Annotated in this window: 88 protein-coding genes, 1 tRNA gene and 7 pseudogenes (1 of these 96 cut by a window edge); 45 read left to right on the top strand and 51 right to left on the bottom strand. The window is 67.5% G+C overall.

What is annotated here, in order from left to right; translation table 11 throughout:
* Positions 1 to 278, top strand: the end of a protein-coding gene (locus DI276_RS26415; RefSeq protein ID WP_232836927.1) for an RNA polymerase sigma factor. It extends 907 nt beyond the left edge of the window; the window shows 278 of its 1,185 coding nt (coding positions 908–1,185); the start codon falls outside the window, past its left edge; the stop codon is at positions 276 to 278.
* Here DI276_RS26415 and DI276_RS26410 read toward each other — a convergent pair.
* The 3 genes from DI276_RS26410 to DI276_RS26400 are packed head-to-tail and all read right to left on the bottom strand — an operon-like array spanning position 250 to position 2,825.
* Positions 250 to 942 carry a histidine phosphatase family protein gene (locus tag DI276_RS26410; RefSeq protein WP_198680918.1) on the bottom strand — a complete coding sequence of 231 codons (693 nt, stop codon included), beginning with the start codon at positions 940 to 942 and terminating at the stop codon, positions 250 to 252. The genes DI276_RS26415 and DI276_RS26410 overlap by 29 nt on opposite strands.
* Before the next feature lie 9 nt (positions 943 to 951).
* Positions 952 to 1,779 carry an undecaprenyl-diphosphate phosphatase gene (locus DI276_RS26405; RefSeq protein ID WP_112268033.1) on the bottom strand — a complete coding sequence of 276 codons (828 nt, stop codon included), beginning with the start codon at positions 1,777 to 1,779 and terminating at the stop codon, positions 952 to 954.
* Positions 1,776 to 2,825: an LLM class F420-dependent oxidoreductase gene (locus DI276_RS26400; RefSeq protein ID WP_112268031.1), complete on the bottom strand. Its 1,050-nt coding sequence runs from the start codon at positions 2,823 to 2,825 to the stop codon at positions 1,776 to 1,778. Before DI276_RS26400 ends, DI276_RS26405 begins: the two co-directional genes overlap by 4 nt.
* A 71-nt stretch (positions 2,826 to 2,896) precedes the next feature.
* Here DI276_RS26400 and DI276_RS26395 point away from each other — a divergent pair, with 71 nt between their 5' ends.
* The 4 genes from DI276_RS26395 (at position 2,897) to DI276_RS26380 (ending at position 5,593) form a co-directional block, all read left to right on the top strand.
* Complete coding sequence (locus DI276_RS26395) at positions 2,897 to 3,862, top strand: aldo/keto reductase (RefSeq protein ID WP_112268029.1); 966 nt, start codon at positions 2,897 to 2,899, stop codon at positions 3,860 to 3,862.
* 50 nt (positions 3,863 to 3,912) lie between these two features.
* A complete protein-coding gene (locus tag DI276_RS26390; protein WP_232836944.1) occupies positions 3,913 to 4,593 on the top strand; it encodes a carbonic anhydrase in 681 nt (226 codons plus the stop codon).
* A 71-nt stretch (positions 4,594 to 4,664) separates the two neighbouring features.
* The gene (locus DI276_RS53460) at positions 4,665 to 5,384 is read left to right on the top strand and encodes a YncE family protein (protein ID WP_408610580.1); all 720 of its coding nucleotides are present in this window, start codon (positions 4,665 to 4,667) and stop codon (positions 5,382 to 5,384) included.
* Positions 5,381 to 5,593, top strand: a complete 213-nt coding sequence (locus DI276_RS26380; protein WP_030465938.1) for a DUF5703 family protein — start codon at positions 5,381 to 5,383, stop codon at positions 5,591 to 5,593. Before DI276_RS53460 ends, DI276_RS26380 begins: the two co-directional genes overlap by 4 nt.
* Here DI276_RS26380 and DI276_RS26375 read toward each other — a convergent pair.
* The gene (locus DI276_RS26375) at positions 5,586 to 6,524 is read right to left on the bottom strand and encodes an aldo/keto reductase (protein WP_232836926.1); all 939 of its coding nucleotides are present in this window, start codon (positions 6,522 to 6,524) and stop codon (positions 5,586 to 5,588) included. The genes DI276_RS26380 and DI276_RS26375 overlap by 8 nt on opposite strands.
* 70 nt (positions 6,525 to 6,594) lie before the next feature.
* Here DI276_RS26375 and DI276_RS26370 point away from each other — a divergent pair, with 70 nt between their 5' ends.
* The 3 genes from DI276_RS26370 (at position 6,595) to DI276_RS26360 (ending at position 11,636) form a co-directional block, all read left to right on the top strand.
* On the top strand, positions 6,595 to 7,323 hold the full coding sequence (locus tag DI276_RS26370) for a helix-turn-helix domain-containing protein (RefSeq protein ID WP_112268025.1): 729 nt from the start codon (positions 6,595 to 6,597) through the stop codon (positions 7,321 to 7,323).
* Between the two features lie 46 nt (positions 7,324 to 7,369).
* The gene (locus DI276_RS26365; RefSeq protein ID WP_112268023.1) at positions 7,370 to 11,011 is read left to right on the top strand and encodes an nSTAND1 domain-containing NTPase; all 3,642 of its coding nucleotides are present in this window, start codon (positions 7,370 to 7,372) and stop codon (positions 11,009 to 11,011) included.
* 169 nt (positions 11,012 to 11,180) lie between these two features.
* Positions 11,181 to 11,636 (top strand): hypothetical protein, encoded by a 456-nt coding sequence (locus DI276_RS26360; protein ID WP_157984957.1) that lies wholly within the window; start codon positions 11,181 to 11,183, stop codon positions 11,634 to 11,636.
* Here DI276_RS26360 and DI276_RS26355 read toward each other — a convergent pair.
* The 10 genes from DI276_RS26355 to DI276_RS26310 form a co-directional block, all read right to left on the bottom strand.
* The gene (locus tag DI276_RS26355) at positions 11,633 to 12,715 is read right to left on the bottom strand and encodes a hypothetical protein (protein WP_112268019.1); all 1,083 of its coding nucleotides are present in this window, start codon (positions 12,713 to 12,715) and stop codon (positions 11,633 to 11,635) included. The genes DI276_RS26360 and DI276_RS26355 overlap by 4 nt on opposite strands.
* Positions 12,716 to 12,723: 8 nt before the next feature.
* Complete coding sequence (locus DI276_RS26350) at positions 12,724 to 13,842, bottom strand: hypothetical protein (RefSeq protein ID WP_157984956.1); 1,119 nt, start codon at positions 13,840 to 13,842, stop codon at positions 12,724 to 12,726.
* The gene (locus DI276_RS26345; RefSeq protein WP_112268005.1) at positions 13,839 to 14,153 is read right to left on the bottom strand and encodes a hypothetical protein; all 315 of its coding nucleotides are present in this window, start codon (positions 14,151 to 14,153) and stop codon (positions 13,839 to 13,841) included. The genes DI276_RS26350 and DI276_RS26345 overlap by 4 nt, the downstream gene beginning before the upstream one ends.
* An 11-nt stretch (positions 14,154 to 14,164) precedes the next feature.
* Positions 14,165 to 14,998, bottom strand: a complete 834-nt coding sequence (locus tag DI276_RS26340) for an alpha/beta fold hydrolase (protein WP_112268003.1) — start codon at positions 14,996 to 14,998, stop codon at positions 14,165 to 14,167.
* Positions 14,999 to 15,063: 65 nt separating this feature from the next.
* Positions 15,064 to 15,831, bottom strand: coding sequence for an SDR family oxidoreductase (locus tag DI276_RS26335; RefSeq protein ID WP_112268001.1), 768 nt, complete (start codon positions 15,829 to 15,831; stop codon positions 15,064 to 15,066).
* A 10-nt stretch (positions 15,832 to 15,841) separates the two neighbouring features.
* Entirely contained in the window at positions 15,842 to 17,167 is a 1,326-nt protein-coding gene (locus DI276_RS26330) for a M20/M25/M40 family metallo-hydrolase (RefSeq protein ID WP_198680916.1), read from the bottom strand.
* Between the two features lie 19 nt (positions 17,168 to 17,186).
* Positions 17,187 to 18,077, bottom strand: coding sequence for a glutaminase (locus DI276_RS26325; RefSeq protein ID WP_112267999.1), 891 nt, complete (start codon positions 18,075 to 18,077; stop codon positions 17,187 to 17,189).
* 25 nt (positions 18,078 to 18,102) lie between these two features.
* Entirely contained in the window at positions 18,103 to 18,690 is a 588-nt protein-coding gene (locus tag DI276_RS26320; RefSeq protein WP_112267997.1) for a DUF6801 domain-containing protein, read from the bottom strand.
* A 143-nt stretch (positions 18,691 to 18,833) separates the two neighbouring features.
* Entirely contained in the window at positions 18,834 to 19,991 is a 1,158-nt protein-coding gene (locus DI276_RS26315; protein ID WP_112267995.1) for a helix-turn-helix domain-containing protein, read from the bottom strand.
* A 58-nt stretch (positions 19,992 to 20,049) separates the two neighbouring features.
* Positions 20,050 to 20,718: a GAP family protein gene (locus DI276_RS26310; RefSeq protein WP_112267993.1), complete on the bottom strand. Its 669-nt coding sequence runs from the start codon at positions 20,716 to 20,718 to the stop codon at positions 20,050 to 20,052.
* A gap of 77 nt (positions 20,719 to 20,795) precedes the next feature.
* Here DI276_RS26310 and DI276_RS26305 point away from each other — a divergent pair, with 77 nt between their 5' ends.
* Together DI276_RS26305 and DI276_RS26300 are read left to right on the top strand one after the other, a co-directional pair.
* Positions 20,796 to 21,194 (top strand): hypothetical protein, encoded by a 399-nt coding sequence (locus DI276_RS26305; RefSeq protein WP_157984955.1) that lies wholly within the window; start codon positions 20,796 to 20,798, stop codon positions 21,192 to 21,194.
* Positions 21,195 to 21,242: 48 nt separating this feature from the next.
* Positions 21,243 to 22,235: a serine hydrolase domain-containing protein gene (locus tag DI276_RS26300; RefSeq protein WP_112267989.1), complete on the top strand. Its 993-nt coding sequence runs from the start codon at positions 21,243 to 21,245 to the stop codon at positions 22,233 to 22,235.
* Here DI276_RS26300 and DI276_RS26295 read toward each other — a convergent pair.
* Both DI276_RS26295 and DI276_RS26290 read right to left on the bottom strand, forming a co-directional pair.
* A complete protein-coding gene (locus DI276_RS26295) occupies positions 22,216 to 23,517 on the bottom strand; it encodes a helix-turn-helix domain-containing protein (RefSeq protein WP_112267987.1) in 1,302 nt (433 codons plus the stop codon). The genes DI276_RS26300 and DI276_RS26295 overlap by 20 nt on opposite strands.
* 14 nt (positions 23,518 to 23,531) lie before the next feature.
* Positions 23,532 to 25,070 (bottom strand): AAA family ATPase, encoded by a 1,539-nt coding sequence (locus DI276_RS26290; protein WP_157984954.1) that lies wholly within the window; start codon positions 25,068 to 25,070, stop codon positions 23,532 to 23,534.
* A 79-nt stretch (positions 25,071 to 25,149) separates the two neighbouring features.
* Between DI276_RS26290 and DI276_RS26285 the strand changes: the two genes are divergently transcribed.
* The 5 genes from DI276_RS26285 (at position 25,150) to DI276_RS26265 (ending at position 28,996) form a co-directional block, all read left to right on the top strand.
* Positions 25,150 to 26,094 (top strand): ABC transporter ATP-binding protein, encoded by a 945-nt coding sequence (locus tag DI276_RS26285; protein WP_332874711.1) that lies wholly within the window; start codon positions 25,150 to 25,152, stop codon positions 26,092 to 26,094.
* Positions 26,091 to 26,798 carry an ABC transporter permease gene (locus DI276_RS26280; protein WP_112267981.1) on the top strand — a complete coding sequence of 236 codons (708 nt, stop codon included), beginning with the start codon at positions 26,091 to 26,093 and terminating at the stop codon, positions 26,796 to 26,798. The genes DI276_RS26285 and DI276_RS26280 overlap by 4 nt, the downstream gene beginning before the upstream one ends.
* Entirely contained in the window at positions 26,795 to 27,934 is a 1,140-nt protein-coding gene (locus DI276_RS26275) for a sensor histidine kinase (protein WP_112267979.1), read from the top strand. Before DI276_RS26280 ends, DI276_RS26275 begins: the two co-directional genes overlap by 4 nt.
* Positions 27,931 to 28,536, top strand: a complete 606-nt coding sequence (locus DI276_RS26270; RefSeq protein ID WP_112267976.1) for a response regulator transcription factor — start codon at positions 27,931 to 27,933, stop codon at positions 28,534 to 28,536. Before DI276_RS26275 ends, DI276_RS26270 begins: the two co-directional genes overlap by 4 nt.
* A gap of 377 nt (positions 28,537 to 28,913) precedes the next feature.
* A tRNA-Leu gene (locus tag DI276_RS26265) sits at positions 28,914 to 28,996 on the top strand.
* Positions 28,997 to 29,038: 42 nt separating this feature from the next.
* On the opposite strand, the gene DI276_RS26260 is transcribed toward DI276_RS26265, so the two are convergent.
* From DI276_RS26260 to DI276_RS26250, 3 genes are all read right to left on the bottom strand, one after another.
* On the bottom strand, positions 29,039 to 29,818 hold the full coding sequence (locus DI276_RS26260; RefSeq protein ID WP_157984953.1) for a recombinase family protein: 780 nt from the start codon (positions 29,816 to 29,818) through the stop codon (positions 29,039 to 29,041).
* A gap of 20 nt (positions 29,819 to 29,838) precedes the next feature.
* A complete protein-coding gene (locus DI276_RS26255; RefSeq protein ID WP_157984952.1) occupies positions 29,839 to 30,498 on the bottom strand; it encodes a recombinase family protein in 660 nt (219 codons plus the stop codon).
* A gap of 418 nt (positions 30,499 to 30,916) precedes the next feature.
* Positions 30,917 to 31,120 (bottom strand): hypothetical protein, encoded by a 204-nt coding sequence (locus DI276_RS26250; RefSeq protein WP_112267970.1) that lies wholly within the window; start codon positions 31,118 to 31,120, stop codon positions 30,917 to 30,919.
* A 182-nt stretch (positions 31,121 to 31,302) separates the two neighbouring features.
* On the opposite strand from DI276_RS26250, the gene DI276_RS26245 reads away from it, so the two are divergent.
* On the top strand, positions 31,303 to 31,752 hold the full coding sequence (locus DI276_RS26245) for an SHOCT domain-containing protein (protein WP_112267968.1): 450 nt from the start codon (positions 31,303 to 31,305) through the stop codon (positions 31,750 to 31,752).
* A gap of 42 nt (positions 31,753 to 31,794) precedes the next feature.
* On the opposite strand, the gene DI276_RS26240 is transcribed toward DI276_RS26245, so the two are convergent.
* A complete protein-coding gene (locus tag DI276_RS26240; protein WP_112267966.1) occupies positions 31,795 to 32,085 on the bottom strand; it encodes a hypothetical protein in 291 nt (96 codons plus the stop codon).
* A gap of 216 nt (positions 32,086 to 32,301) precedes the next feature.
* Between DI276_RS26240 and DI276_RS26235 the strand changes: the two genes are divergently transcribed.
* Positions 32,302 to 33,351 carry a hypothetical protein gene (locus DI276_RS26235; RefSeq protein WP_232836924.1) on the top strand — a complete coding sequence of 350 codons (1,050 nt, stop codon included), beginning with the start codon at positions 32,302 to 32,304 and terminating at the stop codon, positions 33,349 to 33,351.
* 7 nt (positions 33,352 to 33,358) lie between these two features.
* Here DI276_RS26235 and DI276_RS26230 read toward each other — a convergent pair whose 3' ends face one another.
* A complete protein-coding gene (locus DI276_RS26230; protein ID WP_198680915.1) occupies positions 33,359 to 35,416 on the bottom strand; it encodes a tetratricopeptide repeat protein in 2,058 nt (685 codons plus the stop codon).
* Between the two features lie 1,010 nt (positions 35,417 to 36,426).
* On the opposite strand from DI276_RS26230, the gene DI276_RS26225 reads away from it, so the two are divergent.
* From DI276_RS26225 to DI276_RS26205, 6 genes and pseudogenes are all read left to right on the top strand, one after another.
* Positions 36,427 to 37,326, top strand: a complete 900-nt coding sequence (locus tag DI276_RS26225) for a helix-turn-helix domain-containing protein (RefSeq protein WP_232836923.1) — start codon at positions 36,427 to 36,429, stop codon at positions 37,324 to 37,326.
* A gap of 667 nt (positions 37,327 to 37,993) precedes the next feature.
* Positions 37,994 to 39,505 carry a DUF3375 domain-containing protein gene (locus DI276_RS26220; RefSeq protein WP_157984951.1) on the top strand — a complete coding sequence of 504 codons (1,512 nt, stop codon included), beginning with the start codon at positions 37,994 to 37,996 and terminating at the stop codon, positions 39,503 to 39,505.
* Positions 39,498 to 40,202: a DUF4194 domain-containing protein gene (locus tag DI276_RS26215; RefSeq protein WP_112267956.1), complete on the top strand. Its 705-nt coding sequence runs from the start codon at positions 39,498 to 39,500 to the stop codon at positions 40,200 to 40,202. Before DI276_RS26220 ends, DI276_RS26215 begins: the two co-directional genes overlap by 8 nt.
* Positions 40,189 to 40,377, top strand: a pseudogene (locus tag DI276_RS53455) (ATP-binding protein); the annotation flags it as partial. The gene DI276_RS26215 and the pseudogene DI276_RS53455, both read left to right, overlap by 14 nt.
* Positions 40,378 to 40,689: 312 nt before the next feature.
* Positions 40,690 to 43,584 carry an ATP-binding protein gene (locus DI276_RS26210; protein ID WP_232836921.1) on the top strand — a complete coding sequence of 965 codons (2,895 nt, stop codon included), beginning with the start codon at positions 40,690 to 40,692 and terminating at the stop codon, positions 43,582 to 43,584.
* A complete protein-coding gene (locus DI276_RS26205) occupies positions 43,581 to 44,726 on the top strand; it encodes a Wadjet anti-phage system protein JetD domain-containing protein (protein WP_198680914.1) in 1,146 nt (381 codons plus the stop codon). The genes DI276_RS26210 and DI276_RS26205 overlap by 4 nt, the downstream gene beginning before the upstream one ends.
* 323 nt (positions 44,727 to 45,049) lie before the next feature.
* Here the strand turns inward: DI276_RS26205 and DI276_RS26200 are convergent, their stop codons facing one another.
* The 3 genes from DI276_RS26200 to DI276_RS52400 form a co-directional block, all read right to left on the bottom strand.
* The gene (locus DI276_RS26200; RefSeq protein ID WP_112267950.1) at positions 45,050 to 46,138 is read right to left on the bottom strand and encodes an integrase core domain-containing protein; all 1,089 of its coding nucleotides are present in this window, start codon (positions 46,136 to 46,138) and stop codon (positions 45,050 to 45,052) included.
* 371 nt (positions 46,139 to 46,509) lie between these two features.
* A complete protein-coding gene (gene fxsT / locus DI276_RS26195) occupies positions 46,510 to 48,930 on the bottom strand; it encodes an FxSxx-COOH system tetratricopeptide repeat protein (protein ID WP_112267948.1) in 2,421 nt (806 codons plus the stop codon).
* Between the two features lie 88 nt (positions 48,931 to 49,018).
* On the bottom strand, positions 49,019 to 49,381 hold the full coding sequence (locus DI276_RS52400) for a pentapeptide repeat-containing protein (RefSeq protein WP_408610578.1): 363 nt from the start codon (positions 49,379 to 49,381) through the stop codon (positions 49,019 to 49,021).
* Between the two features lie 489 nt (positions 49,382 to 49,870).
* On the opposite strand from DI276_RS52400, the gene DI276_RS26185 reads away from it, so the two are divergent.
* Positions 49,871 to 51,052, top strand: a complete 1,182-nt coding sequence (locus tag DI276_RS26185) for a hypothetical protein (RefSeq protein ID WP_112267944.1) — start codon at positions 49,871 to 49,873, stop codon at positions 51,050 to 51,052.
* A gap of 70 nt (positions 51,053 to 51,122) precedes the next feature.
* On the opposite strand, the gene DI276_RS26180 is transcribed toward DI276_RS26185, so the two are convergent.
* Positions 51,123 to 53,336 (bottom strand): tetratricopeptide repeat protein, encoded by a 2,214-nt coding sequence (locus tag DI276_RS26180; RefSeq protein ID WP_112267942.1) that lies wholly within the window; start codon positions 53,334 to 53,336, stop codon positions 51,123 to 51,125.
* Positions 53,337 to 53,465: 129 nt separating this feature from the next.
* Positions 53,466 to 53,933 carry a hypothetical protein gene (locus DI276_RS26175; RefSeq protein ID WP_112267941.1) on the bottom strand — a complete coding sequence of 156 codons (468 nt, stop codon included), beginning with the start codon at positions 53,931 to 53,933 and terminating at the stop codon, positions 53,466 to 53,468.
* A gap of 269 nt (positions 53,934 to 54,202) precedes the next feature.
* Between DI276_RS26175 and DI276_RS26170 the strand changes: the two genes are divergently transcribed.
* From DI276_RS26170 to DI276_RS26155, 4 genes are all read left to right on the top strand, one after another.
* Positions 54,203 to 54,643 carry a hypothetical protein gene (locus tag DI276_RS26170; RefSeq protein WP_112267939.1) on the top strand — a complete coding sequence of 147 codons (441 nt, stop codon included), beginning with the start codon at positions 54,203 to 54,205 and terminating at the stop codon, positions 54,641 to 54,643.
* Positions 54,644 to 55,616: 973 nt separating this feature from the next.
* Positions 55,617 to 58,355 (top strand): tetratricopeptide repeat protein, encoded by a 2,739-nt coding sequence (locus DI276_RS26165; protein WP_112267938.1) that lies wholly within the window; start codon positions 55,617 to 55,619, stop codon positions 58,353 to 58,355.
* A complete protein-coding gene (locus tag DI276_RS26160) occupies positions 58,352 to 61,744 on the top strand; it encodes a tetratricopeptide repeat protein (protein WP_112267936.1) in 3,393 nt (1,130 codons plus the stop codon). The genes DI276_RS26165 and DI276_RS26160 overlap by 4 nt, the downstream gene beginning before the upstream one ends.
* Positions 61,745 to 61,809: 65 nt before the next feature.
* Entirely contained in the window at positions 61,810 to 63,933 is a 2,124-nt protein-coding gene (locus DI276_RS26155) for a tetratricopeptide repeat protein (protein WP_198680913.1), read from the top strand.
* 14 nt (positions 63,934 to 63,947) lie between these two features.
* On the opposite strand, the gene DI276_RS26150 is transcribed toward DI276_RS26155, so the two are convergent.
* Together DI276_RS26150 and DI276_RS50235 are read right to left on the bottom strand one after the other, a co-directional pair.
* Positions 63,948 to 65,177 carry a hypothetical protein gene (locus DI276_RS26150; protein WP_112267932.1) on the bottom strand — a complete coding sequence of 410 codons (1,230 nt, stop codon included), beginning with the start codon at positions 65,175 to 65,177 and terminating at the stop codon, positions 63,948 to 63,950.
* Positions 65,178 to 65,358: 181 nt separating this feature from the next.
* Positions 65,359 to 65,559 carry a hypothetical protein gene (locus DI276_RS50235; protein ID WP_157984949.1) on the bottom strand — a complete coding sequence of 67 codons (201 nt, stop codon included), beginning with the start codon at positions 65,557 to 65,559 and terminating at the stop codon, positions 65,359 to 65,361.
* A 99-nt stretch (positions 65,560 to 65,658) separates the two neighbouring features.
* On the opposite strand from DI276_RS50235, the pseudogene DI276_RS52395 reads away from it, so the two are divergent.
* Positions 65,659 to 65,910 (top strand): annotated as a pseudogene (locus DI276_RS52395) (ACT domain-containing protein); the annotation flags it as partial.
* Positions 65,911 to 65,943: 33 nt separating this feature from the next.
* Here DI276_RS52395 and DI276_RS26135 read toward each other — a convergent pair.
* Positions 65,944 to 68,157 carry a tetratricopeptide repeat protein gene (locus DI276_RS26135; protein ID WP_198680912.1) on the bottom strand — a complete coding sequence of 738 codons (2,214 nt, stop codon included), beginning with the start codon at positions 68,155 to 68,157 and terminating at the stop codon, positions 65,944 to 65,946.
* 448 nt (positions 68,158 to 68,605) lie between these two features.
* On the opposite strand from DI276_RS26135, the gene DI276_RS51265 reads away from it, so the two are divergent.
* Both DI276_RS51265 and DI276_RS53630 read left to right on the top strand, forming a co-directional pair.
* Entirely contained in the window at positions 68,606 to 69,103 is a 498-nt protein-coding gene (locus DI276_RS51265) for a HEAT repeat domain-containing protein (protein WP_198680911.1), read from the top strand.
* A gap of 329 nt (positions 69,104 to 69,432) precedes the next feature.
* Positions 69,433 to 69,645: pseudogene (locus DI276_RS53630) on the top strand (DUF7711 family protein); the annotation flags it as partial.
* An 82-nt stretch (positions 69,646 to 69,727) separates the two neighbouring features.
* Here the strand turns inward: DI276_RS53630 and DI276_RS26130 are convergent.
* On the bottom strand, positions 69,728 to 73,633 hold the full coding sequence (locus tag DI276_RS26130; protein ID WP_112267926.1) for an HNH endonuclease: 3,906 nt from the start codon (positions 73,631 to 73,633) through the stop codon (positions 69,728 to 69,730).
* 96 nt (positions 73,634 to 73,729) lie between these two features.
* Between DI276_RS26130 and DI276_RS26125 the strand changes: the two genes are divergently transcribed.
* Positions 73,730 to 74,470 (top strand): pentapeptide repeat-containing protein, encoded by a 741-nt coding sequence (locus DI276_RS26125; protein WP_157984948.1) that lies wholly within the window; start codon positions 73,730 to 73,732, stop codon positions 74,468 to 74,470.
* Between the two features lie 757 nt (positions 74,471 to 75,227).
* On the opposite strand, the gene DI276_RS26115 is transcribed toward DI276_RS26125, so the two are convergent.
* From DI276_RS26115 to DI276_RS50225, 6 genes and pseudogenes are all read right to left on the bottom strand, one after another.
* Entirely contained in the window at positions 75,228 to 76,688 is a 1,461-nt protein-coding gene (locus DI276_RS26115) for a recombinase family protein (protein ID WP_232836920.1), read from the bottom strand.
* Positions 76,689 to 77,275: 587 nt separating this feature from the next.
* A complete protein-coding gene (locus DI276_RS26110) occupies positions 77,276 to 78,289 on the bottom strand; it encodes a hypothetical protein (RefSeq protein ID WP_112267920.1) in 1,014 nt (337 codons plus the stop codon).
* Between the two features lie 87 nt (positions 78,290 to 78,376).
* A pseudogene (locus tag DI276_RS26105) lies at positions 78,377 to 79,608 on the bottom strand (IS110 family RNA-guided transposase).
* A 268-nt stretch (positions 79,609 to 79,876) separates the two neighbouring features.
* Positions 79,877 to 80,563 (bottom strand): transposase, encoded by a 687-nt coding sequence (locus DI276_RS26100; RefSeq protein WP_157984947.1) that lies wholly within the window; start codon positions 80,561 to 80,563, stop codon positions 79,877 to 79,879.
* Positions 80,472 to 81,020, bottom strand: coding sequence for a hypothetical protein (locus DI276_RS50230; RefSeq protein WP_157984946.1), 549 nt, complete (start codon positions 81,018 to 81,020; stop codon positions 80,472 to 80,474). Before DI276_RS50230 ends, DI276_RS26100 begins: the two co-directional genes overlap by 92 nt.
* Positions 81,021 to 81,113: 93 nt before the next feature.
* The gene (locus DI276_RS50225; protein ID WP_332874709.1) at positions 81,114 to 81,287 is read right to left on the bottom strand and encodes a transposase domain-containing protein; all 174 of its coding nucleotides are present in this window, start codon (positions 81,285 to 81,287) and stop codon (positions 81,114 to 81,116) included.
* A 166-nt stretch (positions 81,288 to 81,453) separates the two neighbouring features.
* On the opposite strand from DI276_RS50225, the gene DI276_RS26090 reads away from it, so the two are divergent.
* The 3 genes and pseudogenes from DI276_RS26090 (at position 81,454) to DI276_RS26080 (ending at position 84,795) form a co-directional block, all read left to right on the top strand.
* Entirely contained in the window at positions 81,454 to 82,731 is a 1,278-nt protein-coding gene (locus DI276_RS26090; protein ID WP_408610583.1) for an IS256 family transposase, read from the top strand.
* 89 nt (positions 82,732 to 82,820) lie between these two features.
* A pseudogene (locus DI276_RS26085) lies at positions 82,821 to 84,352 on the top strand (ISL3 family transposase).
* A 236-nt stretch (positions 84,353 to 84,588) separates the two neighbouring features.
* Positions 84,589 to 84,795, top strand: coding sequence for a hypothetical protein (locus tag DI276_RS26080; RefSeq protein ID WP_112267914.1), 207 nt, complete (start codon positions 84,589 to 84,591; stop codon positions 84,793 to 84,795).
* On the opposite strand, the gene DI276_RS26075 is transcribed toward DI276_RS26080, so the two are convergent.
* From DI276_RS26075 to DI276_RS50220, 8 genes are all read right to left on the bottom strand, one after another.
* Complete coding sequence (locus tag DI276_RS26075) at positions 84,787 to 85,803, bottom strand: DNA double-strand break repair nuclease NurA (protein ID WP_232836919.1); 1,017 nt, start codon at positions 85,801 to 85,803, stop codon at positions 84,787 to 84,789. The two genes, DI276_RS26080 and DI276_RS26075, sit on opposite strands and share 9 nt — an antisense overlap.
* A complete protein-coding gene (locus DI276_RS26070) occupies positions 85,800 to 89,240 on the bottom strand; it encodes an AAA family ATPase (RefSeq protein WP_198680909.1) in 3,441 nt (1,146 codons plus the stop codon). Before DI276_RS26070 ends, DI276_RS26075 begins: the two co-directional genes overlap by 4 nt.
* Positions 89,241 to 89,271: 31 nt before the next feature.
* The gene (locus DI276_RS26065; protein ID WP_112267912.1) at positions 89,272 to 90,435 is read right to left on the bottom strand and encodes an exonuclease SbcCD subunit D; all 1,164 of its coding nucleotides are present in this window, start codon (positions 90,433 to 90,435) and stop codon (positions 89,272 to 89,274) included.
* Between the two features lie 34 nt (positions 90,436 to 90,469).
* Positions 90,470 to 92,230, bottom strand: a complete 1,761-nt coding sequence (locus tag DI276_RS26060) for an ATP-binding protein (protein WP_112268254.1) — start codon at positions 92,228 to 92,230, stop codon at positions 90,470 to 90,472.
* 14 nt (positions 92,231 to 92,244) lie between these two features.
* Positions 92,245 to 95,106: a DEAD/DEAH box helicase gene (locus DI276_RS26055; RefSeq protein WP_198680908.1), complete on the bottom strand. Its 2,862-nt coding sequence runs from the start codon at positions 95,104 to 95,106 to the stop codon at positions 92,245 to 92,247.
* Positions 95,107 to 95,146: 40 nt separating this feature from the next.
* On the bottom strand, positions 95,147 to 96,460 hold the full coding sequence (locus tag DI276_RS26050; protein ID WP_112267910.1) for an ATP-binding protein: 1,314 nt from the start codon (positions 96,458 to 96,460) through the stop codon (positions 95,147 to 95,149).
* The gene (locus DI276_RS26045) at positions 96,457 to 98,544 is read right to left on the bottom strand and encodes a tellurite resistance TerB family protein (protein WP_198680907.1); all 2,088 of its coding nucleotides are present in this window, start codon (positions 98,542 to 98,544) and stop codon (positions 96,457 to 96,459) included. Before DI276_RS26045 ends, DI276_RS26050 begins: the two co-directional genes overlap by 4 nt.
* 933 nt (positions 98,545 to 99,477) lie before the next feature.
* Positions 99,478 to 99,654: a hypothetical protein gene (locus DI276_RS50220; protein ID WP_157984942.1), complete on the bottom strand. Its 177-nt coding sequence runs from the start codon at positions 99,652 to 99,654 to the stop codon at positions 99,478 to 99,480.
* Positions 99,655 to 99,905: 251 nt separating this feature from the next.
* On the opposite strand from DI276_RS50220, the pseudogene DI276_RS26035 reads away from it, so the two are divergent.
* Positions 99,906 to 100,383 (top strand): annotated as a pseudogene (locus DI276_RS26035) (IS5 family transposase); the annotation flags it as partial.
* A gap of 194 nt (positions 100,384 to 100,577) precedes the next feature.
* On the opposite strand, the gene DI276_RS51260 reads toward DI276_RS26035, so the two are convergent.
* Both DI276_RS51260 and DI276_RS26020 read right to left on the bottom strand, forming a co-directional pair.
* Positions 100,578 to 101,354, bottom strand: a complete 777-nt coding sequence (locus DI276_RS51260) for a hypothetical protein (RefSeq protein ID WP_198680931.1) — start codon at positions 101,352 to 101,354, stop codon at positions 100,578 to 100,580.
* The gene (locus DI276_RS26020; protein ID WP_112267902.1) at positions 101,354 to 105,016 is read right to left on the bottom strand and encodes a CHAT domain-containing protein; all 3,663 of its coding nucleotides are present in this window, start codon (positions 105,014 to 105,016) and stop codon (positions 101,354 to 101,356) included. Before DI276_RS26020 ends, DI276_RS51260 begins: the two co-directional genes overlap by 1 nt.
* Before the next feature lie 46 nt (positions 105,017 to 105,062).
* Here DI276_RS26020 and DI276_RS26015 point away from each other — a divergent pair, with 46 nt between their 5' ends.
* Both DI276_RS26015 and DI276_RS26010 read left to right on the top strand, forming a co-directional pair.
* A complete protein-coding gene (locus DI276_RS26015; protein WP_112267900.1) occupies positions 105,063 to 105,413 on the top strand; it encodes a hypothetical protein in 351 nt (116 codons plus the stop codon).
* Positions 105,414 to 106,316, top strand: coding sequence for a hypothetical protein (locus tag DI276_RS26010; protein ID WP_112267898.1), 903 nt, complete (start codon positions 105,414 to 105,416; stop codon positions 106,314 to 106,316).
* A gap of 1 nt (position 106,317) precedes the next feature.
* Here DI276_RS26010 and DI276_RS26005 read toward each other — a convergent pair.
* A pseudogene (locus DI276_RS26005) lies at positions 106,318 to 106,434 on the bottom strand (DNA-binding response regulator); the annotation flags it as partial.
* A gap of 68 nt (positions 106,435 to 106,502) precedes the next feature.
* Between DI276_RS26005 and DI276_RS26000 the strand changes: the two are divergent.
* Complete coding sequence (locus tag DI276_RS26000; protein ID WP_112267896.1) at positions 106,503 to 106,763, top strand: hypothetical protein; 261 nt, start codon at positions 106,503 to 106,505, stop codon at positions 106,761 to 106,763.
* A gap of 384 nt (positions 106,764 to 107,147) precedes the next feature.
* Positions 107,148 to 107,327 (top strand): hypothetical protein, encoded by a 180-nt coding sequence (locus DI276_RS25995; protein ID WP_112267894.1) that lies wholly within the window; start codon positions 107,148 to 107,150, stop codon positions 107,325 to 107,327.
* A gap of 65 nt (positions 107,328 to 107,392) precedes the next feature.
* On the opposite strand, the gene DI276_RS51255 is transcribed toward DI276_RS25995, so the two are convergent.
* From DI276_RS51255 to DI276_RS25980, 3 genes are all read right to left on the bottom strand, one after another.
* The gene (locus tag DI276_RS51255; protein WP_232836943.1) at positions 107,393 to 108,142 is read right to left on the bottom strand and encodes an integrase core domain-containing protein; all 750 of its coding nucleotides are present in this window, start codon (positions 108,140 to 108,142) and stop codon (positions 107,393 to 107,395) included.
* Positions 108,143 to 108,978: 836 nt separating this feature from the next.
* Positions 108,979 to 109,593: an NAD(P)-binding protein gene (locus DI276_RS25985; protein ID WP_157984941.1), complete on the bottom strand. Its 615-nt coding sequence runs from the start codon at positions 109,591 to 109,593 to the stop codon at positions 108,979 to 108,981.
* Between the two features lie 173 nt (positions 109,594 to 109,766).
* Positions 109,767 to 110,570, bottom strand: a complete 804-nt coding sequence (locus DI276_RS25980; protein WP_198680905.1) for a DUF4142 domain-containing protein — start codon at positions 110,568 to 110,570, stop codon at positions 109,767 to 109,769.
* Positions 110,571 to 111,119: 549 nt separating this feature from the next.
* On the opposite strand from DI276_RS25980, the gene DI276_RS25975 reads away from it, so the two are divergent.
* The 4 genes from DI276_RS25975 to DI276_RS25960 all read left to right on the top strand — a co-directional run bounded on the left by DI276_RS25975 (position 111,120) and on the right by DI276_RS25960 (position 114,381).
* Positions 111,120 to 111,803 carry a response regulator transcription factor gene (locus DI276_RS25975; RefSeq protein ID WP_112267888.1) on the top strand — a complete coding sequence of 228 codons (684 nt, stop codon included), beginning with the start codon at positions 111,120 to 111,122 and terminating at the stop codon, positions 111,801 to 111,803.
* On the top strand, positions 111,803 to 113,167 hold the full coding sequence (locus DI276_RS25970) for a sensor histidine kinase (RefSeq protein ID WP_112267886.1): 1,365 nt from the start codon (positions 111,803 to 111,805) through the stop codon (positions 113,165 to 113,167). The genes DI276_RS25975 and DI276_RS25970 overlap by 1 nt, the downstream gene beginning before the upstream one ends.
* A 249-nt stretch (positions 113,168 to 113,416) precedes the next feature.
* Positions 113,417 to 113,866 carry an SRPBCC family protein gene (locus DI276_RS25965; protein ID WP_112267884.1) on the top strand — a complete coding sequence of 150 codons (450 nt, stop codon included), beginning with the start codon at positions 113,417 to 113,419 and terminating at the stop codon, positions 113,864 to 113,866.
* A 32-nt stretch (positions 113,867 to 113,898) separates the two neighbouring features.
* Complete coding sequence (locus tag DI276_RS25960) at positions 113,899 to 114,381, top strand: MarR family winged helix-turn-helix transcriptional regulator (RefSeq protein ID WP_112267882.1); 483 nt, start codon at positions 113,899 to 113,901, stop codon at positions 114,379 to 114,381.
* 5 nt (positions 114,382 to 114,386) lie between these two features.
* Here DI276_RS25960 and DI276_RS25955 read toward each other — a convergent pair whose 3' ends face one another.
* Positions 114,387 to 114,758, bottom strand: a complete 372-nt coding sequence (locus tag DI276_RS25955; protein ID WP_456298523.1) for an SPW repeat domain-containing protein — start codon at positions 114,756 to 114,758, stop codon at positions 114,387 to 114,389.
* A gap of 68 nt (positions 114,759 to 114,826) precedes the next feature.
* Here DI276_RS25955 and DI276_RS25950 point away from each other — a divergent pair, with 68 nt between their 5' ends.
* Complete coding sequence (locus DI276_RS25950; RefSeq protein WP_408610577.1) at positions 114,827 to 115,132, top strand: DUF4360 domain-containing protein; 306 nt, start codon at positions 114,827 to 114,829, stop codon at positions 115,130 to 115,132.
* Positions 115,133 to 115,343 lie beyond the last annotated feature (211 nt).

Here is a 115,343-nt window from a genome sequence, read left to right as displayed (position 1 = left end):
TCGGCCTCTACGAACTGCTGGCGGTCACCGCGCCCGGCCCGATGGTGTCACTGAACCGGATCGTCGCCGTCGCGATGGTCCACGGACCGCAGAAAGCGCTCGAGGAACTGTCCACACTGGACCTCGACCACTACCGCGTGCACGCCGTCCGAGCACATCTCCTTGACCTGCAAGGACAACACGATGAAGCGAAGGCGGAGTACGAGAAGGCCGCGAAGCTGACGTTGAGCGTGCCGGAGCGGCGATACCTCAGCTCCCGGTCGCGCCGCCCACGGTAGCGTCCGACGACGGTTCCTCCTGCGGCGGCGCCTGAGGCACCACACCCGCCAGATCGCCGCCGTTGTCGTTGACGCGCAACACGAACGGCCGTGTCTGCGTGTACTGCACGACGGAGATCGAGCAGGGGTCGACGACGATGCGCTGGAAACCGTCCAAATGCACGCCCAGCGCGTCCGCGAGCACGGCCTTGATCACGTCGCCGTGCGAGCACAGCACCCACACCGCGCCCGGCCCGTGTTCCGCGGTGATCCGCGCATCGTGCGCACGCACCGCGGCGACGGCCCGCGCCTGCACGTGCGCGAGCCCCTCACCCTCGGGGAACACGGCGGCGGACGGGTGCTGCTGCACCACCGCCCACAACGGCTCGTTGAACAGGTCCTTCAACGCCTTGCCGGTCCACGCGCCGTAGTCCACTTCGGACACGTCCGGCTCCGCCACCGCCTCCAGCGCGCGGTCGGCCAGCAGCGGCGCCAGCGTCTCCTCGCAGCGCTGCAGCGGAGACGACACGACCGCGGCGACCGGAATGTCCTTCAACCGGTCCACCAGTGCGGTGGCCTGTGCCTGCCCCCGTTCGTCCAAACCCACACCCAACGATCGCCCGGCGAGCACACCGGAACCGTTGGCGGTCGAACGAGCATGTCGGAGCAGGATCACCGTGGCCACAGCTCCACCTTAGATCGGCTGCAGCAACCCCATCGACAGCAGCCCCATCAGCACGAGACCCAGCATCAGCCGGTACCACACGAACGCCGAGTAGGAGTGCTTCGAAACGTACTTCAGCAACCACGCGATCGTCGCGTACCCGACGACGAACGAGATGATCGTCGCCACGATCATCTGCGGAATCGACGCCTGCACGCCGGTGCCCGAGCGCTCCAGCACGTCCGGAATGGAGAACAACCCCGCCCCGAACACCGCCGGAATCGCCAGCAGGAACGAGTACCGCGCCGCCGCCTCCCGCGTCAGACCCAGGAACAAACCGGCGGTCAGCGTGCCACCCGAACGGGACACGCCCGGGATGAGCGCCAGCGCCTGCGCCAGCCCCATCCCGATCGCGTCCTTCATCCGCAGCTCGTCACGCTGGTGCTTGGCCAACTGGTCCGCGAGACCCAGCAGCAGACCGAACACCACCAGCATCGTCGCGGTGATCCACAGGTTCCGCGCCGACGTCCGGATCTCGTCCTTCAGCAGGTAGCCGAGAATCGAGATCGGCACAGAACCGATGATCACGTACCAGGCGAGCTTGTAGTCCTTCTCCTTGCGCGCTTCCGCGGAGAAGAGGCCGCGGAACCAGGCGCCGATGAAGCGCCCGATGTCCTTGGCGAAGTAGATCAGCACCGCCACCTCGGTACCCAGCTGGATGACCGCGGTGAACGAAGCGCCCGCGTCGTTGTTGAAGAACAACGTCGACGTGATGCGCAGGTGCGCACTGCTGGAAATCGGCAGGAATTCCGTCAGTCCTTGGACCAGTCCGAGGACCAGAGCCTGCAACCAGCTCAACTACCCACTCCCGCCAGATCCAGAGCTTCGGCCGCGGTGCGAAGGCCCGCGATCCCCTGCTCGAGATCTTGCAGCATCGGCGAAACGGACAGCGTGGTGACCCCCGCGGCAGCGAGCGCCTTCATCCGGTCTGCTATGCGCTCCTTCGGACCCAGCAACGACGTCGCGTCCAGGAACTCCAGCGGAATCGCCGCCATCGCACCGGTGTAGTCGCGGGCCAGGTACTTCTCCTGGATCTCCTCGGCCTGAGCCGGGAAACCCATGCGCACCATCAGGTTGTTGTAGAAGTTCTGCTTGCGCGAACCCATGCCGCCCACGTACAGCGCCGTGTACGCCCGAACCGGGTCAGCGCACGTCTTCCAGTCGTCACCGACGATCAACGGCACGGTCGGAACGACGTCGAAGCCCTCCATCGTCTTGCCGGCCTTCTCCCGACCGGCCTTCACGCTCGCCAGCGACTCGCCGGAGAACTCGGGCGAGAAGAAGATCGCCAGCCAGCCGTCCGCGATCTCACCCGTCAGCTCCAGGTTCTTCGGACCGACCGAAGCCAGGTAGATCGGGATCTGCTCGCGCACCGGGTGCACCGTCAGCTGCAACGCCTTACCGGGACCGTCCGGCAATGGCAGCGTGTAGTGCTCACCCTCGTACCGCAGCTTCTCGCGAGAGAGAGCCTTCCGCACAATCTCCACGTACTCACGCGTGCGCGCCAGCGGCTTGTCGAACCGCACACCGTGCCAGCCCTCCGACACCTGCGGACCCGACACACCGAGCCCCATGCGGAACCGGCCACCCGACAACGTGTCCAGCGTGGCAGCGGTCATCGCCGCCATCGCCGGCGTGCGCGCCGGAATCTGGAAGATCGCGCTGCCGACGTCGATGCGTTCGGTCTGCGCGGCCACCCACGCGAGCACCGTCGGCGCGTCGGAACCGTAGGCCTCCGCGGCCCACACCACCGAAAAGCCGAGCCGGTCGGCCTCTTTGGCCAGCTCCAGGTTCGCGGCGTCGTTGCCGGCGCCCCAGTATCCGAGGTTCAATCCGAGCTTCACGGGCGAGACCCTACCGGTCAGTAACACCGATTGCCAGGCTCAGCCGATGATCACCCCTTAGCATCGCGCACGTGGAACAGCGATACCTCGGCCGCAGCGGCCTCCGCGTGTCCAGGACGGCACTGGGCACGATGACGTGGGGCCGCGACACCGACGCGGACGAGGCCGCCACCCAGCTCATGGCCTTCGCCGACGCCGGCGGCACCCTCGTCGACACCGCCGACGTCTACTCCGACGGCGAAGCCGAACGCATCCTCGGCGGCCTCCTGGGCGAAGTCGTCCCCCGCGACGAACTCGTCATCGCCACCAAAGCCGTCGCCCGCCGCACCGACGGCCCCTTCGGCGGAGGAGCCTCCCGCGGCGCCCTGCTGTCCGCGCTGGACGGCTCCCTGCGCCGCATCGGCGTCGACCACATCGACCTCTGGCAACTGCACGCCTGGGACGCCAACGTCCCCGTCGAAGAGACCCTGTCCGCACTGGACCAGGCGATTTCCGCAGGCAAGGTCCGCTACGCCGGCATCTCCAACTACAGCGGCTGGCAACTCGCCACCGCCGTGCTCACGCCGTCCACCTACCCGTTGATCTCCACCCAGGTCGAGTACTCGCTGCTGGAACGCGGCATCGAACGCGAGGTCGCACCCGCGGCGTTGCACCACGGGCTCGGACTGCTGCCCTGGGCGCCACTGGGACGCGGGGTGCTGACCGGGAAGTACCGCAACGGCACCCCACCGGACTCCCGCGGCGCGTCCGCGCACTTCGCCGGGTACGTCGAGCAGCACCGCAACGAACGGGCAGCGCGGATCGTCCAGGCCGTCGCCACCGCGGCGGAAGGACTCGGCACCTCGCCGTTGTGCGTCGCACTGGCCTGGGTGCGCGACCGATCCGGCGTCGTCGCCCCCGTCGTGGGCGCACGCGACACCAACCAGCTGATCGCCTCGCTGGAAGCCGAACAGCTCACGTTGCCGCCGGCGATCCGGGCCGCGTTGGACGACGTCAGCGCCATCGAGCTCGGCTACCCCGAACGCCCGATGCCGTAGCAGGGACCCCGGCGCGTTAGGCCGAACGGAGTAGGTCTACCTTGCGCGCCGTGCCCGAATTAACCCGCCGCGCATTCGTCGGCCTCACCGCGACCGCCCTGGTCACCACACCCGCCGCCGTCGCCGACCCCAAAGCCGCCGACGACGCCTGGACCCGCCTCCTCGACGGCAACACGCGCTTCGTCGAAGGCCGCCAGATCCACCCCCACGCCACCGGCCACTGGCGCGAACAGCTCGTCGACGGCCAGCACCCCTTCGCCTGCGTGCTGGGCTGCGCCGACTCCCGCGTCCCACCCGAGATCGTGTTCGACGACGGCCTCGGCGACATCTTCACCATCCGCGCCGCCGGAGAGGTCCTCGACTCCAGCGTCATCGGCAGCATCGAGTACGCCGTCGAGCACCTGCACGTACCCCTCGTCGTGGTCCTCGGCCACGCCGGCTGCGGCGCCGTCAGCGCCACCATCGACGTCGTCCGCGGCAAAGGCCACGTCACCGGCGACATCAGCACCCTCGTCCGCACCATCGAACCCGCCGTCCGCGCCACCGCCCCACGCGCCGACGAGCGCTCCTTCCTCGCCGCGTGCGTCGCCGAACAAGCCCTCCGCACCGCCGAAATCCTGCAAGAACGCTCCGTCATCATCCGCACGGCCGTGAGCCGGAACGCCCTCTCCGTCGTTGCTGCTTCGTATGACTTGAGTTCGGGCCGGGTCGTCAAACTCGAAAAACATTAGCTTTGGTCCACACTGAAGCAATAGAGACAACTGCGAAAAGACGCCAATCGGGGTTTCACACCACCCCTTGCGTGACCTCCGACCGAACGTCGTGGATCCTGGAAGACCACGACGTACCTCAGGAGGACCCGATCTTGCGCCGGCTCGCTGCTCTGCTCTTGACCACCGCCACGCTGGCAGCGTGCGGCCAGAGCGAGGGGTCACAGGATCCGCTGCAGGTCGCGGAAACACTCGAGGCCGCCAAACCGGCCCACTCCCCCGCCCAGAACGGCACCCCACCCGGCGAGATCACGCCCGGCGGCACGTTCCAAGAGGGCGGCACCACGCTGAAGTTCCACGTCAACGGCAAAGACGTCGAGCTCGACCGGCTGCGCAGCGCGGTGTTCGAGATGACCAAGGACGACAAAGGCGCAGAAACTCGCGGCCCAGGACTCAGAGCAGGCGACGGCGCCACCAACGCCGTCCCCGACCGCTACGGCAGGCTCCTCGTCGTCGACACCCGCGGCGGCGAGTTCATCGCGTTCAGCATCAACCCGCTGATCATGCGCCAGCGCTTCCCCGTCCCCGGCACCCCGTACGGCATCGCCTACGACGCCAAGCGCGACATCGCGTGGATCACGCTCACCGAGCGCAACGAGGTCGTCGGACTCAACGTCGCCGGCGGCGAACCGACCGAGAAACACCGGTTCTCCACCGTGCGTCAGCCCAACACGGTCAGCGTCGACCAGGAGACCGGACGCGTCACGGTGACGTCCGGCGACAACGGAGGGATACAGGTGATCTCGCCATGAACGAAGGGGTGATCGACGGGGACTGGGAGTACCGGCCGCTGCGTCTGCCGCCCGGCATCTCCCGCCGCACCGCGACCACGCAGCTGGCCATCCACGCCGAGTTCGCGGGCTGGGAACTGTCCCGCACGCTGCTCTACGGCGACGGCTCCCGCAAGGTCTGGCTCCGTCGCAAGCGCCAGCCCGCGCTGTTGCCAGGTCTCATCACCTGACAACGACACCGGCGCCGAACGCGAACGGGCTCGCCTCGCATTCGGCGATGAAGTCCGCCGGAAAGCCCCGAACGAACGGGGCCGCCGCCTCCAGGCGCGCGACCGCTTCCGGCGGCAGCTCCACCGAGCCCAGACAGTCCTCGACCTGCTCCGGCGTCCGCGCGCCCACCAACGGCAGCGCACCCGCAGCACGCACCCACGCCAGCGCCACCTGAGCCGGCGTCGCACCCAACTCCCCCGCGACGTCCCGCACGGCCGTTGCCGCCGCTTCCTCCCGTGAGGTGAGCTGCCCCGCCCGTTGCGTGCCACCGGACAACTTCCCCGCCGCCAACGGCGCCCACGCCGCCACGGTCATCCCCAGCGCCGAAGCCATCGGCAGCAACTCGCGTTCGACGTCGCGCTGCAGCAGGTTGTACGGCACCTGCAACCCCGCGAACGGCGTCCACCCCCGCCACTCGGCCAGCGTGTTCGCCCGCGCCACGAACCACGCCGGCGCATCGGAAACCCCGACGTAGAGCACCTTCCCCGCGCGCACCACGTCGTCCAACGCGCGCATCGTCTCCTCAGCCGGTGTGTGGCGATCCCACAGATGCACCCACAACACGTCCACGTAGTCCGTGCGCAACCGCCGCAGCGACTGCTCCAACGACAGCACCAGGTTCTTGCGGTGGTTCCCGCCCGCGTTCGGATCCCGCTCGTCCCGCGACAACGTGTACTTCGTCGCCAGCACGAACCGGTCCCGCCGCCGCAGCACCGCGCCGAGGACCTCCTCGCTCTCCCCGTACGCCGACGCCGTGTCGAGGAAGTTCCCACCCGCGTCCGCGTAGGCGTCGAGCACCGGCCGCGCCACCTCCTCCGTGCGCAACGTCATCGTGCCCAGCAACAGCTCAGAAACCCGCAGGCCGGTCTGCCCGAACAATCGGTATCGCATGATCCACAGCATCACCCGGCACCGCCGAACACAGGGAGACCGGCTCAGGGCCCCTCTAAACTCGGCGATCATGGCCGACAACGCACTGGGCCGGTTCCTGCGCGCCCGCCGCGAAGCCACACCTCCCCGAGCAAGAGACACCCACCGCCGCCGAACGCCAGGACTGCGCCGCGGCGAGCTCGCCGACCGCGCGGGCATCAGCGTCGAGTACCTGACCCGCCTCGAACGCGGCACCGACCGCTCCCCGTCCGGCCAGGTCCTCCTCTCCCTCGCCGAAGCGCTGTCCCTCACCGCCGACGAGCGCGTCCACCTGTACCGGCTGATCAAGGCGGACAGCACCTGCGCCCCACCCGGTCCCCCGCAGCTGCGACCGACCGTCCACAAGGTGCTCGCCGCCCTGGAACCGACAGCCGCCTGCGTGCTCAGCCCGTCTGGTGACGTCCTCGCGTGCACCAAAGGGTTCCGCGCCATCTCGGGCCTGGGCGACGAACCGAACCTCGTCCGCTTCGCCTTCAGCCCGCAGGCCAAAGCCCACTACCCCGACTGGGAGTCGATCGCGAACGACCGCGCCGCTGCGCTCAGAGCCGCCGCGGACCTCGGTGACCACGCCGCCACCGCGCTCGCGTTCGAGCTGTCCCTCACCGCCGGCGCCGCGTTCACCGATCGCTACGACACCGCCGCGGCCCTGCCGCCCACCAGCGGCACCGAACACTGGGGACCTCACCTCCTGGAGTTCGAGACACTGCATCTGCCAGGAGAAGCCGAACACCGGGTGATGGTTTACTTTAGTCCACACTGAAGTTATTGAGAGTGACGAGCCGAGAGCGGATGGAAGAATCCCCGTCATGCCTCGCCCGGAAAAACCGCTCGACCCGTTCGCCGGGCCTGTTGAACAGTTCGCCTTCGACCTCCGCAAGCTCCGCGAGAAAGCCGGCTCCCCCGGCTACCGCGAACTCGGCAGGCTCTCCCACTACTCCGCCAGCACTCTCGCCGACGCCGCCCGCGGGCAGCGGCTCCCCAGCCTCGCCGTGGCACTGGCGTTCGTCCGGGCCTGCGGCGGCGACGAGGAGGCCTGGGAACAGCGCTGGCGCGAGATCGGCGAGCAGGACGGCGAGGCAGCCAAGCCCGACTCCCCCTACGTCGGCCTCAAGGCCTTCACCGAGCAGGACGCCGACCGCTTCTTCGGCCGCGAACGGCTCGTGGGCAAGCTCCTGGGCAAGCTCGAGCACCACGACACCGTGCTGGTGGTCGGCGCGTCCGGGTCAGGCAAGTCCTCGCTGCTGCGAGCCGGTCTGCTGGCCCGCAAACCCGGCGAGCTGATCACCCCCGGCACCTGCGAGACCCTCCCGGAGACCGAAGGACTGCTGGTCGTCGACCAGTTCGAGGAGATCTTTGCCCTCCCCCACCGAGACGCCTTCATCGCCGCACTGACCGAGCGCGACGGCCAGACCGTCATCGGCATGCGCGCCGACTTCTACGGCCACTGCGCCGCCTACCCCGACCTCGTCAACGCCGTCGAGGACGCCCAGGTCGTGGTCGGACCGATGACCACCGACGAGCTGCGCAAGGCCATCACCCAGCCCGCCGTCGAGGTCGGCTGCGCACTCGAGACCGGTCTCGTCGCCCGGCTCATCGCCGACGCGACCGGCGAACCCGGCGTGCTCCCCCACGTCAGCCACGCACTGCTCGAGACGTGGCAACGCAAGCGCGGCAACACCCTCACGCTCACCAGCTACCACGAGAGCGGCGGCATCGCCCGCGCCGTCGCCAACACCGCCGAGAACGCCTACACCGGGCTCGACGAGCAGCAACAGGTCAAGGCCCGGCAGGTCTTCCTCCGCCTGGTCAACCCCGGCGACGGCACCCAGGACACCAAACGGCACGTCAAGCGATCCGAGCTCGCGGCGGACGAGGTCGTCGAACACCTCGCGAAGGCGCGCATCCTCACGGTCGCCGACGACAGCGTCGAGATCAGCCACGAAGCCGTCATCCGCAGCTGGCCGCGCCTGCGGGAATGGCTCGCCGAAGCACGCGAGGACATGCGCGTGCACCGCAGGCTCACCGCCGCGGCCGCCGACTGGGAGGCGCACGGCCGCGACCACGGCTCGCTCTACCGGGGCGTCCCGCTCGCGCAGGCCACCGGCTGGGCCGTCCGGGAACCCGGCGCCCTCAACCCCGCCGAGCAGTCGTTCCTCGACGCCAGCAAGGCCGCCGCCGAACAGGACCTGGCCTCCGAGAAGCGCCGCACCACGAACCTGCGCCGCGTCGTCGCGCTCCTCGCCGCCCTGCTGCTCGTGGCCACCACCGCGACCGTGTTCGCCGTGCGCGCGCAACGACAGTCCACCGAGCAGCGCATCAACGCGCTCGCCCAGAAAGCCATCGCCGACGCCGCCGGCCTGCAAGACCGCGACCCCGGCCTCGCGAGCCAGCTCCGGCTCGCCGCCTACCGGCTCACCGGCCTGCCGGTCGCCCGCGACAGCCTGCTCAGCACGTTCGCCGCACCCCAGCTCACCCTCGTCAAAGGCCACCAGGAGGCGGCGTCCTTCGCGATGTTCCGCCCGGACGGCAAGGTCCTGGCCAGCGCCGCCGACGACAAGACGCTGGTCCTCTGGGACTTCGCCGACCCCCACCACCCCACCGAACTGGGCCGCGTGCCCTCCGGTGACGACGCCACCCACAACATGGCGTTCAGCCCGGACGGCCGCACCATCGCCACCGCCGGCTGGGACGGCGCCATCCGGCTCTTCGACGTCGCCGACCCGCGCCGCCCGGTCGAGAAGGCCCGCATCACCGGCCACGAGGGCCAGGTCCAGGCCGTCCAGTTCACCCCGGACGGCCGCACGCTGATCAGCAGCGGCCAGGACAAGACCATCCGCGTCTGGAACATCTCCGGCGTCGCGAGCCTCGTGCGCACCATCAACGCCCACCAGGACAACGTGCACGGCATCTCGCTCAACCGCACCGGCACCACGATCGCGTCCGCCTCCTGGGACGGCACGGTCAAGCTCTGGGAGCTCGCGACCGGCGAGCAGATCTCCACCATCGACCCCGCCCCCGGCGACGTCACCTCCGACGCCGCGATCTTCCACCCCAACGGGCGGGTGCTCGCCACCGGCGCCGACAACGGCGACGTGCGGCTGTGGGACATCACCGACCCGCGCAACCCGGTGCAGCTCAGCGTCGGCACCGGCCACACCTTCGCCGTCCACACCCTGGCCTTCTCCCCCGACGGCAAGTTCCTCGCAAGCGGCGGCGGCGACACGGTCACCCGGATCTGGGACGTGTCCGATCCACGCGAGATCCGCCTCGCCACCGCGCTCACCGGTCACACGGACGCGCTCTGGTCGGTCGCGTTCAGCCCCGACTCCCGGCAGATGGTCACCGCCACCTCCGACACCCACCTGCGCGTGCTCGACCTCGCCAACCTCAACTACCCGCACCACAGGGAGACGGTGTGGCGGGTGGCCTACGACAAGCGCGGCCGCTACTTCGCCACCGTCTCCTCCGACGGAAGCATCAGGCTGTGGCGGCCGGACGACCGCCACGCCGAGGAGATCTCCGTCCTGCCCAAGCTGAGCCCGGACGACGAGACGCTCACCGTCGACGTCCATCCCGAACGCGACATCGTGTTCGGGGCGAGCACGGCCGCCAACGTCCTGTGGGACGTGACCGACCGCAGCAAACCGCGCGAGCTCAGCAGGGCGATCACCGGCACCGCCCCCATCGCCGGCGCCCGGTTCAGCCACGACGGCAAGACCATCGCCGTCTCCGAGGACAGCGGCATCGTCGGCCTGTGGGACATCACCGACCCCGCCAACCCCGTGAAGACGGGCAGCCTCGCCGTGCCCAAGACCTACACCGTCTGGCAGGTCGAGTTCACCGAGGACGACCGCACCCTCGTGATCGCGAACGGCAGCCGCGAAGTCCAGCTGTGGGACATCAGCGACCCCGCCGCGCCCCGCGCCCACCCCGCACTGCGCACCGACAACAACCCGGACCCCGTCAGCCGCGGCGGCCAGGCCGGCCGCGACGAGGTCATGTCCGTCGTCATCCACGGCAACCTCATGGCGTTCGCGAACATGGGCAACACGGGCGCGCTCTACGACATCAGCGACCCCGCCCAGCCGCGGAAGCTCGGCACCCTGCCCAACGACGGCGGGCCGCTGCAGCGCCTCGCCTTCTCCCCCGACGGCACACTGCTCGCCGCCGGCACCGCCGACGACCTCGTCCGCGTGTGGGACGTGCGCGATGCTCGCAACCCCCAGTTGCGAGCAGTGCTGCACGGACACACGGAACGGGTGTGGGGTGTGGCGTTCGCACCGGACAACCGCACTCTGGCGACCGCCGGCGCTGACCGCACCGTCCGCGTCTGGGACATCGACGTCGAGGCGACCGCAGCCCGCGTGTGCGCAACTACGACGGCGCACCTGTCCACTCGGCACTGGGAGCAGTACTTCCCCGGCGTCGACCCGAGGCCTCTTTGCTGAACAACACCCTCACCGTTCCTCTCGACCCCATTTGTAGTGGGAAAACGTTGTGTGGTGTCGATGCCTCCGCGCCGTACAACAACGTCTATGCAACTGGGACGCGCAACCGGGTGAAGATGACCCTTCAGTCAACACTGAAGCAATAAAATCTACCGGTTTAGTTGCAGATGTGATCAGATTCGTTGTCATGGAGCTCGTGCCGCATGAAGTCGGGGTCGCGCACAGCGCACTGCCGCACGACGAAACGTCCACCAGAGCCCTGCTCGCCGAAGCCGCGGCGCAGGGACTGCACACAGTTGTCGTCACAGCTGACGAAGGCGACGAACGCGCTATAGCCGTGCTGCGCGAGCTACGCGCCGAATGGCACACAGAGGGCGGCAAGATCACCGCGCAGCTCGACACCGACGCCCAGGGCCAGCTGGCCCACCTGTGGGGCCTGTCGGCGGACGAGCGGGCCGCGTGGCTCGCGGCGTTCCCGCGCCACGACGACCCGAACTGGTGGATGCACCGCCTGCTGGTGCTCAACCACCACCCGGAGTGGGCACCGCTGAAGGACTGGCTCGTCGACGAGCACGTCCGGCTCTTCGGCCGGCCACCGGGACGCGCCCGCCGCTCCCCCGTCTAGGGCAGCCCGAGCCGCTGCTGCGGCCGGAGCCTGCGCCACCACGACATGGGGTCGCCCTCCTGGGTGACCCCATGAGGAAGCACGACCGCGTACGTCAGCGAGTTCACGTACGGCACTCCCACCGCCAGCACGTTCTCGTGCGTGCCCGCGATCCACATGACCTTGGTGTCGGCGACGTTCGCCACCACCTCGAGAACCAGGTTGGGGAACCGCACCAGCGCGGGACCGTCCGGCAGCTCCGCGACGCCCGCGAGGTGGTGCCCAGGCCGTTCCGGGAACAACCTGATCGGCACGGGCGTCCACTGCTCGGAGCGCTCCGCCGCAAGCTGTGCGTCTCGCTGACGACGGACGTTCCGGAGGACCATCCGCAGGTCGAGCAGCGGCAGGGCCACCAGCGCGGCGGCGACCAGCCCGGTCGGCGCGAGCGGCGACACGCTCAGCGCGACCAGCACACCGGTGACCACCACGCCGAAGAGCGTGACCACCCTGACCATCGTCACGATCCAGGTGGCCGCGACCACCTCCTGGACCGCCGGATCGTCCGCGGGACGGCCGAGCGGCCGCTCCACCCGTTCCTTGGCCTGGTACTCCTCCGGGTCGACCACTTCGGCGGGACGCATCGCCGTGAACCCGGCGGCCCTGACCATCACCCGTCCGTCGGCGTCCGGGCCGCAGACGAAGACCTCCTGCCGGTCCAGCACCATGTCCGGCAGGTCGTGCAGTGATCCTTTGAGCGCCATCCCGTCGAGCAGCAGCAGGTCCCACGGCTCGTCGTCGTTGTCGGCGACCGTGGCCGGCACTCGCCGCCACGGCTCGTTCAGCAGGCCACGCCGCTTTGCCCGGCGCCCCGCCAGCCCGATCAACGGCGACAGCACGTTCATGAACAACATGAACCCGAGCACGACGATCGCCGCGATGTTGCCCGCCGTCATCGGCACGAAGAAGCACACGACGAACGTCACGACCGCGATCACCGAGACGATCTTGTGCTCGGTGCTGAAGCGGTTCTCCTCGAGAACCAGTCTCGTCGACCAGTCGTCCTTCGCGGGCACATCCGTCCGCGGTTCCAGGTACCGCACTGCTCCCCCTAGCGCGGCAGGCCGCTGAAATCGGGCTGGCGAAGGCGCTGGATCCACGGCACCGGCGCCTCACGCGGCGTGTCGCTGTCGGGCTGGATCGCCGCGATGGTCAGGACCGGGATCCCCGGCACGCCCACCGCGATCACGTCCTCGTGCACGCCGGCGATCCACATGGTGCCGGTGTCGGCGATGTTCGCGATGATGTGCAGGTTCGGGTCCACGAACTGGACGAGCGCGAGCCGCCCGCCCTCCATGGTCGCGAGACCCGCCACGAGCGCACCCGGCTTCCACGGGAACAGCGTGATCGGCACCGGAATCCAGCGGTGCGCGGCGTGCATCCCCCGCACCGCGTCCCGGTACCAGCGGCCCAGTTCGATCAGCGACGGCAGCATGAGCAACGACAGGACCACGACCAGCCCACCGACGACGAGCCCGGCCGGGGCGATCGGCCACAGGCTCATCAGCACGATCACCACGCCGATGCCGGCCGGGATCGTGGCGCCGAGCGTCGAGTGCGTGCCCATCACCAGGCCGGAGAAGGCCTTGAGCACCGCGGGGTCGTCCAGCGGGCGCCCGACCTCGAGCGGCTCCTCCGGTTCCCGGTCCACGAACTCGGCGGGCGACGCCACCTTGGCGTTCTCCGTCTCGGCGAGGCCCGCGACCCGCACGACCGCCTTGCCCTTCGCGTTCGGTCCGCACACGAAGACCTCACCTCGGCTGCGCAGCACGTCCCGCAGCTCGCCGCCAGGGAGGATCTCGAGGACGACCCCGTCGGGCAGCCGGAAGTAGGTGGAGTACTTGTCGTCGGGGTGGTCCACCACGGTCACCGGACACCGCCGCCACGGCTCGTCCAGCAGCCCCCTGCGCAACGGCAGCGTCTGGACCCGGTGCATCACCGGCCCGATCGCGCCGATCAGCAACAGCAGCGACAACACCACGATCGCCGCGATGTTGCCCATCTCCATCGGCAGGAACAGGCAGCCGACGAGCCCGGCGAGCGACACCAGCGCGACGATCGACAGGGTCAGCCGGATCAGCCCCAGCTCCTGCAGGATCAGGCCGGTGGACCAGTCGTCCTTCGCGGGCACGTCGGTCCGCGGTTCCAGGTACCGCACTTCCCCGGTCATCGTGGCAGCGCGCTGAAGTCGGGCCGGCGGTACCGGTGCCACCACGGCAACGGCGCCACCGCCTTGGCGACGGTGAGCAGCCCCTGGATCCGCCGCTCGTCCCCCGGCCGCCCGAGCGTGCGCTCGACCCGTTCCCCGGCCCGGTATTCCAGAGTGCCGAACGATCCCTTGAGCACCAGTCCGTCCAGCAGCAACCGGTCGGCCCGCTTCTCCACGACCTCCGCGCGCACGCGGATGCCGGCGAGCGCCAGACGGGTCGACCAGTCGTCCTTCGCGGGCACGTCCGTCCGCGGTTCCAGGTACTGCAGCACCAGCCCCCCAGCTATGCCTTGGCGGCCACCTCCCGGATCAGGTTCGCGATCTCGGCCGGCCGCTCCAGGGGAAGCATATGTCCCGCATCGGCCAAGATGACCGAAGTCCCGCCGAACTTCACAGCGTCGGTCTCCGGCACGAGCCGATCTTCGTCCCCCACGACGGCGACCACGGCCTTCTCCTTGGCCACGGTCAGCCCGGCCTCCCGGTCGTACCGGTCCACCGCGGGCCGGAACAGCGCGACGGTCTCCGGCCAGTGCCCCCACACCATGTCCGCCGTGAGCTCGACGTCCTCGTCCTCGGGCTGGTCGCCGAACAGCCACCACCGCAGGCCGGCGGTCTTCGTCGGCTCGATCTTCTCCCGCACCGCCCGCACGATCGGCCCGAACGCCCGCTCCAGCTCCCGGACGAGCTTGCCGACCGCCTTGGGCCACGCCAGCGAGGTCTCGGACCGCCCGCTCGCGGCCGTCGACACGAACACGTTGCCCAGCACCCGCTGCCGGAACAGCCGCGGCCTGCGTTCGGCCATCGCCAGCGCCGCCATGCCGCCCATGGAGTGCCCGGCGATCACGACCTGTCCGGCCGGCACGGCCCGTTCGATCAGCTCCCCCAGGTCGTCGCCGAGCTGCTCGATGGTCGCGGTCTCCTTGGTGGCACCCGCCGACTTGCCGTGCCCGCGGTGGTCGTAGGCGATGACCTGGAAGTCCTCGCCCAAACCGGCCACGACCTTGTGCCAGCTGCGGTGGTCGAGCGCGTAGCCGTGGGCCAGCACGACCGTCACCGGCGCCTCGGGGTTGCCCGCGCGCACCACGTTCAGCTCGGTCCCGTCCTCCAGCCGCACCATCGGATTCCTTTCGCCGTGTCGTCTGATCGTCCTAACGAGACAACACGGATCCGGTTATCCGAGCCTCAGACCCGGCCGAGCACCACGTCCTGTCCCGGCACACCGCGGAACTGGTGCGCCGACGCCTGCCCACCTGGCTGGATGACCCAGGCCTCCCCCGGCTCACCCTGTGCCAGCACCGCTTCCAGGGCGTCGGCGATGTCCGACGGCGTCAGCAACGGGAACGCGACCGCGTCGAACTCCTCCTTGGCCGCGCCCAGCAGCAACGTGTCCACGAAACCAGGACACAGCGCGGAGACGACGATTCCGTCGGCCGCCAGCGCCTTCCCCGCCGCCCGCGCGTATCCGACGACCGCGTGCTTGGTCAGCGTGTACAACGGGTCGGCGGGCATCGCCGCCAGCCCGGCCAGCGACGCCGTGATCACGATCTTCCCGCCGCCCTGCCGCCGCAACGCCGGGACGGCCGCGCACAGCCCGTAGACGACGTGGTCGACGTTGACCCCGACCAGCTTGCGGTAGCGGTCGACGTTCAGCGCGTCGTCGATCCCCGCCTGCCCGCCACCGATGCCGGCGTTCAGGTGCACGACGTCGAGGCGGCCCAGTTCCCGTTCGACCTGCTCGACCACCGCGGGCATCGTGGCGGCGTCCGTCACGTCACCCGCGATGGCGATGCCACCCACCGCCGAGGCGATCCGCTGTGCCCCTGCGGCATCGAGGTCGAGCACCGCCACGCGGGCTCCCAGCTTCGCGAGCCGGCGCACCACGGCGGCGCCGATTCCGCCCGCGCCACCGGTCACCAGCGCGACCTGACCTGTCAAGTCCACAGTGGACACAGCGATCTCCTCAGCTGTTGCGCAGGAAACGGTCCAGCACGCGCACACCGAACTTAAGGGCGTCCACCGGCACGCGCTCGTCCACGCCGTGGAAGAGACCGGAGAAGTCCAGGTCCGACGGCAGCTTCAGCGGCGCGAAGCCGAAGTTGCGGATGCCGAGCTGCTGGAACGACTTGGCGTCCGTGCCACCCGACAGCATGTACGGCAGCACGCGGGCACCGGGGTCCTCGGCGATGATCGACGCCGTCATCGCGTCCACCAGCGCACCGTCGAACGTCGTCTCCACCGGCGGCAGGCCGATCCACTCGCGCTCGACGTCCGGACCGAGCAGCTCGGCGAGCTCGCGGTCGAACGCCTCCTCGCGGCCGGGCAGGATGCGGCAGTCCACTGTGGCCTCAGCGGTGGACGGGATCACGTTCGCCTTGTAGCCGGCGGACAGCATCGTCGGGTTCGCGGTGTCGCGCAGCGTCGCGCCGATCATCCGCGACAGCGCGCCGAGCTTGCCGATCGAGCCATCGATGTCGTCGTCGGGGAACTCGAGGCCGGTGATCTCGGTGACCCCGTCGAGGAACTCCCGCACCGACGGCCGGATGATCAACGGCCACTGGTGCTGGTCGAGCTTCGTGACGGCGGCGGCGAGCTTCGCCACTGCGTTGTCCCGGTGGATCATGCTGCCGTGCCCGGCGGTGCCCTTGACCCGCAGCTTGAGCCAGCGGATGCCCTTCTCCGCGGTCTCCACCAGGTACGCCCGCACGTCGTCCTTCAGCGTGACCGAGAACCCGCCGACCTCGCTGATCGCCTCGGTGACGCCCTCGAACAGCTCCGGCCGGTGCTCCACCAGCCACTTCGCGCCGAACAGGCCGCCGGCCTCCTCGTCGGCGAGGAACGCGAACACGATGTCGCGCGGCGGCACGATCCCTTCGCGCTTGAAGTGCCGCGCCAGGGACAGCGTCATGCCGACCATGTCCTTCATGTCGACCGCGCCACGTCCCCACACGTACCCGTCCTGCACGGCACCGGAGAACGGGTGCACGGACCACTCGGAGGCGTCGGCGGGCACGACGTCGAGGTGACCGTGGACGAGCAGCGCGCCCCGGCTGGGATCGGCCCCGGCGAGACGCGCGATCACGTTGCCGCGGCCTTTCGCGCCGGACTCGACGTACGTGGTCTCGTAGCCGACCTCGGACAGCTTCTCCGCCACCCACTCGGCCGCCTTGCGCTCGCCGACCAGCGTGGCGGGATCACCCGTGTTCGTCGTGTCGATCCTGATCAGCTCGCTGACCAGCGTGATGGCCTCGTCCTCGGCCAGTGCCAGTGCGTTCCCCGTTGTGCTCACCCCGTCTTCCTACCACCAGTCAGAACACTGACCAGCCCGTGAGAGTGGTGAATCGGTCCAAGGCGTCGACACCCGCGACGGAGTTGCCGCGTGCGTCCAATGCTGGACTCCACACGCAGATCGCGCACTTCCCGGGAACCACGGCGATGATGCCGCCGCCGACCCCGCTCTTGCCGGGCAGTCCGACCCGGTAGGCGAACTGGCCGGCGGCGTCGTAGGTGCCGCAGGTGAGCATCACGGCGTTGACCCGTTTCGCGCCGCTGACACCCAACAGCCGTGTGCCGTCGTTGCGGACGCCGTGCCGGGCCAGGAACAAGGTGGCACGGGCAAGATCCGCGCAGCTCATCGCGATCGAGCACTGCCGGACGTACTCGTGCAGCACGACGTCGACGGGGTTGCGCATGTTGCCGTAGGAGGCCATGAAGTGCGCGAGCGCGCGGTTGCGGTCGGCGTGGTCGAGCTCGGACTTGGCGACCTCGGGGTCGACGTCGACCTGTGCGTTGCCACTCTCGGCACGCAGGAAGTCCAGCAGCCGATCAGCGGCACCGAGGCCGAGGTGGTCGGTGACGACGAGCGCACCGGCGTTGATGAACGGGTTGCGCGGGATGCCCTGCTCGGTCTCCAGCTGGACCAGCGAGTTGAACGGGGATCCGGACGGCTCCCGCCCGACGCGCGACCACACGTCGTCGTTCTGGGAGAGAGCCAGCGCCAGCGTGAACGCCTTGGAGATGCTTTGGATGGAGAACGGCGTGCGGTACTCCCCCGCGCCGAAGACCTCGCCGTCCAGTGTGGCGACGGCGAGGCCGAAGGCGTGCGGGTCGATCCTGGCCAGCGCCGGGATGTAGTCGGCTACTGCACCACCTGGCGTGACCTCGGCGGCAATGCGGTCCACCAACTGCTGGAGCTCCATGCCGCCAATCCCATCACGGGACCGATCAAGCCACCGGGAAGGTGTAGAACGTGGTGCTCTGGCCCGGCTTGACGGTGCAGGGCACGGTGATCGTGCCGAGCCACGTCGCGTCGCCGTTGGCCAGTCGCGGCGTCAGCTTGAGCTCGGCGCTGCCGAGCGAGATCGTCGCCGAGCCGGCGTTCGCGAGCGTCATCGCCGGGAACGTGCCCGTGGCCGTCACCTGGAACGTGCCGCTGGAGGGCACCGGCGTGTTCGGGATGGTCGACACGGAGGTCAGCGTCTGGGTGGCGCTGCCGTTGACCACGGGGACCTGGCTGGTCATCGTGCCGTCGACCGACTTCGCGCCGAGCCAGGCCAGCGTGGTGGTGGCGCTCTCCGACACGGTGCTCGTCACCGTGGTGTTGGACACCGCGGTAGGCACACCGACGGTGGCCGAGTCGGGCAGGTCCGTGGAGCTGACCGTGGTCGGCATGTCCTGCGCACCGATGAGGGTGAAGTTGCAGGAGTAGGTGATGTTCAGCGAGGCGGGCGCGGCCGAGCTGGTGCCGGCCGTGACCATGCTCAGTGCTCCGGCGGCCAGTACGCAGGCAGCGGCGCGTGCGAGGGTCTTCATCTGCAGGGACCTCCGTGAGTACGACATTGAACTGCAAGAAGGCGGTGTTGCTTTACTCGCCAGTAAGTTAGCTACCCGCATTCCGCAATGCAAGAGAAAAACTACTTTTGTCACCTGCGTACGAATTGCGTTCGCGCGATTTATCAGTGGCCATCCAATAAATAGTGAGCCCGCAGCGCCAGCTCGAGCGTGAACCGCTCCTCGGCGTCGTGCATTCGGTCGCCGAACAGTTCGTCCAATTGGTTCACGCGGTAGCGGACGGTCTGCGGATGCACCTGCAGCCGGGCGGCCACCTCGGGCGCGCCGCCCCGTGCCGACAGCCACACGAGCAGCGTTTCGGCGAGCTTCGTGCGCTGCCGTTCGGTCAACGGTGCCAACGGCGCCAGCGCCCGTTCGGCCAGCTGCCGGGCCAGGAACTCGTCCGCGAGCACCGTCAGCTCGACCAGATGATCGGCGCAGTCGAGCACGGGCCGGTCCGGCAGCACCTTCTCCCGCGCGAGCGCCAGCACCTGGCGCGCGCAGGCCAGCGACCTGCGCGCTTCCACGGGCGCCAACGGCAGCCCGACCGCGGCCCGCCAGCCCGGCAGCGCCCGGCGGATCCAGCGCGGCACCGCGACCGGGTTCGGCACCAGCAGGTACGGCGTCGCGTCCTCGAAGTTCACCAGCACGTCCGGCGGCAGGTCGTCCGCCGGTGCGGCGGACGGCTCAAGCGCGACGGCACTCAGCCGGTCCGGCATCGGCCACGCCGCCGCCTGCGCCGCGTCCAGCACCGCCTGCCAGTTGCTCGCCGGATCACCGACCAGCAGCTCCATCAGCTTGCGCCGCTTGCGTTCCAGCGTTCCCGCCGCACTCGCCTGCGCGGCCGCGTACCCCTCGACCGACAGGCTCACCAGCTCGTCGACGTGGGCGATCATCGCCTCGCCCAGCACCGACATCAGGTGCAGCGACAGCTCCCGCCGCTCGGCGAACCCGCACACGTGCCGCCACGCCACCCGCGCGCCGATCCGGTACGCCGCCTGCAGGCTGTCCAGGCTGCGGCCGGACTTGAACTCCCACGCGCCGAGCTTGCGGTGGATGTCGTCGTGCGGATCGGGTTCCGACTCCGGATCGGCGATCATGTCCACGAACTTCACCAACGCCTGTCGAATGCCATCGACGACGTTGTCCCTGAACTGGCTGTATTCCGGAATCGATTTCTCGATGGCCTCGAAAATGCTCACCGAGACCGGCGTGACTTCCATTCGGAGCAACGGTGCCAGCTCCCGCGGGACTGATCTGCGCGGATCGTCCAGCTGAGTCATCCTCGCGAGTGTAGGAGGAAAACGAAACGCGGTCGTTCAGCCAACTGGACCAAGTGGTTCACAGGAAGAACAGCCGTGCGATGGCATCGCGTGCGACCAGGAACCCGGCGATCCCGAGAATCCAGCCGGTCGTGCTCGCCCCCTTCTCCGCGAACCACGTGCTGATCCGGTTGAGGAACGGCTCGATCTTGCTGCGCAACGCGAGCCGCCCGCCGAGGAGCAGCACCGCCGGCACGATCATGACCAGGCAGTACCCGGCGAGCAGCAACGCGATCTGCGGCGCGTTGAGGTCGGCGGCGCTCATCATGCCGATCGCGCCGAGGTACGGCAGCATCGTCGCGAGCTCCACGACGCCGGCCAGCACCGCGATGCCCGCGAGCGCCGAGGCGGACCCGTTGGCGTTGATCCGCTGCTGCCACTTCCCCGTGTTCGGCTTCTTCTTGCTGTCGAACCGGAAGCTGATCACGAACAGGAACACGCCGATCGCCAGCTGGATCCACAGCGCGACCTTGCCGTCGAGGTGGTCGACCACCTGCGAGGCGCCGAGCACGATCAGCACGCCGACCGCGAAGTAGAAGACCGTGATCGTGCCGAGGTAGACGCCGAACCTGCTGAGTTTCAGACGTCCCGGCGTGAGCATCAGCCAGATCGGGATGAACAGCGTGCCGATGCTCGTCGAGTCCAGCAGCGCCAGTCCGGCCAGCGCGGCTACCAGCCCCAAGGTCATTCGTCCCCCTCGTTATTTAGTACGACCGTGATATTATCAGCACGCAAACCCGGAGCTGATCACGGCGTCAGGTCGGCATGAAGCGTCGGGTGTGGGCAGCCGCGGTGCCGGTGGCCGTGGGCGTGGTGGTGTGGCTGACGCCGAGCTCGGTGGACGTCGCGATGATCACGGCGATCCACCCCGACGGCACCGTCGAGTGGGTCGAGGGCGAGTACCGGCAGGCGGAGGAGAACAACTCCGCCGTCCATCCGCTGTCGCCGGCCCCGCACAGGTCGAAGCTCGCCCCGGACGCGGTGTTCCGCACCGCGCAGGGTTGCGGGCAGCCGACCGAGATCGACGTTGGCTGGCAAGGACTCGGCGGCGTCCCGTGCACCCGCGAGGAGTTCCTGGCGCTGTCGTCCCCGCCCTACGCGCCCCAGCTGACCTTCAACCGCGCCGGGGAGATCACCGAGGTCGCGGGGCGTTATCACCCGTAATCGGAAATTCGCGCGCTTTGTGGGCGCGTGCCGTGTCACCGTCGCCGGATGGAACAAGAGCTGGACGAGGTCGCCCGCACCGCGAACTTCTCGGGCGTGGTCCGGGTGGACGAGGACCGGCAGGTCTTCGAGAAGGCGTACGGCCTCGCGCACCGCGGCTACAAGATCCCGAACACGGTCGACACGCGGTTCGCGATCGCCAGCGGCTGCAAGGCTTTCACCGCGCTGGCCGTGGTGAGCCTGATCGAGGACGGCACGCTGAGTGCCGATACTCGAGTGCGCTCGATCCTCGGCGCGGACCTGCCGTTGATCGACGACGAGGTGACCGTCTGGCAGCTGCTGGCGCACCGGTCCGGCATCGGCGACTACTTCGACGAAGAGGTCATCACCGACATCAACGAGTACGTCCTGCCGGTGCCCGTGCAGAACCTGCGCGACATCGAGCAGTACGTGCCGATCCTCGACGGGTATCCGCAGAAGTTTCCGCCCGGCACGCAGTTCGGCTACAACAACGGCGGCTACGTCGTGCTGTCCCTGATCGCGGAACGGGCGAGCGGCGTGCCGTACCACGACCTGGTGCGGCAACGGGTCTGCGCGCCGGCTGGCCTGCCCGACACCGAGTTCCTGCGGTCCGACTCGCTCGGTGAACGCACCGCCATCGGCTACCTGCCGATCGACGGCGAGTGGCGCACCAACGTGTTCCACCTGCCGATCCGCGGCGGCGGTGACGGCGGGATCTACACGACGGCGGCCGACGTCAGCGCGTTCTGGCGGGCGTTCTTCGCCGGACGGATCGTCTCGGAGCGGTGGGTGACCGAGATGGTCAAGCCGCACAGCGAGATCCCCGAGGACAAGCTGCGCTACGGCCTCGGGTTCTGGCTGCACGGGTCGACCAGCCAGGTGCAGCTCGTCGGGTGGGACGCCGGGGTGTCGTTCAAGACCGTGCACGAGCCCGAGTCGGGGATCACGCGCACGGTGCTCGGGAACACGTCGGACGGGGTGTGGCCGGTCGCGCGGTTCCTCAGTGGTACTCGCCGGTGAGGATCGCCGTCGCGAGCTCCACCCGTGACCGGTAGCCGGTGCGCTGGAAGAGCCGGGTCAGCTTGGCCTCGACGCTCTTCTCGGTGGTCCTGAGCACGCCGGCCAGCTCGCGGTTCGTGAGCCCTTCCGCGACCAACGAGGCCAGCAACCGTTCCTGCTCGGCCGTCGTGGCCGCACGACCCGGCACCGCGACGCCGTGTTCGCGCATGAGGTGGCGCAGCAAAGCCCTGGGCAGCAACGCGTCCATGAGCCCGAACAGGTCGTAGGCCTCCCGCAGCGTCTGTGCGTCACCGAGTCCGTGCGTGGCCAATGCGGTCAACGTCAGCGCGATCTCGTACGGCTGGTCGCGTTCGGCGACCAGTCTGCGCACCTCGTTGGTCGCCTGCCGGTCGTGCCACGTCACCGCGCGGGCCAGCAGGTGGTTGCGGTGCGCGCGGCCGGTGTCCATGGTCTCGGCGATGTCAGCCAGGCGTTCGACGCGGAACTCGGCGTCCTCGCGGTCGCCGTCCTCCAGTGACAGCACGGCGAGCCGCAGCTCCAGCTCGTCGGTGCCGATCACGATGGCGTGCTGCGCGGCGAATGCGAGCCCGCGCTGCAGTGCCCGCCGGCCTTTGTCCCGTGCGCCGAGCACCAGTTCCAGGTCCGACTCGGGCACGTCCAGCAGGTGCGGCAAGACGTTCTGGCCGGCGCGCGCGTCGGCGATCACCTCGCGCGCACGGGTCAGCTTCGCCCGTGCGACCAGCATCGTGGCGAGGTCGTGCCCCAACGCCGTGTGCGCCGCGACCTGGCCGAGCGTCGACCCGGTGACCAGTGCCTTGCGGGCGTGCCCGAGCGCCTCGTCCCACCGTCCCTGCGCGAATCCCAGCAACGCGAGGTCGGCCGCTTGTAGCGTGAGGTCGTCGAGCATCCGTGCGCCGCGCTTCGACTCCCCGATCAGCAGCAGGCACCGCGCCATCGCGGCCTGCAGCGCCGGTCGGTTCCGGTCCGCCGCGTAGAGCGGGCACAGGCCGGGATCGTTGACGACCCGTTCGAACTCCGGCATCCGCCCGGACATCAGCGCCGAGCTCATGCCGAAGATCTCGCCGAACGTCACCGTGGCCGCGTTGCCGAGCCGCCACATGTTGCGCGTGCTGGCGAGCAACGTCGCCGCTTCATCCCAACGGTCCGTGTAGCACATGGCCACCGCACGACCGATGAACCGAGCTGCGGTGCCACCGGGGAGCGAACGCCAACTGCCGTCGGCGACCTTGCGCAGTGCGGCCCGGTCCCCCGCCGCGCACATGCCCACGAGCCGGATCAGCGTTGGTAGAGCTTCAACGGGCCGTGGTCCGGCGTGCGATAGCGGTGGCCCAGCACGAGTTCCAGGACCGTCGCGACGTCGCCGGCCGTGCCTGCTTCGGTGATCTCGTCGAAGCTATCCCTCGCGTGGTCGTCGCGGACGAACCTCAGCGCCGTGCGGCAGGCCTGGGCGTCGAAGCGCAACGCGTGGTAGATCGCGTTCAGCTCGGCGTTGGTGATGACCGCTTCGTCGTCGTGCGTGTTCATCGGCAGTGGCGTCCAGTCGGGACGTTCGCCGAGCCACCACCGCGCCAGTGCGACGGCCGGACCGCCATTGATCGATGTGTGGTCGCCGTTGAGCAGCAACAGCATCGCGGCGGCGTCGGTGCTGGCATCTTCGCGTTCTTTGAGGACTGTGCGGATCAGCTCGTGTTGGCCCGTTGCGATCAGAACGGCGAGGGCTCGGTAACAGAGCCGTCCGCACGGGCGATCTTGGGTCATCAGCACGGCGGCGGCGAGCCAGCGACCGGCCCGTTCCTGGTCGGTGGCCTCGATCTCGGCGGCGCGGTCGGCGAGCCAGCGGGCCCGGTGCGGTGCGTCGGGCAGGTCCCGGCCGGCCAGTGCGACGAGGTCCGGGTCGAAGCTGTCGACGGCGAGCGCGACGTGCATCCGGCGGACCTCGTCCTCGCCGCTCCGGTCGATGATCGCGTTGGCCAGCGCCGGGCACGCGACCTTGAGGTCCTTCGTGAGCACTCCGCGTTCGACGAGGTCGTCCAGTGCGCGGCCGCATTCGGCGAGGTCCTCTTTGAGCAGCTTCAGGTCGGTGACCTCGATGCCCTGGCGCACCACGCACAACAGCGCGACGCGGTGCGCGAGGCCGTGGACGTGCTCCAGCAGGTGATGGTCTTTCGGCAGGCTGATCCGGTTCGTGGCGAGGAAGAGCAGGTCGCCGACCCACGTCAGGTTGGTCTCGCCGAGGGTCGCGAGGACCGTGCCGGGGTTGCCGTAGAGCGGGCCGAGGGCGGTGCCGAGCGCTTCGACGACGCTGTGGTCCAGCGGGTCGCGCGTGGTGATCAGCTCGGTCACGACGTCGTGCGACAACGTTGGCAGGTCGATGACGACGTCCGCGGCCTCGGCGAGCTCGGCGTGGTCGCGGCAGACCGCGACGACGAGGCAGCCGGGCATGCGCATGGCGGTGGTCGTGACGACGGGGTCGCTCAGGTGATCGGCGTCGTCGATCAGCACCACAGCGCGGGACCTGGGCCGGTGGCTGACCACCGGCACGCCCTCGGCCCGCCACATCGCCGCGGCGAACCGCAACAGCTCCGTTCGTCCGCTCCCCGGCGCACCGCGCACGACCGCAAGACGTCCGCGTGTGGCGGCGGCCTCGAACGCGGCTCGCAGTGCGGCGAGCTCCCCGTGGCGTCCGCGCAGCTCTTCCTGCACGTGACGACTCCCCTCGTTGGACGGGCCCCCGGCGGACCCCTGCCGCCCGCCGGAGCCCGGAGGTGGCCGCGCCCGGCGCGGGCGGCGGCGAAGCTGGACCGGGTCGGCCACTGGGGCGAGGTTAGGTGAGAGCGCGACCGTCGCGAGTGGACGCGGGGAAACCCCTCAGATAGCGGGCATGACATCTGTCATGGGTTTCTGGTGTGTGGCGACACTGCCGTTTCTCCCTGTTTCCCGAGATCGTGGGCTTATGACAGCGATCGAGGTACGCGGCCTGACCCGCCGGTACAGCGGGGGATTCGAAGCCGTACGTGGCGTCTCATTTGATGTGGAGCGGGGCGAAATGTTCGCTTTGCTCGGTACCAACGGCGCGGGAAAGACGTCCACGGTGGAGGTTGTGGAAGGGCTCTCACGTCCGGCGTCTGGCACTGTTTCGGTGCTGGGACACGATCCGTTCCGGGAGCGCTCTCTCGTGCGGCCGCGCGTGGGCGTGATGTTGCAGGAAGGCGGTTTTCCACCCGACCTGACTGTGACCGAGGCCACAAAGATGTGGGCCGGAACCCTGACCTCGCCGCGCCCGGTTGATGAAGCGTTGTCTCTCGTTGACCTGGCACATCGGGCTTCCGTGCGGGTGAAGCAGCTGTCCGGTGGCGAGCGACGGCGGCTGGACCTGGCGCTGGCTCTGCTGGGCCGGCCCGAGGTCCTGTTCCTCGACGAGCCGACCACCGGACTCGATCCGGAAAGCCGCCGCAACACGTGGGAACTGATTCGTTCGTTGCTGCGCGAAGGCGTCACCGTGCTGCTGACGACGCATTACCTGGAGGAGGCGCAGGCGTTGGCCGACCGACTGGCGATCATGCACCGCGGCCGGATCGTCGCGCAGGGAACGGTTTCCGAGGTGGTGGACGCGTATCCGGCTCGCATTTCGTTCGTGGCACCCCGCGGTGTTTCGCTGCCGGTCGTCGCGGATTCCGATCCGTCCGGGCGCGTCACCGTGCGAACCAACAATCTGCAGGAAACGCTGCACGAGCTGCTCGCCTGGGCACACGTCAACTCGGTCGAACTGTCCGGTTTGGACGCCCGCTCGGCGTCCCTGGAGGAAGCGTTCCTGGCGATCGCGGAGGAGGCGGCATGAGGGCCGTGGCTGTCGGGCAGGCCGAGCTGAAGTTGTTCTGGCGCAACCGAACCGCGCTGTTCAACTCTCTTGTGCTGCCGTTGCTGATCGTGCCGCTGCTGCTGTCCGTGGACGCTGACGGCGTACCGCTGGTCATCGGGCTGATCGGCTTTGTTCTGGTCATGGCCGTCTACTACAACCTCGTCACCACGTTCGTGGCACGCCGTGAAGAGCTTGTCCTGAAACGCCTTCGGGTCGGCGAGCTCACCGACCCGGAGATCCTGCTCGGCGCGTCCCTGCCGTCCGTTGTGGTGGCTTTGGGTCAAATGGCGTTGTTCGCGGTGATCGTCGGCGTGATGACGGGCGTCTCCCTGCCCAGCCGACCGTGGTTCCTGCTGGTGGGCATCGTCGGCGGCGTGATCGTCTTCGTGCTGCTCGCGGCGGCGTCCTCGGCGTTCACCCGCACAGTGGAGATGGCACAGGTGACGTCCCTGCCGGTGCTGATGGCGTGCGTGCTCGGCTCGGGCCTGTTCATCCCGCTCTCGGTAATGCCGGAAGGCGTCGCGTCGGTGCTGCGCCTGCTACCGCTGACCCCAGTCCTGGACCTGCTGCGCGCAGGCTGGCACGGCGGCCCAGTCCTGCAGCCGCTGATCATCCTGGCGGCGTGGATCGCCCTGGGCACCTACGCTGTACGTCGCTGGTTCCGCTGGGACCCACGGAGGTGAACTTGCTCGGCTGGTGGCGGTCCCGCAGCAACGCGGCGCGCTTCGACCTGTACGTCCGCGTCACGTTCTACGTGAGCTTCCTGGTGCTGCCACCCCTGCTGATCACCGCCATGGCCGAGGAGGTCGGCACGACCGCCATCGTGCTGATCTCGGCGGCCACCCTGATCCACACGGTTTTGAGCGTGCGCCTGGGCCACCTGGGCATCGAACACCACCTGGGCAACACCGCGTTCCCACGACGCCTCCTGGTGATCTTCCTGGCCTACACCTGCGCCGTCCTGGCCGTGGCCGAGCTCGCCTACCCACACCCCACCCCAGGCAAGCCAGACGGCCCAGCCGACGGCATAGCGGTGATGTTCCTGGTCCTGACCATCACCACCCTGTCCGCCCTCCTCCGCCCACGCCCCCTGGCCCTGGCCGCAGTGGCCGGCGGCCTCTTCGTGATCCTCACCGCCGAACCCACCCGCGGTCTGTTCACCACGGTCATGCTGCTGATCCTGGCCTTCGGCTTCCGCACAACCCTCTGGATGGTCGGCCTGGTCTGGGAACTGGACCGCTCCCGCGAAGTCCGCGCCAACCTCGCCGTAGCCGAAGAACGCCTGCGCTTCGCCCGCGACCTCCACGACGTAGTAGGCCGCAACCTCTCAGTAGTAGCCCTAAAAGCCGACCTGGCAGCCCAACTGGCCCGCCGCGGCCGCTCCGAAGCAATCGACGAAATGCTGGAAGTCCGCCGAATAGCCCACGACTCCCTGGACGAGCTCCGCGCCGTCGTAAGCGGCTACCGCACCGCCGACCTCTCAGTCGAACTGGCCGGCGCCCGCTCCCTCCTCGCCTCCGCAGGCATCGACTGCCGCGTGATCGGCGAAGCCTCCTCGACCGGCGAACCCGCCGGCGCCCTGGGCTGGGCCGTCCGCGAAGGCGTAACCAACGTCCTACGCCACAGCGAAGCCAGCACCTGCACAATCACGTTGCGCGGCAACATCCTGACCATGTCCAACGACGGCGCCTCGTTGACCGACTTCCGCTTCGGCAGCGGCCTAACGGGCCTACGCGAACGAGTCTCGGCCTTAGGCGGCTCGGTATCCGCTTTCGCCGAGCCTCCCAACCGTTTCGTCCTGACCGTGGAGCTCCCGTGATCCGCATCCTCCTGGCCGACGACGAACACCTGATCCGCGGAGCCATGGCCGCCCTCCTCTCGCTAGAGGACGACCTCTCGGTAGTAGCCCAAGCCGCAACCGGCGCCGAAGCCCTGGCCACCGCCCGCGTGGTCCGCCCAGACGTAGCCGTGATCGACCTGCAAATGCCCGACCTCGACGGCGTCTCCGTAGCCCAGGCCTTGTCCTTGGAACTTCCTTCCTGCTCAACAATGATCGTCACCAGCCACGGCCGCCCCGGACACCTGAAACGAGCCCTAGCCGCAGGCGTCCGAGGCTTCCTCCCCAAAACCGTCTCCTCAGACGTCCTGGCCACAGTCGTCCGCACCGTCCACTCCGGCGGCCGCTACGTGGACCCAGCCCTAGCCGCCGAAGCCATCAGCGCAGGCGACAGCCCCTTGACCCCACGCGAAGCAGACGTCCTAGAACTAGCCCTCGAGGGCGCCCCAATCGACGAAATAGCCCGCCGCGCCTCCCTCTCCCCAGGCACAGTCCGCAACTACCTCTCCTCCGCCGTAGGCAAAACCGGCGCCTCCAACCGCCACGAAGCAGCCCGCGCAGCCCGAGCCAGAGGCTGGATCTAACCCAAGTCCCACCGCCTCTGTCGGCCAAGGTCCACGCGTTGATGCCGACGTCGACCTCCCCACTCCAATAGGGCACCCCTCGCTCTGCCCCTTCGTGCGCGTAGCTCCCCAGACCTCCCGGGGCATCCACCAAATCCCGCTCAACCTGCCACCGCAGCGCCGGCTCCGAGTCGAGCAACCGCCCAGCCAGCACCTCCAACCGTCCTGTCCGATGCCCCAAGACCACCACCCCAACACCACGGACATCGTGATCCCACCAACTCCTGCCCACCACCGCTGACCAGCGCCAACCGTCAGCCAACCCCCCGATTTTGGCCCACGGCGACGATCATGTAATCTATGCACACCACGGCGCGAGCCGAGGCAGAACTAAATACGTCCGGGTGGCGGAATGGCAGACGCGCTAGCTTGAGGTGCTAGTCCCCGAAAGGGGGTGGGGGTTCAAGTCCCCCCTCGGACATTCTCTTACCCCACGGGATTCATCAGAATCCCGTGGGGTAATTCATATTTCGACCGTTTGCACGTCGTCACACCGGTCCAGCGCAAGCGTCGGCTGGACCGGGCGACGGGCAGGCGCCACGGTCTTCACCATCGCTGGATCGGATCGAATTTCAACGCTCTGGTCGTCATATTGAATCTGCAGGCCTTGCTTGCGGACTTGATCGACCAACTCCTTGCACATGCCCTGGTCCACAAGCCCAGCGGGCCGTTGGAGTAGCCGCGGCAGTGCCTCAAGCAGGTGATCTTCTCGGACGTAGAAGTTTCGCGGTGTGCCGTCAGGGCGCCGCTTGACGCTGGTAAAACCATGTCGGCATCGATAGCCCGCTCGTCCATGAACCCAATGCCCGTCCATCCGACGGTCACAAAGCCCACACACGACAAGCCCCGCAAGCAGATAACTCCGCACCTCGCCGTCCTTGGCAGGCTTGGCTACCCGCATCCCCTGCGCCGCCAGGAACGTCTCATCGTCCACGAGCGGTTCGTGGGCGATCCGCTCGGACACCTCCCACTCGCTGACCGGGTTGTATCGCAGCACTCCAGCACCGCGGCCACCCGTACGCCCACCTGCCCCGTGTCCTGTTGTGCTACTTCGATTCCAGACCTGCCGGCCGGTATAGCGCGGATTCTCCAGAATCATCGCCACAGTCCGGACGATCCACCGCTCCCCTGACCTGTGAGGGTTCCGCTCACGGTCTGCACCCGCGGGACACGCCACACCACGCTCATTGAGCTCCCGCGCCAACGACGCCACAGTGCGGCCGCGGGCACGCTCGGCGAACATCCACCGAACCCACGGCGCAGTCACCGGATCCGGCGCCAACACCTGCACCCGCCGACCCACCGCCCATGCACAGGATTCGGATGCCGACCACCATCAACAAGGCGATACCCATACGGCGGCCGGCCACCCAGAAACCGCCCCTGTAACCGCGTTTGAGACCGCATAGCCGCCAGCACCCGCTGACGGGCCCGTGCCACCTCACGCTGCGCTTGCGCACCCAGCAACACCATCAACGCCTCGTGCACCGGGCTCCCGAGTTCCACCGGGCCGCCCGCTTCCGGCAGCCACACCGCAACACCGAGCGCGTTCAGCCCAGCCACGACCTCGCGGAACTGATCACCGTAAAACGCACGCTCGTATTCACCGACGACCACCGCGTTGAAGTCACGACCAGGATCTGCAGCGATGGCCAGGAGCGCCGCTGCTTCTGGACGGTCTTGCCACGACCACCGCCGCGACACACCCACATCAAAGTACTCCGCGACAACCGAACCGATGCCGTCGATCAGCTCATCCGAAACGGCACGCTGCCACGCACGCGACGTCTGCACATCCTGGAATTCGCTCGTCGACATCCGGCCGTAGAAGGCGAAACGCAAGCCAGGCTCCTCAGCCTGCGCCACTGGACGACGGCGTCCAGTCAACGCGGCAACGAGTTCGGTATTCGTCAGCGTGGCCACAGTCAGCTCCCTCGGTCAAAACCGAGACCCAGACGCCAGAGGTGTCGTGACGACGTCCTGCCCATCTCCACCCGAACAGACCAAGAGCGAGCCACACCAGACCTCGGCTGGCGGCAGCTCGATCGGCAGAGCCCTCTGCCAGGCAGCCTCCCGACCCTCGTGGGGCGGGAGGTGCTCTTATCGTTCCGAAACACGCGCGCCAAGTTCCGCATCGACGCCAGGTCCGGCTTCTCGACTCCGTGGGAGGTCTTCCCCGGCGGCCTGAACACTCGCGGCTATGGCCAGCTTGCCAGTCCTGACGTAGACCGTCATCGTCGGCGCGCTCACCCCTGCTCGGCCCCAACGTGCGGCCACCAGGTGACGCTCACCCGTAGGTCCCTGTCACGGGTCGGTAGACGGCGAGATGATCAGGTGCATGTCATGGACCAGCGAGGTGTCCGGCCGGCTCGACGGTCCTGTGCTGCAGGTCGGCGTGCTGGTGGGTGACGTGCAGCTCCCCATCGTCCGGCAAGGACAGGTGGGCCATCGGCCTCGCGAACCTCCGCAGCGCCGAGACCCGGCCGACGTCGCGGTCGGCTGCAAAGTTGCCGACCACCGTGGTGCTTGCCCACAGGGACGCCACGCCAATCGACCGTTCCCACGGCCACCAGGCACAGCAGCGACACGATCATCTGAGCATGCTCTTAGCTAGGGAGAGACGCATTACACGCTGCGGTAACGATCTTTCGTGCGGCACTGGGTAACCGATGCGCCCGTCTTCGCGATGTTCAACATCGGATCACAGCGACAGGATGGAGACCGGCAATGACCAGAGCGCAGAGCCACGGGCTGGGCATCGGGAACGGCAGCATCATCGATTACGGTGATGGCATCATCGAGTACCGACAGACTGGCAAGCTGCTCCCGGCATTCAGGGTCAACATCGCCGACGTCACCGGGTTCTCAGTGCGCAAGGCGACCCGGCAAGACCGGAAGAATGGCGCAAGCGCGCTCCAACAGATGCTGACGTTGCAGGGCAGCGGGACAGAACTCGCAAGTTGCCCGGTCAACCACGGGACTTCGGCGAAGATCGAGGCGTGGATCCGGGCGCATCCGTCCTTTCGTGGAAACGTTCCCCAGAGCGTGCCCGGCGCACCACAGGGCACATCGCCGAGCACCATCGCAGATGATCTTGCAAAGCTCGCACGGCTGCGCGACGACGGGGTCTTGTCACAGGAAGAGTTCGCCCAGGCAAAGGCCAAACTGCTGTACTGACCGCCGGGCCAACTACTTCTTCTCGTCCGGCCAGGAAGGCGCTTACCGGTGGCAGAGTGTAGCCGTCGGGTTCCTCCGCGCCGCGCTCACCGCGAACCCGAGGGTGAGGCCGGATAGCCGTTGTGGCGTCAGGTCCATGTAGACCAGTCCGTTCGCAGCGGACCAGTCCATGGTGGACGGGTCTTGCTTCAGGCGGTAGGAGATGGCCATCACCAACGGGGTCCGCACGGTGCCGGTGTCCTCGTCAATCGTGTTGCCCAGGTGGACGCCCTCGCCGGCGATGGAGAGGGTGGGTGGTTCGTGCTTGTCGGGTCGTTTCCCGGTGGTGCTCACTGCCAAGTCCGTTCCCTCACGAACCAGATGAGATCATCTTGTCCCGCGAACCAGACCAACTGTTACCCATCGCCCCCTCGACGAACTCCCTCACGCCATGGTCATGACACCACTTTGATCAGGAGGGAGACCAGGATGAACTGGTCGACGACGCCGCTCGGCGTTGGAGCGGCTCATCGAGTGACGGTGCCGGGATGTCACAGGGTACTGGTTATCGTGCCGAGCGTCGTCGCGGGCACGCGGCTGCTCGACCTGCTGCCCTTGCTCAACGCCGACTACCGCGTGCAGGTCTTCTTCACCCGGCCAGAACCGTCCCTCCACACGGAGATGTTCATCCGGATGATCGGCGGGCTGGACATTCCGTGGGAACAGGCACTGCAGCACGAGTTCGACCTCGTTCTCGCAGCTAGCTACCGGTTCATCGACCAGGCGCCAGGCCCGGTGCTGGTGCTGCCGCACGGCGCGAGCGCGCTGAAGTCGCGGATAAGGGTCCGGCACACGGCGGAACCAGTGCACGGCCTGGACCGGCAGCTGCTGATGCGCGACGGCAAGGTGCATGCCGCGGGGATCGCGCTATCTCACGACGACGAGTTGGCGGCACTCAGCGCCTCCTGCCCTGAAGCGGTGGCCTCTGCAGTCGTCGCCGGCGACATCTGCCTCGACCGGATGCGTGCGAGCCTGCCGTTCCGCGACCGGTACCGCCACGCACTGGGGGTGCAGACCGACGAGACGCTCGTGACGATCAGTTCCACCTGGACGACGGAGTCGACGTTCGCCCGTTGCCCCATGGTGTACCGGGAACTGCCCAGCCTGGCCAGAGTGGCGGTGGTACTGCACCCGAACGTCTGGGCGGTGCACGGCGCCTGGCAGGTGCGGGCCTGGTTGGCCGACTGCGGCGTCATGGTGATCCCACCCGAGGCGGGCTGGCAGGCGGCGATGATCGCGAGCGACGTCGTCGTTGGCGACCACGGGTCCACCACCCAGTATGCGGCCGCCATCGGCAGGCGCGTACTGCTCGCCACCCTTCCCGAGGTCAGGAAGGGCAGCCTCGCTCACGCCCTGGGCGAGATCGTGCCGATGTACGCGGGCGACCTGGACGAGGCCGTGACCGTGCCGGGATTCGCCGATCTGCTCAGTTCTCGCCTGGACCAGGCCGACTCGATCCTGCGCTCGACGATGTACCGCCTGCTCAGCGCGCGCGAGCCCGATCAGGAAACGCCACTCCCGCGAGTACCGCTGCCGAATCCCCTCTCCGAGGACCACTGACCGAACGTCACCGGTCGAGAGCTCGAAGCTGGTCCCTGGTCCGCTCCGCGCTCGGGTCGAACGACTCCCCGTAGCACCCGAGTGCGGCACGGTAGTGGTCACGGGCGAGCGGCAGATCACCCTGCAGCTCGGCGATTTCCCCAAGCAGTTCGAACGCGTCGGCCACGTGCAGCGGTGAGCCGGCTCCCCGGACTACTCCCAGCACGTCATCGGCCAGCGACAGGGCATCCGTAAAGCGGCCGAGGCGAGACAGCGCGCGACTCCGGAACATCCTTACCCGCGCCTTGTCCACGACGTCGTCGAGCGACTTCTCCGCTTTCCTAAGCTCGGCGACGGCCTCATCGTGTCTGCCCATGTCAATCAGCACCTCGCCGACGCGGCGACGGGAGAGACCGATGCCACGCGCCCATCCGTGGCGCACCTGCACGTCGACGCTCTCGCGGAAGTAACGCAGCGCCTCGTCGAACTCGCCGCGCAATCGATGTACGTGCCCGAGCTGCATCAACGCTTTCGCGCGGTTGCCGAGGTCATGGTCGGCCGCGAGTTCGAGCACCAGCCGGACCTGCTCGACGACCTCGTCGAAGCGACCCAGGTTACGCAACGCGACAGCCAACTGGTTGCGCAGGCGTGCTTCCGCCTCCCGCTCCCCGCAATCGCGTGCGGACTGGACCGCAAGTTGGTGGGTGAACAACCAGTCCGAGTAGTGGTGGCGCCGCTGGAACAGCGCGGATATCGCCTCGGCGAGCTGCCAGACCAGGTCGGGCCAGCCTCGGTCGTGCGCGGTACGCAACGTCTGCACGAGGTTGTCCCGCTCTTGGTCGAGCCAGTCGAGTGCAGCCGCGCGCGAACCGAAAGCGCCGGAGTCCACCGTCCTGAACCGCTCCCCCACCCACCTCCTGGTGGGAATAGCGGCGGCACCCGCGTTCACGGCCCGATCGAGATAGCACTCCACCGCTCGCCGCACAGCTGCGTCCGCCTCGGCGTCCCCCTGCCCGCGGGCATGCACGCGCAACAGGTCGTGGAATCGGAACAGGTCGTCGCCAGCCTCGATCAGCAAGTTCTTTTCCACCAGGTCGATGAGGTCGCGTTCTACCTCTTCGACGTCGTCCGCCACCATCGCCGCCGCCACCCCGGACCCGAAGCTCGACCCGGGATGCCAGGAAGCAAGTCGGTAGAGCCGAGCCTGACGCGACGGAAGATCCACATAGGACAGATCGAGGACCGCGCTCACGGACGCGGAGTCACCCAGGTCCAGATTCGACAGGCGACGGTTTTCTGCTCTCAGTTCGTCGACTTCTCGCGCTAACGTGCGGTGTGGACGGCGGAACAGGCGGGCGCCGATCACACCGAGTGCGATGGGCATGCCGCCGCACAAGTGCGCGAGCTCGCGGGCGGCCTCAGTTTCGACCGACAACCGACGTTCACCCACCGCCTTTTCGAGCAGTTCGACCGACGCCCGCACATCCATCGGTTCGACGTCGACGAACCGTGCGCCGTCCATGCCGAGGGAGCTCAGTCTTCGACGGCTCGTTACCACCACAACGCAACTCGGCGAGGCAGGCAACAGGGCACGGACCTGGGTGGCACTGTCCGCGTTGTCGAGCATGATCGCGAACGACCTGCCAGAGGTCAGCGAGCGGAACAGGGCCTGACGTTGCGGCAGGCTGGGTGGCACGACCTCGACACCGAGCGCGCTGAGGAACCATTCCAGCACCTCGTCAGGACGCGCAGTCTCGCCGTGAGCACCGAGATCGACGTAAAGCTGGCCGTCCGCGAACTGGTCGCGAGTGTTATGCAGCCAGCGCAATGCGAGCGAGGTCTTTCCCACACCACCAGGGCCGCTCACGACGACAAGCGGCTGCTGTTCCGTTCGCGCGCGATCGAGATCGGTCAGTTCCTCAACGCGACTGACGAACGTCCTCGGCGCGGGCGGCAGCTGTTGCGGCACCGGATTGCCAGGTGGCGCGGAATTGATGTTTACCGAACCGATCGATGCCGCCTGCACCACGGCGCCGTCAACCGATCCGGACACGGAGTTCTCGCTCATCGCCACCCCCTTGCTCACGCTACAACCCTTGCACAGCAGAGCAATGCGAACGCGCCGTACCAAGTCCAGTCCACCCCGGAGCGAATCGGCGTAACGATCGGGGCGAGTGCTACGACGTGGCAGGCGAACTCTGTGCGTGCCGAAACCCGCGTCCGCGCAGGTTAAGCGACCTCGCGACACTCGTGGATGACTCCACCGAGACGGTCCTGTCTGTCTATGGTGAGGTGTTCGATCTGGTCGGGTTCGAGTCTGCGCAATGGATACGGTCGGCAGCACTAGGCGATATACACACCGGGATGACGCAGTGCGGTGAACACAGCAGACTGCTCGACATGCGGGCAGTCTCGCAAGAAGGACTGGCCCGCTTGCGACGCTCCACCGCGGAAGGAGCAGCTCCATGAGTATCTGGTGGTTCGCCCTTCTTGGAGGACTCGGCGGATCACTTCGCACAGCAATCGACCTGTACGGGCAAGTGATCGCTTGGCACGGCGCTCGCCGGAAGCTGCGGCCAGTGAGCGGAGGACGCCGTAAGACGAAATCGCGCCCGATGTTGTCCGATTACATCGACTTAGTGCCTGAAGCCGTCGCCGCCAGCGTGCATATGCTCTTGGGAGCCGCGGCGGGCGCGCTGTTCGGAGGAACTGGTCAAATCGCCGGTGCTTACGCGACGGTGTTGGTAGGAGCGTCCGCACCTGCCCTGTTGTCCCAACTCGGACAGGTCAAGGCAGTCCGTCAAGCTGTGTCGGGAAGCAGAACTTCCCCAGGTGGTACCGAGGTGGCCGATGCAGGCTGAGTCTGTGTGGCGACGTTCGCTGAAGCTTGCTCTCGGCATAGACCGCACAACAACGCACGAGCGCGTGCGAAGGGGTAGCCGGGATTACAGCCTGAGTCGACGCGTTATCGCGGCGATTCTCGGAATCCAATTGCCGCAGAACAGCAGCGCACGCGTCGACATCGTCGGCGAGCCAGAGGTTCGCACCTCTGACTCTGCCAACGAAGCCACGGCTGAAGGCAGCATCCTTGGCCATGTGAGAGCTCGACCTGAACGGACGAGGAGAATCGGGGCGTCCGACTCGGCAACGTTCGCCACCGCCGTCACCACCCGCGACAGGTTGGGGCGAGAGCGGCTTTCGCGTGAGTTACGCCGGTTGCGCACCGAGGCGAAGATGACCGGCACGGCCACCGCCCGTGCCACCGGGATGAGCCAGTCAAAGCTGTCGAAGATCGAGAACGGCATGCTGCTCCCGTCCGTCACCGACGTGGAGCGTCTCGTCGCAGAACTAGCCGCGACGAGAGAGACGCGCATCGAACTGGTCGAACTCGCCAGGTCGCTGCACGCGGAGGCGGAGACCCGCCGCGTCGTGCTGCACCGAGGGGCGCACCGCCACCAGCAGACGATCAGCCGCATTGAAGCGCAGGCGGCGACAATGAGGTTCTTCCAGGTCAACCTGGTGCCTCAGCTGTTGCAGTCCGAGCCCTACCTGCGGATCGTGCTGGGGACGATGCCGCAGTCGGAGCAGGAGGCCGCCGTGGCCGCGCTGCGGATACGGCGTTCCCGCATGGACGATCTGGCGAAGCAGTTCGTGTTCTTGATGTCCGAGGGCGCGCTGCGCTGGCGGATGGGTTCGGCGGACCTGATGGCGAAACAGGTGGAGCACCTGGCCGCGATCCAGCGCCGCCCGAACGTCCGGCTCGGCGTCGTGCCCTGGTCGGCGGACGCGAACGTGGTCGCCCTGCACGGTTTCCACATCTACGACGAGCGCGTGGTCACGGTCAGCGTGCTCACCGGCAACGCCACCATCACCGACCTGCTGGACGTGCGCGAGTACCTCGCGTTGTTCAGCCGGCTGGAGCGGCTGGCGGTGCGCGGGGAGGAGCTGCAGGCACTGCTGGAGCGAATCGCCGAGGACCACCGGAAACGGGAGTGACCGCCGCTGCACCACCCGCCAGCCGAGTCCTTGTGGACCTCCAATCACAAGCCCCCGTCCGATGATCTCCACCGGATCGCCGTCAGGACGACCGCCGTAGCCGCTGCCAACGCGGAACAGCACGACCAAGCCGAGAACACTGTGTTCACCCGCCTGCTCCCCGGCAAGGACTTCGTCGGCGCCCTGTACGTCGCGTCGCTTTCCTGCGTCGCGGTGAACCCGGCCGGGCATGGCGCGTCATCGAGGCCACCGAGCACGCCGCCCGCTCGAGCTCACGGAACGTGGATGAACGCGCACTCCTGAAGTGGATCGACGTCATCACCGGTTTCGGGGACATCGACCGCGCCGAACCGCTGGTCGCACGCTCCTGGGTCCCGAAATCGGTGCGGCGGCCTGGCAACGACTCGCCGAGCGCGACGCCCAGGAAGAGAGATCGGTCAAGCTCTTGATCAGAGCGAGCTCGCGCAACGTGTACCACGGCACCGCGACCTCGTGCCGCAGCGCCAGTCTGTGGTGCGACGTTCGATCTGGTGCACATGACAAATCATTGCCATCCGTAACGGCGTTGGCGTGGCGTCCGAATAATTGGCTGCGAGCGTTCACGGCGCCGCGGCACGGGCATCAGCTCGCTCGCAGCTCCGACCGGTTCTGACCGCCTGGGGGTGTGTTGAGCGAAGTCGTCGGTGAGCTCGCACGGGCACAGGAAGCACTCGAACGGCCCACTCTCCGCCTTCTGGACGGAAAGTGGGCAGCGTTTCGCATCGCCGTGTTCCGCTGCACATTCACCCGCGATCGCCGGTCGATCCAAGCCGACCGACTGCACGTGCAGGTCGACTCGTTTCTCACCGAGTTCCAGCGCGAGGGCGTGGAGGTACCTCCGAACCTGAACGGCCGGGCGTTGTGCAATCAGTGGGTCAACGACCAGTGGCTGTTCCGGGACAACGACTCCGACAACAGCATCGTCTACTCGCTCACCTCGTCCGCCCTCGAAGCGCTCGACCTCGTGCAGAGCCTCTCCCGGGACCGCGTGCTCGTCTCCGAGTCGCGGCTCACCACGATCCTCGACACGGTCCGCAGGTGGGCGTTGGAGGCCTCGCCGGACGCACAGGCGCGCATCGACCGCCTGACGGCCCAGATCAAGGAGCTGGACGCGGAACGCAAGCGCCTCCTCCAGGGTGGCGAGGTGGCAGCGGCATCAGACGAGCGGATGCTCGACGGGTACACCAACCTGATCGACCTGATCGGCCAGCTCCCTTCTGACTTCAAGAGGGTCGAGGAGTCCGTGCTCGACATGCACCGCCGGATCCTCCGCGATTTCCGCGAAGAGGAGCGTCCGGTCATCGAGGTGTTGGACGAGTACCTCGACAAGCAGGACCAGCTGGTCAAGGGAACGCCCGAGGGCAGAGCGTTCGACGGCGCCTTCGTGCTGCTGCGCGACGACGCGCTGCTGTCGGAGCTGCGCGAGAACGTTCAAGTCCTGCTTGATCACCCGGCCTCCGACGTGCTCGATGTAAGGGACGTGCAGGAGATCCGCGGAGCAGTCTCGGTCATCCGGCAGGGCATGAAGGACGTGCTAGCGCAACGCCGACGGCTGACGGCGACGTTGAAGGAACACATCGTCAACCATGACGTCCTGCAGGAGCGCGAGCTAGATCGCGTGCTGCGCGGGATCGAACGCGAGCTGGCCACATGGATGGAAGCAGCTGGTCCCCGTACGACGGTACCCGTCGAGCTGCTACCTCCGACGCTGAAGGTGGGCCACCTCAAGGAACGATTCTGGGATCCGTCCTCGGCCGCGCCACCACCGCCGCTCGAAGAGCCGGAGGACGACGACGCTGGGAATCCGCCATCCATCGAGGAGCTGCGGATGCAGGGAGGCCCGTCGCTGGACGAACTGCGCGACGCCATCATCGAGTCGTTCGCCAGAGGCGATGCCACCACTCTCGGCCGGCTGTTCAACCACCTCCCGTCGTCGCTGCGGCGCCCGGTCGAAATCCTCGGACTGCTGCACCTGGCCTCCCGTGTTGACGCCCTCAAGGACGACACTGGCACGGAGCTCTTCGAGGCAATTCGTCCTGACGGTGAATCTCGCCGCTTTCTCGCTCCTGCCGTGTCACTCACCGCTGCCGACGTGGCGGCTCTCAGGGGCGTCGACCTGGAAGGGCTCTCCGATGTCTGAAAGCCCGCTCGACGAAGACTTCCAGCTCGCTGAGTCCGATCTCGACGACGAGTTCCTGGAGGAGGACGGCTCCGACAGTTCCACGCTCGCGCTATTCGACGGAGACACCGGCGGGCTTTCACTCGGGCAGCGGCGTGCGCTGGTCGCGCTGATGAAGAACAGGTTCATCTCGTCCTCGCTGAACCCTGCCGAGTGGCGGGCGATCCGTGAGGACCCCGCGCCCATCAAGGCGCGGTTGAACGACATGTTCCTCGACCTGCACGTGGATCTTTCTTACGAGGTGGCGTTCAAGCGGCAGGCCGCCTCCGACAGCGGGACGCGGGAGTTCCCGACGCTGTTGCACGACACGCAGTACACCCGCGAGGAGACCATCGCGCTGGTGTTCCTGCGCCACCGCTTCCAGAACGAACGCGCGTCTGGGCACGAGGACGTGACGATCGAGCGGGACGACTTGATCACGCACATCGCGTCATTCCGGCCAAGCCACGCGACGGACCGCTCCGGTGACCGATCACGTACCGACAAGGCCGTCGAGAACCTCATGAAGGCGAAGGTTCTCAGCAGAACCAACGACTCCGCCCGGCTGCGGATCTCCCCCGTGATCGCGGTCCTGCTCCCGCTGCCCCGCCTGCACGAACTCTGGGAATGGCTCAAGAACGAGAACGGCACCACGGGGAGCGACGATGAGAATGACTGATTCCAGCTCTCCCCTGTTCTACCTCGCCGGCGCCACCGAAGGGACCACCCAGTGGAAGGCCGAGACCCTCCAGCTCGTCAACTGGGGTGGCTTCCACGGGCACAGCACCGTCACCTTCGCGCCGACCACCACACTGCTCTCCGGCGCTTCTGGCACCGGCAAGTCCACACTGCTCGACGCGTACATCGCGCTGATGATGGACTCGAACGTGCCTTTCAACGGCGCATCCAACGACGCCACCGTCGGCAGGGCCCGGAGCGCGGACCAGCGCAGCCTGATCTCGTACCTGCGCGGCAAGACCGACACCAGCCGCAACAGCGAGGGCGACCTCGCCGACGAAGTGCTGCGCGGGCACAACACGCCGACGTGGGGCGCGCTCGCCATGTCCTTCGTCGACGACAACCAGCGCAGGTTCACCGTCGCCCGGCTCTACTACGTGCCCAGGGCCGCGGCCAGAGACGGCGAACTGGTCCGCAAACTGTGCACTGTGGACGGAACGATCGATCTTCGCGCCGCAGAGCAGTTCGCCAAGGACAAGTTCGACAAACGTGCCGTCGAAGGCCGTTTCACCAACCTCAAGATGTACAAGTCGTATGACGAGTTCTCCCAAGCCTTCTTCAGCAAGCTCGGCATCGGCGCGAACGGAGACGGAGGCAAGGCTCTCCGGCTGCTGGCCCGCATCCAGGCAGGGCACCAGGTTCGCACGGTCGACGACCTGTACAAGTCCATGGTCATCGAGCTGCCCGGCACCTACGCGGCAGCCGACGACGCGGTCGACCACTTCAAGAACCTCGAAGACGCCTACAAGGCCATGGCAACCGAGCAGGCGAAAGCCGACGTCCTCCAGCACATCCCAGGGCTCTACAACGACCGCGCACAGGCGCTAGAGGCCTCCTCGCTGCTCGACAGCCTCGGCTATCATGAGCTCGGCGACAGCCCTTTCAGCCTCTGGAAGCTGTTCACCGAGGACCAACTCCTCGAGAAGGCTGAGGACAACAACCGGGACGCCCGGAACAAGGCGAAAGATACGAAGGCCGAAGCCGAGAAGAAGCTCGAAGGTCTCGAACGAGACCACGAAGAGATCTCCGGGGCGCTGCGGGACAACAGCTCTCACAACATCGTCATGAAGATCGAAGCCGACGTCGCCAAGCTACGCCTCGACTTCGACGAGGCGACGAAGAATCGCGCTGTGTTCGACCAGAAGACCGCACGGCTGGGGTTGCCGGTCGAAGACGAGAACGACTTCGCCTCGGCACAGCAACTCGCCCAGGAGTTCATCAACGGGTTCGACGCGGTGCTGTCAGAGCACAGCGAACGCGGGATCGAACTTCAACGCGTCTTCTACGAGCCCAGCCAGGAGAAGACCAATCTTATCAAGGAACGCGAGTCACTGGCCCACCGGGACGGCCGGATGGACCCCTTCCTCCATGAGACTCGGCTGCTCATCTCCAAGGCCACCGGTATTCCACCAGAGGATCTTCCGTTCGTCGGCGAGCTCATCGATGTGCTGTCAGAACAGAGGAAGTGGCGCAAAGCCATCGAGACCACGCTGTTCGGCCTGGCCCGAGTCCTCCTGGTCGACGCCGACGAACTGGACCGCTTCTCGCGCGTCATCGACCCCCTGCAGCTTCCTCGGCGGTTCAACTACGAAGGCGTCGATGTCGGCTCGTTCACACCCCGCCGGCTGAACCCCTCTTACGTGTCCGGCAAGCTCGCATACAAGGACACGAAATTCTCGTCGTGGGTGCAGGAGCGTCTGACCGCACACAGCACCGACGCCCTGTGTGTTGACTCCGCCGATCAGCTGGGCGGATCGCAACTTCGCGTCACCGCCAACGGTCAGACCCGCCAGGGCCGATCCGGGGCACACGGCGAACTTAAAGCGCCCTACGTGATCGGCTTCTCCAAAGAGGAGAGGCTCGCCGAGATCGCCGATCGGATCGATGAACTCGACAAGATCTTGGACGGCATCAGCAAACAGCTCAACGACCATAGAGACGCGTTGACAGCACTGCTTGCTGACAAGAGCGCTCACGAACACGTGCTGGCCACGCAGTGGAAGGCCATCGATCCTGACGGGCTCCAGGCCACCATCTCCGAGTTGGAGCAGCGGAAAGAGCACATCCTCGGTTCCGACGACTCGCTCCGTGAACTGCAGAACCGCCTGAAGGCTCTCGAATCGGACATCAAATCGACAGGCGGCGACGTCTACGCCGCCAAAGCCGACCTCACGCGTCTTGGCGAAGAACAAACCAAGATCATTAAACGCAAAGACTTCGTGGTAAGCCAGATCCAGCGCATCGAACAAGAACAAGCCGTCTCACTGACAGACCAGCAGAAGACCTACCTGGACACCGAGTTCGCGGACGTGGCGAACATCAAGGACCGTGCGAGCTTCCCGGATGGCGTAGACCGACTCAAGAAGCAGCTGGCCAAGAACCGCCAGGCTGCGCAAGGCAAAGCCGACAGCCTCAAGCGCGAGCTCGAAGCCGTCTTCCAGCGGTACCTGGACAACTGGGAGGATCCGAACCTGTCGGCCTCCGTCGAGAACTATCCGTCGTTCCGGAGCATCCTCGACAACATCATCGCCACCGGTCTGCACGAACGTCGTCATGAGTGGGCCAAGCGCCTCACCGACTGGTCAGGCCAGGACCTCGTCCCGCTCGCCGGCGCGTTCAGCAACGCCATCGACGACATCCGCAACAGGCTCGCCCCGGTCAACGCGATCCTCAAGAGCTTGCCGTTCGGAGCGCACCGGCACCGACTCAAGATCGACCTCCGTGAGCTGAACCAGGACGACATCGTGAAGTTCAAGCGGGAGCTGAAGATTCTCTCGCGAGCCAACACGGACGAGTTCTCCGACGAGCAGATCCAGAACTGGTTCAAGCGCCTGCAGAAGTTCATGGCTCGGATCCGCAAGGACTCCGACGCGAAGAACAACCGGGACCGTCTGCTCGACGTCCGCAAGCACATCGAGATCACCGCGGTCTCCTACGACGAACACGGCCAGGAGCGGTCAACCTACGCGGCACTCGGAGGCAAGTCGGGCGGTGAGACCCAGGAGTTGGTGGCGTTCATCGTCGGCGCCGCCCTGCGCTTCCAGTTGGGAGACGAGGCGCACGAGCGCCCACGCTTTGCTCCGGTGTTCCTCGACGAGGGCTTCGTCAAGGCGGACAGCGAGTTCGCCGGCCGCGCGGTCGACGCGTGGAAAGGCTTGGGCTTCCAACTCATCATCGGGGCCCCGTACGGCCAGTTCACCGCGCTCGAGCCACACGCGGACAGTGTGCTGTACATGGCGAAGAACACCAAGGGCCATTCCTCGGTGAAGCTGATCTCCCCCACGACCTCGGTGGCCAAGGCTCAGGGCGAGGTATCCGCGTGAAGACGCCGGACAAGGTCGTCGCCGACATCCGCCGACGCCTGGACCGCACATGGGCGGCCGATATCGCTGGGATCGTGGTCTCGTGGCCTCACCGGTTCGCGATCGCAGCCCCGAAGAAAGCACAACTCGAGGACGGCTGGACCAGCACCTATCAGCCACTGGTGCGGCAGTGGCGCGACTGGGCGAGGACTCAGCCCGTCGTCCTGCACACCGAGGCCCGGCGGGTTCACACCACCATCCAGGACATCCCGGCTCACCTCGAGGTTGCAGCGCTGAGTTCGGCGGCACAGGTTGTCGGCGAGGAGTGGACTCTCCGCTTGGACCGTGCGCAAGACCGCCTCGCCGTGCTCGTCGAGCGGTTCCCCACAGCGGGCGGGCTGGACCGGATTCTCAAGGCGGTCGACAGCTATTCCGGGGTCGACTTCGACTTGCTGATGAAGGTCGCCGGCTGGTTCCGGACCAACGACGCCACGGGGCTCACGCCTCGCCAGGTCCCGGTGACCGGCATCCACGCAAAGTGGCTCAACAACCGTCACGCCTTGATCGCGGAGCTGTCCAGGCGGGACACACTGGGCTTGCTGCCGCGGCATCCGACCCGCATTCACTTCACCTACCTCGATCCGGAGCACCTCGCCGCTGGCAGGCGAAAGCACGACTCAGCCACCGTCGGCGACTCGTTCGTCCCTGCCTACATCCCCGAACTGGTGATCATCTCCGAGAACAAGGACACCGCGATCCACTTCCCACCGCTCGCCCGCGCCATCTCCGTGGAAGGCGAGGGTTTCGGCGGCAAGTCCGCAGCAGCGTTCCCGTGGCTGATCGACGCTCCCCGTCTCTTCTACTGGGGCGACATCGATGCGCACGGCTACGAGATCCTCAACGGCTGGCGGGCTGACGGGGTACCGGTGCAGAGCATCCTCATGGACCCCGCCACCTACGACAGCTACGAGCCGTACGGGACGAACACCGACCAGAACGGCCAGCCGCTCCGGCCCGCCCCGCCCAAGCCGCTGCCGCACCTGACGTCTGCCGAACGAGCGGTTTACCACCGCCTCCTCGATCCAATGTGGTCCGGTCACAGACGGATCGAACAGGAACGAATCCCGCTGCGGACCGCGGTCACCGCCCTCACTGCGAACTAGCGCTGTCCTGTTCCCCGAGGGTTACTCTGGATTCGACCTCGGCGCGGTCGGGCAGCTCACCGTCTTTACGTGCAGACAATTGTCACGGACTCGCGCGCTTCACCGTGACAACGACACGGAAGACAACCTGGAGCCGCCGGAGCCCGTATCGCAAACGGGATCGTACGCACCAAAGTTGTCAGTCTGGCTCGTGAGCGACGCGGTCCTATGCACTTCCTGCCGAACTCGCCAGAACGCCTGGGGGCAGCCCCTCAGCCTGTCTGTCCGCGAACACAGCCAACGCTTGATCGACCCTGTGCCGCTCGGAAAGTCATCGCTGCAGCTCAAGCTGCATATCGATACTCGTTGATCACCCCGCCGAGGATCCGCGTGCGGACGGGTCGACGGCTAGAGACGTCAAGATCATGCGCCGCTCCGGTGTGCTCTTGGACGTCTGGCGGTAGCTGGTCGCGGGCCTGGTGAGGCCGGTGCTCGTTGTAGTGCGTTTGGTATGCCGCAAGTACTTGACGCGCATGGCCTTCTCCCATGATGAGGACGTGGTCGAGAATCTCGCGGCGGATGCTGCCGATGATCCGTTCGCAATGCGCGTTCATCCGCGGAGCTCGAGGCGCAATCGCAATCACTCGCAGTTCCTCTGCCTCAAATACGGCGTCGAACGCGTCGCCATACTTACCGTCGCGGTCACGCAGCAGGAAGCGAAGGGACTCCATCCGCGCCCCGAGCTCGCTGGCCAGGTTCCTTGCCTGCTGCACCGTCCACTCCCGCGTCGGATGCGCCGTGACGCCGGTGATGTGCAAGCGCCTGGTGCCGTGTTCGAGAAACGCCAGCGCGTACAGGCGTGCTCCGAGCACGGTGTCGATGTGGAAGAAATCCGCCGCGATGATCCCCTCGGCCTGCGCGGTCAGAAACTCCCGCCATGTCGGGCCGCATCGCCGCGGCGCCGGATCGATGCCCGCGCGGTTCAATATCTCCCAGACCGTCGAGGCACCCAGGCGATGACCAAGCCGAACCAGCTCGCCATGGATACGCCGATGACCCCACCGCGGATTCTCTCTAGCAAGTCGGAGCACGAGCGCCTTGATCGCTGCTGCGGTCGATGGACGTCCGGCGCGCCGGCGCGCGGTGTGATCCCACTTCCGGGCGATGAACCTGCGGTGCCAGCCGAGCAACGTGCCAGGGGTAACCGGGAAGACCTCCTGCCAGCGCGAGCGATGCACCTGTCTCGACAGCGCGGCGAACCAGAACCGGTCCGCGGGCTCGTAACGAACCGGCCCGGTCAACTGCCGACGAAGCACAACGTTCTCGTGCCGCAGAACAAGAAGCTCCGCATCCTTGGCCGCCTCACCTCGAAGCAGCACCGCCGGAACAGACAGCAACTTGCAGACCACCCGATACAACAGCGAACAGACCACCCAGACATGCTCTCAGCTGGGAAAACCGGACCGCTCAGAGCATCGATGACTTTCCGGGCGGCACAAGCCCAGGCGTCGCGCGCAAAACGTCCGCAAGGACAGCTCTCCCACAACACCAAGAACGATGCCGCCCGCTGGACGCACAGATGAATGTCGTCCGGGGCGCATCTACCCGCCAATCAGCTTTCGTACACGTGCGATATACCGGGCAACGTCAGCATCAGCGAACCCGGCGACCACCACATGGCTGGAAGAAGGTCGTTGGAGGACAACGGCTACCTTGAGTGAGCGGAGGACCGCTGAGTGCGGCCCAGGGCTGCTCGCGTGACGAGATGATGGTCCGAGGTACGTTGTTCCGACTCGGCCCACCGCTAGCGATTGTGAAGCTCCCTCAGATACATCTGAATCTTAGCGATCAACGGATGGTTTTCACTGAGAGCTCGCCGAGCACGTAGAAGAGTCTCTTCGAGTAGGCGTTGCGATTTTTCGAGCCGCCCTACTTTCTTGTACATGGATGCCAAGTTTGTTGCCGACATCAACGTATCAGGGTGTTCATCTCCGAGAATATTTTTGCGCGCCGCAAGGGTACTTTCGTGCAGTGAGATTGCTTCGTCGAATCGTTCCGCAGACCCGAACATCACTGCTAGGTTATACGCCGAAATCAGCGTATCAGGGTGATCATACCCGAGCTTTCTCCGACGAGCAGCAAAGGTCTGTTCAAATAGGGTGACAGCTTTGCCAAGTTGTCCCGTTTCCTTATAGGCGAAGGCCAGATTGTTTGCGGAGATGAACGTGCCGAGATGCTCCTCCCCTAGAATGCGCTTGCGGTCAGCAAGGTTTTTTTCATAGAGGGGGATGGCCATGTTTGACTGTCCCGCAGAGGCGTAGACGAGACCGACATTGTTGACTGCCGTTAGCGTATCGGGGTGATCTGCTCCCAGAATCCGTTGATGGGTCGCCAACGATTGTTCGACCAAGGGGATAGCCTTCTCCGGTTCCCCCGCAGACTCATAGGCAAGAGCCAGATTGTTTACTGCGATAAGCGTTTGCGAATGGTCGTCACCAAGCGTTCGTCGACAGCTCACCAGGGAATGCCCCCCTAAGGTGATGGCTTCGCGCAGGCGACCTGCACAGCGGTAAGCGGTCACGAGCCGGGCCGCGGACGCCAGTGTTTCATGCCCATCAATACCAGTGTGGGCTTGACTATCGCTGTATAGGATTTCAGCTAGCACGACCGCGCGAGCAATCGATTCGGTAGCAATAAGGTGATCAATGGCCCACCGGCGCAACTGTATCAACCTGGCCAGTTCGTCTTGAACATGGCATTGCGGGTCGATATTGCTCCAGAGCGCATCAATTTGGCGCACAAGCTCATCACCTCGGCCGCGGAGGCTCCAGGCTTCGGATCTTTCAATGGTCAATCGACCGAGACGGTCTCTTTCTCGGGCTACTATTTTTTCGTACGCGCCATCCATTCTGCGATGGTCGCGGATAACACGTTGGACTAAGCGATGAATGATCACTGTCAAGCTACCTGCACCGGCAAACTCGACGATGGAGGCCTCGGACAACTGTTCCAATTCGTCGTCGACTGACGTGACGTTCCGCCCGGCCGCGAGCACCTCGTGGGACACACCGTCAGGTGACAACATCGCTAGCGTTTCGAGCAACTCGCTGGCCTTGAACGGTTCCAGGGCTATTAGGATCGTGGTTGCTGCGCCATGCGGGTAGGAGTCGCCGTCGCGGCGAGTCAGATAGCGGTCGACTGGGAACTTGCGGAAGCGGTCTAGATAGGTGGCGTAGCTCCAGCCTGCTGCGCGGATGCGTGCAGCGGCCTGGGCCAGCGCAAGCGGCAAACAGCCGACCTCAACGGCGAGTTCCCGGGCGCCGCTGAGGTCGTTCAGGCCAGTCGCCTCGCGGAGGAACCGCAGCGAGGTCTCCATGTCAAACACATCGACTGGCACCGGCAGGCCCAACCTGTCGGCACCACGAATCGTGCTGGTGAGCACGACCTGGATGGTTCCGGCCGCAGGCAGGTAGGGCCTGATCGCGTCCATCTTCTCAACGTTGTCGAACACGAGCAGCGCCGGCTTGTTGATGGTCTGTAGGTGGTCGCGGACTCGAGCCGCCGTGGTTTCCGCGTCATCATCGGGCCTATACAACTTCAGCCGCTCGGCCAGGTTGACCATTCCTGCCTGGACCAGGTCGGTGGATTCTGCGCCGGTCCACGCGACGAGCCAGCCGTCCCGGACGCGCTGACGTGCGTAGGCAGCCGCCACCTGTGTCTTACCAACACCGCGCTGGCCGGTGACCGCGCACACTACGCAGATCGAGCCCCCCATCACTGCCAACTGTGCGACCTGGTCGGGAAGCTGGAAATTTGGCGGTTCGTGCGGGATCAAGCCAACTACCACCTGTTCATCGGCAGGCGGTGTTAGCTGAGGATGGATGTGCACTTCGTCGATGTCGCGCGCCTGCAGCAAGATGCCCGACACCGCGCCGGTTACTGAGTTTTGAGGTGCTGGCTCGGCGGACTTCTCGTCCCGACCAGCCCACCAGGCGAGCGGCAGCGTCAGCATGGCGCTGGGGATAGCCGCAATGCCGATCGCGTCGCCGGTGGAGCGCCCCAGCCTTGCACAGAGCCACCATGTGCAGACGAATATCGCGGTGCCTGAGGCGATGGCAATGAGCCACTTCAAGGTGCGCGGCACTGAGATCGCCTCCTCCCCGACGGCGTCGCCGGAATCTTTCCCGATATGATTCGACGTCGCCGATCGGTCGTCGTCTTTCACCCAGCCTCCTATGGCCGCCTGGGGCCTGTATGTTCTCACGGCCGGCACGAGGCCCGTCCCGCGTGACCACTACTCGCCGGGCGCATGGTCACCACCACTTGCCTCGCGTTTCGCCGTCCGTAGAGGCGATCCTGACCACGGTGGCGTTGTCATGCAACGCATCCACGAGGTAGGCGCCACGAAGGTCAGCTGCCTGGAGATGTGCACCTCGGAGATCCGCGCTGGCCAAGTCCGCGCCCTGCAACTTTGCAGCCAGCAGGTCCGCGCCCCGAAGATCGGCTTGGGCGAGGTCGGCCTCACTGAAATCGCCGCTGATGAGCCTGGCGTTGCTCAGACGGGCGCGGGTAAGTATTACGTTGGGCAGTCTTGTACTCCCCAAATGCGCGTTGGTGAGATCCGCGCCACCTAGGTTGTGTGTTCTGGCCGAGCACCACGTGGAGGAGTTGCCCAACAGCGATGCCGTCGACTACCTGTTTGTCCGCCTCGCCTCGATGATCGCGTTCGTTCTTCGGCGGACCGGCCGGATGAGCGTGTAGCGACGCGGCACCGACGGCCTGCGGCACAACCACCCACCATGTCGGGCGCCCCGTGGAAAGGGTTGCGCCGCAGAGCAGACTCGTCTCGATCGACGCGGGGTAGGAGCTTTCGTCCTCGTAGAGAAGTGGGCCGAAGTAGTAAGGAGTCCGGCGCTCGCCTCGCGCTCGAGAGCGCGCCGCGCAGGCCGAACTCGGCGGCAAGTTCCTCGGAACCGCGGTGGCGGCGCACGTACTGTTCGCGCAGCTAGGGCTAACCAGAAATGTCGCCGGTCCGGCTAGCCGTGGTCCGGCCGAGCACGTGTCCTTCCTCGCCTCTCGGCGACGAATCGTAGTACCGACGGATGCCCGCAAGTTGACACCTTTTTGGCAATGAATTCCGGGACAGGCGCGACGAAGATCCAGGCGTGGTGGACAACCGGGACGTGTGGCGCCTGGCACGGGCGAAGTTCGGAGAGATGCTGTCTGGGCTGCGGCGCGACGCCGACGTCACCCAAGACGAGCTTGCAGCGATGAGCAAGACTGGACTGCGACTTTCCAACCAGGCGTTCTCCGACCTGGAGCGCGGGATCGGTGCCAGGCCTCCCAGGGAGGACGTGGTGCTGTTCTACTTGGGCCACTGCCTGCCACGGTGGCGGGCGAGCGCCGCGCTGCGGGAAGAGCGCCGGGCTGGCGTCCTGCGGGAGTTCTCCACGCTCGTCGCGATGCACGAGCGCCTCAAAGAGCTGGACGTGAAGCTGCACGCACCGGCGACGAACCAGGATCCCGCTCACTACATTTCGAACTCGGTGTCGGGGACCGTTACGGGACCCGTGGTCCAGGCCAGAGACATCCATGGGGACGTACACCTGTCCGGGACACCTCAGCGGCAGGTAGAGGAACCATCCGACCTTACGGTGGCCATTAATTCACTGCACTCGATGTCAGGCGGCTGGCTCCATGCATTCGGTCGAGAGAACACCCAAGTGGCCGAATCATTCGCTGAGGAACTCGAACTGCCTGGCGGCCAGGCCAGCATGGACGCTCTCTTCGACCGCAGGCTCCGGGCCGGCGCCTTCGTGCTGTCACACCCAGGACTTCCGGCGTGCGCGGTGCTCAGCCTGTTCAACCCTGGCAGCATGCATGAGGTGGTTGTGCGAGACGTGCTGGTGACAGATAAGACCGACGGGCCGATAGTCGACGGAATCGCATACCTGATCGAAGCCGGCGGGATGAACGACGACCCGATCACGTTCCATCTCGACTCCTACTTCCCCGTCGCCAGGCTGATCGAGAACGGTATCGACAAAGGTCGTTACTTCGTCTCACGGCACATCCGGGTGGCACCCGGCGAGCACGTGATGCTGCCGCTGAAGTTCGACGCAGAAAAGTCGTCGCACACCTTCAAGCTCACTGTCCTGTACCAAGTCCGCGGCCAGCAAGTCAGCACCGTCGTGGACTACCACGGCCAGCCTTTCCGCATCTCGCCGACAGCGCGCTCCCAGGTCAGCGCCGGGTATGAGGCGGCCTACGCCTTGACCTACGACGACAGCGGAGCGCTCAGGCTGAACGCGCTCGCAGTGGCAGACTTGCCGCCCTGGCTCGAGTGACAATCTCCACGACGAACTTCGCGCCCCTGTCTCAGGCACGTACGTCTGACGTCGTCCCATCCTTCTGCCATCACTCGAGCTCATCCTCAGCCCTGACCGCATCCGGGTGATCTTGCCCCATCGTCCGCACGCAGGTCTGATGAATCTCCACCAGCATGCTGACCGCGTCCTGAACCCGTCCGGCTGCTCCCAGCCGGGACGCGAGCAAATACCTGGTCGTCAACGTGTATCTGTGCCCTGCGCCGAACTCGGCCACGTCTTCACCCAGCATCCTGGTCAGCTCCTCGATGTCCTTCTGCACCCTCTTGTGTGCCTGTCCACGCCAATAGTCGAGATCGGCACGCGCCGCCGTGCTCCAGTCGGAGTTTCCATCGGCAATCTCCTCGAGCATGCGCACGGCGCCCGCCCGGTCACCGCACTCGGTCCGGTGCCACACCAGTTCGCGCTGAACGGATTCCAGTGCCTGCGGATTGCGCCCGTACACGGCGATCTGGTCGACGTAGAGTTCTTCCAGCAACGCCGCCGCGGTGGAGACCTCACCGATTTCGGTGTAGAGGCGGGCGAGGTGCAGGCGGTTGTCGAAGGCGCCGGGAGTGCCAGGACCGTAGTATTCGCGGATCTCGATGAGCTTGCGCCGCAGCGAGGCGATCTCCCGGCGGACGAGTTCCACGTCAGTCCGGTTGCGTTCGGCCTTCCAGCTCACCATGGCCGAGCGAGCTTGTTTGGTGTCGGGGTGGCCGGCTCCGAGCAGACGCGCGCGGTCGTCGTAGAGCTGCCGCAGGGACGTCTCCACCCCGCGCCAGGCCCGCCACCACTCCTGCCGCACCGAGGTCTTGACCTGCGCGCCGGCATCGCTGACACCGCGCCACCGCACCAGTTCCCGCTCGGCGGCTTGGCTGCGCAGGCGCGCGAGCATGCCTCGCGTGAACAGGACGTCGGGGTGGTCTGTGCCGAGTGCGGCGATCTGGTCCTTGACCAATGTCTCGACTTCGACCAGCGCCCCGAGCAGGTCGTGCGCTTCCAGGCGCCAGGACGCGAGGTAGCGGCGGGTGCGGAACGTGTCGCGGTGGCCGGGTCCGAACAGGCGGAGCTGGTCCGCGATCACCTTCTCGTACAGCCGCAGCGTGCGCACCGAACCGTCCGCTCCATCTTGGCTGCGCACGAGGTCACTCAGAACCCTCAGCACCACGGGATGGTCGTGGCCGAGCGCGGTGAACGACTCCACGGCGAGATCGTGGAGCTCGTCTGGATCCATCGTGCTGCCGTCATACCCACCAGAGAACTCGGCTGCGAAGCACCGCGTCGCAAACACCGCCTGGTGGTTCGCGCCCACCAAGGCGGCCAGTCGAGGCAGCAGCCGCCTGAGCTCGAAAGTGGCACCTCCTGGATCCCCGTCCGCCTCACGCCAGCAGGCTGCCTCCACTCGTGCGACATACACCGCAACGTGGTCGTCGCCCAGGTGCTGCATCGCCTCCTCGCCGAGCTGCTCGAAGTACCGCAGCGCTCCGGACACATGGCCGGCCTCGCCGAGGCTGGTACCAGCGAGGAACAGCACCTCGTGGTCGCCGGACGCCCAGAGCCCCAAGCCCGCCTCGGCGTGCAGGACTGCGCAGTTCGCGCGCAACGCCTGGCCGAGCGCTGGATCATACGCGGCCCGCGCCCACATCTCGCACAGCGAGGCGGCCACGACGCCCGGAAGTCGAGCACGTTCGTCGTCGCTGAAGTCGTCGCGCGTCGCCCGTTGTACCAACGCGTGCACGCGGGCCATAGCGGGCTCGGACTGCAGATCGACGGTCACGAGGTTGAGCCGGTGCAGACAAGTCATCGCCTCCTTCGCCAGATCCGCTGTCACGCGGGTTCCGGTGACCGCGGAGAGGTGCGTCAGCGCTCTGGCGAACGCTTCCACGAGGATGCCGTTCGGATCCAGGAGCGCCATCAGGTTCAGCACGGGTCTGGAGAGGCCGACCGGCTTCAGCCGGTCCGCGAGCTCGACCGACAGGGACCAGGTCGTCGCGAGCGTCGCCTTGTGCTCGTCTGGCAGGTCCTCCTCGGAGGGCACCAGCTCCGAGAGCCTCTTCCTGCGGTCCTCGAACCGCGCTCTGTACCCGCTGCAGGACAGCTGCCGGTCGAGCATGTACGCCACGGCCTGTGACAGCGCGAGGGGGAGGTGGCCGAGCGCCGTCGCCAATTCAGGCACCGCGTCAGCGAGCAGTGGCCGGTCTTGAAGCTTTGCTTTGAGGTAGGCCGACGACTCGAGCGGGGTGAAGAGCCCGACCTCGACCATCCGGCGGGCGTGACCTCGTAAGGAGGCGTCCCTGCGCCGCGTCGTGACGATCACAGAGCCCGTCGGGTGCGCCGGTGGCCACAGATCGCGCAGGTCGTCGGGCTTGCGCAGGTCGTCGAGAACGATCAGTCAACGCGACGATCCCACGGTGAGCGAGGACAGGAACCGGCCCGCGGCGACGGTAGGATCCGGTTCACGCAGAGTGAGCAGGTCAGCGGCGAGCCGGGCATACATCGCGATGATCTCGTCCCTGCTCGAAGCGGTGATCCACACGAGCAGGTCCAGCGCGCCGTCGTCCCACAAGGTCTGCGCGTAGTCGGCGGCGAGCTGCGTCTTCCCCACCCCACCCAACCCGGAGAGCACGCTGGTATAGACATGATGGTCAGAAGTCAGCACGGCGACCTGACCGTCGGCGAGCGTCTCGGCGAGCTTGGACGAGATTTCGCGACGCTGGAACCGGTCAGCCCTCTCCGGCACCCGGCCCGCCCGGTACGGGAACTGCACCACCTGCACCGCTGCGTCAGTATGCACGTTCACGTCACCGTGAATCACGCCCGTCTGCACCACCATCTCGGCGTTTTCAACGGTGTTGATCACCTGGAGATCCCGCTCGTCCGGAGGCTTTGGCAGTGCCACCTCGCTGACCCCCTGCCGGTGAGTGAAGTTCGGAGGATAGCCGCTCGGCCGAACGGTTCGACGTGCACTTTCATCAGTTAGTTCTCCGCCGCCACACAGGTGCTTGTTTCCACGTCCCGTGGCATTTTTAGCCGCCACGAGCGGTCGCAACAGCCAGGTAACGACCCATACGATGCCAACGACAGTGACAAGTAGGAGATCGGTTTCATCATTAGTGAAATGGTGGCAACGTGGCGGACGTCGAGATCGCAGTTGAGTTGCTGGTCGTATGGATGACCCATCCAACGCGCCTTGGGCGTGACCACGCAGTCGCGAACCAGAACGCGACGTCCGACCTTGCTCTCCGCGCGTTGCATGATCTCGTCGCGGCCAAAATGCACGGGGATCCGGCGCTCGAGCGACTCGAGCTCGAAGCGACTGGATCCGGCGAGGTTCGCCCTCGCACACGGACCCGGCTGGCAATGGCTCTCGAGGACGCCACCGAGGACGATCACCACTTCGGGAAAGAATTGGAAAGCGCACTTTCCGAACTCCGCAAGTCAGGCCTCCTCAAGAAGGAGAGCCACGGAAATGTCACCAACCAGATAACCGGCAATGTCAGCGGCCGAGTAGTACAAGCGCGCGACATCAACGGCGGCGTAACCTTCCACAACGACGGAAAGGGAAGATGACGTCCCGTCAGATGGCTGAGGGGCTGGCGGAGTGACGGACGCGTGGAAGAACGAGCTCGTCGCGTTCGGCCGCAGGCTCCAGAGCCTCCGCAAGGCGAGCGGGCTCACGCAACAGGGCCTGGCAAACAGGATCCCCAGCAACACCAGCACAGAACTGCCGGTGGAGCAGGCTCGTGCGCACCCGTCCCGGCTGCTCCAGCCGCGGCTCACCGTGGTGCCGTTCACCGGGCGCGACGACGCGCTGGGCGAGGCGGACACGTGGCGCGGCAGCACCAAAGCGGTCGCTGTCCAGCTAGACCGCGGCGGCGAGCGTGCACGAGACCGTCCTGTCCGCCACCGCGCTCACCACGACCGGTCCCTCCCACGCGGGGGCGCGTGGGCGGGCACCAGGTGTGCTGGCGGTACTCGCGGAGAGCGCCCACCGCTACCCGCACCTGTCGACCGAGGTGATCAACCCGCTGCTGACGACAGACCCCGGGCTCCTGCTCGTGGCTGGCCCCGTGGCAGCCACCCGGCTGACCGAACTGGCCCAGCCTCGACACCGCCTTGCCGAGACGGCGGAGGTCCCGCTCACGCGAACCGCGGGACGTGCCACCTCGACGTCGCCGCCACCGCCGTGGCGCAAAGGCTGGCAGAACACCGGCTCGGCACCGAGACCGACACGGCGCGGCGCGCCGACCTGCACGGAAACCTGTTGCTGTGACTGGACTAGGCAGGCCAGTACACGGAGGCACCGGTGCACGCCGATCTCGCGGTCACGGAGGCCCGTTAGGCCGAAGATGGTCCCGGAAGACCTGGGGCTCGCCAGCGATTGGAGCTGGCGGCGTGCTCGCAGCAGACTCGCCGAGCAGTCGCATGGCAATGGTCACCCACGGCAGAAACGCGAGCAACTGCGCAAGGTCCAATCGTCTGACCCACGAAATGACACGTTATTGGCAGTGAATTCCACGTCGGGAGCGACGAAGATCCGAGGGTGGTGGACAACCGGAACGCGTGGCGCCTGACCCGGCAGAGATTCGGAGAGGCGCTCGCGGAGCTGCGGCTCGACGCAGACCTCTCCCAGGGCGAGCTGGCGTCCGCGATGACCAGCGAGACCAAGGAGCGGATCTCCAACGGCACGTTCTCCGACCTGGAGCGCGGGATCGGCGCCAAGCCTCCCCGCAGGGACGTGGTGCTGTTCTACCTGAAGCACTGCCTGCCGCGGTGGCGAGCGGACGCAGCGCCGAAGGAGGAACGCCGGGCCGACATCCTGCGGAAGCTCGAAGCGCTCGAAGCGTTGCACGAGACCCTCAAGGCGTCGGGCGTGAAGCTGCACGAGTCGGCGGCACAGCCCAACGACCTGCCACGCGACGCGCATGCGTTCACCGGTCGCGAGGACGAGTTGACCAAGCTGGTCGACGCGGTGAAGAACGGTGGCGTGGTCGCCGTGCACGCGGTGGACGGCATGCCCGGCGTCGGCAAGACGGCGTTCGCGGTGCGGGCCGCTCACATGCTCGCGGACCGGTTCCCGGACGGCCAGATCTTCCTCGACCTGTACGGACACACGGCGGGGCAGGCACCGTTGGAGCCGCACGACGCACTCGCCTCACTCCTCATGGCAGTGGGCGTCGAGTCACAGCGCCTGCCCGCCGACACCGCCAAACGTGAGGCGCTGTGGCGGCGAAAGCTCGGGCACAAACGGATGGTCGTCATCCTCGACAACGCGACTGACCACGCGCAGGTGGCCCGGCTGCTGCCCGGCGGAGGAGGCTGTCTCGTCCTGGTGACGAGCAGGCGCAGGCTGGTGGAGCTGGACGCGGTCACCATCGACCTCGCACCGCTGGCCGCCGCCGAGGCGGAACGGATGTTCCAGCGGCTGGCCGGGCGCGAGGTGACCGAGCCCCTCGCAGACCTCGTCGAACTGGCCGGCCGCCTGCCCCTGGCACTCGCCATCCTCGCCGCGCGGTTCCGGAACCGCGCGGCGCTCACCGTCGCCGTCCTCCTCACCGAACTGCGTGCGGCGCACGGCCGGTTGAGCGGGCTTCAGGTAGGCGAACGCGCGGTGGCCGCCGCCTTCGACCTGTCCTACCGGGACCTTTCACCGCAACGGCAGCACTTCTTCCGGCTGCTCGGCTTGCACCCCGGCGGCGGGGTCGAGCAGTACGCGGCCGCCGCGCTCTGCGACGTCGAGCTCGACGAGGCGGCCAGCCACCTGGACGGGCTCTACCACGAGCACCTGGTGGACGAGATCGCGTTCGGACGGTTCCGGATGCACGACCTGATCGCCGAGTACGCGGCCGGTCTGGTGGACGACAGCGACGACCCCAACAAGGCTCGTCGGTCGTTGCTGGACTTCTACGCGGACGCCGCCACCAACGCTTGCAACGCGATGCAACGCCACGAGGTCGAAGGCGGCACTCTGCCGCCGATCGAAGGCCCGGAGGACGCGAGAGCGTGGTTCGACGACGAACGCGTCAACCTGCTGGCGTCCTTCGACTCCGCCGACGACGCGGAGACGGTCATCCGGCTCGCACTCTCGCTCGCCCCGTATCTCCGACGGACCGGACCGTGGGACCTGTCGACGCGGATCATGCGCCGCGCGGCCGAGTTCGACGTGGAGGGCGACAACGGCGACGTGCAGTTGGAGCTCGGGAAGGCCGAGTTCACGGCCGACAACTACCCGGAGGCCGAGACCGCGCTGCAAAAGGCGCTCGACGTGTTCGAGGAGGCCGGCCGCCGAACGTTCTGCGCCCACGCCCTGATGGCGCTGGGACAGCTGTGGATCCAGACCGGATACCACTCCGACGCCCATGAGGCGCTGACACAGGCACTAGGCCTGTACGAACAGGACGGCGACCAGGCTGATATTGCCAACGTGCTGACCGAACTGGCACTGCTGAGTTACTACGGGGACGAGTACGAGCAGGCGGTGGACATCGGTGAGCGCGCGTTGACGATGTTCCGCGAGCTCGGCGACGAGTACGGACAGGCCATGGCCCTCAAAGGGCTGAGCAACTCGTGGTTGTTCATGGACAGGTACGACGACGCCTACCGGACCGCGTTGGAGGGGCTGGAACTGTACAAGCGGCAACACGAGGCTCACGGCGCTACGCAGCTGCAGTCTCGGCTCGGCAGCGTCGAACGGAGCCGTGGCCGGTACGCCGAGGCCTATGAGCACTTCGCCACCGCGGTCGAGGGCTTCGAGGAGCTGGGTGATCGCGGAGGCAAGGCGCAGGCGCTCGTGGAGCAGGGCATCGTGCTGGGCAGGCTCGGCCGCTTCACCGAGGCCGAGCAGGTGTTGCAGGAGGCGCTCGATCTGTACGAGACGTTCGGTGAGGAGCACGGACGGGCCGCGTCGCGCCGCGAACTCGCCGAGTTGCTGATCCGGGCGGGCAGGCTTGCCGAGGCGCGCGTGCCGCTGGACGAGTCCGACGTCATCTACGGCAAGCTCGACGACAGGTACGGCAAGACGTTGACGTCCACGACGTACGGCACCTGGTACCTGAAGTCGGGTGATGCGCGGAAGGCACAACAACACTACGAACAGGCGTTGCTGCTCGCGATCGAGATCGGCGGCCCGCTGGCGGAGGCGGACGCGCTCGCCGGCCTCGGCCGGGCCGCCAAGGCGCAGGGCGACCACGAGGACGCCGACCGGCAACTGAGGAAGGCGTTGGCCATCTACCAGCGGATCGGCGCAGGAGAAGCGGCGGAACTGGCTGAGGAACTGGCGTGACGGACCCGTGGAAGGCCGAACTCGTCGCGTTCGGCGGCAGACTCAGGAAGCTGCGCAAGGCGAACGGGCTCAGGCTGCAGGACCTGGCGGACCGGATCCCCAGCAACACCAGCACGTTGTCGCAGCTCGAACGCGGTGAAGGCGAACGGGGACCGGACGAGAAGCTGGTCGGACGGTACGTCGAGGAGTGCGTTGCGGAACTCGGAGCGGCGCTGAGAGAAGCCACCTTCGCCGACGTCCTGAAGGAACGCGAAGAACTGATGGACCGCCGTCAGTTCCGGGGGCCGTCGGCCAGGCGCCGGGCCACGGCCGAACGGGTGGTGTTGCAGGGCGCTGTGCTGTTCGAGTGGCCCGGCGAGGACGCGGTGGTCGACTTCGGCGGCAGGAGGTTCGAGGTCTCCCCCGTGTCGGGCGCCATGCCCGAACTGCCGGTGGACCAGGCCCGTGCGCACCCGTCGAGGCTGCTGCAGCCGAGGTTCGCCGTGGTGCCGTTCACCGGGCGTGACGACGAACTGGGCGAGGCCGCCACATGGCGCGGCGGTACCGAGCCGGTCGCTGTCCAGCTGCTGCACGCGGCGGGAGGTCAGGGCAAGACTCGACTGGCCGACCGGATCGCCGCCGACTCGCTGGCGCTGGGCTGGCAGGTGTGGCAGGTCCGGCACGACCCCGCCGCGGCGACGCAGCCGGAGCCCGCGCCGAACCACGTGGTGCTCGGCAGCGGAACGGACCTGCTCGTGCTGGTCGACTACGGCGACCGGTGGCCGACCGACGACCTGATGACGTTCATCCGGACCATGCAACAGCTCGCGCGACGGCGGGAGACTCATGTGCGGGTGCTGGTACTGGGGCGCACGGCCAGGCACTGGTGGCCTGCCGTGGTCGGGCGGCTCGACGCCGACCACCACCTCGACGCCACCGGGCAGTGGCCGCTGTCCCCGCTCGTGAGCTCGACGGACGCGCGGAGGTCGATGTTCCGCACCGCGGCCGCGAAGTTCGCCGAGCGCCTCGACGTGCCGGGTGGGCTGTCCACGCTGACCGAACCCGTCGACCTAGACCGCGCCGAGTACGGCCAGGTCCTCGCCGTGCAGATGGCGGCGCTGGCGGCGGTCGACGCGCACCTGCGCGGCAAGACGGCCCCGACCGACGTGCTCGCAGTGGCGGACTACCTGCTCTGCCGCGAGTACGCCGGATGGGACGAGCTGCACGGCACGCGCGCCGGGTTCACCCGAGCGCCGGTCATGAGCAGAATCGCCTACACCGCGACGCTCGTGGGCTCCTTGCCGAGGCCGCACGCCCGCGCGGCGTTGCGCCGCACCGAACTGGCCGACTCGGCGGACGGCGCGGACCGCCTCATCGACGACCACCTCGCGTGCTACCCGGCGAGCGATCCGCGGGCGGTGTTCGAACCGGTGCACCCCGACCGGCTCGGCGAGGACCTCGTCGCGCTGACCACGCCGGGCCACGAGCACGTCCACCTGAACTGGCAGCCGGACGACTGGACCACCGCGGCGACCGGCCACGAGACCGTCCTGTCCGCGGCCGCCGCACTCACTACCGCCGATCCACCCGCCGAGGCACCCACCTGGGCTCCCGGTGTGCTGGCGGTGCTCGCGGAGAGCGCCCACCGCTATCCGCACCTGTCGACCGAGGTGATCAACCCGCTGCTCACGACGGATCCCGGGCTCCTGCTCGTGGCGGGTCCCGCCGCCGCGACCCGGCTGACCGAACTGCCCGGCCTCGACATCGCCGTGCTGGAGGCGGCCGAGGTGCTGCTGCCGCAGGCCCGGGACGTGCACCTCGACGTGGCAGCCGCCGCGGTGGCGCGGAAGCTGACCGAGCACCGGCTCGCCACCGAGACCGACCCGGCGCGACGCGCCGACCTGCACGGGAACCTGGCGGTGCGGCTGAACAAAGCAGGCCAGTACGCGGAAGGGCTGGCCCACGCCGATCTCGCGGTCACGGAGGCCCGCCAGGGCACCGACGAGACGCTGGCGCTGTGGTTGAACAGCCAGTCCCTGCTGCTGGCCCGCGCCGGAAGGCGCAAGGAAGCGCTGGCCGGCGCCAAGGAGGCGGCGAACATCCGCCGGCAACGGCCGCAGGACGTTCCGGGGCTCGCCAACGCGCTCAACACCCTCGGCACGTCACTCGCCGCGACGGGCGACCACAAGGAAGCCCTGGTGCACGACGAAGAGGCGGCCAGGCTGTACCGGCAACTCGTCGCACAGGAACGCGCCGAGTTCGTGCCCGACCTCGCCATGGTCCTGCACAACATCGCCGCCTCCCGATCGGACCTGGAGCTTGACGGCCCGGCGCTGGAGGCGGCCGACGAGTCCGTCGCGCTGTACCGCGCGCTGGCCGAGGAGGACTTCGCCGCGTACGGGCCGGACCTCGCGGACGCCCTGCAGAACCTGCCCGCCTACCTGCACGCGGACCCGAACCGGGAAGGCGACGCGGTGACCGTGGCGGAGGAGTCGGTCGCCCTCTACCGGCGGCTCGTCGCGATCAACCCGGCAGCGTTCCTGCCCGAGCTCGCGGGTGGGCTGCACAACCTCGGGGTGTCGTGCTCGCAGGCAGGGAACGTCGAACGGGCGCTGCGCGAACTGCAGGAATCCGTGACGATCTACCGCGAGCTCGCGGAGGCCGACCCCGACGCCCACCAGCCCGACCTGGCGCTGTCGTTGCGCAGCCAGGCGACGTCGCTGTCTGCGGCCGGGCGCCGGGAGGAGGCGCTGGAGGCAGGGACCGAGGCGGTGACGCTGTTCGGTCAACTCGCCTCCGTCGACCCGCGCCGATTCACCGGTGACCTGGCCATGGTGTTCTACAACCAGGCCTCGTACCTCTCCGAACTGGGCAGGACCGACGAGGCGATCAAGGCAGATGAGGAGGCTGTCGCGTCCTACCGGCGGCTGGTGGACGACGAGGGCCTTTACACCGCGGACCTCGCCGACGCGGTGCACAACCTGGCGTTCATCCTCGGCGAGGCCGGCCGGCACGACGAGGCGTTGCCGCTCGCCGAGGAGGCCGTGGAGAGGAACGTGGTGCTCGCCGCCGAGGACGAGGATCGCGTGCCGTTCCTGGCGGTGGCACGCAGCACCCTGGGCAGGGAGCTGGCGGAACGCGGCCGCGCAGGTGAGGCGGTCCGGTGCGCGGAGGCGGCGGTGGAGGCGCTACGGCTGGAATCGGAGCGCGACGACATGTGGACGCCGTTCCTCTCCGGTGCGCTCACGACGTGGGCGATCGCGCTGGACGCGTCGGGACGGCGGGACGCGGCTTTGACCGCCGTGCGGGAGGCCGTGGCCATCGTGCGTGCGATCGAGCAGAAGTCACCGGGGTCGGTAACGCCGCACCTCCTGCTCGCCGATGAAGTGCTCGCCAGGCTGACCGGGTGATCGCGCGCACCCTGGACGTGCCGCGAACAGGCGTTAACCTCAGAGGCGGGGACGGGAGGTGCGCCGTGGAACCTGCACGGCCGGCCGTGGTCAACGAGGTCGCGCGCAACGTCGGCGGCACCGTGGTCCAGGCGGGCACCGTGCACGGTGGTGTCCACGTCCACCCCCGCTGGCAAGCAGGAACGCCCCGCCAGCTGCCTCCCCCTCCCGCGCACTTCACGGGCAGGTGGCCGGAATCCGCGACGATCACTGCGGTGCTGGCGGACGATCCCGAACGGGACGGACCTGGGCTGGCCGTGCTCACCGGACCGGGCGGCATCGGCAAGACCGCGCTGGCGTTGCACGTCCTGCACGCCGTGAGCGAGCGTTTCCCCGATGGCCAGCTGTACGTGGACCTCGCCGCGCACGGACCGAACGGACCGGCTGCTCCTGGAGAATTGCTGAGCGGACTCCTGCTGGGGCTCGGCGTCCCGTCAGCGGAGGTGCCGGCCGACCATACAAGCCGCGCTTCGCTCTACCGGTCGCTTACGGCCGACCGGGAGATCGCCCTCCTCCTCGATGACGCCGCGACGAGCACGCAGGTGCGGACACTGCTGCCGGCCTCGCGGCACAGCGCCGTCATCGTGACCAGCCGCAAGAGGCTTTCCGGGTTGCTCGCCGACGGTGGACGGCTGGTGCCGCTGGGGCCGCTACCGCCGGAGGCCACCGTGGAGTTGCTCGGCCGCGCGGTCGGCGAGCACCGGGTCAGCGAGGAACCCCGCTCGGCGCACGACGTGGCCATGCTCTGCGGGGGGATGCCGATAGCGGTGCACGTGGTCGCAGCCAGGCTGGCGGCACGGCCTCGCTGGCAGCTCGCCACGATCGCGACCCAGCTCACCGACGAACGGCGACGCCTGCGGGCGCTCGTGGCCGAGGACGGCGAGCTTTCCGTCGCCGCGACGTTCGACCTGTCCTACCGCGGGCTGCCCGCCGACGCCGCGCGGCTGTACCGGAGGCTGGGGCTGTTCCCCGGCACCGAGTTTGACCCCGGCAGCGCCTGCGCGCTGCTCGGTGCGAGCGAGTCCGATGTGGACGATTTGCTGGACACGTTGCTGGGAGCCAATCTGGTGATGGACTCCGGCCCCGAGCGCTTCCGGTTCCACGACCTGCTTCGGCTGCACGCTCGCCGGCAGGCGGAGCGCGACGACGACGAGGACGAGCGCCGGGCTGCGTTGCGGGCGCTGGTGGAGTCGTTGCTAGACCGTGCGGTGGCGGCGGACTGGCTCGTCACGCCGTTGCGGCCGCACCTCGGCGAGAGGTATCGGACGCCAGGTCAGCCGCCGTTCACCGACCGCGGTCAGGCGCTGGACTGGCTGGAGGACGAGCTGCCGACCCTCGCGGCCTGCGCCAGGGCCGCGTTTGACCAGGGCTGGTACGAACTGGTCTGGCAGCTCTACGAGACCATGCGGGGTGTGTTCCTGTACCGGAGCCACACCGACGAGTGGCGGGCCCTGGGGCCGATCGCCGTCGACGCCGCCGTTCGCTGTGGTGACGGCGTCGCGGAGGTGCGGATGGCGCTGCAGCACGCCGCCGTCCACAGCAGACTCCGCGAACCGGCCGCCGCGACCGCCCTGTTCGAACGTGCCCTCCTTCGAGCGCGGGAGGTGGGCGACTGGGCGGGCGAAGCCACTGCGCGAGAAGGACTCGGCGCGGCGGCGCACGCTCGTGGCGACCTGACGGTCGCGATCGACCATTATGGACAGTCGCTCACGCTCAACAGGGACCATGGGCGACAGCGCGGTGTCGCGTTGCTGCTCTGCTACCTGGGCCACGCCTTCGCCGACACCGGCCGGCTCGACGAGGCCGTGACGCATTTCCGTTCCTCTGCCCAGATCGCCGAGGAGATCGGCGACCACCACTGCTGGGCCCAGGCCGTCGTGGGAGCGGGCACGTGCCTGGCTGCGGCCGGTGCGGTGACGGAGGCGATCACCGAGGTGGAGACCGGTCTGGCCGCGCTGCCCGCGGACGAGGCCGCCTCCCTGCGCCTGCCGGTGCTGGAGAAGCTGGCCGATCTGCTGGACAGGTCCGGGGACGCGGGCGGGGCGCGCCGGCACCGGCAGGAGGCGTTGCTGATCGCCACCTCGCTCGGTGACCGGCGCGCCGACGCGTTGCGCGTGCGGCTCGAACCCGAGTCCCGGCAGGCCGGATGAGCGGCGGAACCCGCTCACCACAACGGCTTCGGCAACGGCACCGGCGAGACCGGCACGGCGTGCACCGGCTCGGGCAGGCCCAGCAGGCCGTAGTACTCGCGCCGGTGGATCGCCAGCGCCTGCCCCGGCCGTCCGGTGATCCGCGCGGCCAGCTCGACGTGGCGCGGGTCAACCGGCGTCGCCAGCGCCCGTTCCACCTGCGGTAGCAACGGCTGGTCCAGGTGCAACGGCTGGGCGATGCGCGACAGCAACTCCGCGGTGGTGCCGGGGTGCACGTCGACGAGCGAGCCCACGTTCATCATCGTGCGGACGCCCAGTGCCGCCGCGTACTGCCCCGCAGAGCCGTGGTCGGTCATCACGACGTCGGCAACGGTGGCGGCCGCGCGCCACCCCTCGTCCGGCGGCAGCACGACGAGGCCGCGTTCCCGTGCGGGGCCGAGCCACGAGAGGATCTGCCGCTTCCCGCACTCGCCCCACCAGAACGGGTGCAGCGACGCCACCACCAGGTAGTCGGTGCCGGTCAGCTCGTAGGTGAGACGCGCGAAGAACGCAGGATCGTTGCCGCACAAGGAGTGCCGCGACCAGGACGTGACGGCGAAGACCATCGGCTGACCTGGAGCCGCACCGAGCGCCTCCAGGTACCGGTCGCTGTACGGCACGCCAGCCACCATCCGGTCGAGGCACGGGTCACCGGCGATCACTGCCGTGGGGAGGGCTTCGGGACACGACCGGGCGAGCGTGCGCACTTCGTCGTCGGTGGCGAGCATCAGCTTGGCCGGCAACACCTCGTCGCCGCGCATGAGCTTCTCGGGCGTGAGGTCGTGCTTCGCCTTCTCATGCGCGATCCGGGAGCGGATGCTCATCGCGCCGTGGGACATGAGGACCAGCGGCGCCTTGATCTCCTCGATGCCCCAGCGGTCCGCGGAGAGGGCCAGGTCGAAGCGGGTCTCGACGGCCTGGTGCCATGGCATCACGAGCACGCCGAGCTGCCGCAGGTGGTCCTTCAGGCCCGCCCACTCGTACCCGGTCTCGGGCACCGTGAACACGACCTGCACCCGGTAGTCGGCCTCGATCGCGGGCAGGCAGTCCAGCGCCCGGTTGAGGCCCGTGAGGGTGCCCGCCTCGACCAGCACGCGCTTGACGTCCACGCTCGACCAAGGCGCGGTGACCGGGTCTCCGTTCGTGATGATTCGCTGCCGACCGTCCGGTTCACGGCCGTCGGACGGTACGTTGTTGTGCGGCACTTGGGGGCTCCTCGACTGGGTTGTCGTGCTGTGGCCCAAATCGTCGAGCTGATCCACCCCTGCTTCGCCGAACTCCGGAACGGCCCCGCAAGCCACCGCGTTCACGCAGTTCAACGCCGGTGCCACCGATTCCGGACTCCGGAACTCCGGAATCCGGAGCTCATGTACGGCCGCCGCTCAATCAGCCGTTGGGAGGTGACCTCGGCGGCTGCGCCGGGGGAACGAAACCCGTGCGGTCAGCCGACGCCAGGTCCGCCGTGGACGGCGTCGGCCCGAGCGCGTCGATCTGGCGTGACACCTGGGCGATGATGTGCCCGCCGTCCAGCACCTCCGTCGCGAAATGCGCCGTCGCCGCGATCGTGCGGCTACCGTGCCGACGCACACGCGCGTAGGGGTTCGCACCCCGGTACCGCTGGGTGTCGTCGTAATCTATGTGGGCACACTTCCTGTCCGAGCTAGGTCGTGTCGTGCAAGCCACATGGCCCCGTCGGCCTTCAGCTTGTTCCGGGTAGCGATCCAGGTGAAGGCCCTAGACCGGGCACCGGCTGCTGTCGGACGTGACGAAGGTGCTGGCGACGAGCGCGTGAACCGCCTGTCGACGTCACCGGACCGCGTTGGCCGCCAGCCGGTTCTCGTTCGAGATGGGCGACCCGAAGCACCTCGGCCACGTGCTAAAGGCCTGCGGAGCGTCGAGGATGTCTACGACGTCTACCGCGTGACGTCGGCCTCATAGTTCTGGGCGGGCCACCCGTGGGAGCCCCTGGTCTCAGACCGGGGGCTCCTGCGCGTCGGTTACCGGCCCAGGGCCGGTAACCAGCCTCGCGAGCATGTCGAGTGCTCTGTCGAGAACAGGAAGGTGCCTGGGATCGTCGTGCGCAAGTCGGCGCCACGCCGCCACCGCCCGCTCAGCGGGGTGAACGGCCTCATCGTGGCGGCCCAGCACCGCGAGTCCGTGGCCGAGGTTGAGAAGGTCTCCTGCCAGGCCGACGCCAGTCTCACCCAGTCGCTGGCGCACGTCCACCGCCTCCGCCGTCGCCGTCACCGCCAGGTCGAGCCGTCCGAGCACGGCCGCGCGATGTCCGAGCCAGGTGAGTGCCTGAGCGAGGGCCGGGAGGTGGGTGTCGTCGTCGCGGGCCAGCAGCCGCAAGATCCCGCTGGCCACGTTGGCACGGGTCAGAGCTTCCTCTGGCCGGCTTGCCCGCGCGAGGCCTTCGCTGAGGACGACTTGGAAGTGGGCGAACTCGGGCAGGTGCTCGGTACCGCCCTGCGTCACCAGCCTGCCGACCTCGGACGCCATCTCCGCCGTCGCGAGTGCCTCGGAGGTCCGGCCGAGGCCTTGCTGCAGGTCCGCCAGCTCACCGAGGGCTTCGGCGAGGCCGGGCAGGTGGCCGAGCTCCCGCAGGACGGCCACCAGGTCCTGGGCCACGCCCAGCGCCTGCTCGTCCTGATCAAGCTCGCGCAGCACACCGCGCAGGTTGGCCAGGGACCCGGCAAGCAACGGCAGGTGGATGGCCGGATCGTGCTCGGCGAGCTCGCGGCGCAGTGCCACCGCCTCCGCCGTCACCTCCGCCCCTTCCCCCCAGCGCAGCTGTTCCAGCAGCACCTCGCTGAGCCTGGACGTGCAGTGGGCGAGGTCGAACGGACGGGCTTGCGGACCGGTGAGCCGCTGGTAGTTCGTCTTCGCCTCAGTGAGGGCGGCGACCGCCTTCTCCGGTTGTCCCGCGTCCGCCGCCCAGGTTCCCAAGTTGGCCAGCCCGGCCGCGAGGTCACCGAGGTGCGCGGCGGGATTCTCCTCGGTCAGCCGCCGCCAGATGCCGGTGGCCTGCTCGGCCTCCTCGATCGCTTCGCCGAGCCGATCGGTCTGCCAGTGGACCCGGCCGAGGTTCGTGAGGGCGACGGCGAGATCGTGAAGGTAGACGGTCGGGTTCGCGAGCGCGAGCCGCCGCCGGATCTGCAGCGCTTCCTCCGCGGCGGGCAGCGCCTCCTCCCAGCGCCGCAGGTCCGATTGGCGGGCACTCAGGTTGGTCAGCGACCTGGCCAGGTCGGGGAGGTGGACGGCGGGGTCACGGTCGGCCAGCACCCGGCGGAGTGCCACCGATTCGTGCGCGACGGGCAGCGCTTCCGCCGGCCGGTGCGACGCCGCCAGCACGGCACCCAGGTTGTTCAGGGCGGCGGCTAGGCCGGGCTGGTGCGCCTCGGGGTTCGCCTTCGCCAGCTGCCGCCAGATGTCCGCGCCCTCCTCAGCCAACCGCAGCGCCTCCTCCTGCCGGCCCACGTCGTTGAGGCGGGGGGCGAAGCTCAGCAGGGCCGTGGCCAGTCCTGGCAGGTGCGCCGACGGATCAGCCAAGGCGAGGCGGCGCCTGATCGCCACCGCCTCCTCGGCGGCGGCACCCTCCTTCCACCGGCCCAGCGCCGCCAGGTAGGCGCCGAGGTTGTGCAGTTCGGCCGCGAGGGCTGGCAGGTGGTCGTCCGGTTCGTCCTCCGCCAGCAGCCGGGTCAGCTCCACCGCTTCGACGACCGCGGCCAGCGCTTCGCCGGTGGAGCCGCTGAACCACAAGGCTGAGCTGAGGTTGGCCAGCGCGACGGCGAGCCCGTGGCGGTTTTCGCCGGGGCTGTCCTCACTCAGATGGCGCCACATCGAAACGGCCTCCCGCACGACCGGCAACCCGTCCTCCCACCGGCCGACGGCGCCCAGCCACGGTCCCAGGTTGGTCAGCGAGCCGGCGAGGCCCTCCTCATCACCCTGCCTGCGCCAGAAGGCCACGGCGGTTTCCGCTGTGGCCACAGCGGCGTCGTGCATGCCCGCGTTGGCGTAGCGCCTGGCGAGACGGTCGTGCAGCACAGCCCTGGTCAGCGGATCTTCCGAGTACGTCGACAACCGGTGTTCGGTCAGCCGTTCGGACACCACGGCGATGCCCAGGTCGAGGTTGAAGTCGCGGTCCTCCGGGAAAACGGTCTCCACGGCTTCCAGAACCTCCACGGCACCGTCCACTTCGACGAGAGCAGTGAGAGCGGCAGAGCCTGCCTCCAGAGCGAGCCGAGGATCCTCCAAGAGCAGGGGGAAGAGGCTCCTGCCAGATGGTGCGGGCCCGGCAAGCGAGACGGAAAGGCGCACTCTCAAGAGAGCCACCAGCTCCAATCTGGCGGATCTGGGCTGGATAGCAACGCGCACCCGGACGACGGTGAGCACGATCGCGCTGTCGGCGGGGAACTCCCGGACTGGTTGATGTCGCCGGTAGGGAGGCCACGGTGAAGGCCTGCGGCGTAGCCGTGGCGATGTTGCAGGGGCATAGCTGGGCGCCGGCCCCGTCGATCGGATCAGCAGTGAACGTGGGAACCATCCCGGCGGCCCCCGACCCGCGCCGTGTCTCCTGGCCAACAGCAGAGACTGGAAGGCCACCGCGGAAGTGGCACGGTGGGCCCACAACGTGGCTGAGAAACACCCGGTTCCCGCCGTCCGCGCGGCAGCGGTCAAGACCGTTGTCGTCACGCAGGACGACAACCCGAACACGATCGACTGGCTGATGAAACGGGTGAGCGAAGACGACGACTGGGAGCCTCGAAGTATCGCGACATGGGCGGTCATGCTGCTGGGCGGTGCCGACGGTCGGGCGCTACCGTGGATGCGGGACCTCGCTCTGCACGACCAGGACCCCATGGTACGTAGTGAGGCGATCGAGTCATGGGCGTTTGGATGGGCTACCCGTTCGGAAGAACGCGCGGATCTGGCCTCGATCGGCAGCAACGACCCTAGGCCCGACGTGAGGGTCGCCGCCATTCGCGCGCTCTCGGGCGCGTTTCCCGGCAACCGCGATGTGACCTCGTGGCTCGACGGGCTGGCCGGCGACACCGATCCGGCTGTGCGACGCGCGGCCGAGAGGGAACTACTCGGACGCGGTGTGCTGCCGAGGATTCCTAACCTTTGATGCCGCCAGGCACACACATCTCATACTTACGTTTCTCGCGGCTAGCGGCAAGCGGACTTGACGCACACTGCCACGCGATCACGGTCGACCTTGTTCCGGCCGAGTAGTCTGTGCACGCCGTCGTTCTCGAGCAGGCCGAGTAGAAGCGCGCAGCCGTCCAAGTGGCGATCAGGCCGCGGCCTGGGGTCGATCACGGGCGGAAGTGCCTCGTCGCTTCGATCGCTCGAAGGCGTCACCAGAGCTAGGCAGTGCGAGCGTCATGCCGATCCTGTCCCGTCCCTACCGGTCCGTCGGGCGAGGCGCACCGAACGCCTACGGTTCGTAGACCGATGCCGAGACCCGTCCCCACGTCCCAGGTGTCCCACAACGGATATCAGCTGGTCACACAGGCCGTCGGCGACGGCACGGCCGAGCTCGTGCGCCAGGCCGCGCCAGCGCCAGACGAGCTCAAGCAACGCGTCGCCGATGAGCTCGCGGTGAGCCTAAACGCGCTGCAGCGGGCCAACCAGGAGTACACCGACCGCCGCTGGAGCCCCGGCAAGCTCACCCCGCACGGCGGACGCGCTGTGGCGCACGACCACCGGCTACCTGGACCTGCTGGACGCGTAGCACTCGGTGGATCCTTCACGGCCACCACCGCTGGATGTCGTGCAGAGCCCGTCGCACCTCGGCGACCCCGCTCGTCCCGAGGATCCGGGGCAGGAAGGAAGCGGTGCCCACGAGCGCCCCGAGTGCAGAGTGCGTCCAATCGGTCTGCTTCCTGAGCAGGCCGACGAGTACCTCGTCCGCCTCCGCCGTCCCGATCTCGCCGACAGCTACGAGGACCGGGGTCACCGGGCGCGCCGCATAGGGTCGTGCGATGCCGCACAGCTCCGAATCCTGGGCGGTGCCGCCTTCGAGCGTGGGAACTCGGGTGTTGTTGCCCAGGTTGTAGTAGACGTCGAGGTTGATCTTCGCCGCTTCCTGGAGGCCCTCCGCGACCAGGTCCGCCTTGCCCGCCGCGTGTGCCAGGCGGAGGAGGGCCAACGCGCGCGGGTTCGCGTGGTGCAACGAGCGTGCGATCTTGATCGCGCGTGCGAACGCCGGTCCCGTGAGGAGCGCCGCCGTCGCGACCAGGGCGAGCGCTTTTTCGTCCTGCTGATCGATCTCGGTCACCGTATCCAGGATGTCGTTCGAGGTCAGCGAGAACGCGGGATGCCCAGCGAGGTGTATCAGCGTCATCGCCACGTCCGCAGGAGTGCCGGGTTGTGACCTCGTGCGCAGCACCTGCTCGACCTGGTCGGCGGACAACTGATCGGCGAGGGTCGACAGGACGATGTGCCGTTCGGTCGACTTGCACGCGTTGGCGGCGTCCAGAGCCAGTGCGACGTGGCCCGCACGATCCGCGGGACTGAGGTGCCGCCCCAGAACGGCCAGCGCGACTCCGCGATCGAACGGCTTGGAAGTTCGCGAGACGATGTCGAAGGCGCGCTCCGGGTCGGGCAGGTGAGGGGCGAGCCGCAACAGGGGTGCGAGCTTGCCCGTTTCGGCGAGCGTGAACGCACTGCTGACGTCGGCCGCGATCTCGAGGTCGGTGCGGTCGCTTTCGATCGTCGGCTGAAGAGCTGCCAACGTCGATGAGAAGGAGCGCGCGGAATAGCGGTTGCTCCTCGCCGCGGTCAGCACCTCGTTGATGAACTCGAGGCGGTTCTCCGGAAGAACGACGTCGATGAAGTCGGCGAGGCGTCCGGCGTGGCCGAGGTCCGCGTCGCGAATCGAGTTCAGGACGCGGTCGAGTGCGGCGGACCTGATCTCGGGTGGCGCTGTGCGCAGAGCAGGCCGCAGCAGTTCGAAATAACTCGATTCGAGCGCGCAGAGCTCGTCGACGACCTGGAGCAGAGCCTCGTGGGGCGTGTGGCGCAGCAGCTGTTGAAGCTCCTCCTTGATCAGGCTGTTGTGCCGGAAGTCCGCCGTGGCGGCCAGGATCGCCTCGCCTCTGACCCCAGGGGCGGCACGACCGACGAGCGCCGCGACCGCGGTCAACCTGCTCCAGCGCTCGCTCATCCTCATCGCAGGGCCGAGCGCGCGGGTGGCCGCGGCTGGTTCGAGGTGCTCGCCCAGGACAGCCAGGCAGTCGGCGCTGCGGTGATCGGGAAGCGCGGCGATGTCGTCAAGGAGATTCGTTGCCGTCGCCGCGTCGTAGGTGACGGAGTCGATCAGGTCGGCGCAGCGTCGTTCCACGCCCTCGAGTCTTGATTTCGCCGTGGCCAACGCGTCGACGACGACGTGCCGGTACTTCGCCGGTGAGCGGGCCGGGAGCTGCGCCAGCAGGCCGAACCGCTCGAAGTCCGACAGTTCCGGTGAGGCTGAGATCAGCTTCGCGATCACGGGCACCCAGATCGCGCGCGAGGAGGCGGCCAGGTTCCGCACGCGAGCCCTGTGGCCGCTCAGATGCGAAATGCGTTCGAGGTCTTCGAAGAGCGGCAGCAGCACCTTCCCCTGTTGTGCCGCCGACAGATGCGGGAACAGCCCGAGCTCCGCCGTCACCCGGTGATCCGTCTTGCGCATCTTCTTCCACGTGTGCGTGAGGGCCCGGTCGAGCAGTTCCGGCGGCAGGCACGAAGCCATCGCCTCGATCGCTTCCCCCTCCAGCCAGTCGGAGTCCAGCGCGAGGACCGCGTCCAGAGCTCGGGGGAGCAACTCCTCGGGGAGTTCGTGCGCCACTTCGCCCAGCGTTCGCGGTGCGCGCAACGCGTTCGCGAACACCCGCTCCAACGGCCAGACGCCGTACTTGAGCAGCGCTACCAGCAGCGTTCCCGGGTAGGAGCTGCTGGAGATCTCGACCGCAGACTCGATCAACCTGCAGCGGAGTTCCACCGCGAAGTCCGGCGTGTTGTCCCGCAGGACTTGGAGGTCCTCGACGAAGCCGGTCGGGTCGTTGTTCTTCGCGGTCAGCCATGTGTTCACCACGCGGTTGCCGCTGACCTCGTGCTCCATCCGCAGGAGGCCGTCGAGGTCGTCCAGCCGGCCTGCGCTGCCCAGATGAGCGGCCAGGTGCCGCAGCGCGTAGCCGTCGTCGACATGTGCTGTGGCGAGATCGTTCCCCAGGTCGGCGAACAGGGTCAGGTAGCGGTCGGCGATTCGGTTGTGGCACGCCACGGCTTCTTCGGCCAGGGTTTCCGCCAACGACGCCGCCAGGTGGTCGGCGCCTGCGGGCGGTGCGCCGGTGAGCAGTTCGCGGAAGCTGGCGTGGTGGATCGAGAACCTGCGCGGGGTGTCGGCCGACGCGGTGAGGAACGGGCGGAGCGTGTTGACGCACCAGCCGCGCACCGATCCTTCAGGTTCACCCGACAGCGCTGCCGCCACCTTGACGGTGAGCGGCTCGCGCGCGACCGCCAGGGTCGAGAGCAGCGTGCGGACACCCGGCTCGGTCCAGCGTTCGAGGTGCTCCGCGTAGTAGGCGCCCAGGTTCGCGGGCAGGCTCGCGATGTCGTCCGCGCGGCGGTGACCCAGCCGCACCTCGGCTAGGACGTACCTCAGGTACACCCAGACGCCACCGCAACGTTCGGACAGGGCCGTGACGAAGTCGGCGGCGGCGATGTTCGCTGCGGCCAGCCGTTCGGCGAGCGCTTTCTCCTGCACCACACGGCTCAGGTGGCGGGTCAGGTCGTCCCGGTTGCGCGGGTCGTCGGCGGCGATGGGGAGGACGGCGGAGGGCGAGTCGACCCGGCCAGGCCGATGACCCGTGCGGCAGGTACCGACGACGAACACCCCGGGAGGGAGGACGCGGGGCAGGCCCCACGGGAGCATGCCCTCCACGGCGTCGGCCTCGTCCAGTCCGTCGACCACGAGCACCAGCGGCTCAGCCGACGTCTTCGCCGCCTCGGTGAGCAGTGCTTCGAAGGACTCCGGGGTGACCGTCTCCGTCACCGGTGGGAGCCGGCAGCGGAACGTCAGCTGCGCAGCGAGGTTGCCCAGCGCGCTCGCCGACTCACGACCCCTCGCGTAGCGGGTGAAGTGCGACAGCCAGCCTCGTTCCCGGACCAGATGCGCCGCCAGGGACGTCTTGCCGAGGCCTGCTTCCGCGTCGATCCAGACGAAGCCGCTGGGGTGGGTGGCGATGAACTCGTCGATCGCGTCCAGCACCCACGCTCGGCCCGTGAAGCCGTCCGCCAGGACCTCGGCGAAGATCGGCTCCGGATCTTTGCCCCTGAGCGTGGGGCGGGCCGCGAGCGAGCGCTCGACCCAGGCCTCGTGCTCGGCCTTGCGCCTCCTCAGCAGAGCGACCGTGAAGTGACCAGGCTGGTCATCAACCCTCTTGTGATCCACCCGGCACAGCAGGATCAGATTGCTGTAGTCGTCCACCAGGCCCGGAGGGCACTGCCCGTGGCGGGGCCCTCCCGGTGACCGAGCGGCGATGTGGGCCTCATCCCCGACCACGGCGGCTCCGTCCGCGGGCGTTTCGGCGGCGACGAGCGGGTCGCGGCACAGCGCGCACCTGTTGCCCGACCGCCCCCAGAGGATCTTGCGGTCCTTGTCGCTGATCGTCACCGGGTCATCCTGCCGGACGGCACCGACAGAAAGGGCCACCCGGATCGTATGAGTCCCCCGACGCACTCGCTGCTGATGCGGGCTCCGCGGAGCAGGTTGAACCGGCTCGTCGTCGAAGTCATCTGCGCCTACCTGCGGATGCCGTACGCGCCGCCTGACGAGCACGCCGCTCCCGACGATGTCTCCAAGCGTCAACGACATGAGGAATTGCAGGTACGCACCGCTGCACAACGCATACTCGCCAACCATCTCCGCGACGACACGTCTGCGAGTAGTCCCGAACCGCCAAACCCGCCGAGCAGCTATTGGCCGGACATAAGCCTGAATCTGAGCGGAGCACACCTCGTCGATTTCGTGCTTGCCCACGCCAATCTGTTCTCCATTGATGTGAACAGCGCTACTCTGACCGGCGAAACCGTGTTCAAGGGAATGCGGTGCGAGCTAGCGTTCATGCAGGGAACGAACTTTAGTGGCCATACAAACTTCCGTGGCATAGAGATCGCGAACTCGGCGTGGATATCAGACTCCACCTTCAGCGGCGACGCTTGGTTTCATGGTGACGAGTTCTACCGCTCGGCCAGGTTCGGCCGGCACGTGTCGTTCAAGGGTTGCACCTTCAACGCAAAGGTGCGCTTCGAGGGTGTGGTGTTCACAGGCAGCGCGGACTTCCGCAACGCCACGTGGCCTGATGGAACCATATCAGTCGAGTTCCACGAGACCGTCATCGAACATCCCGAAACAACAAGCCTGGAAGTCGGCGCCGATTCCAGCTACTGGCCCGAGGGATGGCGGCTCGACACCACAGGCAACTACCCCACGCTCAAGCGGAGTAGCTGACTGATGGCTCCGCCGACCGGCCTTGATGGCTCAACACGAACAGAGGAGGTCTCTTAGCATTGCTGAACCGAACCGTCCGGCAGCCAGCGAAGGGAGGACTGGCCGCTGGAGGTGATCGAACGAAAGTATCTGGTTACCCGGCATCCTGTGCCGCTCGAAAGTAGCCATCGCTGCCAGAGCGAGGGCCCCCACCGTCCTGAGAGCATGGCGCGGTAATCGTGTCCCTGCTGTACAACGTGACCGCGGCGGTTGCTTTCCGTGCCGTCGGTGCTGCTGCGCAGCGGAGCAGTGAAGGACGCCGAGTTGCTCGTGTTGCGGCACGAGAGCGCGGTCATTCGCTGACAACTAGCGGGTCCGATCCGCTACGAGCCCCGGATCGGTTCGGCGAGTCGCCCTGTCCGAGCTTATGGATCCTCGGCGGTGGCCGGAGGTCTTCCCGGTGACACCGGCACCCCTGCTCACCTGGCATCGAGATTCGGACGCGCACACCGTAACCTCGACCCGATCGACGTCTACCCTGTCGACATTCTATCGCCCTGCGAGAAGCGCTCGTGCGCGCAACATAGAAGAGCTCATCGAGATGACGGGGCAGCTGCCTCCGTAAGATCTACCCAAATTGTTCGAATTGGCCCTCTAATTTGGCGGCGAGCTATCCATAGCCACATGAACACGCGAATGGAGCACGCTTGCCACGCGCGGGGGTTCATGTCGGACATTCTCTTACCCCACGGGATTCACCAGGATCCCGTGGGGTAATTCATATTTCAGCGACTTTCATGTCGTCACACCAGTCCAACGCAAGCGTCGGCTGAACTGGGCGACGGGCAGTTTCCACAGTTTTCAACGTTAGTGGTGCGGGTCGAATTTCAAGACGCTGGCCGTCGTAGTAAATCTGCAGGTGTTGCTCCCGGACTTGATCGACCAGGTCTTCGCCCACACCTACTTCCACAGGTCCCGCGGCCCGCCCGAGTAGGTGTGACAGCGCCTCAAGCAGGCGGTCTTCTCGGACGTAGAGGTTCCGCGGCTGGCCATCGCAACGTCGCTTGACGCTGGTGAAGCCATGTCGGCATCGATAGCCAGCTCGCCCATGAACCCAGTGCCCGTCCATCCGACGGCCACACAACCCACATACGATCAGCCCAGCCAGTAGGTAATGCCGGACCTCGCCGTCCTTGGCAGGCTTCGCCGCTCGCAGGCCCTGCACCGCGACGAAGGTCTCGTCATCGACGAGTGGTTCGTGCGCGATTCGCTCGGACACCTCCCACTCGCTGACCGGGTTCCACCGCAGCGCGCCCGAACCGCGGCCGCCGACACGCCCGCCACGTCCGTGGCCGGTTGTGCTGCTTCGGTTCCACACCTGCCGACCGGTGTAGCGCGGGTTCTCCAGAATCATCGCCACCGTCCGCACGATCCACCGCTCCCCCAACCTATGGGCGTTCCGCTCGGGACCGGCACCCGACGGGCACACCACACCACGCTCGTTGAGCTCACGCGCCAACGACGCCACTGTCCGCCCGCGAGCACGTTCGGCGAACATCCATCGCACCCACGGTGCCGTCACCGGATCCGGCGCCAACACCTGCACCCGCCGACCCCACCGCCCATGCACCGGATTCGGATGCCGACCACCATCAACCAACCGATACCCATACGGCGGACGACCGCCCAGAAACCGACCCTGCAACCGCGTCTGAGACCGCATCGCCGCCAGCACCCGCTGCCGGGCCCGCGCCACCTCACGCTGCGCCTGCGCACCCAACAACACCATCAACGCCTCATGCACCGGACTGCCAAGTTCCACTGGACCACCCGCTTCCGGCAGCCACACCTCGACACCTAGTGCGTTCAGCCGAGCCACAACCTCGCGGAACTGATCACCGTGAAACGCCCGCTCGTACTCACCGACCACAACCGCGCCGAAGTCACGATCAGGGCTCGCGGCAGCCGCCAGCAACGCCGCGGCCTCCGGACGGTCCAGCCACGACCACCGCCGCGACACACCCACATCAAAGAACTCCGCGACAACCGAACCGACACCCTCGATCAACTCATCCGACACCGCACGCTGCCACGCACGCGACGTCTGGACGTCCTGAAACGTGCTCGTCGACATCCGCCCGTAGAACGCAAAGCGCAGGCCAGACTCCTCAGACTGTGCCGCTGAACGGCAACGTCCCGTCAACGCGGCAACCAGTTCGGCGTTCGTCAACGTGGCCACAGTCAGCTCCTTCGGTCAAAACCGAGACCCAGCTTCCGAAGGCATCGTGACGACGTCCTGTCCATCTCCACCCGAACAGACCAAGAGCGAGCGAGCCACACCAGACATCGGGCCGGCTCGCGGTCACGGCAGGCCAACTCAGATGTCACACCGCTGGCGCGACGGCGGACCTGACACGATCAGTGCGACCTACTGGACCGGGTCGACCTCTCAGAGAAGGTGACGCTCACTTTGCGGCGTATGCCTTGTCCACAGCGGCGAGGGCCTCGTCGATCGTGGTAAATCCGGAGAGCATGCTGACCTGCACGGATGTGTTTCTCGGCACGTCCAGCATCAGCTCGTGGTCAAGCCCAGCCAAGCACCAGCCGCGGACGGCAAGTTCGAGACGATCAAATGCCGCACCGGCATGGCGTCACACGCCCAGCGGACCCTTGTGCGCGCCGACAACCACGTCCATCCAGGCAAAGGCGCATGGGGATATCTCAGTGAGGAACCTAAGAATCTCGCTCACCGATGTCAGACAGCTCGGCGAGACCGAACGGGCCGAATACGACCGGCGCTTGCCCCACCGGAGAATCGGCTTCAGGTCAACGAGTCCAGATCACCGCGTGCCGCGAGCTGCCGAGACCGGTGATGTCACCCCGTTCGTTGATGTCGAACGCCCACGCGTCCGTGCTGTCGGAGGGAAGGATTGTCACCTGGCCGTGCTCCCACACCCATGCGCCCAGGTGCGACGACCCGACCACCTGCATGCGGTCGTTGATGCTCTCCGGCGTCAGGAAATCCCACGCAGGGTCCGTAGAGGGCGGCTTCGGTATCGCGATGTACTGCCCCCATGGCAGCCACACAAACCCGGACTGCAGGCCGCCGGAGACGTAGTGGATGCCGGTGATGGCGCCGAAGGCGTTGTTGCCGGTGGCGACGAACGCGCCGGCCGGCAGCTGCTTGGTCTGGCCGTGCCACCAGTAGCAGGCGCCAGCACCGTTGCTGCCGACGACCTGTCCCGCGTCGTTGATGTCCCTCGCGCCCGAGTACGGTTCGTTGCTGAGGTCGCTCATGACACCGTTCCGCCACAGGAATGCGTGTTCACCGTAGTTGTCGGCGACATTGCTCGAACCGACCACCAGACCCCGATCGTTGATCGCGGTGGCGGTGCTCACCCAACCACCCGGCAGGACGCCCAGGTCCGTGGTCCTACCGTTCTGCCACAGGAACGCCCGGGGCTCGTTGCGCTCGTTAGTTCGGTAGCCGACAACCGCGTCCTGGTTGTTCACATCGAACGCGGCGCTCTCCACTCCGCCGACGTTGAGATCCACCAGTTTGCCGTCCCGCCAGAAGAACGCCCGCGTGTGCCCTGGCGAGTAGATCTCACCCACCACGTGCCCACGATCATTGATGGCGTGGGGGATGGCGAACCCATCGATACCGAGATCGACCACCCGCCACGGCCGCACCTGCGAAACCGCATCCGCTGGCGACGTCACCAACACCACCAGCACAACGGCCGACACTACTGCGACAATGCGTCTGATTGTCGTTGGCATTACTCTAGCCCTCCTCCCACACCCTATTCCACCAGTCACCCACAGCTCTACTCGCATCCCCGTCGATGGCAACAGTGACGAAGGTCCTTGTGGGGTGCCAAAATTGGGCCATCGGTTTGACCGGGTCTGAGTCGAAAATAGCCCTCATGAGGCTGGGTCGAGTGTGACCCGGAAGCCAAGTTGTTGGAGTTGACCGACGAGTCGGCGGGTGTGGCGGCTGGGGTCGCCGCGGCTGAGGAAGTGGTCTGGGCCCAGGTCGCGGTAGTCAACGCCGTCGGTGATCATGTGCCAGGTGGCGATCAGGATGCTGTGCCGACCGCGACGAGCGCCCGTTTCTTGCCTCGGCGGCCGGCGAGGCGCCGGTATCGGGTTTGCAGGTAGGTGTTGTTGGTCCGGGACGCCGCGGAGGCGGCTTCGCCCAGAGCGCCACGCAGCCACGAATCACCGCGACGGGTGGCGCCGCCGTAGTGTTTGCCCGCGGATTCGTGGTTGCCCGGACACATGCCCGCCCAGGACGCCAGGTGCGCGGCCGTGGGGAATCTGGTCATGTCCGCGCCGGTCTCGGCTACGAGGACCTGGGCGATGCGGGTACTCACCCCAGGGATGCTGTCCAGTCGGTCGACAACGGCCTGAAAGGGCGCGATCTCGGTCTCGATGCGCTGGGTGAGGCTGGCGATGGTGGCCTCGGCGGCGTCGACCCGGTCGAGCATCGTTCGGCAGACGAATGCGTGGTGATCGCTGAACCGTCCGATCAACGCCTCACGCAGGGCCGGGATCTTCGCCCGCATCCGCGCCCGTGCGAAGTCGGCCAGCACATTCGGATCGCGTTCGCCGGCGATCAGCGCGTCGATCATCGCCCGACCCGACACCGACAGGGTGTGAGCGGCGACCGTGGTCAGCTTGATACCCGCGTCCTCGAGGACCTTCTCCAGCCGTTGGATCTCGCGGGTACGCTCCTGCACCACCGAGGTGCGGTAGCGGGTCAGGTCCCGCAGCCTGCGAATCGGCGGTGGCGGCACGAAACTCGGCCTGACCAGGCCATGCTCGATCAGCTGGGCAATCCAGGCGGCGTCTGACACGTCGGTCTTGCGGCCCGGGATGTTGCGCATGTGCCGGGCGTTGAGCAGCTGCGTGTCGAACGAGTCCTCGAGCATGTAATAGACCGGCTTCCAGTAATCCCCCGTGGCCTCCATACCGACCGTGCTGATCTCGTTGTCCCCCAACCAGTCTCGCAGTAACAGCAACCCCGCAGTGGTCGTGGCGAATGTGCGGATCTCCTGCGTCCGCCTACGGCCCTTCCCTGGAATACGCACGCATGCCTTGAGGTCGGCCTTGCCGATGTCCAGCCCCGCGCACCGCTGCACCACGGTGTCCATGACCGCATCACCTCCTCCTTCCGTCCGAACAGGACGATCGGCCCGAGGGGCCGCACAGGCCAGGAAGAGTCTGAGTCGCGTGCTCGAGGCAACAGTCAACAGCGCCTGTGGCACGGCCCCGGCGTCCCGCTGTAAAACGGGCTCGAAGCACCACAGTCCCACGACGTCATCGGGCCGACCGCCCACCAATTTTCAGTCCTCATCGGCGACCGCGCCAGCGGACATTCCCCGCTGTAAAACGAGCGGTGTAACTCCCAATGCCACGTAGTTAAGCGGCCGAGCCACCCGTCAACCGTCCGGTGGGAGGAGCGATGGTGGAGGTGATGGTTACCTGTCGCATGGGTTGGTCCCATTTGGACTTGTTGTAGGCGAAGGGTGAGATCGGTCGTTTGATCCGTCGGGGCCAGATCCGGGTGCGACGCTCGGCGGGACCGAGAGCACGAGGGTCCAGCGCTGCGGCTCGGATCCGTGGACACGACTCATCGCTTCGACCGGGAACGGGTGTGTGAGCGTTGATCACTGTGTGGCGGGTGGTGCGCAGGACGACGGTCAGGGAGATCCGGTCGGGATCGAGGCCGGCGGAGTCCGCGGCATCGGCGGCGACGCGGCGGGCGGCTTGATAGACCACGAGCAGTCCGAACAGCTCCTGCCGGACACCGTCGACGGTGCGAGAGCGCAGAACTCGGCCGCTGCCGCGCAGCGTGACCTTGAGGCCGTGGAATGCCGTCTCGGCTTCCCAGCGCTGGTGACAGAGAGCGACGAGTTCCTGCGCTGGGTAGGTCTCTGGATCCAGCAAGGTGGTGATCAGGCGCACGGTTCCGCTCTTGGCCCGGCCGTCGGCGTTGATCGCGGTGACGGTGGCATCAATGACCCGGACAGTGATGCCGTCGACCTGGGGCCGGACCGCGTGGGGGGTGGCGAGCCCAGTAGCGCAACCGGTCCCGTCCACGGACATCGGCCACGATGGACAGGTAGGAGCCGTCGGGAAGGGTGCGCAGCACAGCCAGCGTCCGGTTGTTCTGGATCCGCCACAACACGTCGGCACCGGTGGCGACGGCCTTGCACAGCAACGGATAGCCATCGGATGCCCGATCAGCCAGCAACAGCATGCCGGGCCGCAATGATCGGCACAGCACGGTGTTCTGCTCGGGTTCCGGCATGTCGTGAGGGCCAAACACCACGTCGATTAACGCCCTGGTCCCACATTCCACCAGCGCCGACAACTTCAGCGCCGGATAGCTGCCAGGACCATGACAACTCACCTTCCGGCCGAAGAACCCAGCCGTCTCCGCCGCGTCGGCGACCGCCAATCCCGTGCCATCCCACGCGACCACAAGCAGCCCACGCCACCACGATCCGCGACACGTCGAGCCCGCCACCGACCCCTTCAGCCGATCGAACAACAGTGCCAACGGAGCCGAGCCGACCCGCCTGCGAGCATGGCGCAACGCGGCCTCCGACGGTGACATCCGTTGCCCGCCAACGAGACCGGCGGTCAACGCGGCCTACACGCCCTGGTACCCATCCGAGCCGAACAAGGACAACGCGAGCACGAAGTAGATCACCACACGCGATGGCAGCTTCCGCACACGGCGCTGCACTCGCCGGGTCACGCCGAGCACCTCGTCCACCAGCGCAGGCGTGATCACCTGCGTCAACTCTCCCAGATGCCCAGCCACAAACACCGAACCCGATACCTCACCACGCTCCACCACGTAATGATCTTGAGGGACCACATCTGTCCGTCGGCCACCCACTCGCCCAACGGCTTGACAGCCGGCACGGCCGCCTAACTACGTGGCATTGGTGTAACTCCCGATCATGGAAGTGCATCTGATGACCGACATGATGTCCGGCGTGGAGAACGCCGAGGACTCGAAGCCCGTGAGCGGCCTGGATGGCCTGGATGAGCAGCTCGTCGCGCAGTTGCTGAGCAGCGCCAAGGCCAGCGGGCTGAAGCTGACCGGTGAGGGCGGGATGCTGCAGCAGCTGACCAAGCTGGTGCTGGAGTCCGCGCTCGAGGGTGAGATGACCGATCACCTCGGCTATGACAAGCACGACCCGGCTGGCCGCGGGACCGGCAACTCGCGCAACGGCACCCGGTCCAAGACCGTGCTCACCGACGTCGGCCCGGTCGAGATCGACGTGCCGCGCGACCGCGACGCCAGCTTCGAGCCCAAGATCGTCGCGAAGCGGCAACGGCGTCTGGGTGGCGTGGACGAGATGGTGATCTCGTTGGCGGCCAAGGGTTTGACGACCGGTGAGATCTCCGCGCATCTGGCGGAGGTCTATGGTGCCGAGGTGTCGCGGCAGACGATCTCCACGATCACCGACAAGGTGGTCGAGGGCATGGTCGAATGGCAGAACCGGCCGCTCGACGCGGTGTACCCGGTGATCTTCATCGATGCGATCCACGTCAAGATCCGTGACGGTCAGGTCGCCAACCGGCCGATCTATGTCGCGCTCGCGGTCACCTGCGAAGGACGGCGCGACATCCTCGGGTTGTGGGCCGGCGGCGAGGGCGCCAAATACTGGCTGCATGTCCTCACCGAGCTCGAGAACCGCGGCGTGGCCGACGTGCTGATGGTCGTCTGCGACGGGCTGACCGGGTTGCCGGACGCGATCACCACCGTCTGGCCGCAGACGATCACCCAGACCTGCGTGGTCCACTTGCTGCGCAACAGTTTCCGCTACGCGGGCCGGCAGCACTGGGACGCGATCGCCAAGGCCCTCAAGCCGGTCTACACCGCGCCGACCGAGGCCGCCGCCCGCGAGCGGTTCGCCGAGTTCACCGACGCGTGGGGCGCCCGCTATCCGGCGATCGTTCGCCTGTGGGACAACGCCTGGGCCGAGTTCGTGCCGTTCCTCGCCTTCGACCCCGAGATCCGCCGGGTGATCTGCTCGACCAACGCCATCGAGAGCGTCAACGCCCGCATCCGCCGCGCCGTCAAAGCCCGCGGGCACTTCCCCAACGAGCAGGCCGCGCTCAAATGCGTCTACATGGCCATCATGAGCCTGGACCCGACCGGCACCGGCCGCAAACGCTGGACCATGCGGTGGAAACCCGCGCTCAACGCGTTCGAGATCGCCTTCGACGGCCGCCTGGCCGCCGGACGGAAGTAGTCTCCTTCAACCCGAGATACACCGCTCGTTTGGCTCTGGCCCGTAGTCGGTGGTGACGTCGAGTAACCGTTCGCGATCATGATCTTGTGATGGCTGTCGATTCCCTTGTGGGGACGGTGTTCTCCGGATTGTCAGCGTTGGTTATCGAGGACGTGACGGAGGGCAGCGGCATGGTGGTGGTTACGGCCCGCACTCGGGATGTGGCCATACCCTGCCCAGACTGCGGGACCGTGACGGCGAAGGTGCACGGGTATCACCAGCGGATGGTGAAGGACGTGCCGGTCGATGACCGCCAGGTCGTCGTCCGCCTGCGCGTACGGCGGCTGGTCTGTCCGGCCCTGGGTTGTCGACGGCAGACGTTCCGGGAGCAGATTCCCGGCCTGCTGCAACGCCATCAGCGCCGCACGGTGCGGCTTGTCCGGCAGATATCCCATGTGGCGCAGGAGTTGTGCGGCCGGGCGGCAGCACGCCTGGCCGGCCTGCTCGCTGTGCCGGTGTCCCGTAGCACCGCGTTGCGCCGTCTGCGGTGCCTGCCGCTGCCCCGACTGGAGATTCCGCGGGTGATCGGCGTGGACGATTTCGCTCTGCGTCGCCGCCAGCGCTACGCCACGATCATCATCGATGCCGAGACCGGCCGGCGGGTCGAGGTCCTGCCTGGTCGCGACGCGGCCACCCTGGAGTCGTGGCTGCGCGAGCATCCCGGTGTCGAGGTCGTGTGCCGGGACGGCTCGGCCACCTACGCCGAGGCTGTCCGCCGAGCTCTGCCCGACGCGGTGCAGGTCAGTGACGATGGCACCTGTGGCGCAATCTCTGTGACAGGGTCCTGCTCGAGGTCCGCGCGCACGCCGGATGCTGGGCCACCGTCAACCCGCCCCGTCCTGGCGGCGTTCACGAGCAGACCACGCGCGAACGCTGGAACAAGGTCCACGATCTCCTCGGTCAAGGCGTCGGTCTGCTCGACTGCTCCCGCCGCCTCGGCGTGGCCCTGAACACAGTCAAACGCAACGCCCGCATGCCAGAACCTCAAGCCCTGCGCATCACCCCGACCTACCGCCCGACCCTGGTCGACCCCTACCGTGATCATCTGCGCGCCCGCCGCACGGCCGATCCCGCGGTCCCTGTCACCCGGCTGCTCGCGGAGATCCGCGAACTGGGCTACACCGGCAGCGCCAACCTGCTGGTCCGCTACCTCAACCAAGGCCGCGCCGAAGGCGACCGCCCCGTCACGACCTCCCGTCACGCCAGCCGCCTCCTGCTCACCAAACCCGCGAACCTGCGCCCGAAGGACACGGCCCTGCTGGAGAAAATCGCCGCAGCCTGCCCAGAGATGACCGCACTCGCCAGTCTGGTACGCGGCTTCGCCGCACTGCTGACACCGGCCGCGGGTAACGACGTGAAGCTCACCGAGTGGATCGCGCAGGCCCGCGCCGTCGATCTGCCGCATCTACGCAGACTCACCAACGGTCTCGAGATCGACCGGTCCGCTGTGGACGGTGCCATCACCTTGCCCTACCACAACGGCCGCACCGAAGGCGTCAACACCCGCACCAAGAGGATCATGAGACAGATGCACGGACGCGCCGGATTCGACCTTCTCCGCCACCGCATCCTTCTGCCCTGACTGCCACTCCACGTCACCACCGACTACGAGCCAGAGCCGCTCGTGTTTGACAGACCCCCCACAGGTTCCGTCGGAGTACCGCGAGGCGTTCGATCCGGTCAGGTCCAAGGGGTTGTAGTCGGGCTCGCAAGGGTGCTGCGGCGGCGAGGGATCGGTGGGTGCGGTGCTCGTTGTAATGCCGCTCGTACTCACGCATTGGCCCACCGCTGACCGTCGACAAAGGACTCGTCGATGTCGTGACGCTGAGCCGGGACGCACGGCTGCTGGCCACCGGATCGAACTCCGGCGAGGTATTGCTGTGGGACCTGTCGCGGTTGCGGTACATCCGCGACCAGCTCACCGACGAGGCCTGCGTCAGTGCCCGGCGCTGGCTCGACCAGGCCGAGCGGACCCGGCACGTCGGCCCGGACTTCGTGTACCAGGAGGACTGCAAGTCAGCCTGACAGGCGGTTGCGCATCGCCGCTGTCCGCAGCGCCCGGTACATGATCTGCTGGTCGCCGAGCTTGTGCCGCAGGTCCTTCTCCAAGCCCGCGATCGGATACAGGTTCTGAGGCGCGCGAGAGTCCTTGTACTCAGCAGAGGCAAACCGGCACAACACGGTCTGCGTCAGATTCGCCAGTGCGATCACCTCGTCGAGAGGCCGGCCCGCCGACGCCTCCACCCGGACAACACCTGCCCACGGCGCGCCGGGCTCGCATGGCAGTCGCAGGTACCAGGTGCGCCGCTCCCAGCTGGTGCCGAGAAGGAACACCGGTGTGCGCTGACCGGGTGTCAGGTTCGCGACCAGCGCGTTGAGCTGCGCCGGTAGATAGGTGGAGCGGTGGCTCTTGATGTAGCCGACAGCGCGGTTGAGATGGCTGCGGTCGCGTAGAGGACCATCGATCACCAGCAGGTCGTTCTGCAAGCCATGATCAGCCAGTGCGTCTCGGGCGGCTACGGCTGTCTCCACCTCGACTTCGGCCAGCCGCCTCTGCAGTTCCGACGACAGCGCCACGGGTAGCGGGGTTTCGGGGCGGGACTCCGTGTGGCGGGCCTGGTAAGTACCGGCGGATGTGGGGATGTCCGCTGCGTGCGGTGCGGTGCTGAACACGCCACGGCGGACCTTGAACTCGCTGACGTGCGCGCGATCGGCGTGGCAGCACACGACACCGGCGGCATACGAGGCGCAGATGCCCATCGTCGCCGCGGTGTCCGCTTCCCCGCCGATCTCGTTGATCCAAACGCGGGCGTCGATCCGGCGCACACCGTCAACGAACAGCACCGCGTCCGGAGCCGTGACCGCGGTCGGGCCAATGGGGCGCCACTCGCTTTCGGGCACCTCGACGTCGAGGTGCACCTCGGACCGCGACTCGGTGAGATCCTCGATCTCCATAGCGGTGCCGTAGCCGACGTCCCAACCGTCGACGCTGAACCGCATCGGCGACGTCGTGGTGGTCTGGCCCGGGCTCACAGCGCCTCCCTGACGACGCGCGAACTGGTGGCGTCACGGGTGACCAGGAATCGCACCGGTACCCGCTCCGCGAGCGCGCTGATGTGGGTGATGACGCCAACCATCCGGGAGCGGGATGTGGCGAGGTTCTCCAGGGTGGACGCCACGGTGTCCAGCGTCTCCTCGTCCAGCGTGCCGAAGCCCTCGTCGAGGAAGATCGAGTCGAGTTCGGCGGCGCCGTCGACGGCGAGCGCTCGAATCTGCGACGACAGCGCGAGCGCAAGCGCCAGCGAGGCCTGGAACGTCTCGCCGCCGGACAACGTCTTGACCGGCCTTGGGGAGTCCGCCTCGTTGTGATCGATGACGTGGAACGCGCCGTCGACGTGGCAGAGGTCGAACTGGCCGCCCGACAGCTCGAACAACGACGCTGAAGCCTCCTCGACGAGGGTGTCGATCGCGCTGGCCACGAGCCACCGCTGGAACGCGTCCGAACGCATGAGGTCAGCGAGGAGCTTCGCCACCCGTGCCTCGTCCTGCGCGGTCTGAATTTCCGAACGGAGTGCGGTGGCTGCGACGACGCGTTCCGTCACCCGATGGTGCTCGCCTTCCGCTCGAGCGAGAGCAGTCGCCACCAGCACCGAGGCGCGTTCCGCCAGCGGTACATCGGGAACTGCGACTTCGTCGAACTCCACGCCCAAGCCGGTCAGGTCGTCGCGCAGCGCCTGCTCGGCCTGGATGAGCGTCCGCTCGGCCTGTGTTGACATGGCGGTGACCTCGTCGAGCTGTTCGGCGAGCGTGTGAGCCTGTGCTGTGGCCCAGTCCACCAGCGTCGTCCACGCGGTGAGCAGGTCGTCGCCGTCCAGTTGTGGCGCGCCCAAGGAGGCAAGCGGGTCGCGGGCTCGCGAGAGTTCTCGCCGCGCCTGCACCACTTTCTGCTCGACTGCACGGAGTTCATTGGTCACACGGGCGACTTCAGCTCGTGCCGTCCGGAAGTCCGCGTCGGTTCGACGAACGTCCGCTTCCAGCTCGCCGAGCCACTCGAGCTTGCGCTCAACATCCTCTTCGGACGGTCCGTCGACCAGCAGGGTCACCAATTCGTCGCGGCGAGCCGTGCGACTCTCAAGTCTCGTCGTCACGTCCTGTTGCGCCACCTTCGCATCTGTGGCGGCGGCACGACATCGTTCGAGTTCGGCCACGGCGTTTTCGAGGTCGGTCGCCGCGGTGACTCTGGAAGCTGATGCCGACTCGGCGATCTGGTCGAGCTCGGGCAGGACGGCGGCGCGCTCACCGGCTTGTTCGCGGGCCCAGGTCGCGAGCTCGTTCCATCCGGCGCAGACGTCGGTCTCGTCGACCAGCGGGACTCCGAACACGACGAGGGTGTCTCGGGTCCTGCGCAGCTCCTCACGCGCGGCGGCCGCCGTGCTCTGCACCTTGTCGACGGCTTGTTGTGCCGCAACGCGATCCGCCTTGGCTGCGGTCAGTTCGCCGGCTGCGTCGGCGACGCGCGCTTCGGCAGCTGTTCGTACGTCCGCCACCTCGTCGACGCGTTCCGCGACCGACCTCGCGGCCAGAGCCGTCCGTTCCAGATCGCTGTCGGAGATTTCGGCGGAAAGCGGGCTGTCGAGAACGGTCTCGATGTCCAACACCGACGCGGCATCCAACACGATCGGGATCGCCGCGATCAACGCCCGCCGCGCCAGCTCCGCTCCGCTGAGCGCGCGCGTCCGCGAATCGACCGCTCGATCGACGACACGCTCCAGCGTTCGCACGGCGTCGACCGCGACCTCGTGGTCACGACCGGCCGCGGCGAGTTGTGCGCGGGCGGCGGCTATCGACGCGCTCGCGGCGGATGTCGGCACAGCGTGGACTTCTTGCTCGCAAACAGGGCAGGGCGCGCCGACGGTGAGGTGTGTGCGCAAGGCAAGCGCCCGGTCTGTGCGCTCGATGTCGTCGACTGACTGCTGTGCGGTGGCGAGTGCGGCTGCGGCGTTGTCGAGATCGGTACGTTCCTGTGCGAGCTTCCGTTGCTGTGCGGCGAATTCAGTGGAAGCAGCGAGCTGAGCAGTGCAGGGTTCGTGGAGTTCGCCGGCATACCGGCGTGCGTCGTTGAGCGAGGCGGCGGAGGGAATCGTGAGCAGCGCGTTGCGGGTGTCCACGTCGGCTTTCTCGGCTGCGGCGAGGCGGGCGGACGCGGCCGCGGTGAGCTGTGCGGCGCGTTCACTGGCGGCGGCGATGTCAGCAAGACCTTCAGGAGCCTTCACCTCGGCAAGGCGATCGTGTTCCGATCGAACGCTGTCGGCTCGCGCCTCGGCCTCTTCAGCAATGCGACGTGCATCGTCGGAGGCCGTGCGAGCACGTGTGGCAGCAGCCTCCGTGTGCCGCACAGCTGCGTCCGCAACGCGCGTCTCGGACTCAGCAAGCTGCTGTGTCTTCTCCAAGTCCGGCAAGGCTTTCGTGACGTCGGCCAGCTCGTTCCACAGCCGCCGAGTCTGCTCCAGCCCGGACCGGGCGGGCGCCGCCTGAACCGCGATGCGCGCGGCATCATCGGCGCTCTGTGCTTCCTCCAGCGCTTGGGCAGCAGCGGTGTGCGTGTCGACTGCGGCACGGCGACTCTTCTCAAGGCCGGCGATGTCGGCTGGAATGGCGACCTGCATGAGCTGGGTGCGGTCTGCGGTCAGCCGCCGGACGTTCTCCGTAGCGGCACGGTGCGACGCGGCGGCGGCAGCGAGAGCCGGCTGTGCGGCGGCCACGCGGCCGTTCAAGCCGGCGAGCGCCGCGACGCGGCCGGCCAGGTCTGCGACAGCCTCGTCGGTGGCGTCCGCGTAGCCGTCGAGCTGACCGGTCAGGGTCTCGGCGCGCTGACGCTGTTCCGCAGCGCGTCCGCCGGCACCGCGGGCGATCCTGTCGTAGACCTCCCACCCCAGCAGCTTCACCAGGATTCGTTGTCTGTCGCTGGCCTTGGCGTGCAGGAACTCGGCGAACTCCCCCTGTGGCAGAGCCACACAGGCGCAGAAGTGTTTGAACGTCAGTCCGAGCAACTTCTCGACCGCACCGTTGACCTCACGATCCGAAGCGAGGACCACCGTGTCGTCGTCAGGGTCACCGAGTGCGGCCGGGTCGGCGAACCTCTCCAGCCGGACGCTCTTCACGCCGACGCCGGGATTCTTCCCGCCTGAACGGCGCACTTCGCGCGCAACGCTGTAGCGAGCGCCGGCCACGTCGAAGACCAGGCGCACGACGCCCCGGTTGACTGTGGGCGCCAGGGCCGGGGAGACCATCCCCTCGTGATCCCATCGCGCCACAGAGCCGTACAAGGCGAACGTCATCGCGTCGATGACAGTGCTCTTCCCGGAACCTGTCGGACCGATCAACGCGAAGTAGTCGGTCTCGTCGAACCGCACCTCGGCACGTTCGCGGAACGACGCGAATCCGTCCATCTCCAGCAGCACGGGCCGCATGAGCTGTTCCTTTCCGGTCCGGGCGGGTGGTTCAGGCGTCTGCGCTGGTGACGTCGTCGTGCAGCCGGGCGAACAACTCCCCCACCCGTGGGTCCACGACGTCTCGTACCGCGCAGTAGGCCGCGAACAGCTCACCGGGCGTGTGTTGTGCTGTGGAAGCTCCGCCCGCTCGTGGCCTGTCCGTCGCGGTGAACTCCGGGTCGATCCGCACCTGCAGGGCGTTCGGCAGGGCTTCGTGCACGTCGTCGACCAGCCCGGCACGGCTGGGTTCGCGCACGTACACCCGCAGGTAGTCGTCGCCGAACGACGACGCCTGACCGAGTAACTCGGCAAGCGTGCCGTGCACGGTCCGCAGCCGGCGACCGGACGTCAGCGGCACTTCAGTGATCTTCGCCGGTGTGCTCGGCGTCGCCTCGACGACGAGCACCATGCTGGTGTTGTTCTCCTCGCCGAAGTCCACCGCGATCGGTGAACCGGAGTAGTGGACGGGGCACGCCGCGGGGAGAGACTGGCGGCGGTGCAGGTGCCCGAGCGCGACGTAGTGCGGATCGTCGCCGAACGCGTAGGCCGGTACGTGGTACTCGAAGATGGACTGCGCGTCGCGTTCGCCGCCCCCGAACTTGCCTCCAGTGACCGTGAGGTGAGCCATGATGATGTTGACGGCGTCCGGGGCGAATCCGGACTTGAGACTGGTCAGGATGTCACGGACGTGCTGGTCGTACTTACCCGCGTTCTCGGCCGGCGTGGCGGTCAGCAGCTCGGCGGCCTTGACGGCGTAGCGCTGTGACAGGAACGGCAGCACCGCGACGTTGACGCGTTCGCCCGTGGACCTCGCGTCGAACGTCACCACGCCGCCCTGGTCGGCCGGGCTCGGCCGTCCGATCCAGTGGATGCCCGCGGCGCGCATCAACGGGCGGTACGCCTCGAAGGTGGCGGCGTGGTCGTGGTTGCCCGCGATCGCGATCACCTCGGCGCCGGTGCGTTTCAGCGCGAGTAGTGCGCTGACCACCAGCTGCTGTGCCTCAGCGGACGGTGCCGAGGTCTCGTACAGGTCGCCGGCGATGAGCACAGCATCAACGGCGTGGTCGCGCGCGATCGTGTGGATCTCGCGCAGGACGGTGGTTTGCTCCTCGAGTCGGCTGCGGCCCTTGAGGGTCTTGCCGATGTGCCAGTCGGAGGTGTGCAGGAACTTCACGACGCGGTCCTAACGTGCGGCGGGGTGAGTCGGCTCAGAACGGCGGCGGGTCCTCGAACGGGTCCTGGCTCGCAGGCATTCCGGCGAACGGATCACCAGGCCTGGCACCGTTTCCGCGCGGCCCGGTTCCGTTCGTGCTGCCGACGAGAACGCCACCTGCCTCGGACAGCCGGGTCGCCCAGGCGGGGAAGGGGAACTCGACCGCGAGCGGAACGGGGATCTCGGGCTGGCTGACGAACATCGCGCCCGGTTTCGCCAGCGTGGCGCGGATGCGTTGGCTGGCAGGCAGGAACCCGTACTCGGGACGCGATGCCTCGGCCGCGTCGAGCCGGCCGACGATCTTCACCGAGCTGTTGCTGACGATGCGGCGCTCGACCTCGCTGGCGGTCTGCTGGGCACCGATGAGGATCACGCCGAGGGAGCGGCCGCGCTCGGCGATGTCGAGCAGCACCTCCTTGATCGGGCTGGAACCTTCGCGTGGCGCGTACTTGTTCAGCTCGTCGAGCATGGTGAACAGCAGTCCGCCGGGGCCGGCTTTCTCCTTGCGGGCGGTCTCCGCTGCGAGCACGACACCAACGACGAACCTCTGCGCCCGCTCGACCAGGTTGTGGAGATCGACGACCGTCACCTGATGGTTCTCCGTGGAGACCTTGCGGGTGGGCGTGTCCGGGAGGTCGCCGCGGATCAGCTCGCCCAACGCTCGCTGGCTGGAGCGCAACCGGCGGACGAACGCGTTCGACGTGCCCGCACCGATCGCCGGTCCCGCCCACACCGACCGGGTCTCGTCGTCGGTGACCCGATCGCAGATGAGCTCTACGAGGTCTTCGTAAGTGCGACAGAGTTTGCCGTCCACATTCACCGCGCCGTCGCGACCGGCAGCGGACGCGTCCCGGCGCAGCCGGTTGGCGACCTGATGGACGACCATCGTGTACTGGTTCCGCTCGTCCTCGGCGTCTGCGAACACGTAAGGGAGCAGCTCCTGGGAGCAGAACTCGGCGAGGGTCCACCAGAACGCTCCGACACCCGACGTTCGCCCGGAAACGTGCGGCCGCCCGGTCAGGTCACCCGGTGTCGGAGGAGCGAAGAACCCCACCGAGCCGAACGGTTCCGCGGGCAGACCCAGACGGGCGTACTCGCCTCGCAGCTCGGCGTCCACGCGGGTGTTGATCTGGTCGAGGAACAGCAGGTCCTCACCCTTGACCGAGAACACGAGCGCCTTCGAGTTGTGCGCGTTGGACAGTACGCCGCAGCGAAAGATCGAATGCAGCAGGAACAGCGCGAAGGAGGTCTTGGTCGCCACACCGCTGATGCCGCTGATGCTGACGTGCGCGCCACGTGTGCCGTCCAGGAACTCCATGTTGAGGTAGATCGGCTCACCGTCGCGCCCCATGCCCACCGGCACTTTGCGCTGCATCTGGTCGAAGTAGAGCGCCTGAGCACGTTCGTCACCGGTGGCTCGCAGGACGAGCGCGCCAGGGCGCGGTGGCACGTAGCACTCGGGCTCGACGCGCGTCGTGGAGATCTCCGCGGTCTCCTGCACCTCGGCTGGAAGCACACCGTCGGAGATGAGGAAGACGTCGCTGTCGAAGCTGGCTCCCTCGTGCCGTGCGGTGACCTGAGTGACAATGCCACAGGTCATCACGGGTTCCCGGCCCGCGACCTCCCGCACCGTCACGACTACGTCATCCAGCTGGAGATATGCGTCGCGCTCGACGGCCACGTGGAAGGTCAGCGGCGTGGAGTCCTCGGTACCCGCGACCATCCCCACCACGTTCGCCTGCTTGTTCTGCTGCATCGTGGGCACTCCGATCAACCACGTGCGCGCGAGGCGGCCCCGCGCTCGACATCGCCGAAACCCGGACGTCCTGATTCCACAGGACGGTACTGGCCGGCTACGAGATTCGGCGTAGCCGACGTCCGCGTGTCGGCGGACGCCAGGGAGCGCCGTTGCAACCAGTCACGAGCGGATCCCGTCGGCTGTTGCAAGTAGTGCCGCAGAAGCGCCGCGGTCATCCGGGCGTCGGCGAGAGCGCGGTGTGCTGAGCCATCGAAGTCGATGCCTGCCGCGGCGCAACACTCCTGCAGCTTCCGGCGTCCGGCGTCGTGGATCATCCGGTCGACCTCGATGGTGCACACCCCGGTCTCGGACGGCAGCGGTCGACCGGCGCGCTGGAACTCCGCTTCGAGGAACCTCTGCTCGAACGGGAGGTTGTGGGCGACGAGGACCGCGCCGTCTAGTTGTTCCGCGACTACGTCCACGATGTCCGCGAAGCGCGGCGCACCTTCCACATCGCTCGTCGTGATGCCGTGCACCCAGGACGCACCGACGTTCCGCTCGGGATCGACCAGGGTGCTCCACTCCCCCAGCGGCGCACCGTCCGGTCCGATTCGGACGACGGCGATCTCGATGATCCGGTCTCCACGGCGCGGCGCGTACCCGGTGGTCTCCAGGTCCACCACTGCGAACGGCAGGTCGTCGAGCGCCGAGTACCTGACCGGCGCGGGCAGGCCCGCGATCGGGTCGACGTCGACGATCGGCAGGACGTCGGCGAGCGACTGGAGCACGATGCGGGCGGCCGGCACGGTGAGGTTGCTCTGGGCGTAGGCGCGCTCCCGCAGCTCGGTACCCAGGTGCGCGTCGTGCTTGCCGACAACGGTGTTCGGCACATCCGCGGCGAGCTCGACAGCGGTCGGTCCGGCGTTGGCCAGGAGCTGCCTGACCGCGTGGCCGAGCTCGGCGGGCGTGCACTTCGAGATCGACACGGCGACGCCGTCCCTGCTCGTCTCGAAACCCGCTGTCGTCAGCCACACGGCGAGCGTGTTCAGCACGCGGTCGCCGAGCCACGGGAACACCAGCGTGTCATCACTCCAGGCGAGCACAGGGTTCTCGCCGAGTTCCAGACGTCGGTACGACTGGCGGCCTTCCTCCAGGAGACGCTGCGCCGTCGCGTCCAGAAAGGGTGGCTCGTCGTCGGACTCGTACCACCAGCGCATCCGGCGCCGGATCTCGTCGCAGATCTCGGCGGAGCCACCGGAGAACCTCGGCGCCTTGCCGCCGCGAGCCGGTGCGAGGTCGATGAGCTTGGCGTTCGAGTCGACCGACACGACCTGCCAGCGCCGGCCGGCGAAGATGAGCAGCTGGCCCGGGATGATCGGGTGAACGACGGGAATCGTGCCAAGGCTGCGGTTTCCGTTGACGAGGCGATACTCCTCGCCGCTGGTGAACGCCGCGTAGAAGCTGTAGTGGTTGACGATCGGCTCACCGGCGGCGCCGAGCAGCAGGAGGCCGTCCGGTTCCTGCTCGATCAGTTCCGCCCGGCCGAGGTCCCGCAGGAGCTCGACGAAGGTCTGCTGATCGACGTGGGCGAACGGGCCGCTGGCGCACAAGACCTTCCACAGCTGTGCCGGTGCGGCGCCCTGGTGTTGCGCGATCACCGACAGGATCTGCTGGATGAGGGTGGAGAGGTGCCACGCCGACATGTCCGGAGGCTCGTACCAGCGTTCGCCGAGCAGGTCGATCATGGCGACGGTCTGGAACAGCTCCGCCCGGAGCTGATCGGCAGGCGGGGTGGTCGCCGCGATCTCCGGCTCGGTGACGTAGACGCGCAGCACCGATGGTTCGCCACGGCGGCCGGACCTGCCGAGGCGTTGCCGGAGGCCCGATACGGTCGGTGGAGCGCCGATCTGCGCTACGGACGTCACCGAGCCGATGTCGATGCCCATCTCCAGGGTGGAGGTGCAGATCGCGGTCGTCGGCCGGGCACTACGGAGTTGCTCCTCCACGTGTTCCCGGACGTTCTTCGAGAGGTTTCCATGGTGCGGGAGGAACTCGTTCGGCACGCACCGGCTCTCACTCAGCGTGCGCAGGCGGTCGGCGTAGTACTCGACCGCGCCGCGCCGGTTCGCGAAGACGAGGTGGTTGCGGCCGCGCAAGGTGGTGAAGAGGTGCTCGGCGATCGCCAGGCTGCTGACCGGTTCCTCCTCAGGCTCCTCTTCCGGCGCCGCGTCCACATAGCCACGCACGATCAGCTTCGTCTCGCCAGAACTGTCCTGGGACTCGAGCACGCGGACGGCGGCCGCGGCTCTGGGCCGAAGGAACTCCGCCGCAGATCGCATGTCACTCAGCGTCGCGGACAGCCCGACTCGAGGCACACTCCGACGCACCGCGAGTTCCAGCCGGTGCAGCAACGATTGGAGCTGCGCACCTCGTTCAGTTCCGATGAACGAGTGCATCTCATCGACCACGACCCAGCCGAGCGATGCGAAGATCCGTGCAACGTCACCACCGCGCAGGACGAACATGGCCTCCAGCGACTCCGGGGTGATGAGCAGAATGCCCTCGGGTTTCGAGAGAACCCTTGCCTTCGCCGAACCCGCGACGTCGCCGTGCCAGCGGTGCACAGGCACGTCGAGGTGTGCGCACAGATCGTCCAGCCTGCGGTGCTGGTCGTTGATCAGCGCCTTGAGCGGCGAGATGTAGAGGGCGCGGATGCCCGTGCCCGGCTCGTCCAGCAAGGCCGAGCAGATCGGCAGGAACGCGGCTTCCGTCTTGCCCGACGCCGTCGCCGCGGCGATGATCACGTCGCGGTCGGCGGACAGGATCTCCGGAATGGCGCGTTCCTGGACATCCCGCAGCTCCGGCCAGCCCTGCCGCCACACCCAGCGCTGCACCGCGTGGTGCAGCGCCGGGAAGCTGGACGACCGGACAGGCTCAGAGCTTGAAGGAAACGAGGTCATCGTCGCCCGCGACGTCCGTGAGCGGCTCCAGGTCCGGGTTGACGTCGGCTTCCAGCCGCACGCCGCCGAGCAGCGGCCGCCAGTCGGTGCCAGGGTTGTTCTCCAGCACTGACAACAGGTTCAAGAACTCCTTGATGGTCGTCCGCGGCGTCCGGAAATAGGCATCGCCGATCCGCTGCGTGCAGTGCTGCATGAACGCGTGCAACGCCTCGTCGGGCAACAGATAGTCCGCCGGCTCACCGCTGGCGAAGACGTGGCGAAGCTTGGTGAGCAGGACGTAGAAATCCTCCTGGGTCAAGCTCGACAGGCGCAGCACCGGCCCCGAATAGTCGCTCAGCCCGTTGGCGGCGAAGGAGTTCTCCGCGAGCCGTGACTGCAGTGCCTCGTAGGAGTACAGCCCGCGGCGAGTGTCCATCAGGAACTCGGGAGTACCGCCGAACAGGAAACCCAGATGCGCGGCGGTGCCCTGCAGGCTGTCGTTCACGATGCGCAGGATCTGCTCGTAGTTAGCCGATCGCGCCTGCGAGGACGTCAGCTTGTAGAGGTTGACCATCTCGTCGAGACAGACCAGCAGTCCGTTGTAGCCAGCCATGCGCACGAAGCGGGACAACAGTTTCAGCTGGTCGTAGAAGCTCGCGTCATCGACGATCGTGCGCACACCGAGTGCCGCACGCGCATCGGTCCTCGTCGCGAACTCACCGCGCAACCACCGCACCGCATCGGACTTGAGCTGCTCGTTGCCGGTGTCGTGGCCACGCCAGTAAGCCGCGATCACCTCGGCGAAGTCGTAACCGCCGACCAGCTCCGACAGGTCAGCCATCCGCTGTCGGATCACGGCTTCCGGATTGCTGCCCTGCTCCCGCGCCGTAGTCAGCGCCTGGGAGACGAACCGCTCGACGATCGCGCCCAGCGCGCCGCCGTCCGACTTGGCCTGGGTCGCGGTGTTGCGCGCCAGCTCAGCATAGAGACTGCGGGCCTGCCCTCCCGTGGCGTGCAGCCTCCGATCGGGGGCGAGGTCGGCGTGCATCGTCACGAGCTTCTGCTTCAGCGCGATCGACCTGACCAGATGCAGGAAGAACGTCTTCCCAGAACCGTATTCGCCGATCACGAACCGGGCGGTCGACCCGCCGTCGGCGATCCGGTCGATGTCGCGAACCAGCGAGTTGACCTCATGGTGGCGCCCGACCTGCACGTGCTGCTGCCCAGCCCGCGGCACCACGCCGGCACGCAGGGACTGCACGATCGCGTCGCGGTCGCGGGGGCGGATTCGGGTGGCGGCAGTCGTCATGCGAGCAGGGCTCCTCGCGCATAGTCGTTGATGCGGAACTCGTCGTTGTCATCCTCGACGAGAGGTTCGTCGGCCGCGTCGAGCGCCGCCTCGTTCACCGTGTCCAGTGCACCTTCCAGCATCAGACCCAGTTCATCGCACAGCACTTCCAGATCACTTCTGGTCCACAGAGGACTGTCCGCCACTCGGCGGGCGAACGTGGAGTGCGCGGCGTCTAGCCCGGGGACCGAGGGCACGTCGACCGCGACTGTGGCTGGTGGTGGAGCGGGGTCGTCGGCTTCGTCGACGAAGATGTCCGCCAGCAGGGCCGAGACCGCGGCGGTCTCGGCCAGCCTGGCCTCGACGAGCTCGCGGTCGAGCACGAGCTGCCCGATCGGGGCCGCTTGCGGCTGCGGAATCAGGTATCCCGTGGGTTTCGGGCCGGGTGAGCCGATGGTGACCGGCTCCGTCGCGGGAGGGGGTTTGGCCGCGGCTGAGACGTGCAGCTTGCCGTACACGGACTCCGGGTCCAGCTCCAGCAGCGTGTAGATCTTGCGCAGCGTCTTGACCTCACTCGGCGAGATGTGACCGTCGATGGCGGCGACCATCGTGAGGAAGTCCGCAACGTGACCGCGTTGTGGTGCGGTCAGCGCCGAGAGCCGCTTCTTCAAGCCGGTCAGCTTGGTGTCCGATGCCAGCAACAACACCAGGTGCGCGCTGAGGCGCTGTCGTTCACCGGCCGACAGGTGCAAACTCGTTTCGAGGTGTCCGATCAGGTGCGTCCGCTCGGCTTCCGACACGTCGTCGTCCGCTGCGCTGACGACAGCGGCGAGGTGCAACAGCGTGGTGGCCGCAGCGTACTCATGACTGGCGACCGCGGGTTGCTCCTGGCCGGCGCGGAACAACACCGCGGGGCCGGAGGACAACACGGGCCCGCCCATGCGGACGTCCGGCTCCATGCCGACGCCAAGCCGTTCCAGCAACTGCGCCAGCCCGACCGCGTCCACCTTCCCGAACTTGCCGGGAGTGCGCGCCGGCCACAGCGCGACCAGGTCCGCCGCACGCACTACCGCAGGCCCCTCGGAGTCACCGAGCGTCCGGTCGATCAGCTCACGTACGGGCCGCAACGCTTCCCCGCTGCCGCTCAACAGTTCCTCGGGAAGCAACGCCGCCGCTGCCAACGAGTTCGCGGCATCCGGCTGCTTGCCCATGAGCCTGCTGTACGCGTCGAGCGCCGCCGTGCACTCCTCGACCAGACCCGCGAGCTCACGCGTAGCCGCGGGTTCCGCGACGACGTCGGGAATATTGAGCTCGACGTGCGTCGTGCCAAGACCACCACTCGCCGGCCGGTAGGACAACGACACGGACTGATTGGACGGCCGGATACGCGAACCCGCGCCATGCCTTCGCTGATAGCGCTCCTGGAACAACCGCCGGAACTCTTCAGGACACCGGGCCGCGGGCGTGCGCGGATAGATCTCCGGGTGCAGCAACGCCCAGCTGTGCGCCCATTCCGCCGGCACCGGCTGCCCGTCGCGGGCGAGCATGCCCAGCCCGAGCTGCAGCGCGACGGGCGTTGGATACCGCATCGTCGTCGCCGGATCCGGTGGGGCGACGGACGAGTTCGCGCCCTCGGCGGTGAGCATCAGTTCGAGGCATTGCTGGAACTTCGCGGCATAACCCTCGAACGACCTGTTCCCGCCGTAGATCCTCTGCAACCGCAATACCTCGGCGTAGATCCGCCGCAGATCGGCACGTGCCGCCGGATCGCGTGAACCGTCGACGAGCACGCGTCGCTCGAGCCCGTAGAAGAAGAGGAAGACGTAGCCGATGTAGGCGTCCGGCGCGTTGCGCCCGCCCGCGAGCCAGGACAGGTATCCACTGCGGTTGGCCGGCGAGATCGCGTGGTAGGCGGGCCAGTATGGCATCCCGCGGCCGACGCGATCGGGGTTTGCATAGTTGACCTTCAGCGCGGGATCGATGCTCTCCGGCATTTCGCCGGTGCCCCACACGTGCCGGGGCACCGGACCGACGTAGATCATCCCGTCCGGAACCAGGTATTTCCCAACCTGGATGGAGACGCCAGGTGGAATCCAGGTCGGCACCTGGGGCTTCAGTGCCGGAGGTGGCGTCGGCCTCGTGTCGAACCGCTGGGCCGCTGCCACAGCGACGGCATGAGCAGGCGGGGCGACCTTACGACGGAAGCGATCCCAGAACCCCACAGGCGCACCACTCCTCTTGCCCAACCCAAGCACAGACGGTCACTACGTCGCTCCCGAATAACGCAGCGTTACGACTCCAAACGGGTGACAGGCAATCACAGATCCGTCGGGAAACACTGCGCAGATTGATCGCGATCGAACACCTTTGGCCGCACAGCAGGTCTCGTGACCGGCGAGGTGCGAGGCCCGATATCGAGGTTGGTTACCTTCACTCACTGACTCGACCGTCTCCGTCACGCCGCCGAACACCGGCAACGCCTTGTCCAAGCCGCTGGCCTCGAGCGGACGCCAGGCAGCGCGCCCAGTCGCTTCCACCTCTGGGCCATCCAACGCCTCCCTCACGCGTACGTTCCATGGACCCTTCAACGACTGAAACCCCTGGGACATGACTCCGACTAACAACGCCCACCCCATCGTGTGAACAGATGACGGTGTGTTACCGCCGAACGAAGGCGAGTAAAAGTCGACAAGCTGAAGCCGGTACCGCGTACCGCTCGGAAGTCATCGCCGCTCCTGCTTCGCAGCGAGGCGACGAAGGACACGGAACTTCTCGTGTGCGACATGAGCTCCGGTGCCAGCTCAGCTACCGTTCCTCACCGACAGCACACTGTCCACAGTGGATGCGGATGTCACCCATCGCCTGCACGCGATCATCGAACAGATCTTCGCCGACCTCGCCAACGGGCCGCTGGCCCCATCTGGCCACCGGGCACCTCAACGCTCGATCGTTTGGAACTCCAGGCCCACAATCACGTACCGGCGGGTGTGATCGAACCCCGAAGTGTCGAGCGATCGGATGGCATCACGCGAGGGAAGTCAGCCGGAGATCGCCTCGAAGACCTCCGGGCTGGTGGTCGACTCGACGATCGTCGAAAGGTTCTGCACCAGCCCACCTCGTCCAGAGTCCGCCTCCCGCCCCGCGTCGTGCTCGACATCGACCACCTCAGCCAGCAGATCCTTCGACCTCGACGTGATGCCGACGTGTTTGAGCACGGCATTCAACACCTTCCCCGAGCAACTCCTTGCCCTCGACAAGCGACCAAATACGGTCAGGGTGTGCATCGCCGTCGCGCGGGCTCAAGTCCGTGCACCTCTGACACGACCGCAACCGTCGCGCGCCGACATCCTCGGGCGGACCACCGCCGCGTCTCTGCTGACCCAATCCCCGGTATCAATAGTCGCGCTTCCGCAGGATCACTCACCTCCCATCGCTGCTGGCGGCCCCCCTGCGGGTACATCAGGTGTATCCGTCGTCGACCAGCGATGCGCAGTGGGCGCTGCTTGAGCCGTTGCTACCGCCACCGGGCAACACCGCGGGCAAGGGTGGGCGTAGCGAGAAGCATCCACGCAGGCCCGTGCTGGACGCGATCTTGTATGTGGTGCGGGGCGGGATCGCCTGGCGAGCCCTCCCCGCCGACTTCCCGCCCGCCAAGACTGGCTATGACATCTTTCGGCGATGGGTGAAATCTGGTGCGTGGCAACGGATTCACGACGCACTGCGTGACCGTCCGGGTCAGCACCGGCCGCTCGCCGTTGCTGACTGCGGCGGTCATCGACTCCCAGTCGGTGCGCGGCGCGGACACCGTCCCGGCCGCCAGCCGGGGCTGGGACAACGGCAAGAAGGTCGGCGGACGTAAACGCCACATGGCTGTGGACACCCTCGGGCTGCTGCTGGCCGTCGTCGTCACCGCGGCCAGCGTGCGGGACCGCGACGGGGCACAACTCCACATCCTTCGCCGCCGACGACCGGCCAAGCAGAACCAACCAGCCACCGAGCTGTACAAAGACGAGATAGAGCAATCGCAGCACCACGCCCACGATCATGCCGTCAGACCGACAGAAACCCGATCACTGCAGCTCAGCGGACGAGTGCAGAGTTCCGGCATCCCACACGCGGCACGACGGGAAGTCCGGCGTCACGACGGGAAGTCCGGATCGACGTACTTCGGCATCTTCGCGAACACCTTCACGATCGCCCAGCGCGAGCCGTCCTTGGAGTGGCCGTTCGAGACCCGCAGGTCGTGGGTGTCCTCCCCGAACTCGTCGTGCTCGACGATCACCTGCATCATCGCCCGGTCGTCAGGGTTGTCCGGCCACGGGTGGATGCTGAGCGCCCGGATCGTGGGGCTGTCCTCGAACACGTCCGGCGCCACCCACGACAGGAGGTCCGTCATGTACTCGGGGCTGACGACGCCAGTTCCTTCGCGCAGCACCTGCACGTGGACAAGTGGCTGGTTGAGCCGCACCATCTGCCCCGACGGGCGGCCGTTGCTGACCTGTGGAGCATGATCCAGGGCGCGGCGGCACCGGGGGCACCCGTTCCGGCGCCCGAAGTGGTTGCGGCAGAAGTACTGGTCACAGGCCTCGCACCGGCCGCCGATCGGGTTCGCCACGGCAACGTTGCCCGGCATGAACCGGCCGATGCTCATCCACGCGGCCGTGCACCCGCGTGCATCGCAGCTGCAGAACAGCTCGTCGAGGCGCGTGTCCCACATGTCCTGCCGGGTCAGCGGCTCCACGGGTGATTGCCGTGATCCGTGATAGACGATGGTCGCCGCGAGCTCCTGGGCCTCGGCGAGGGCCGGGTAGACGCTCAGCACGGTGAGCACGCAGTCGAGGGCCGAGCGGTACCGGCCGGCCAGGATCAGTTCGCGGGCGTCGTCGAGGAGGGCCCTGGTCCAAGGAGTCATCATCACGGTCCACTGTGGATGAAGGGAGCCCAGCGGCCGGGGTCGCCGGGATGCTCGGCACGCAGGTCGCGGGCGAGGCTGTGCAGGGCGCGGGGTGCGAGGTCTGCGGACTGGAGGCGTCCGTAGAAGCGGTGGGCGGCGTCGGCGGCCGTGGCGTCGTCGATCGGCCACAGAGTCGCGATAATGTGCCGGAACCCGGCGAGCTGGAAAGCGGAACCGATGTGGATGGCCTCGTCGGCGGTGCGTCCCCGGACTTCGGCGGTCGAGCAGGCGGACAGGTAGACGAGCTCGGCGTCGTCCAGCCGCAGCCGGCTGATCCGCGGGACGTCGAGGACACCGTCGTGCAGGTGGAGGCCGCTGCTGGACGGCTCGGCGGGGTTGCTCGTAGCGTGGCAGGCGAAGTGCGCCCACGTCGAGCGCTGCAGGGCGGCCAGGACGTTCGTGGTGGTGGCCGTGTCGTCGGTCAGCGGCTTCACTCCGGAGTGGCGGGCGTGCAGCGCGAGCGCCTCGGCGACGGTGCCGGGCAGGGCCGGTTGGCCGGCCGTCTCGCGCACGGCGACGGTGAGTTGAGCATGTGCTGCGTCAGCACGCTTTCGTCGGCTGTGCTGCAGAACGCGAAAAGTAGGCACGTAGGACGAGATGACGCGGTCCAGCACTGCGGGCCCGTCCGGCAGCCCCGCGGCGTGCAGCGGCAGGAGGCTCGTCTCTCCGATCAGCACCCACCACACACGCGGCCACTGCCCGATCGGAGTCTCGACGCAGCCAAGCGCTTCGAGCACCGGGGCGGCGACCTGATCCCAGAGCCAGGACAACACCTGGGGCACAACGCGTTGACGCGCAAGTGATCCGGAGATCGAGCTGGTGCGGGTCGCGTCCAGCAGCAGCCTGGTCTGCGCCGCCACGCCTTCCGGGGTCACGCCCGGCAAGGGCAGCGCGGTGATCCCGTCCTCGCGCACCAGGATCGCGTCACTGCGCGACGGCGCCACGTTCAGCACGACCACGGTGCCTCCCGCGGCGATTCGCTGGAGGTCAGCGGCCTGCGGTGCATGGAGAAAGCGCTCGAAGCCCGGCACGGCGCGGATCCGGCCGAGCAGCCGGTCCCACTGCTCCGCCTGGTCCCCCGCCACCCGCGCGTCCCGCAGTGACCGGAACTCGGCGACCAGCTCGGGTGCGACCGACGAGAGCTCAGTGAGGTCGGTGCGCGTGTCCAGGGCGGCCGCGAGCAGGACGCCGCGGCCGAGTTCGGCGACCTCCACCGCGCCGCAGGGATCCCCGGCGTCGAGGTGGGTGGCGACGGCTTCGCTGACCAGCCCGGCGTGGCTGCCCAGCCGGTGTTCCTGGTCCGCTCTGCTCAGCTCACGGGGTGCGACGCTCTGCAACGCCTGCACCGCCGTCCGGAACGAACGGGCGGCGGCGCCGGTCGCTCCCATCCGGCTCAGCGCGCCTCCGACCTCGCGGGCCACGTACACCTGCGCCATCGGTGGCGCGGCCATCAGACCGGTCGCGTGAGCGGCCAGCCGTTCGGCTCTCGCGTGCTGGTCCAGGCCGGTGGAATCGTCGAGCGTGTAGACGATCGCCAGGTTGTTGAGGCAGTTCGCCCGGTCGGGGTGTCCAGGCGGGGTGGCCTCCAGCGCCCGCTCGCACCGGTCGACGGCAGCGGCCAGGTCGGCGGGCTCCGCGCTGTGGCGGAACCGGGCGGCGTACGCGGTTCCGAGGTTCGTGAGAGTCAGGCCCAGCTGGTGGAGGTCGGTGGAGACGACCGCCACGGCCTGCTCGCCGTACTCGACGGCCTTGGTCAGGTCGGCGGGTCGCTGGTCCCAGCCACTCTCGAAGAGCCTGCGGAAGGCCACGCACAGGTTCGACAGGTACTTCGACCGGTCGGGGTGACCCACTGGAGTCGCGGCCAGCGCTCGCTCGTCGTACTCGGCGGCTTGGCGCAGATCGCTGAGCTTCCCGAGGTGGTCGTACCGCAGCTGATAGCTGTTGGCGAGACCGGACAGCCGGAGGGCCAGAGCCGGGTCGTCGTCGGGGGTGGCCGCCAGCGCCCGCTCGGCCAGGTCGAACCCCGCACGCAGATCCTTGAGATCCCCGAGGTGGTCGTAGCGCGTACGGTACGCGGCCCCGAGGTTGGCCAGGTGCCAGACGTGGTCGTCGGACGGGCTCGCCGCGACCGCGCGTTCGAGGTGGTCGATGGCCAACTGCACGTCGGCGAGGACGCCGACCCGTTCGTAACGCCGCAGGAGGCTCGTGGCCACGTTGGACAGCAGGCCGGGCAGTTGGGGATCCCCGGCCGGGGTGACAGCGACCGCGGCTGTCCCGTACTCGACGGCGGCGTCGAGGTCGGCGACGTCCCCTTGCGCCCGGTACCGGGTTTGGCGAGCCAGACCGAGATTCGACAGGTACGTGGCGTGGTCGGACGGGTTCGTGCCGACGGCCACGGCTCGTTCGGCGTACTCGATCGCGGTGTCGATGTCGGCCGGATCACCGTGGTGCTCGAACCACTTCTCGTGCGCGATGGCCAGCGCGGAGAGGAGGACCGCATCGGCCGGGCGGACGGCCAGGGCCCGCTGCCCGCTCTCGATCAGGACGCGCAGGTCGGCAACTGCCCTGCTGTGCCGGTAAATCCTGGCGTAGGCGCTCGTGAGGTCGGCGAGACAACGCGCTCGCTGGCCGGGATCGCGCGAGTGGGCGACGCCGTCCTCAGCGCGCTCGACGCTGGAGTTCAGGTCGTCGAGCGAGCCGGTGTGCTCGTACCGCACGAGGTAGGCACCCGAGAGGTTGGACAGGCGGATCGCGCGCTCTAGATCTTCCGCGGGACTCAACGCGACCGCCTGCTCGTAGCGATCCACGCACGCGTCGATGTCGGCCAACTCACGCGTGCGGTCGAACCGGGCCCGGTAGGCACTGCCCAGGGTGCCCAACGGAAGCACGCGCACCTCGATGTCCGCGGGTAACGCGGCCACGGCCGATTCGCCCCGCTCGATGGCGGTGTCCAGATCGACCGGGTCCCCGGTGAGTTCGAACCTGGTCAGGAAAGCCGAGGCCAGGTTCATCACCGGGAGAGCCCAGAGCAGGTGGTCGCGCGGGATGATCGCCAGCGCCACCTCCGCCGAGTCGATGGCGGCCTGGAGATCCACCGGATCGCCGAGCAGTGCGAACCGGGCGGCGTGTACGGCGCCCAGATCGGCCAGCTGGCCACCTCGGTCCGGGCCGCCCGGCAACGACGCCTGCGCGCGGGACAGGAGGTCGATGGCGACCGTCAACGCGCACCAGTCAGCGGACGCTTCGCCAAACGCGTGGAGGGAATGCGCCAACTCGGCCTGCGCGCCGGGATCCGACGCGGCGCCGAGCAGCGGCCGCACCGATGCCGGGAGTTCCTCGTCGGCGCTGTCGTTGGCGCTGAACAGGAAGAGCGACAGCGCGAAGACATCGAGGGCGTCTTTGTCCTCGATCGCGGTGTAACGCGCAAAGTGAAACCACGCCAGCACGTACGCCTCTTCGCACGGCTCACGTCCGAGGCCCGCCGCGGACAGCTCTGGCAGCGCGGCCCGGCACAGCGCGTCGGCCTCGGCGAGTGCTTGGTCCTCGAGCACCCGCCTAGAAATTCCAGCTCGTGCGTAATCGTTCATCCGCGACTCGAGGGAGGCCACGAGATGCTCGGTCATGACGCCTCCCCAGAAACGTTTGATCAGTCACGGATAGTATCCACTCGTGCACGACGACGAACGCGCGGCGTTGGCGAGGCTGTGCGACCAGCTGCCGGGCCTGCGCGCAGAGATCGCCAAGCACCCGGCCGCCACACGGGAGCTGCTGGCGCGCATCGAGTCGCGGGCCCGAGCAGGCGAGCCGGTCCGCGCGCTGCTCGACGACCTGTTCCCGCCCGACCAGGCCGGGGTGACGCGCACGTTCGAGGCGTTGCCGTCGCTGGGGCCTGGCCGGTCCAGCGAGGAGCGGTTCGGCTGTCCCGCCCGGCTGTGCGACCGCGAGGCCACGACGAAGCCCGCCGGGCCGTTGCCGCGGTGCTGGCTCACCGGCCGGTTCATGCGACGGCTGGCGGGCTAGGTGAGCGACTTCTACAAGGAGCTGGCCAAGCAGCTCGCCACCAGGTGGGTCTCGATGCTGGCCCTGCCCGGCGTGCTGTTTCTCGCCGCGGGCTGGATCGGGTTCCGGCTCGGCCACGCCCACGCCCTGGATCTGCGCCGGTTCACCGACACGGCGACCGGTGCGGCCGCTCAGGTCGCCCGCTGGCCAGGCGCCGCGCAGGCGTTGGGCCTCATCGGTGTCGCGCTGGCCGCTGCACTCGTCGGGCTGGTCGTCCAGGCGCTCGTCGGTCCCGTGCGCGCGTGGTGTCTCGGGCAGTGGCCACGGCTCCTGGCCACAGCGCTGACCGGCAGGCGACGACGCCGATGGACCGCCGTCGTGCGCCGGCGAGAAGAGCTGCAGGAGCAACACCCACCGCACGCCCGGACGCCAGAGCAACAGCAGCGGATCGACCTGATCGCGGGCCGTGCCAACAACATCGCCCTGGCGGAGCCCGGCCGGCCGACGTGGATGGGCGACCGCGTGCACGCGCTGAGCCAGGTCACCGTCAACCGGTACGGGCTCGACCTCACCTTCTGCTGGCCGCGACTCTGGCTCGTGCTCCCGGAGAACACCCAGACCGAGATCAACACCGCGCAGAGCGGGTTCGCCGCCGCGTTGTTCACCCTCACCTGGTCGATCCCCTACCTGGTGCTGGGCGCGTTCTGGTGGCCGGCGCTGCTCGCCGGCCTGGTGATCGCGGCGGTGGGCCGGGCCCGCGCGCGCGACCGGATCGGGGTGCTCGCCGAGCTGACCGAGGCCGCCCTCGACGTCCACGGGCGCGGTCTGGCGATCGCGCTCGGCGTGTCTGACGAGTCCGTGACGGGGCCGCTCGATCCCGAGGAAGGTCAGCGCATCACCGACATCGCCCGCAAGGGGCGGTGAGTCAGCCGCCTGACGTGACGATTCCCTGCTCGTACGCGAACACCACCGCGTGCGTGCGATCCCGAAGCTCGAGTTTGGCGAGCACCCGCGAAACGTTTGTTTTCACGGTCGTCTCCCCCTGTGGGGTGCCAAAAACATGGCTCAGCGGCCTGACCTGCGGATCAAGCCGCTGCAGGTTCGTACTCGTTGATCAAGCCGCCGACCCGCCTGCTCGTTGAGCATTTCTATGACAGCCTGGTCCTGGAACCCTCCGTCCTCCTGGACGAGGTGGAGGTCCGACGGCGCCGGTGGGCAGCAGCGGTCGCGGAGGCCGACGTTGACCAGGATCGATGGAGTCGTATCGCCGCGAGCCTGACGCAGGCCGCTTCCGGCCGTCAGAGTCAGTCGCTTGGTCAGCGAGTTTCGCAATCTTCCGGAGAGCACGTCGAGCTTCATCCCGATGTGTGATCGCTGCGCTCGCGGTCAGGGTCGTGTCGACGAGCCCGTCGGGCCAAGGCCGCACGGACCGCCGCTTGCTCGTTCTGCACCCGCCGTCGTTCGGGGGCTTGTCGGACCCGCTCCCGCAACGACCTCGACAAGCTCAGCCACAACGGCGTGAGCAGTACGAGTACTACTGCGGCAACGGCGATCTTGCCGTCGCCCGACTCGAGGACCGCCTTCCAAAACGCGAAGAAGTCGCTCGTGGACTGCTTGAGAAGGTCTTGCACGTCGGCTCCCACCGCTGATGCAGGAGCGCGGACCGCCCTGACTAGGCGGCGTTGAGCAGCACTCCTCGACTGACCGTGGCCTGGGTCGTTCGAGGAGAGTTCGGGCCTCGGGGAGCGCGACCTGATGCCGCCACCAGAGGCCAAGACCGAGAAGGAGCGGACCGCCGCGTTGAGAGTTCTCGAACTTCTCCGCGACAGTCCCGCTCTGGAGACGCCCCCGCCCTTGCAGGCCCCGGAGCCGGTCGACGACACGGCGGACGGCGACCCTCAGGACAGCGACAGCGCGTCGGACGGAGCGACGTGACTCACCTCTCCAAGCGTGAGACCTGTGGGGTGACAAAACATGGCTCAACGTGTCTGACCTGCGGATCACGCTGCTGCAGGTTCATAGTCGTTGATCAAGCCGCCAAGCACGCGCCGACGACGTACGGATCTACAGCCCGGCTCTCCGGTCGGTTGATCAGGTCGTGGCGCAATATGGCGCAGTGCTCGGTGCGGTCGCCGGTGGTTGTAGTGGTAGACGTAGCGGTTGAGCACTGACTTCAGGTGCCGCTCGTTGATGATCAGCAGCCGATCCGTGAGCTCGCGTCTAACGGTGCCGACGAACCGTTCTGCGTAGCAGTTGGCTCGTGGACATCTCGGTGGGATCTTCACAACGTCGATGCCGGCGTCCGTGAGAACGGAATCGAACGACGCCGTGAACTGGCCGGCCCTGTCACGAATCAGGAAGCGAAACTCGTTGGCCCGGTCGTCCAGCTCCATGAGGAAGTTGCGAGCCTGCTGTGTGGTCCACGGGCCGTCAGGGTTGGTGGTAGTGCCGAGGATGTGGACGTAGCGGGTGCCGACTTCCATCACGAAGAACACGTACACCCGTTTCAACGTGACGACGCAGTCGACGTGGAAGAAGTCGCACGCCAGCATGGTCTCCGCTTGAGCACGCAGGAACCGCCGCCACGACGTGTCGGAGTCTCGAGTCGGCGAAGGCGGAATCCGAAGCCGCTTGAGCACCCGGCGAACAGTCGACGCGGATGTCCGGTGGCCGAGCTTGAGCAGCTCACCCTGGATACGCCGATAACCCCAGCCCGTGTTCTCCCGCGCCATACGCTCGACCAACGCCATCACGGTCTCATCGACCCGCGGTCGACCAGCCCGGTTCGGGTAGGTCCACTTCTTCGCGACCAACCGTCGATGCCACCGCAACACCGTGCCCGGAGACACCAACCGGTGCTCCCGCAGCCACACCGGTAACTGCCGCACCAACGCGGCCAGAACTACACGATCAGCCCAATCCAACCGCGGACGGCGCTGACCCCGACGCAACACCGCGACTTCGTGCCGCAACACCAACAACTCGACGTCCTTGGCCGCTGACGACCGGCCGAGCAGAACCAACCAGCAACCCAACTGGACAAAGACGAGATAGAGCAGTCGCAGCGCCACACCCACGATCATGCCGTCAGAACGACAGGACCCGATCACTGCAGCTCAGCGGACGACTGCAGTTTTCTGGCACCCCACAGGGCATCGCGTGGGTGATGTTGTCCTACCGGTGTCAGGTGAGGTAGGTGTCGGTTGGTGGCCGCGGCTGCGCCCGTGGCGCCGGAGCTGATCTGCACAGGCCAACTTTTGACTGATGCAATCTTTGGGGACTCGTCAGGTTCATCACCATGACTCTTCCCTGAGGATGACGGAGAGCGTCGCCGTAGGAGGAAGAAGGACCACCAACGTCCCACTACGACTGGACGAGCAAGTCGCCGACGTGACGAACGAGCTGGCCGCTGAGTTCAGCAGTGCGCACCCAAGGCGACGAGGATCGTGCAGCCGGTCGCGGCCCGATCGATCCGTTGGGGACGGCACCAGCGCGTGTGGGTCCGGCGTCACCGCTCTGCCGATCCGGATGGCCGCGACCGCGAGCGCGGAGGCGATCCTGGCGACCTGCCTCGGGGCAGGTCCGATCAGTCGCCCACCGACGTGCAGCTCAGCACGACCAACCTGTCGTCGCCGAACAACTCCCCCACCGCCGGGTCCTCGACCCAGAGACGCCGACCGTCCCGCATGACAGCCAACACGTCGTTGCCGCATTCCAGTGGCGAACTGCCGACCTCGTCCGGCATCACCGGCCGTTCCACCACCGCCCATTCCAGGTCGGGCAACTCTTCGTACGGAAGGCTTTCGATCTTGAGTGCCCACTCGCCCACCCGGTCCGCGACCAGGACGGTGTCAGCACCGAGGTACTCGACGAGCTCGTGCAACTGTGTACTGCGAACCAAAGTGGTGATCGTGGCGTTCTCGTTCAGGCTGCGTACGACCGAGGTGATGCGCAGCGCGAGGGCGTCGTCGGTCACCGCGACGACGATGTGGTCCGAGGTGTGCACGCCGGCCGACCACAGCACGTCAAGGCGCCAGCCCTCACCTGCCACGGCGTGCACACCGTCCACTCCGGCCTGCGCGATGCGCTCGGGATCGGTGTCGACGACCGTGAAGTCCGTCGCATGTCCTCCGGCGAACAGCGCGCTCAGGACGACACGGCCGCGGGCGCTGTAGCCGATGAGCACGGCGTGTGAGCGCATCCAACGTTCCTTCATCGTGCGCGGGCGGGTACCGGCCGCCGATCCTTCCGGCCGGTACCCGGATCTCCCGTGGTGGTTTGGCGCGGACGCTCGCCCGACCGGTTCGCGTCCGCCTCCGACAGTCTGCCGGAAGCCCGCATCATGCAACCTTGCGAGGCCCTTTCGATGAGATCTCATTGTCGTGACGAGCGCGAGCCGCGTGGGCGTCCGCCGGTCCACAGGTAGATCCCGCCTACCACTGCGGCCATCACCAGGACTCCGAGCAGTGCGTCGGAGCCGCCGCCCTCGTTCTCCTGAGCGAGGTTCTGGGTGCTGGGCACGTTCGGCACAGCCTGGCGAGCAGTGGGAGTGGGCGCCGAACTGGCGGGCGTGACCGGTGCGGCAGCGAGCGCGGCGAGCGGAATCGCTTCCGTGTCGTTGAAGTCGACCATGCCGGTCGCTTCGAGGACCTGGATGTGGTCGAGCACGACTTCCATGCAGCGCTTGGCGAAGTCGCGGATGAGGGTGTTGCGGGTGCCGGTGCGGACGACCGCGAGGAACTTGTAGACACCTCCGTGTGCCGCGCGCAGGCGGTTGGCGAAGATGCGGTCGAACTCGACGCTTCCGGCCGGGGCGTTGGTCATTTCGGCGATCCAGCCCTGCTGGTCGGCGTTGGCCTCGCTGGGCAGCGGAACGTTGAGCGTGCGGCCGAGTTCGAGGACTTTGGCGTCCAGTTCGGCGTGCCCGTCGATCAAATGCCGACCGGCTTCCTTGACGAGCGGGTTGGCGGACTTCTGCAGACCGAGCCGTCCCGCAGGCCCTTCCCACAGCCCGGCCAACCGCACCTTCACGAGCATGTCACGACCCGCAGGTCCCATGGGACCGAACTGGGTCTGCGTGTACTCCGACCCGAAGTCGGGCTGCGCCGATGCCAGCGGGACCGAGAGCGAACAGATGATCGCGATCGCCGTCACCACCTGGGCGAGACGTGTGAGCACTGTGGATCTCCCTCCGCGTACAGCGGTGAACGTGTGTGCTGACACGGAGGGATACGGATGATTCGGGCAATCCCGATTATTGCACTGTGCAAACGTTACTCAGCCGTTACCAACACAGACGGTGCAGTAATGCGGGCCCAGCGGGCGATCCGAACCGGTCCAGCCTGCCTGATCGGCCTGTAGCCAGAGCAGGTCCCACGCGACTCGACCGGTAGCGCTGGTGCGGCGAGAACGCCCGCATCCGTCGCACACGAGAATCGTTCCCGTGAGGCCGTCGTCGGTGGTGGGCATGCCCGTCACGACTCGTGATGACCTTTCGTCGTCCCGAGACAAGCGTCAGCCGCGTCTCAGCGGCCGACGCCTGACCTTCCCCGGAAGCGCGCAGGCACGCGCCCAATCACGGGCGTTCACCCGCGGCGCCAAGCATGCCGGACACGTGCACTGTGCAACCTTACGAACTCCTTCCGAAGACACACATTTCCGTCAAGATGCGGTCACCATGGCAACGTGATAAAAGCAGCACTGGAAACCAACGAGGAAAAGCAGGACATGGATTTCTCCGTGCTGCTCGTGGACGACGACGAGCGCATCCGCCAGGCACTCGGTCTCGCTCTCGCCGACGAGGGCTTCGCCGTGGACGAGGCCGTCTCCGGCGAGGACGCGTTGAGCCGCCTCGACACCGACACGTTCGACGTCGTGCTGCTCGATCTCATGCTGCCCGGTGTGGACGGTCTGCAGGTGTGCCGCACGCTGCGCGCGCAGGGAGATCTGCCGATCATCATCGTCACCGCGCGCACCGACACACCCGACGTCATCGCCGGATTGGAGGCGGGAGCCGACGACTACGTGACCAAACCTTTGGTTGCAAGCGAACTGGCCGCGCGCATCCGAGCGCTGTTGCGACGGCGCGGCGGCCCGAGGCAGAACATCTCCTACCGCGTCGAGGACCTCGAAATCTGGCCGGACGAGGGCGTCGTCCACCGCAGCGGTCAGGAAATCCGGCTCACCCGCACCGAGTTCCGCCTGCTCGCCGAACTCGCGATCGCGGGCGGGCGGATCGTGACCAGGGAACAACTGCTGCAGCGGGTGTGGGGCTACGACTACTACGGCGACACCCGGCTGCTCGACGTGCACATCCGCCGACTCCGGACCAAGGTCGAGCACAACCCGGAAGACCCGGTGTTCGTGCTGACCGTACGCGGCTCCGGCTACAAGATCGGCCCTCCGAGGTGATGGTTCGCCGTCCGTCGCTGCGCTGGCGGGTGGCCGCCGCGCTCGGCCTCGGCTCGGTGCTGGTCACCAGTCTGCTGGCGCTCGCCACCTGGAACCTCGCGTCGGACTACATGCTCAGACAACGCCTGCAGGCCACGACCCGCCAGGCACAAGTCAACCTCCGCCTGGTCGAGGAGGCCGTCCGCACCAACTCGGACGGACTGACCGAACTGCTGACCGGCCTGACCACCAACCCCGACTCGACGATCATGCTGTTCCGCGCGGACGAGGTGCTGACCAGCGGACGGCAGGTCGACCCCGCCGTCGTACCTGACGACCTGCTCGCCATGGCCCGCGACGGCACTCCGGCCAGGCAACGTCTGCGCGCGGACGGAATACCGGTGATCGCGGTGGCCCAGTCGCTGGCCGACGGGCGGGGTGTGTACGTAGAGCTCTTCCAGCTGGTCCAGCTGGACCGCACGTTCCGGTTCCTCAGCGGCCTGCTGATCGCAGGAACAGTGCTCAGCGGCCTGATCGGCGTAGGGCTCGGCTCGTGGGCCAGCAGACGCGCACTGAGGCCGCTGACCGAGCTGACCGCCGCGGCCTCACGCATCGCCGGCGGAGATCTGAAAGCACGGCTGCCGGACCAGGCCGACCCGGACCTCGGCCCGTTGGCGAACACATTCAACTCCACGGCCGACGCACTGGAGCAACGAGTGCTGCGCGACGCCAGGTTCGCAGGCGACGTCAGCCACGAACTCCGGTCACCGCTCACGACGATGGTCAACGCGGCCGCCGTGCTGCGTCGCAGACAGGCCGAGCTGCCCGGCACCGCGGGCAAGGCACTCAGCCTGCTCACCTCCGAGGTGGACAGGTTCGCACGCATGGTGGTCGACCTGATGGAGATCAGCCGTGCTGACCAGGACGCCGACCGTGAGGACTTCGAGCCGCTGGATGTCGGCGCACTCGTCCGAGGCGCCGCGAGCCTGCGACTGGATCCGGACGTCGAGATCGTCGTCGAACCGCCACCCCCGCTGGTGCTCGGAGACAGGCGCAGGCTGGACCGGGTGATCGGCAACCTGATCGAGAACGCCGAACAGCACGCAGGAGGTGCCGTCCGGCTCGCGGTGCTCCACCACCGCGGGAACGTCCGGCTGGAGGTCGATGACGCGGGCCCCGGCGTCCCCAGTGACATGCGGACGCAGGTGTTCGAGCGGTTCACCCGCGGCACCAGGGCCGGCAGCCGCGGCACCGACACCGGCAGCGGGCTCGGCCTGGCGCTCGTCGCCGAGCACGTCCGCCGTCATCACGGTCGCGTGTGGATCGAAGATCGACCCGGTGGTGGAGCGCGGTTCATCGTGGAACTCCCGGAGGCAGCTGCATGAGAACCGTCATGGCCGTCGTGGCGTGCCTCCTGATGACTGCGTGCGGAGTGTCCACTCAGGACGAACCTGAGCCTCTTGGCACACCGACGGTGTCCGGTGAGGCACCCACCCCCGTCGTGACGCAGCGCCCCCACCATTCGACGCCGGCATCGAGTTCGAGCACTCCCGCCACGTCGACGGCGCCGACGCCCACTCCGTGAGCGATCGTTAGCGACTCGTCAGGTTCGGTCCCGCGCAAATTCGGACAGGATGGGAGGAATCCGCCGGAAGGACCTCGTTTTGACCCGAAGCCGTTCCATGCCTGCCGACGCGGAGGCCGTCTTCGACGTCGTCTCCGACCTCGACAACATGACCACCTGGCTGCCCGACGCCGTCGAGGTCGAGCTGTCCGGCCCCAACCTCATCCGGCTCTGGTTTCCCGGCCGCCACACCGATGTCGACGTCGAGCGCAGGGTCACCGTCGACTGGGACCGGCTGCGCATCACGTGGGGAAGCGAAACCACGACCAGCTGCTCAGGCACCCTGCAGGTGCTCCGGCTCACCCCCGACCGGAGCGCGGTCAGCGTGCGACTCACCGGCCCGCCCGGTGCATCAATGAGCTCGGTCGACGCCTGGGTCGAGGCAGCACTGGACGCACTGCAAACGGTCGTTGCCGCCGAAAGCCGCACAAAACAGGCAGTGCACCAACCTGCTCGGTGATCACAGCACCGTGGTTGCGGTACAACAGTCGCATGACTCGGTCCAAGGCCAGTGCGAACGACATCGACGCGCTCACCGACGCCGTGCTCACCGCGTCACGCCTGCTGGTCGCCGTGTCCGCACGCTCGCTCGCCGCAGTCGAGGACACGATCACCCTGCCGCAGTTCCGGATGCTCGTCATCCTGGACAGCCGAGGACCGATGAAACTCAGCTCGCTGGCCGAACTGCTGGACGTCAACCCGTCCACCGCAACCCGCATGGTCGACCGCCTCGTGGCGACGGAGATGATCGCTCGGCAGCCCAACCCGGCTACGCGCCGCGAGGTCGTCGCCGAGCTGACCAACGCAGGTCGCCGCGTCGTGCGCGGCGTGACGCGGCGGCGCCGCGCGGCGATCGGGAGGATCGTCGCGAAGATGTCCGAGGATGAACGACGGGGACTCGTCGAGGCGTTGACCGCGTTCACCGAAGCAGGCGGCGAACCTGCCGTGACCGCTGGAGACCTCGGCTGGATCTGACCACGTCAGCCCAGCCACTTCCCGGCGTCGATGGCGACCACCAGCGATACCAGCGCGATCATCGTCCCGATCACGATCTGGTTGATCTGGACGACAGAGCTGACGTCGGCGCGTACGAGGAACGCGGACGCCACAAGCGCTGCCGCTAGACCGATGTTGACCGTGCGCAGCCATGGAACGTCCAAGGGCGCCACTGCGCGCAGCATCCCCGCCAGCATGATCACCACGGCGAGGACCAGCGAAACCCAGTAGGGCCGGAAAACCTGCTGTGCGGCTTGGAAATCGAGCAGTGGAGGAGCCGCGATCAGCCACACGCCCGCGAGGAACGTGAGAGTTCCTGTTCTGGCTTCCGATCGACGGCGCTGTTCTTCACGCACACAGCAATCTTTGCCGTGAGCAAACGAAACGACGGCGCGTCACGTGGATCGTAGGAAGTTCGCAAGGGATGGCCGCGCGATTCGTCAATAGCCTTCCGCCATCCGCCGTCACACTGCTTGAGATCCGAGAGGACGACCATGCTGACCGCGATGACGGCAGCGGCCCTCACGCTGGCCGCGCTCAGCCCACACCGGCCGCCGCGCCGCCTGGGAAAGTCACGATCGACGTCGTGACGGTCAACGGTTCCGGTTGCCCGGCCGGAACAACGGCCGTCGCGACCGCCGCCGACAACACGGCGTTCACCGTGACTACAGCGACTACCTCGCCCAGACCGGTGCCGGCGCCGATCCCACCGACTTCCGCAAGAACATAACAGCCACGGTGGGGGTGCGAGTCGCACCACTCGCACCCCACAGTCGCGGTAGGGATCATCCGCAGCGCCGTCCTGAGTTCACGCATTGCACGATCTGCGCCATCGTCTGCTCGGAGTTGACGTTGGCGAAGTCGTTGTGGTCGGAGAACGGGTTGTGGTTCTCCTCCGGGAACGCGTCGAGCTGGTACTGGCCCTTCTGCTGGACGTCTCG

Source organism: Lentzea terrae (assembly GCF_003265345.1).
GTDB lineage: Bacteria > Actinomycetota > Actinomycetes > Mycobacteriales > Pseudonocardiaceae > Lentzea > Lentzea terrae.
Note: the sequence above shows the minus strand (reverse complement) of the source record. Positions and strands in the feature narration are given on the sequence as shown.

What these genes read in the sequence shown, in the direction of transcription:
- DI276_RS26280 (WP_112267981.1), top strand. Translation starts at nt 26,091, where the DNA reads ATGAGGGCCGTGGCTGTCGGGCAGGCCGAGCTGAAGTTGTTCTGGCGC.
- DI276_RS26300 (WP_112267989.1), top strand. Translation starts at nt 21,243, where the DNA reads ATGGAACAAGAGCTGGACGAGGTCGCCCGCACCGCGAACTTCTCGGGC.
- DI276_RS26320 (WP_112267997.1), bottom strand. Translation starts at nt 18,690, where the DNA reads ATGAAGACCCTCGCACGCGCCGCTGCCTGCGTACTGGCCGCCGGAGCA.
- DI276_RS26260 (WP_157984953.1), bottom strand. Translation starts at nt 29,818, where the DNA reads ATGTTCGCCGAGCGTGCCCGCGGCCGCACTGTGGCGTCGTTGGCGCGG.
- DI276_RS26070 (WP_198680909.1), bottom strand. Translation starts at nt 89,240, where the DNA reads ATGCGGCCCGTGCTGCTGGAGATGGACGGATTCGCGTCGTTCCGCGAA.
- DI276_RS26245 (WP_112267968.1), top strand. Translation starts at nt 31,303, where the DNA reads ATGACCAGAGCGCAGAGCCACGGGCTGGGCATCGGGAACGGCAGCATC.
- DI276_RS26315 (WP_112267995.1), bottom strand. Translation starts at nt 19,991, where the DNA reads ATGACTCAGCTGGACGATCCGCGCAGATCAGTCCCGCGGGAGCTGGCA.
- DI276_RS25965 (WP_112267884.1), top strand. Translation starts at nt 113,417, where the DNA reads ATGGGAGGAATCCGCCGGAAGGACCTCGTTTTGACCCGAAGCCGTTCC.
- DI276_RS26370 (WP_112268025.1), top strand. Translation starts at nt 6,595, where the DNA reads ATGGCCGACAACGCACTGGGCCGGTTCCTGCGCGCCCGCCGCGAAGCC.
- DI276_RS26325 (WP_112267999.1), bottom strand. Translation starts at nt 18,077, where the DNA reads ATGGAGCTCCAGCAGTTGGTGGACCGCATTGCCGCCGAGGTCACGCCA.
- DI276_RS25985 (WP_157984941.1), bottom strand. Translation starts at nt 109,593, where the DNA reads ATGCGCTCACACGCCGTGCTCATCGGCTACAGCGCCCGCGGCCGTGTC.
- DI276_RS26110 (WP_112267920.1), bottom strand. Translation starts at nt 78,289, where the DNA reads ATGCGAGTAGAGCTGTGGGTGACTGGTGGAATAGGGTGTGGGAGGAGG.
- DI276_RS26375 (WP_232836926.1), bottom strand. Translation starts at nt 6,524, where the DNA reads ATGCGATACCGATTGTTCGGGCAGACCGGCCTGCGGGTTTCTGAGCTG.
- DI276_RS26340 (WP_112268003.1), bottom strand. Translation starts at nt 14,998, where the DNA reads ATGGTGCGGCTGGAGGACGGGACCGAGCTGAACGTGGTGCGCGCGGGC.
- DI276_RS25950 (WP_408610577.1), top strand. Translation starts at nt 114,827, where the DNA reads ATGGCCGCGCGATTCGTCAATAGCCTTCCGCCATCCGCCGTCACACTG.
- DI276_RS26090 (WP_408610583.1), top strand. Translation starts at nt 81,454, where the DNA reads ATGATGTCCGGCGTGGAGAACGCCGAGGACTCGAAGCCCGTGAGCGGC.
- DI276_RS26050 (WP_112267910.1), bottom strand. Translation starts at nt 96,460, where the DNA reads ATGACGACTGCCGCCACCCGAATCCGCCCCCGCGACCGCGACGCGATC.
- DI276_RS26310 (WP_112267993.1), bottom strand. Translation starts at nt 20,718, where the DNA reads ATGACCTTGGGGCTGGTAGCCGCGCTGGCCGGACTGGCGCTGCTGGAC.
- DI276_RS26305 (WP_157984955.1), top strand. Translation starts at nt 20,796, where the DNA reads ATGAAGCGTCGGGTGTGGGCAGCCGCGGTGCCGGTGGCCGTGGGCGTG.
- DI276_RS26215 (WP_112267956.1), top strand. Translation starts at nt 39,498, where the DNA reads ATGTCTGAAAGCCCGCTCGACGAAGACTTCCAGCTCGCTGAGTCCGAT.
- DI276_RS26380 (WP_030465938.1), top strand. Translation starts at nt 5,381, where the DNA reads ATGAACGAAGGGGTGATCGACGGGGACTGGGAGTACCGGCCGCTGCGT.
- DI276_RS51255 (WP_232836943.1), bottom strand. Translation starts at nt 108,142, where the DNA reads ATGGCGTTGGTCGAGCGTATGGCGCGGGAGAACACGGGCTGGGGTTAT.
- DI276_RS26100 (WP_157984947.1), bottom strand. Translation starts at nt 80,563, where the DNA reads ATGTCCGTGGACGGGACCGGTTGCGCTACTGGGCTCGCCACCCCCCAC.
- DI276_RS51260 (WP_198680931.1), bottom strand. Translation starts at nt 101,354, where the DNA reads ATGATGACTCCTTGGACCAGGGCCCTCCTCGACGACGCCCGCGAACTG.
- DI276_RS26350 (WP_157984956.1), bottom strand. Translation starts at nt 13,842, where the DNA reads ATGACCGGGGAAGTGCGGTACCTGGAACCGCGGACCGACGTGCCCGCG.
- DI276_RS25995 (WP_112267894.1), top strand. Translation starts at nt 107,148, where the DNA reads ATGCCGCCACCAGAGGCCAAGACCGAGAAGGAGCGGACCGCCGCGTTG.
- DI276_RS26365 (WP_112268023.1), top strand. Translation starts at nt 7,370, where the DNA reads ATGCCTCGCCCGGAAAAACCGCTCGACCCGTTCGCCGGGCCTGTTGAA.
- DI276_RS26295 (WP_112267987.1), bottom strand. Translation starts at nt 23,517, where the DNA reads ATGTGCGCGGCGGGGGACCGGGCCGCACTGCGCAAGGTCGCCGACGGC.
- DI276_RS26020 (WP_112267902.1), bottom strand. Translation starts at nt 105,016, where the DNA reads ATGACCGAGCATCTCGTGGCCTCCCTCGAGTCGCGGATGAACGATTAC.
- DI276_RS26060 (WP_112268254.1), bottom strand. Translation starts at nt 92,230, where the DNA reads ATGCAGCAGAACAAGCAGGCGAACGTGGTGGGGATGGTCGCGGGTACC.
- DI276_RS25960 (WP_112267882.1), top strand. Translation starts at nt 113,899, where the DNA reads ATGACTCGGTCCAAGGCCAGTGCGAACGACATCGACGCGCTCACCGAC.
- DI276_RS26285 (WP_332874711.1), top strand. Translation starts at nt 25,150, where the DNA reads ATGGGTTTCTGGTGTGTGGCGACACTGCCGTTTCTCCCTGTTTCCCGA.
- DI276_RS26180 (WP_112267942.1), bottom strand. Translation starts at nt 53,336, where the DNA reads ATGGTCGAGGTCGGGCTCTTCACCCCGCTCGAGTCGTCGGCCTACCTC.
- DI276_RS25970 (WP_112267886.1), top strand. Translation starts at nt 111,803, where the DNA reads ATGGTTCGCCGTCCGTCGCTGCGCTGGCGGGTGGCCGCCGCGCTCGGC.
- DI276_RS25975 (WP_112267888.1), top strand. Translation starts at nt 111,120, where the DNA reads ATGGATTTCTCCGTGCTGCTCGTGGACGACGACGAGCGCATCCGCCAG.